Here is a 113,271-nt window from a genome sequence, read left to right as displayed (position 1 = left end):
CGGCGCTCATCCGCAAGGCGCACGCGGCAGGACTCCAGACCGCGACCCACGCGCAGTCGCCGACGGCGATCGAGATGGTGGTGTCGGCGATCGAGGCGGCGCTCGCCGAGCACCCCGACGACGATGCCCGCCACCGCATCGAGCACTGCGGGCTCCCGACGCCCGAGCAGATCCAGCGCATGGCGGCAGCCGGCATCCGTCCCGTCAACCAGACCCAGCACTACTTCAACTGGGGTGAGGGCGTCGAGCAGGCCATCGGCACGCCGGGGGAGCGGTTCAACCCGCTGGGCGAGTTCGAAGCGGCGGGGGTGCCGTTCACGATCTCGTCCGACGCACCGGTGGCCGAGCCCATCCCACTCGAGGCGATCCAGACCGCCGTCACCCGCGTGACGCGCCGTGGGCACAAGCTCGGTCCCGACAACCTGCGGGTGTCGGCGGATGCCGCGCTGCGCGCGCACACGTACGAGGGCGCCGTCTCGCTCGGCCGCGAGGACGACCTCGGTTCGCTCGAGGCCGGCAAGTACGCCGACTTCGCGGTGCTCGGGGCCGACCCGCTGGCGGTCGACGCGAGCGAGATCTCGCAGATCCCGGTGCTCGAGACGTGGGTCGCGGGCGAGCGCCGGTACGCGATGGCCCGCGTCGAGGCGCTGACGTGACCGCCGACGCCGCCGGGCAGTACGCCGACACCACTGGGCGCGCCGTGCTCGAGACCGTCCGCAACTACGGGGTGACCGCCGTGTTCGGCATCCCCGGCACCCACAACCTCGAGCTCTACCGGCCGCTCGCCGACCTCGGCCTGCGTGCGGTGACCAACCGCCACGAGCAGGGCTCGGGCTACGGCGCCGACGGCTGGGCGCAGCAGACCGGGCTGCCCGGCGTCGTCATCACGACCTCGGGGCCGGGCCTGCAGAACGCGATGAGCGCGATCGGCACGGCATTCTGCGAGTCGCGGCCGCTCCTGGTGATCTCGCCCGGCGTGGCGCTCGGGGCCGAGTTCCGCGACGTCGGCACGCTCCACGAGACGAAGGACGCGACCGCGATGGTCGGCGCGATCGCCGAGTGGTCGCGGCGCGTGACCAGCGCGACGGATGCCGTCGACGCCGTGCACGACGCGTTCGCGCTGTTCCGCACCGGCCGGCCGCGTCCGGTGCACATCGAGATCCCGCTCGACGTGCTGGAGGCTCCGGCCGACGTGCCGGCAGCAGCTCGTCAAGCTCGCCCGGCTCCCGCGCCGGTTCGCGGCGACACGGCCGCCGTGCGTGACGCCGTGTCGCTGCTGACGGATGCTGCCCGCCCGGTGATCGTCGCCGGCGGCGGGGCCACGCGCGCCGGCCGTGCGATCACGGCGCTCGCCGAGCGCCTCGGCGCCCCGGTCGTCACGACCCTCAACGGCAAGGCCACCGTCGACGAGCACCACCCGCTGTCGCTGGGCTCGAACCTGCGGCTCGAGGCCGCCCGCCGGGTCGCCGAGGACGCGGACGTCCTGCTCGTGCTCGGCTCGAAGCTCGGCGAGGCCGAGCTGTGGGCGCCGCGCCTCGAGGCGCGCGGCGCGGTGATCCGCGTCGACATCTCGGCCGCGCAGCTGCACAAGAACCTCGACGCGTCCGTCGGCATCGTGGGGGACTGCACCGCCGTGGTCGAGAGCCTGTTCGTCGCTCTTCCCGACAGCCCTCGCGCTCCCCGTGACGTGACCGCCGACCGGGAGGCGATCGCGGCCGAGACCGCCGCGATCCTCCCTGAGACGGTGGCGCTCGCCGAGACCATCGCCGCGGCGCTGCCGCACGACGCCATCGTCGCCGGCGACTCGTCGCAGGTCGTCTACATGGCCCTCGCCAACGTGCTGCGCCGGTCGTGCCCCCACTCCCTCCTGTACACCCCGACCTACGCGACGCTCGGCTACGGCCTTCCGGCGGCGATCGGCGCGCGCGTCGCCCAGCCCGCCGAGGGCGGCCGGCCTGTCGTCGCCGTGGTCGGCGACGGCGCGCTCATGTTCTGCGTCAACGAGCTGGTGACCGCGGTCGAGCAGCGCCTCGACCTCACCGTCGTGTGCGTCGACAACGGCGGATACGCCGAGATCAAGCAGAACGAGGTGGACCGCGGCATCCGTCCCGTCGGCGTCGATCTCGTGCAGCCCGACTGGGTCGCCCTCGCGAACGCGTTCGGGGCGACGGGCCGGCGCGCGTCTAACCCCGATGACATCAGGTCGGCGATCACCGAGGCGATCGCCGCCGGCGGCGTGCAGCTCGTCCACATTCCGCAGAACGGCGGGGCGCAGCATCCGTCGACCGAATCTTGAACCTCGTGAGGTCAGTCATGTCTGAACACGCCGAGCCCGTCGGACCCGTCGACGCGTCCGTCTACCCGCGCTACGCGGGGATCGCCACCTTCGCGCGCCTGCCGCGCATCGAGGAGGTGCCGACCGCCGACCTCGCGATCGTGGGCATCCCGTTCGACACCGGCGTCAGCTACCGGCCCGGCGCGCGGTTCGGCCCCTCTCACGTGCGCGAGTCGTCGCGGCTGCTGCGTCCGTACAACCCCGCGCAGGACGTGTCGCCGTTCGCCGCGGCGCAGGTCGTCGATGCCGGCGACATCCCGGCGAACCCGTTCGACATCGGCGAGGCGGTCGCCGACATCGAGACCGCGGCCACGGCCCTCGGCGAGCGCGTCGACCGCATCGTCACGGTCGGCGGCGACCACACCATCGCGCTCCCGCTGCTGCGCGCGGTGAACAAGAAGCACGGTCCGGTCGCGGTGCTGCATTTCGACGCGCACCTCGACACGTGGGACACGTACTTCGGCGCGCCGATCACCCACGGCACGCCGTTCCGCCGCGCGAGCGAGGAGGGCCTCATCGACCTCACCGCCAGCTGCCACGTCGGCACGCGAGGCCCGCTGTATTCGAAGCAGGATCTCGACGACGACGAGCGCCTCGGCTTCTCGATCGTCTCGAGCGTCGACATCGAGGAGCGCGGGATCGAGGCCGCCATCGAGCGCGTGCGCCGCCGCGTCGGCGACAAGCCGCTGTACATCTCGATCGACATCGACGTGCTCGACCCCGCCCACGCGCCCGGCACCGGTACCCCCGAGGCGGGCGGCATGACGAGCCGGGAGCTGCTCCGGATGCTGCGTGCCCTGAGCGACCTGAACGTCGTGGGTGCGGACGTGGTCGAGGTGTCGCCCGCGTACGACCACGCACAGCTCACCGGCATCGCCGCGAGCCACGTCCTGTACGAGCTCGTGACGCTCATGGCGGCGCAGATCGAGGCTGCGCGGAGCTGAGTCCTAGCGTGCACCTTGCCCGGTGACAAGCCCCTCCACAGGGCGTTCTGCCCGCCGCAGGCTGGGAGGACCCCAGAAGGAGGACGGTCATGAGCGACCACGCAGACCACATGGACACCCCGGAGCAGACCGCACGCGCCGAGGAGCCGATCGCGGCCACGCGCCGCGAGCAGCGCGAGCGCGAGGCGGCGAACCCCGACGCCGGCACTCAAGCCGACGCCGGGCCGAACGTCGCTGCAGACGTCGAAGCACCCGCTGCACGCGATGCTGTAGAGCAGGACGAGCCCGTCGAGCACAGCGCGACGACCGACCACGACGTGATCCGCCAGTGGGCGGAGGATCGCCACGCGACCCCGGCGACCGTCGAAGGCACGGCACAGGAGGGGAACGTCGGCGAGCTCCGCTTCGACTTCGACTTCGGCAACGACCTCGAGGATCTCAAGGAGGTCTCGTGGGACGACTGGTTCCGCGCCTTCGACGAGCGCGGACTGGAGTTCGTGTTCCAGGAGAGCACGCGTCCCGACGGGTCGGCCTCGAACGACTTCACCCTCGAGCCGGCGGGTCAGGCACGCACCTGACGCCTTGGTGCCGGGCTGCGCCCGCGGGTGCGTGAGACTGAACGCATGGGTTTCACGCGCGCCGAACTGCAGACGTACCGCGGGCGCAGCATCCCGGATCTCATGCCCACGCACCCGAAGCTGGTGTTCGTGGGCATCAACCCCGGTCTCTGGACGGCCGCCACTGGAGTGCCGTTCGCGTACCCGGGCAATCGCTTCTACCCGGCCCTCGTCGCGGCGGGCATCATCGAGCGGATGCCGCGCATCGACGACGACGGCATGGCCGAGGCCGACCGCCGCATGCTGCTCGACGCGGGCATCGGCATCTCGAGCATCGTGCGACGCGCCACCGCGCGCGCGGACGAGCTCTCGCGGACGGAGCTGAGCGAGGGCGCTGAGCGGCTGGCCCGCGATGTCGCCGGGTGGCAGCCCGAAGTGGTCGCGATCCTCGGGCTCACCGCCTACCGGCAGGGCTTCGCGCGGCCGCGGGCGATTGCGGGACGGCAGCCGGACGATCTCGGCGGCGCCGCGCTGTGGGTGGTGCCCAATCCGAGCGGCCTGAACGCCCACATGACGGTGGCGACGCTCGCCGAGGCGTATGCGGAGCCCGCCCGAGCCGCCGGCGTGATCTCGTGACCCGCACTCGCCGGCTCGTCGCCGCGCTGCTGCTCGCCGCCACGATCGCCGCCGGGCTGCTGGTGCACGGCGTTCTGCCCGATACGGCAGCGACCGACATCGCCGGCGACGCGCTCTACGCGGTGGCCGCGTACCTGGCTGTCGTGCTCATCGCCCCGCGCCTTCCCACGCTCGCCACGGGCGCGATCGCCGCCGCGTGGTGCGTCGCCGTCGAGCTGTTCCAGCTCACCGGTCTGTCGCTCGCCTGGAGTGCGACCTTCCCGCCCGTGATGCTCGTCCTCGGCACCGTCTTCGACGCCCGCGACCTCCTGGTCTACGTCGTGACGATCGTCCTCGCGACCGCTGTCGATGCGCTGCTCCGCACAGCGTCGAGACCGCGCTGAGGGTGTTTCGTCTCGCTCGTTCCTCGCTCGCTCAACGGCCAGGGTTGGGGAACGGGTGTGGTGGGCCGGTGTTGCGCAACGACCGGGAACATCAGGTACAACCACAAAGTCCCGGTCGTTGAGCGGAGGGCGCTCTAGCGCCCGAAGACGAAACGCCTGAGCGCGGCGCACAGTCAAGAGGGCGACTCCTCCCCACCTCGCGCCTCCGGCGAGCCGTCCACCGAACCGCCGAAAGCCGACCCGCCGCACCGCCGGGTCCCGCGACGATCGACCGATGGGAATCGTGTACATCCTCCGCTGCTGCGACGGCACCTATTACGTCGGCAGCACCACGGACGTGAACCGGCGCCTCGAGCAGCACCGGGCGGGCATGGGCTCCGCATACACGCGCCGCCGGCTCCCGGTCGAGCTCGTCTGGATGGAAGAGTTCGACCGGATCGATCTTGCCTTCGCCTGGGAGAAGCGCATCCAGGGCTGGAGCCACGACAAGCGTGAGGCGTTCATGCGGGGTGGTATCGACGCCATCCTCGGGTGGAGCAAGCGCCACTGACGCCGACCGGCGTTGCTCGTGGGTCCGGGGCGTTTCGTCTCGCTCGTTCCTCGCTCGCTCAACGACCGGGGGTTGTTCACCGGCGTTTCGACTTGCTCACCCTCCCGCGGCGCGGGCGCGGGCGACCACGATGCCGCGCTGCGACGTGGGGAAGCGGTCGAGCATCGCGCGGAGTTCGGGGGCGTCGACGTCGGCGCCGAAGGCCTCGGCGCCGGGCTCGAGCATGATGCCTGCCGCGAGAGGTCCCGCCAGTACCGGGTCGAAGCCGAGGTCGTCGACGAGCCGCATCACGGCCTCGACATCCGGCGTGGTGTCGCCGGCCACCGCGATCGCCTTACGCCCCGGGGATCCGACCGGCCGCGCCTCCTCATCGAGATCGCGGTAGCCCATGTGGTTGAACGCCTTCACGACCCGGGCCTCGGGCAGGAACCGCTGCACCGTCTCGCTCGTCGTGGTGCGGAGGTCGCCGAAGTCGGCGCGCAGCCCGTCGACCTCCCACCAGTAGTTCATCGCGTCGATCACGAGCTTCCCCCGCAGAGCGTCGACGGGCAGCGTGTGGTGCCGGGGGAGCGGCAGCGCGAGCACGATTGCATCGGCGTCGCGTGCGGCGACGGATGCCTCGACAGCGACCGCGCCGGGGGCCGCCGCCTCGATCGTGCCGGCGATCCGTGCCGGGTCGCCCGACCCGGCGACGAGCACGCGGTATCCGGCCGCGATCGCGAGGCGGGCGAGCACCTGTCCGACGCGCCCTGCGCCGATGATGCCGAGCGTCCGGATGCGGGGTGGCGCCGCAGCATCCGTGATCCCCGTCCGCGTCAGCTCACCCACGCGAATCAGGCTAGCCCGCCGTATCAGCTGCGCGTCGGTTCCGCTCCTCACGGCTGGTCCTGACGGATCCGTGTGTCGGCGTCAGGTTGCGGCATCCGTCATCGCGACCGACGATGGGGGAATGGGGGATGCCGAGACCGACGGCCCGGCGGCCGTCGAGCCTGATGCCGCCGCGCCGACGAAGCGCCGACGGAACGCCTGGGCCGTCGTCGCGCTCGCCGTCGTGATCCTCGCCGGTGCCCTGACCGCGGCCTGGCTTCTCCGCCCGCCGGCGACGGAGGCAGCGCCCGCACCGACACCGACCGTCACCTCGACACCCACGCCGACCCGTACACCCACGCCGAGCCCGACGCCCACCCCCACGGGATTCCCGGCGAACACCGCATCGTACGACGTGACGACCCTGCCCCAGATCAACGTCTTCGCCGTCATCCCGGCGCTCCCGGTCGACGACGCCGCGTTCATCGCCCCGCTGCCCACGCACGCGGTGGCAAAGGGCATCGGCGTCCCGGTCTGGGCCGATCCCACCGCCGAGCCGGTGGCGTATCTCCCGCACGAGTTCCCCTACGACGGCACCTCGGTGCCCGTGGTGGAGGAGCAGGAGAACTGGGTCAAGGTCCTGCTCACCGGGCGACAGGCCGTCCCTTCGCAGGGCAACCCGGCGCAGACCACCGGATGGATGCGCAAGACCGATGTCGACCTCGCTCCGACCGACGCGAGCGTCGTCGTGAGCATCTCGGGCCGCACGATCGACATCGTCCGTGCCGGCGTGCCCGAGCGCATCGCGTCGGACTTCGCGTGGGGCACCGACCGCACGCCCACCCCGCTCGGCCGCGCGTTCATCATGACGACGCGAGTGGTGCCCGAGTACGCGTACACGCGCGGGCACCCCATCGTGTACCTGTCGGTGCAGTCGCCGACCCTCGACGGCTTCGGCGGCGCGGATGTCGCGGTCACCGCCTTCCACTACCACGACGACCGTTCGGGACCGATTTCGAACGGATGCCTCCGCGTCGACCCCGACGCGATCACGAAGCTCTCCGAGCTCCCACTCGGAACCCCCGTCATCGTCAACCCGTAAGCCCCATACCCACACCCCACCTCGGAGGACCCTCATGCAGCAGCGCGCACTCGGCCGCACCGGACGCTCGGTCTCGGCGATCGGCCTCGGCACCTGGCAGCTCGGCGCCGACTGGGGTGCCGTCACCGAGGAGGACGCGACGGCTGTGCTCGCAGCATCCGTCGACGAAGGCGTCACCCTCTTCGACACCGCGGATGTCTACGGCGATGGGCGGAGCGAGTCGATCATCGGCAACTTCCTCGCCGCGCGACCCGGCCACGGGATCACGGTCGCGACGAAGATGGGCCGGCGCCTCGCGCAGGAGCCCGAGAACTACACACCCGAGAACTTCCGCGCGTGGACCGATCGCTCGCGTGCCAACCTCGGCGTCGACACGCTCGACCTGGTGCAGCTGCACTGCCCGCCGACCGCGATCATCGAGGACGACGCCACGTACGACGCGCTCGACGCGCTCGTCGCGGACGGTGCCATCGCGGCGTACGGCGTCTCGGTCGAGACGACAGCGCAAGCGCTCGCGGCGATCGCGCGTCCGAACGTGACGAACGTGCAGATCATCTTCAACCCGTTCCGCCTCAAGCCGCTCGACGAGGTGCTGCCCGCCGCCGAGGCCGCCGGCGTGGCGATCTTCGCGCGCGTGCCGCTGGCATCGGGCCTGCTGTCGGGCAAGTACACCGCGACGACGACCTTCGCCGCCGACGACCACCGCACCTACAACCGTCACGGCGAGGCGTTCGACCGCGGCGAGACGTTCTCGGGCGTCGACTTCGAGACCGGCGTCGCGGGAGCGCAGGAGCTCGCGCATGCCGTTCCCGATGGGGTGTCGCTGCCCGCCGCGACCCTCGCATGGATCGCGTCGCGCTCCGGTGTCACGAGCGTCATCCCCGGTGCGCGCAACGTGCGGCAGGCCGAGTCCAATGCTGCCGCGGCGGCTCTCCTCGAAGACGGCGGCTTCGACCTCGCCGCGTTCGACCGGGCCGTGCACGACGTGTACGACCGCGACCTCCGCGCGGCGATCCACCCGCACTGGTGACCCGCCGCCTCTGAATCACGGATGCCTCGACCCCGCGCAGCGCGCAGGGCCGAGGCATCCGTTTCCGGGGGGGTCTTACGGGGTGGGGTAGTCCACCACGTACTGCGGGGTTCCGGTGTTCGTGTTGTCGGCCTGGCCGCCGACGCCGTTCACGACGTGCTGGACCGTGCCGGCCGACAGGTTCACCGTCATGATGTGGTGCAGCTTCACGCCAGGCGTCTCAGGCACCTCGAACCCGTTGGCCGTGAGGATCGACGGGTTGTTCTGGTTGAACACGTACACGCCGGCGCCGTCGAGCTCGTGGTTCTCGACGTGGTCGGCCACCTTGTAGCCCGGGTATCCGAGCGTGCCGTTCGGCTGCGTCCAGTCGGCCTGGGTGGGCGGGTCGTAGGGCAGCTCGTTCTGGTACAGGATGACCCGGCCATTCTCGCCGTTCCAGAGCGTGTTGTAAGTCTGGAAGTGCTCGACGAACAGACCCGTCGCGGTCACATCGTCACCGTTCACGATGACGCCGTTGGTGCCGGTGTTGGTGGCCCAGCGCTGGTTGTCGCCGTTCACGCCGTCGTTCGGGTCGAAGCCCTCGACGCCGTGATCGCCGCGCCACACCCAGGTGTGGTCGATGAGCACGTCGTCGGCGTTGACCTCGAGCGCGGTCGTGGTCTTGCCGACGTGCGGGCCGCCGACGCGGAAGTACACGTCGCTCAGCGTGATCGGGTTGCTCGCGTCGAGCTTCTTGTTCCCGTTCGGGTTTCCGACGCGCAGCAGCACCGGCGAGAGCTTCGTGCCCGCGTCGATGGTGACGCCCGCGACGACGATGCCGTCGGCGTCCTTCACCTCGAGCGGCACCGCGCCATTCACCGCGGTGAGCGTCGCGTGCCCGAGACCGAGCACCACGGTGTTCGCGCGCTTGACCTGGATCGACTGGGCGACGTCGTAGATGCCCGGCGTGAGGATCAGGTTCTGGCCGCGCGCGAGCGCGTTGTTGATGTCCTTGACCGAGTCCGACGGGGTCGCGATGTAGAAATCGGTGATCGGGATGCTGCGCCCCGCCATCTCACCCGCGCCCCAGCTGATCCCGCTCGTGTCGCGCTGTGCCGCGGGCACGCGCACGTTGTAGCGGCCCTCGTCGTCGACGTAGAGGTACGGCTTCTCGCGGCTGACCGGCGTCTGGTCGACCGTCGTGTACGGCGGGTTGGGGAAGCCGGCGTCGTCGGGGGCTCCGACCACGCCCGAGAACACCTGGTTCCAGACGCCGTTCGACCAGCCGGCGACCTCGCTGTTGCGGATCAGCCACTGCTGCTGCGAGCCGTTGATCACGAACGGCAGACGCGAATCGGCGATGAAGCCGCCGCTGGCGTACTGCGGTCCGGCGGTGCAGTAGTCCATGAGCGACAGGTTGCCGCCCGAGATGTCGAGGCGGCGCATCGACACCGCCTGCGACACGGCCCAGAACTCGGCGCTGGCGCGGCATCCGTCCTGCCCCGCCTTGTCGATGTCGATGGACAGGTTCGAAATCGTGCGCCAGAAGTTCACGAGTGCGAGGCAGTTGCCCGTGCCGCCGTCGGCGAGGCAGCGGTTGTAGACCTCGACGGCGCCGTGGACGGTGACGTCCTCGGGGGACGCGCCGAGCCCGGCGACCTCGGTGTAATACCCGACCTTCACCTGCAGCGGGTCGGCGGTCGAGCCGTACTGGCCGGGCAGGAAGTAGACCGCCTTGCGCGCGGTGCTCATCTCGGCGTCGACCTGCTGCGCGTGCAGTGCATCGAGGTCCGCCTGGATCTCGTCGACGGGGGTGTCGGGGGAGTAGATCGTGACGTTCGGGCCGAAGTCCGGGTTGAACGGGTCGACCGCGCGCGGCGGCGCCGCGACGGCCGGCGTGGCCAGCAGGGCACTCGCAACGAGTGCGGTGCCGGTCACCACGGTGCCGATGCGCACGGCGCGGGCACGTCGGCCCGATCGTGCGCTCGGCGCCGCGAGGGGTGGAACGGGGGCGGGCATGGGGAGTCCTCTCCGTTGAGGTAGAGCCGGCGGGATGCCGGTTACTTACCGGACTGTAACCAACCGTGGGAGCGGTCTCAAGAGGCAGTTTCCGGCGAGCGCTTGCTGATTCGTTTCAGAAGTCGAGGCGCATCACGAGGCGTCGCTTCGTCGGATGCGTGACCTCTCGGAACCCCGCGGCGAGGAACGGCCCGACCGGCCCGACGCTGAGCTCGTCCCAGATGACCTTCTTGCCATCGGTCAGCATCGGATACCCCTCGACCGCCGACGCGCCGCGTGCCCGCGCGTGCTCGGCGGCCGCCGCGATGAGCGGATACGTGATGCCCTCACCCCGGTGGCCCTTGCGCACGACGACGCACGCGATCGCCCAGACCGACTCGTCGTCGGGGTCCTCGTTCCGGCCCTGCCACGGCACGGGGGAGCCGCGAACCCGCCCGTAGACGCCTCGCCGGTCGACCGCGCACCAGGCCACGGGCTCGTCACCGTCGTAGGCGACGATGCCGATCGTCTCGGTCGCGCGCGGGTCGTCGCAGTGCGTCTCGGCGCGGAGGATCGCGCCGCGTTCCGCTTCCGGCATGTACCACCAGTCGTGGTCGCCGAGGCGCTGACGCTGGCATTGGCACCGCCCCGCGGCGCCGGTGAGGATGGCCTGCAGGTCGTCCCACGAGGCCTCGTTGGCAGGAGCGAAACGCAGTCCGTCCATGTCGGCAGGGTAACGCGGCCGTCCGACGTGACGGGAGTATGGTGTGGCTCGTGCCCCTCGCCCCTCGCGTCGCTGTGGTCATTCCGTGCCGGAATGACGCGGATTATCTGGACGCGTGCCTGGCCGCACTGGCCGCGCAGACGCATCGGCCCGACGTCGTGATCGTGGTCGACAACGCCAGCACGGATGCCTCGGCCGCCGTCGCCCACGCGTACGACGCCGTCGTGGCATATGAGCCGTCCATCGGCATCTGGCCCGCCGTCTCCCGCGGCTACGACGCGGCGCTCGAGCACGCCGACATCATCGCCCGGCTGGACGCGGACTCTCGGCCGCACCCGGACTGGATCGCGCGACTCGTGCGCGCCTTCGTCGCGGACCCGACGCTCGGAGTGCTGACCGGCGGCGCCGAGTTCTACGGCGGAACGCCCGTCCAGAACTACCTCGGCGAGCGCTGGTACATCGGCGGCGGCCACTACTGGATCAAGAAGTGGCTCGGCATCCCGCTCGTGTTCGGCTCGAACTTCGCGATGCGCACGCGGGTGTGGGAGCGCGTCCGAGATCAGGTCGACCGCGGCAACGCGCGCATCCACGACGACCTCGACCTCACGATCCGGCTGCGTTCGTCCGACGGCGTCCGCTACGACCCCCAGCTGCGCATGCCCGTGTCCGCGCGTCCGGTGCAGACCCTGTCCGGCCTGTCGCGGCGGGTGTTCCGCGTCGCGTCGACGTTCGCGGCGAGCTGGCCGGAGGGCGCTGCGTGGCGACGGACCGAGCCGTCGCGGGTCGCTTCGGCCTCGGGCGAGTGGGTGCCCGATGGGGACGACTGGGCACCTGAGTACGGTCGCTGACGCCGCTCAGCCGCCGAGCGCGGGCGCGGCGAGGTAGACGTAGGCCGCCAGCGCCAGGATGTTCACCCCGACCGTGCCCCAGAACGCACGCCGGAACGAGCGCTTGCGCGTCTTGTGGCGAAACGCCTGCTGAGCGACGAGCGCTCCGGGCCAGCCGCCGATGAGCCCGAGGATGAGCAGCGTCTGCTCCGAGATGCGGTTCGACTCGCGCCGCGCGGCCGCCTTGTCGATGCCGTAGGCGGCGAATGCGACGATGCTCGCCGCACCGTAGAGCGCCGGCACCCACCACGCGAGCTCGAGCACGAAGTAGGCACCCGCGAAGGCGGCGACGAACGCGAGCAGCGTGATCCAGCTGAGCGCCGCGGGGAGCGGCTTCGAGAGGTCGCGCCCCGGGCGCTCCGGCGTGGCGAGGGGAGCGCGAGGGCGCGGGTTCGGCATGCGCACGATCCTATGGGGGAGGGTCGGCGTACGGTGTCACCATGCATGAGCTCACCGAAGAGGCGCTGGTCGCAGCATCCGTGGATGTCGCCTGGCGGGAATTCACGGTCGCGGGTCGTCTGTCGGAGTGGTTCTGGCCGCCGCGCTTCGAGACGACCGCGGTCGTCGAGCTGCGCGAGCTCGGCCGCTGGGAGGTGCGGTCGGTGCCCGTCGACATGGCGGTCGAGGGCACGGTGCTCACGTTCGAGGCGCCGCGCGCGCTGCGGCTCGGGTGGAAGTGGGCGGGGGAGGAGCACACCACCGACGTCGAGGTCGAGCTGCAGTCCGCGGCGGATGCGGCCACCCGCGTGATCGTGCGGCACTCCGGCTTCGCGACCGCCGAGGAGCGCGACAACCACATCGACGGGTGGTCGAGCTGCCTGCAGCGCCTGGTGGATCGCCACGGCGGGGCGCCTGGCGAGCACCTGTGATCATCGAGTTCGAGGGCGATGTCTTCCGCTGGGATGCCCGTGAGGATTCGGCCTGGTTCTTCACCTCCGTTCCACCCGAGCTGAGCGAGGAGATCCGCGAGATCCCGCGCCCGTACCGCGGCTTCGGCTCGGTGCGCGTGCGTGCGCAGATCGGCGGGAGTGACTGGACGACGTCGATCTTCCCCTCGTCGGACTCGGGCTCGTACGTGCTGCCGCTGAAGAAGGCGGTGCGCGATGCCGAAGGACTGGTCGACGGCGGACCGGTGACGGTGCGACTCGAGGTACTCGACGGCTGATCGCGCGGTGCTCGTTGTTCCTTCGCTCCGCTATGTTTGCGTTCAGGAATCATTCTGCTGGGGAGCATGATGACGGACGGGTCTCAGGGGGGACCGCCGCCCGGATGGTACGCGGACGATTCGCGTGCTGACCGCCTGCGGTGGTGGAACGGCGCTGCCTGGACGGGGGACGTCCGTCGGGTGACGGATGCCGCCGCCACAGGTTCGATGGACGTCGTGGGTGGGGCTGGGTCGATGCCGGCAGCGCCGACGAGTCGCGCGCAGTTGCGTGCGCGGCGGGTGGCCGATGCGGACGCGGTAGGTGGTTGGGGCGCGGCGACTGGGGATCTTGGCGCTGCGGCTGCGACGCCCGAGCTGCCGGCGGCCGCCGAGGAGTCTCATGTGGCCGCGGTATGGCCGGCTGCGTCGTCGCTGGCTGAGGAGTCGCCCGAGGCGGTGAGTACGGAACCGGTGGTCGAGGCATCCGCTCCCGTTGTGGTCGAACACGAGGAACCGCACGCCGCAGCCGTGTGGCCGGCTCCGTCGTCGCTCGCTGAGCCGGCGGCCGCGCGGGACGAGGCGTTGGCGGATTCGCCGCCTGCCGTGCCGGAACCTGAGGTTGCTCCGCCCGCGCCGACGCGCAGCGTCGATTCGACTCCTGCGGCTTCGCGCTCGGGTGGGCCGGACGGTGCCAGCGCGGCGAAGGCCGAGTCGTTCCCCGACCAGATCGCGCCCCGGCGTCCTACGCCGGTGGACGAGCGGATGCCGACCCCGATCGTGTACCAGCCGGTGTCGAGTTCGTACGTGGGGGAGATGCGCCCGCCGCTGCCCGAGGCTGCGGCGGCGAACGTTCCGGCGATCGCGTCGGTCGTGCTCCTCGTGGTGGCTGCGCTCGGTGGCCTGGCGGTCGTGTTCTGGCTGGGCGGCTGGAACGAGTCGGTCGCGGGTCTTGTCAGCCTGGTCAGCGTGGCCTTTGCGGCCGGCGGGTTCTTCCTCGCGATCGGCGGGCTGATTGTGGCGACGCAGCGCTCGACGAGCAGGGTGCTGTCGGGGTTGGCGATCGTCGTGTCGATCGGACTCGTGGTGTGGCTCGCGATCGTCGCGACGCAGCAGGCGCTCGCGATCCTCAGCTGAGCCGCGCGGGTTGATCGTGCCGTTCCGGCGCGCGAGTGTTCGCCGCCGAGAGAATGCGGAGCGGTCCACGCGGGGATGTCAGAACGGTGGCGGATCCGTCGGCGTGACAAAGGAGGTCGGCGAGGTCCAGAAGGTCGCGCCGGTGGCTTCATCGCGATAGAGCACCCATCTGCTCTTGGTCTTGACCACGTGGTGCGGCTCGCAGAGCGGAGCGAGGTTTGTGTCCGACGTTGTTCCGCCGTACTGCCAGTCGAGCCGATGGTCGATGTTGCAATCTCGGGCGGATCGCATGCAGCCAGGGCCGATACAGACCTGGTCGCGAATCCCGAGCCAGCGTCTCAGCGCCTTCGGCACGGGGTACGTGGTGCGATCGACGTCGAGAACCGTTCCAGTGATGGGGTGGGTGAGGATGCGAATCCAACTGGATGCCTCACCCGCAAGCCGCCGTGCGGTCTCGGTGTCGATCGGGCCGTAGCCGTCGAGCGTGGCGGGTTCGTCGTCGTGACCGAGGAGGGTCATGACCGGCACCGTCACCGCGACAGATGCACGCGAACGCCAGACGCCGGGCTCGGTGGTGTCCGACATGCCTCGGGTGAGGAGATCGAGCACGAGGTCGGTGCGCAGCTGCGCGAGCGTGCGCTCCTCGCCGTCCTGCCCGCGAAGGTGCCGCGCGTACGCATCGGCGTACCGCTGCACAGCCACCACCTTGTCGGCGCTCGTGAACACGGTGAAGGAAGCCATCCCGTCGGCCTCGGGCTGGAACCAGACGTTTCGATCCTCGACTGCCCGCGTGTGCCGCTCATCGATGTGTTCGGGGTGCACGCGTTCGCGCACCACCCTGGCGCGCGTCCGGAACTTTCCCGGCGCGAGTGTCTGTGCCGACGCTTCGAGCAGTTCGTCGAACTTTGCCCACGCGTCTTTGACGTGGGCGGGGAGGGTCGCGGCCTGCTGAGCGGCCGCAGTCGCGTTCTGCGCGACAACGCGTCCGGAGCGGAACGCCTCCCAGATCTTCGGGCACCGCTCCCGCAGCGTGTCGGCGTGCGCGGCGCGCGTGCGGACCAGTGTCTCCGACATTCCGAGCCGCACCGCGAGATCCAGCGCCGCGGCGCGAACGGCGATGTTCCGTCGTTCGACGCGGACGGCCGCGGTCGATCGCCCCTGAGGATCGAGCCAAGCCGGATCCAGCGTGGGATCGGGGCCGACCCACGGATCGGGGCAGCCGGCAGCACCCCTCAGGACGCTCGCGATGCCGGCGTATTCATCGGCGATGAGCACGCGCGCTCGGGCGCTGATGCCCTCGAGTTCGAGGACTGCGGCCTCGTGCGCAGCTCCGCTCGTTTCGAGTTCGGCGAGTTCGACGGGCGGAAGGACTTCGCCCGGCTCGAGCAGATCCCACGGGTCGAGGAAGCGCTCGGGGTCGCCGTCGACCCTGGGGTCCCAGCTCACTTCGCTCGAAGAAAGATCCATGTCTAGACACTACAAGTGGCCTCCGACAGTCGATCTAAATGGCGACTCGCCAGCTGCCGCGGGTTGACGATAGCGGTCGTGGGTCGACGCACCGGGAGATGCGGATACCGACTTGTCACGCCCGCGGTGCAAGGTGATCGCGCAGCCTGACTGAGGTTTTCTTAGGCGAACACTGCGCGCGCCTGCGTTGACATGCAGCCTGGTGGGTGAGAGGTTCTATGGCGGGAGGGGATTCACGCTTGCGCGTGTTTCTCAAACCCAGCTCTATCCGAGGCTGGGAATCGTTACTGGGGTGTTTGGGGACCGGCACTTTGTTGTGCCCGGTCGGTTAGAGCTGACCAATCAACTCACACTGGGGAGAGACGCGCCATGCGTGCATTTATCAAGAACTACCTCGAGGCTGAAAAGGCTCGCCGCGAGGAGGAGGGCGAGAAGGGCTTCTCGCTCATCGAGCTCATCGTAGTGATCGTGATCCTCGGCATTCTTGTCGCCATCGCGGTTCCGGTATTCCTGGGGCTGCAGCAGCAGGCGCAGCAGCAAGCGCTTGCGACTGTCACCGCCAATGCCGCCTCGCAGGCAGCCGCGCGGCTTGCCCAGGCGGACGCCGCCACTCCGCCCGACCCGACCGACTTCAGCAACATCGAGAACACCAGCAATCTCGACAACATCGTGCTCACGTTGGAGCCGGCGACCGGAGTCACTATCGACAACTTCTGCGTTTCCGGCACGGCTGACGGGCTGACGGAGGTTGGCTCGGGACCTGGAGCCGTTGCGGGCGTCTGCCCGTAGCGGAAGGCGCCTAAGTTCGAGGCGCAAACCGTGTCGCCCGGGGCCCGGGAGACGAGTCGACTCCCGGCCCCGGTGACATGATTCATCTGGGGAAGTCGCCGCTTGGGGAGGTGTGCTGATGAGGGATACGGAAGCGGGCACTTCGGGGTTTAGTCTTATCGAGCTCGTAGTCGCCATGTTCCTTCTAGCTGTGCTCGCGGTTTCGCTGTTGCCCGCCCTCATCCAAGGAATCCAACTGTCGGCCACCCAATCAGCGGTCGCGACGGCGACGCGCCAACTGAACACTCTCGTCGAGGATGTGCGCCAAGCCCCCTCCTGTGCGAGCATTGCCGTCGCCACTGCCACGACGAACGCGTATGTCGATGGCAAGGGCCGACCGTTTCAAACTCAAGGGATTGTCCACGGTGTTTGCGCGGCGGGGTCGACTACCACAATCTCGCTAACAGCGACGCGCGGGACAACCACGCTGGCATCAGTCGACGCCATCATCTACGTGCCGGCCGCGCCATGACCGCCACCCGAAGCGTCACAGGTTCGGCCGATGAGGGCTTTTCTCTCCTCGAGCTGATCATGGCAGTTGTACTCCTGGGCATCGTCGGAAGCCTCGCTGTGACCGTCCTTGTAAATACATGGTGGACGCAGGAGAGTGTGTCGGCCCAGACTCGGGCGACAGCGCGGGGGCAACTCATCGCCAGCGAAATCGAGCGCGCGATGCGCAATGCGGTTGCATTCGAGATCGCGGACGGAGGGGCGACCCTGAAGGTAACGACTTCGCTAGACGGCGACATGCAGTGCCAAGCCATGACTTTCACAGGCGACGGGGCAAGAATGACCGTTACCGATTCGCCCAACCCCGATAGCGCCGCCTGGCCATTATGGCAGCCGCTGATCACCCGATCTGGCGCTGCCGATTATTTCGTTCCGATTGGGTCAAACGGCGTTACCTACACTTTCGACGCGACTACCGCAGAGCCGGGCGAACGAACTACTGCGCCGGTTCATTTCACCGGTGACGCGTACATGCGGAACGCATCCGAGGGGACGATGTCGCCATGCTGGTAGAACTCGGACAACGACTTACCGATCGGCTTCTCGTGCGAGAAGCAAAGCGGGACGCCGGAGGTGAGAATGGCGCCGCGCTCGTGGGCGTCATTGTGGTCATGCTTGTCGGCGTGATCGCCTCAGTCGTCATCGCTGGCTCAGTTATATTCGCAAGTCAAGCCAATGTCGCGAACCAGGACGTCACGCAAGCGTTCGTATCTGCAGAGTCTGGACGTGACGTGATGCTGGCGGCTGTGATGGCGAATCCCTGTGCGAAAAGCATCAGCGACTCGACGGCGAGCCCTCAGTACGAGGATGTTACAGCTCAGTTTGGTCCAGATGTTGACCACCTCACCGATGCTTGCCTCAGCACCGCGGCTGCAGCAGTCATTCGGATCACAGCCACAGGCAAAGGCGCCGATGGATCGAAAACGACCATCGTGTCGGACTATCAGCGCGCTGTGACCTACGAGAAGCAGCCCGGCGGCACGCTTGCGTACTTTGCCGGACAATTCAAGCTCACGCAGTCTACGTATGCAGGCGATCTGGTCATTCGGACGGGAAACTACAACTGCAACTCCACGACATCGATCGACGGTGACCTGTGGGCGCCCAAGGGATCGATCGAGCTCAGTGCCGACTGCCATATCACCGGCAGTGTGTACGCGCTTGGCACGGTTAAGACCAGCGGGTCCAAAGCGAAGGTCGACAAGAACATTGTCGCGGAGGGCGAGATCAGACTGGAGTCGACCAACGGAGCCGTCGGTGGAAACGTCATGTCGGGCATGAAAGTCACCGTCAAGGACATGACGGTTGCCGGCAACGTCCAGTCGCCGACCGCGCCCGACATCAAGTCTCCCGGCCTGGTCGCGGGGACCGTGACCACCGCGCCACTACCCAGCAACGCCTTCGTTCCGACGCTCGAGGCGGTGTACGACATGACCACTTGGGTGGATTTCCCATCCACGCGCAGCGCTTGGGGGACCGATGTCGATTGGCGCACGCCTCCGTCCTGTACCGCGAATGTCACGTCCACGGCCGCCGCAGCGCTTGCAGCTGGAACGGCACGCGTCGGCATCGACTACACCGCCTGTACCACTGGGGTCACCATCACCCTCAGCGCGAGTCCCACGATTACCAAGGACGTGCTGTTCCTGATTCCTCCCGGTGTGAAGATGAGTCTCGACATCAAGGGATTGTCGACCGACTCGGCCGACCGCCAGTTGTTTTTCATTCACGCAGACAACGTGGCGAACCGGACGGTGACGTGTCCCACCTCTGTCGGGTCGGGTGGGGACTCCATGACTCAGTTGGCAAGTGGCGCAGCGAAGGTCATGCTCTACACCCCGTGCGGGATCACCAAGGCGCCGAAGAAGGAAGGCTTCCGGGGGCAGTACTACTCGGGTGACAGCGGCAGCACAAAACTTGAACAGCCTGACTTCGACTGCCAGCCCATGACGTGGACTCCGCGTATTGATCTCGGGTGCAAGCTGGCTGAGGCTCCCGACGGCTCGGGTGAAATCGTCACGAAGCTCCTGCCGCCCACGATGTTGACTCAGACGGAGTAACAGTCCCTTGCATCCCGTCACCATCTTCACCGTCGTCGTCGCAGGAGTATTCGGCCTCCTCATCGGGTCGTTCCTCAACGTCGTTGCCTATCGTGTGCCGGCGCACATCTCGCTGATGCGCGAGAGCCGGTGCCCGCACTGCGATGCGACGATCAAGCCCTGGCACAACCTGCCCATCGTGGGATGGGTTGCGCTTCGGGGCAGGTGCGCGAACTGCAAGGCACGCATATCTGCTCGATACCCGATCGTCGAAGCCGCGACAGGGATAGCGTTCGCGGTCGTCACGTGGTGGGGGCTTGCAGTGTACGAGGGGGCTTTCGGTACGACGGCGACGACCTTCTTGGCGTCGTCGGCCTGGGGTGGGACGATCGACGCCGCGGACCTTTGGGCGCTCGGTCTCGTCATCGTCGCGTACCTGTATTTCGCCGCGATCTCGATTGTGCTGACGCTCATCGATCTCGACACTCATCGCCTTCCGAACAGCATCGTGCTACCGAGCTACCTCGTGGCCAGCATTCTGTTCACCGTGGCCGCTCTGCTGACGGGTCAGTGGACCTTGCTGCTCATGGCAGGCATCGGCATGGCGGTCCTGTACATCTTCTACTTCCTGCTGCGCGCGGCACGACCCGGCGGCATGGGTGGGGGAGACGTGAAACTGGCCGGAGTAATGGGGATCTACCTTGGCTGGCTGGGATGGGGCGCGCTCGCTGTGGGGGCGTTCGCGGCCTTTCTGTATGGGGGAGTGTTCGGCATGGCGCTGATGGTGCTGCGTCGAGCCGGACGCAAGACTGCCATTCCGTTCGGGCCGTGGATGATCCTCGGCGCTTGGACAGGAGTGTTCGCTGGCGAGGCCGTCGGCAAGTGGTACGTGAATCTCTTCGTGGGCGTCTGACGTCGACGGTCTTGGGGAAGGGGAAATCATGGGGAAGACCATTGTCGGGCTGGAGGTGACCGAAGAGAGCGTCCGCGCTGCGGAGATCTCTCTCGGTCGCAAACCTCAGCTCGTCGCGTACGGGGAGGTGCCGCTGCCTCCCGAGGCAGCACGCGACTCGGAGGTGCTCGACACGGGAGCCGTCGCAGTTGCGCTCCGGCAGCTGTGGACCGGCGCGAAGTTTCGAAGCAAGGACGCCGTACTCGGTGTCGCCAGCCGCCGCATCCTCGTGCGCGAGTACACGACCCAGGCGATGAGGCCCGATCTGCTCCGTGAGGCGCTGCCTTACCAGGTGCAGGATCTGCTACCGGTGCCGGCGAGCCAGGCCGTGCTCGACTTCTTCCCGCTGTCGCAGGAGGGTGACCAGGTCTCCGGCCTGCTCGTTGCCGCGGTCTCGGAGAACATCGAGCAGATCATCTCGACGCTCGCGAAGATCAAGGTGCGGGCGCAGGCGGTAGACCTCTCGGCGTTCGGCCTCGCTCGCGTGACGGCACCGCTCGCAGCGCGGGAGGAGACCGTAGCGACCGTGCATATTGGCGATCACACTACGCAGGTCGTGATCTCGCGCGGTGGTGTTCCCCTTTTTGTGCGCCTGTTGCCGATCGACGTCGCCACCGCCGCGAGCCGTCGGCACAGTACGGAGGTCGCCGAGCCTGAGCTCGAACTCGCCGTCGCCGGGAACGGGATGGGCGGAGGTGTCGCGCTACCGGCCCCCGGCCGCACACGCGGCGCGATCCGCGCGGCGACTTCGCCCGGTGTCTCAGACCTCGCGGCGCGCCTGCGCAGTACGCTCTCGTTCTTCGGCAGCCGCGCAACGGCCGCGCCCCTGACGCGGCTCTTCGTCACGGGGGCCGGCGCCGCGGTCGAAGGCGTCCTGCCTTCGCTCGGTGCCGCCATCGACACCCCGATGACCGTCGTCTCGGTCGGAGACGTGATTTCGATGTCGACGCCGCCGCCCGCCGGTGAGGTCGCGCTGAACCTCGTCGGTACCGTCGGCATCGCACTCGGGGAGGCCTCGAAATGACCGCCATCCCTGTCCCGTTCTTGGGAGCACCGCGCGTCAACCTCATGCCGCGCAGCGAAATCGCGCGACGCGAGCGCGACTCGCTAGTGCGGCTGTGGGTCTGGATCGCCCTGGGGGCGATCGTCGTCGCGGTGCTCATCATCGCCGGCGCGTTCGCCTTCAAGTTCTTCGCGGATCAGCGACTGGTGGCCGAGCAGGCCCGGACGAACGCGCTTCTCACCGAGATCGCGTCGCTGTCGGAAGTCAGCCAAGCGCTCGCCACGGAGTCGGAGCTCACTGACTTCCGCGCCGACGCCATGGCGACCGACGTCGCCTGGGCGCCTGTGATGGCGAAGATCTCCGGAGTGCTGCCCGCCGACACGACCATCACCGGCGTGGACCTCGCCGTCGGCGGTGTGCCGCAGGGCGACGACCCGACCGTCGAGCCGGGTCTCGTGGGCACAGTAGCCTTCGACAGCCCGACGCCCCTCGACATCGTTGCTCTCATCCGCTCCCTTCGCGGCGTGGAGGGCGTCCTGTACGCCGACGGGCAGTCGGTGACCTCGAGCCAGGTGGCGGCAGACCGCTTCTCGTATCTGCTGAACGTCGAGTTCGACCAGTCCGTGTACTCGAGCGAGTTCACGGCCGAAGAAGGGGGCGAATAACCGATGCCTAAGCATCTCGTGACCGCGATCGGTCTCATCGTCTCGCTGGGCGTTATCGCCCTGGGTGTGTTCCTCGTCGCCATGCCTCTTTACTTCCAGGCGGTCGCCGTCGACGGGCAGACCGCAACCGTCGCCAGCACCAACGCGCTATACCAGGCACAGGTCGACGAACTCACCGCTCAGCAGGAGAACCTCGACGCGATCACCGCGAACGTCGCCGGGCTGCGATCGCAGATTCCCGCAACGGGCCAGTACGACGATGTCTTCGAGGTCGTCGGCAATGCCGCCGCGGAGTCCGGCGTCGCCATCACATCCGTCACGGCGGGTGAGCAGGTCGTGTACGCGACCCGCACCGGTGCGACGGAAGGGGACCCAGCGGCCGCGACAGCTGCTCCCGGACCGGCGGCGACGGATGCTGGGACCGACCCGAACGCGGCCGCCGACGGAAACGGGACTGCTGATGCGAACGTAGCATCGGCGCCCGATGTCGCCGTGGCGGCGGGGCGTCAGCAGGTCGACTTCGTGATCAGCGCCACGGCGGCGGACATGGCGCAGGCAACGGCGTTCGTTGACGCGCTTCGCGCCGGCCCGCGCCTGCTCAACAGCATGGCGGTCACGATGACACAGAGCGGCGAAGGCACCGTCGACATCCAGATCACCGCCCTGAGCTACATCGACAAGGAAGGGTGACGACGGTGGACGACCTCGACTTCGAAATGCTTCTCGCATACGGTGCTCGGCACCGGGCATCGGACGTTCACATCACCGCCGATGCGCCGCCGCTGCTGCGCGTCGACGGTGACCTCGTGCGGATCGAGGCGTACCCGACCCCGCTTTCGGCTGATTGGGTCGAGCGGACAGCCTTCGCCCTCATGACCGAAGGACAACGCGCCGAGTTCCTCGAGTATGGCGAGGTGGATCTCGCCCACGCGACGGCGGGCATCGGGCGGTTCCGCACAAACGTCTACCGGCAGCTCGGTTCGATCGCGATCGCCCTGCGCTACATCCCCGACCGTGTGTACTCACTCGAAGAGCTCGGCGCCCCGGCGATCGCTCGCGACCTCGCCCTTCGCCCGCGCGGTCTGGTGCTGCTCACAGGACCGACGGGCTCGGGCAAATCGACGACGCTCACGGCGATGGTCGACATCATCAACCAACTCGTGCCGGCGCACATCGTCACGATCGAAGACCCGATCGAGTTCCACCACCAGTCGAAGCGAGCACTCGTCCACCAGCGCGAGGTGGGGCGCGACACGAACTCGTTCGCAGAAGCGCTTCGTCGCGTGCTGCGCCAGGACCCCGACGTGATCCTCATCGGTGAGCTTCGTGACCCCGAGTCGATCTCGACGGCGTTGTCCGCCGCGGAGACCGGCCACCTTGTGCTCTCTACACTCCACACTCAGGGTGCGGCGAAGAGCATCAACCGCATCATCGATGTGTTTCCTGCCGACCAGCAGCACCAGATCCGTACCCAGTTGGGCGACACCTTGCAGGGCATCATCAGCCAGACGCTGCTGCCGCTCGCCCAGGTGAACGGACGCACGATCGCCACCGAGGTGCTCATCAACACCCCGGCCGTCGCCAACATGATCCGCGAAGGGCAGGTCGCGCAGATCTATTCGGCGATGCAGGCAGGCTCCGAAATCGGCATGCACACGCTCGACCAGGACCTTCGTCGCCTCGTTGAAGAAGGAACAATCGCGCGCAACGTCGGGGTCGACTTCGCGGTCGACCCGAAGAGCCTTGACGGCGTCTACATCAAGCCGCGTGACCTAGATGCTGAAGAGTGGGCGCACCGCGCCGGAGAGTGGCGGCAGGGTGAGCTCGTGGCTCCGGCGGCAAACGCTTCGCAGGGCACCGGGATCGGTATGGGATCGCGTTTCGGAACTCCCACCGTCGGCGGCCGCGTCGACCCGACCGCTCGCAATGTCGAGTGGGGCGGCGTCGACGATCTCGAGGCGTGGACCGCCGCGAACCAGGAGCGTTGACATGGCCGTCATACAGGAGTTCGTGTACCGCGCGGTGGACCCGCGCGGCGGATCGGTCGTCAAGGGCACGATCGAGGCAGCGAGTGAGTCGGCGGTGACCGGCAAGCTCAAGGCGCAGGGGCTGACGCCGCTCGAGGTGACGCTCAAGTCCAACACTGGCCTGAACAAAGACATCAAGCTGCCGGGCACGACCAAGACCGTGTCGGCACGCACGCTCGCGGTGTTCTCGCGGCAGATGGCGGGCCTCATCAACGCGGGCCTTCCGCTGATGCGCACGCTCGCGATCCTCATCGAGCAGACGGACGACAAGAAGCTGCAGCCGGCGCTGGTGCAGGTGCAGGCGGATGTCGAGTCGGGGTCGTCATTCTCGGCGGCGCTCGCCCGGCATCCGCAGACGTTCCCCCCGCTGATGCTGTCGATCGTCAAGGTGGGCGAGGCGGGCGGCTTCCTCGGCAGTGCGCTCGGATCGATCGCCGACAACTACCAACGCGAAGCGGAGCTGCACAACAAGATCCGAGCAGCGTTGACCTATCCCGCGATCGTGCTCGTGATCGCGATCATCGGTGTGCTCATCATGGTGACGTTCGTGGTGCCGATCTTTGAAGGCATGTTCAGGGGGCTTGGAAGCTCGCTGCCGCTGCCCACACAGATCTTGGTGACCATCTCAAACAACATGTGGTGGATCATCCCGTCCATCATCCTCGTGGTGGTCATCGCGCTTGTCTGGTGGCGGGCCAACCGGCACACCGAGCAGTACCGCCGGTTCGTCGATCCGATCAAGCTGAAGATGCCGGTCTTCGGCAAGCTCACCACCAAGATCGCAGTAGCCCGCTTCGCTCGGAACCTCTCGATGATGCTCAACGCTGGTGTGCCGATCATCCAGGCGCTCGCGATCGTCGGTCAGGCGTCGAACAACTGGAGGATCGAGCAGGCCGTCCGAGATGTTCAGGAATCCATCCGTCAGGGCCGCTCGTTCGCCGCGCCCCTCGCAAAAGCCGAGGTGTTTCCGGCGATGGTGCCACAGATGGTGTCGGTCGGCGAGGAGTCGGGAACGCTCGTCGACATGCTCGCCTCGATCGCCGACTTCTATGAGGACGAGGTCGAGACCGCGACGTCGCAGCTGTCGTCGACGATCGAGCCGATCCTCATCGTGGGGCTCGGCATCGTTATCGGCGGCATGGTGATCTCGCTGTATCTGCCGATCTTCACCCTCTATGGGGAACTCGCGAAGCAGGGCTAGGGCGCAAGGCTCACTCAACGACCGGGCGCACGGCGCCGGCCGTTGAGTTTTGCGCCGTGTCCGGCCACGTTTCGTCTCGCTCGTGCTTCGCTCGCCCGACGACCGGCAAACGCAGCCGGGAGGCAGGCGTAGCTCCGAGCGAACCGGGCCCAAACGTCACACGGTAACCCGCAGCACCTCTTCAATAGTCGTCAGCCCCTGCGCGACCTTCGACCACCCGTCCTCGCGGAGCGAGATCATCCCCTGCTCCAACGCGACCTCGCGGATCGCCTTGCCCGTGGCTCGCGTCACCACCAGCGACTCGATCTCGTCGCTCAGCGTCATCACCTCGTGCAGCGCAACGCGCCCGCGGTATCCGGTGCCGCTGCAGGCGGGGCATCCCACCGCCTTGTACAGCTCGGGCACGTCCGCCGGGTCGTGCGGGAATCCCAGCGACCGCAGCACCTCACTCGGCTCCACCAACGGCTCCCGGCACCGCATGCACAGCCGCCGAGCCAACCGCTGCGCGATCACCGCCGACAACGCCGTAGCCACGAGGAACGGTTCGCACCCGATCTCGGTCAACCGCGTCAAAGCCGAAGGCGCGTCGTTCGTGTGCAGCGTCGACAGCACCAAGTGCCCCGTCAGCGCCGCCTCAATAGAGATGTTCGCCGTCTCGAAGTCGCGGATCTCACCGACGAGCACCACATCCGGGTCCGACCGCAGAATCGACCGCAGCGCCGTCGCGAACGTCAGCCCCGCGCGGTTGTTGACCTGCACCTGGTTGATACCGGCGATGCGATACTCGACCGGGTCCTCGACCGTGATCACGTTGATCTTCGGGTTCGCGATCGAACGAAGCGCGGTGTACAGGCTCGTCGACTTACCCGACCCCGTCGGCCCCGTGGCCAGGATCATCCCGTGGGGCTTCGTGATCGCCTCGCGGAACCGCTTCTCGTTGGTGCTCGAGAACAGCAGGTCGCGCATGCTCATCGTCTGGCCGGTGTTGTCGAGGATGCGCATGACGATCTTCTCGCCCCACACGGTGGGAAGCGTCGCCACGCGGAGGTCGACGGTGCGGTTCTCGTGCGTCACCGAGAGGCGGCCGTCCTGCGGCTTGCGCTTCTCGGCGATGTCGATCGACGACATGATCTTGAGGCGCGAGATGATGCCGTCCTGGATCGCACGGTCGGCCTTCTGCATCTCGTGCAGCACGCCGTCGATGCGGAACCGCACGGTCAGCTGCTTCTCGCCGGGCTCGACGTGGATGTCGCTCGCGCGGTCGTTGATGGCCTGCGCGATCAGCAGGTTCACGAACCGCACGATGGGGGCGGTGTCGTCCTGCTCCTCGAGGCTCTCGGTGAACGCGGCTTGGTTGGCCTCGCTCGACTCCTCGATCGTCATCGACAGCTCGCTGAGCTCTTCGTCGGAGCGCAGGAACCGCTCGAACATGTTGAGCAGCGCGTCTTCGGCGACGACGACGGGCTCGACGAAGAGATCCGTGATCGAGGCGACATCGTCGAGCGCGACGATGTCGGTCGGGTCGAGCACGCCCACAGTGAGGCGTTCGCCGCGACGGTCGACGGGGATGAGTCCGTACTTTCGGCACAGGTTGCCGGGCACGAGCGCGACCACATTCGGGTCGAGCGGCATCTCGGCGAGGTCGACGTAGCGGTGGCCGGTGTGCAGCGCGATCGCCTCGGCGACCTGGCCCTCGGTGACCAGCTTCGAGCTCACCAGCAACCGCTGCAGCTCCGGACCTTCGCCCACCTGAGCGAGGGCGGCCGACATGTCGGCAGCCCTGACCGCTCCTGTGAGCACCAGCGTCTGTGCAAGACCTCTCACGGCAACACCCCTATCCCCAGGGACATACTATGTGGCGCGCGTCAACCCTGGGATGATCGGCCGCGCGCGCTCGATAAGGTCGTGCCATGGCGGACCTGATTGCGAAGCTGACGGCCTGGGCACTCTCCCTCAGACCGGTGCGCATCTGGTTCCACTATCTCGAGCGCCGCGGTCCCATGCTGTCCGACAGCATCACGTATCGCTCGCTGTTCTCGGTGTTCGCCGGAGTCCTGCTCGGCTTCTCCTTCGCCTCGATCTGGCTCGCCGACAATCCCGCGGCGTGGCAGTCCTTGATCGATGCGGTGGATGCTGCGATCCCCGGCCTGCTCGGAACAGACGGCGACGGCCTCATCGACGTCAGCACCATCGAAGCCCCAGCGGGCCTCACGATCGCCGGCATCCTCGCTCTCGTCGGTCTTTTCGGTGCGGCGATCGGCGCCATCGGGTCGCTGCGGGTCGCGCTGCGCTCGCTCGCCGACAAGGTGCACGACGACGTGTTCTGGATCTGGGTGATCCTGCGCAACCTGCTCCTCGCCATCGCGATCGGCGGCGGATTCGTGCTGTCGGCCGGTGCGACCTTCATCGGCACGACCTTCGTCGGCGCGGCGCTCGACTGGCTCGGCATCAGCCAGGGCCCCCTCGCCGACTTCGCCACGCGGTCGGTCTCGATCATCGTGGTGTTCCTGCTCGACACGGCCATCGTGGCGCTCGCCTTCGTCTCGCTCAGCGGTGTCAAGGCGCACCCCGCATCGCTGTGGTCGGGCGCCGTCATCGGCGCCATCGGGCTGACGGTGCTGCAGCAACTCTCGTCCCTCTTCGTCGCCGGGGCCGGATCGAATCCCCTCCTCGCGTCGTTCGCCTCCCTCATCGCCCTGCTTCTCTGGCTGAACCTCTCGGCGCAGGTCATCCTGCTCGCGTCGACCTGGATCATCGTGAGCGAACGCCAGCGCGTCGACCGCGTGCGCGAGCGGTTCGGGTCCCCGACATTCGCCTTGCGACGCGTGCGCCAGGCGGAGGATGCTGTGCGCGTGACCACCGAAGAGCTCGAGCACGCGCGCGCCGACGCCGAGCGCGAGAAGCTGGCCGAGCAGAAGCGCAAAGCGAAGGAGCAGGCCGGCGACCACGACGCTCCATCAGATGAGGAGCCCGTCCCCGAGAAGGCCGACCGCACATGAGCGAGCGCGTTCCGACGTTCACCGCCGACCAGGTGCGCGGGGCGGAACGCCCTCTGCTCGACATCGGGGTCCCGCTCATGCGCCGTGCTGCCGCGGCCCTCGCCGACGTCGTGCGTGCCGAGCTCGCCACACCCGAGACCGTCGTCACGCTCACCGGCGTGCTCGAAGCCGTGATCCCCGAGTCGCCGGTCGAACTCCGGCCGCGCGTGCTCGTGCTCGCCGGCAGCGGCGACAACGGCGGCGACGCACTCTACGCGGCGGTGCGCCTCTCCCGCGTCGCGGACGTCGATATTCTCCTCGTCTCGGAGCGCTTCCACGAAGCCGCCCTCGCCGCCGCGGTCGCCGCCGGTGTCCGTCGCGTCGACCTCCCCGAGGTCGATGACGACCTCCGCCACTACGCGCTCGTCGTCGACGGCATCCTCGGCATCGGCGCGTCCACCGATTCGGCCCTGCGCGGCCGAGCGCGCGGCGTCGTCACGGCGATCCGCGACGACATGCATCGCGGGGGACGGATGCCGCGGGTCATCGCCGTCGACATCCCCAGCGGCCTGCATCCTGACACCGGCGCCGCCGACGACGCTGTGCTCGCCGCATCCGTCACCGTCACGTTCGGCGCGGTGAAGGCCGGACTCGTCACCGGACGCGGCCCCGAACTCGCCGGCGACGTCGTCCTCGTCGACATCGGCCTCGGCCCGGCACTGGAATCGGTCGAGCCGGCGGGCGAGGCATCCGTCTCCCGAATCGTGACGGCGCCGACCGACTGACCGCGGGGCACTACGGCGGCGCGACTACTCGTCGTCCTGGTCGTCGCCGTTGTTCCCGGGGAAGTCGGGGTCGTCCTTGTGGTGGCCCCACGCCTTGCCCTTCCCGTTGCCAGGGCCATCCTGCTGGTCGTCGCCGTCGTCGGCCTTGTTCCCGGGGAAGTCAGGCGAATCCTTGTGGTGCCCCCACGCGTTGCCGTTGTTGCCCGGGAACGCGGGGTCGTCCTTGTGGTGCCCCCACGCCTTGCCATTGCCCTGTGCGTCCGCGGAGTCATCCGGTGCGACGACGCTCGTGGCGGGGAGCACCCTCGCCAACGGCACACCCGACGCGACGGCCGGCACGATGATCGCGGCCGATGCCACGACAGCGATGACAGCACCCGTGATGAGCAGCTTCTTCGAACCCATGACGCACCTCGATCTCCCCAGGCGGAGGCAGCCGGTGCGGGGAGCGTACCACCGCGGTCGCGCGGTGCGAAGGGGTCAGCGCGCGTAGCGCTCGACGAAGGTGCGGAGCATGCGGCTCGGGTGCGAGACCGCCGCGGTGCGGACGGCCGCCAGCGTGATCTCGAGCTCGTCGGCGGCGAAGTAGCCGTAGTCGGCGTACGCGTGGATCCGCGTCGTGATGCCCTCGACGTCGAGCTCGGGGTGGAACTGCGTCGCGTACACGTTGTCGCCGACCCGGAACATCTGCACCGGACACGTCGGCGACGACGCCAACAGCGTCGCCGAAGCGGGCAACTGCGAGATCGCCTCCTTGTGTCCGACGAAGGCGCCGAAGGTCTCGGGCAGTCCGGCGAGCAGGGGATCGGATGCCCCGGCCTCGGTCATCGTCACGGGCACGACGCTGATCGGCTCGGAGTAGGTGCGGTCGATCACCGCGCCCTGGTGCGCGCCCAGCGTGCCGACGCCGTAGCAGGCGCCGAGGAACGGGAAGTCGCGTGCGACGACCTCGTCGAGGAGGATGCCGAACTCCTGCTCGACCCGGCGCTGTGTCGGCGACTTCTTCTCGAGAGGGTCGGACGCGTTGAACGGACCGCCGCCCACGAAGATGCCCGACACGTCATCGAGGTCGATCCGCGGCATCGGCTCGGCTTCGAGGCGCACCCGGATGAGCTCGTCGGGGGAGAGGCCGGTGTACCGCAGGAAGAGCGCGTACTCCTCGTCGGCCGGCACGTCCTCGGCCCGGGTCGCGAGGAGGACGAACGGCTTCACCGCACCAGCCTACGGCGGGAACACGGATGCCCCGACCCTGCGCAGTGCGCCGGGCCGAGGCATCCGTCGATCGTTACTTGCTGAACTGGTGCGTCCAGGTCGACACGGCACCCGCGGCGACGGCGAAGCCGGCCTTCGGGACCGCGGTGACCTGCACGTTCGAACCGGCGGGCACCTTCACGAGCGGCTTCTCGGCCTTCACGCCGTTGACGTAGTAGTCGAACGCCTTGTCGGGCGTGACGACGACGTGGTCGGAGTTCGAACCCTTCGGGTCGGTGAACTTCGGCGCGCGGGGCGTCGCCGCGGTCGTGAGCACCGGAACCTTCGCGAAGTCCATGTCGCTCGCGAAGTAGTAGCTCGTGTACGACGGCTGGTTGTAGGTGGTGTTCTGGCGTGCCACCTCGGCGCGGTACTGCACGTCGTGCATGAGCGTCGGCAGCTTGTGCGTGGTCACCTCGGTGCTCGTGTAGATGCGCAGAGCGCTCGAATCGACAGTGCGCACGAGCAGTTCCTCGCGCCAGTCGCCGAACACGTCGGCCACGAGCGACGGGTTGCCCTTGGTGCCGTTGTTCGTGCGCGTGCCGTCGGCGGTGAGCACGGTGCCGCGGGTCCAGTCCTTGATGGTCGGCGTGACCTCGAGGGCGCCGTCGACGATCTGGGCCGTCATGTCGGCGGCCCAGCGGATCGACTGGTTGGTTCCGGGAGTGGATGCTGCGAGCGGCGCGTTCGTCGCGCTCAGCAGGCCCGATCCCTCCGTGCCGTTGGGCATGCTCGCCCACACCTCGAGTCCCGGCACGTCGGCGCGCACGTCGCCGATCATGCTGCGGCCCGTGTCGCGGCCCGAGTAGGCGCCGAAGAGCACCTCGCCGGTCGCGGCATCGCGCATCGCCGAGCCGTAGGGGGCGAAGGTCGCACCCTCGTGCGCCGTCCAGATCTCGAGACCGGGGCGGTTCGGGTCGATATCGGTGACGTGCATCGCGTCGCCGTGGCCGAGACGCACGTTCTCGCCCGGTGCCGCGCTGCCGGCGGGGAGCACGTCGAACGAGCTGTACAGCAGCCCGCCGTCGTCGTCGATCGTGGCCGAGCCGTAGACGATCTCGTGCTTGCCGTCCCCGTCGACGTCGGCCGCGCTCAGCGAGTGGAAGCCCTGCGTCGTGATCGAGCCGTACACCGGGTCGGTGCCGTCGCGACCGTGCGGGCCGTCGTTGAACGGGTTCGTCATCGGCACGTGGCCGCTGTCGATGGCCCAGCGCGTGGTCAGGTGCTCGCCGTCCCAGTCGTAGGCGTGGATCGTCGTACGCGTGTAGTAGCCGCGCGCGAAGACCGCCGACGGGTGCGTGCCGTCGAGGTACGCGACGCCCGCGAGGAAGCGGTCGACGCGGTTGCCCGGCTCGATGCGGGCCATCGCGTAGTCGCCCCACAGCAGGCCGTCGTCGTCGCGGCCGGGCTCGTAGCGCACGGTCTCGAGCTCCTCGCCGGTGGCCGAGTCGAAGACCGACAGGTACTCCGGACCGTCGACGATGAAGCCCTCGAACGTCGTGAGGTCGTTGCGCGCGCTGCGGCTCGGTGCGTAGGTGGTGATGAAGTAGTCGACGAGCTCGGTCGCCGACGCGGTCGACAGCGGGTACTCGTGCGACACGGGGATGCCGAACGCCTCCTCGAGGGTCGCCGGCCAGTTGCCCGCCACGACCTCGGGGTGCTCCGACCAGCCTTCGAACATCTCGATCAGGTGCTGACGGTAGTCGGCGGCGCTCATGCGGTAGTCGTCGGCAGCGGTGTAGCCGGCCGCGAGGTCTTCGGCGAGCATCGTGATGCCGGCCTCGGCGGCGACCGAGCCGTCGGCGTTGTACCGGATCGACTTGGTGCCTGGCGCCGTCTTCAGCATCGTCTCGGCGCGGCCGTCGCCGTCGAAGTCGTAGACCATGAACTGCGTGTAGTGCGCGCCCGCGCGGATGTTCACACCCAGGTCGATGCGGTTCAGCAGCGTGCCGTCGAGCTCGTAGGTGTCGACGTACACGGTGCCCGTGTAGCCCTTCTGCGATACATCCTTCGAGTTCGAGGGGTCCCACTTCACGACGAACTCATACGCGCCGTCGCCGTCGACGTCGGCCACCGACGCGTCGTTCGCCGAGTACGTGAACGCCTCGCCGGCCGGGGTGACGCCGTCGGCCGGCTTCTGCAGCGGCAGGTCGTAGAACCCATCGCCCCACACCGACACGGGGGCGGACTGCTCGCCGGTCACGTCGTTCCAGGCGGGAGCGACCGTGTAGACGGATGCTGCGGACCCGTCCGCGTCGGCATAGTTCGTGCTGTCGTCGACCGTGGCGATGCGCTCACCGTCGCGGAACACCGCGAACGACGGGCCGCTGACGCCGGTCTCGGTCGCGGGACCGGCTTCGGTCCCGAGCAGGCGCCAGCTGAGGAACACGCCCTCGCCCGTCGACACGGCGACCAGGCCGCGGTCGAGGGCTTCGAGCTGGGCGCCGGCGGGGGAGGCCTGCTCGGCCAGCGCGGGCTGCGCCAGTCCGAGTGTGAGTGCGCACGCGGCCGAGCCGGCCACGAGCGCGCGGACAGAGGTGCTGCGGAGATTCATCTTCGAATCGCTCTCCCGAGGTTGCGGCCCGCGTGGGGACGGGCCTTTATCGTTGAAAACGCAAGGAATACGTTTTCCCGCACGACCCTAGTCAGCCACCCGCGCCCGGGTCAACGGGGTGGCCGAAGACATTGGAACGATTTAATGTGCGGGCACCGCGAGACGACGGATGCCTCGGCCCGGCGCAGCGCGCCGGGCCGAGGCATCCGTCAATCAGAACTCAGGAGGCGTAGGTGACGAGGCCGAGCTCCACCGGCGACACGAGCTGCGGGTGCGTGGGGCGCACGCGGACCGTGTAACCGAACGTGCCGGTCACGCCGAGCGGGAGGGTGCCACTGAACACCGTCGCGCCGTCCGCCGCGGACGCGCCGGGGGAGAGGCGGTACACCGAGTGATCGCGCGACAGCGCGTCGTCCTCGTTCGTCGCGCCGTAGAGCAGCTCGACCGCGACGTCGTCGGGCGAGAGGCCGTCGAGGCGGACGTCGGCGCGCACCTCGAGAGTGTCGCCGGCCTGCGCCTGCTGCGGGATGCCCGAGCTGTCGACGCTCGCGATCGACACGCGCCCCCACGCCTCGCGGACGCGGCTGACGAACGCGGCGACTGCGCGCGCCTCGAGGAACTCGTTCGCGCGCAGCGCGACGTCGTGCGCCGCAGCCGGCACGTACAGGCGCTGGACGTAGTCGCGCACCATGCGGTCGCTCGTCGCCTTCTTGCCGAGCTCGGTCATGGTGTGGCGCACCATGTCGAGCCAGCGGAGCGGAATGCCGCCCTCGCGCTCGTAGAAGCGCGGCACCAGCTGGTGCTCGATCAGGTCGTAGAGGGCCGCCGCCTCGTCGTCGTCGCGCTCCTCGTCGTTGGCCGCGGTGTCGGCGGTGGGGATCGCCCAGCCGTTCTCGCCGTCGTACCACTCGTCCCACCAGCCGTCGAGGATCGACAGGTTGAGGGCGCCGTTGAGCGCGGCCTTCATGCCGCTCGTCCCGCACGCCTCGAGCGGGCGCAGCGGGTTGTTGAGCCACACGTCGCAGCCGGGGTAGAGGTCCTTGGCGAGTGTGATGTCGTAGTCCGGCAGGAACACGATGCGCCCGCGCACCTTCGGGTCGCGGCTGAAGCGCACGAGCTGCTGGATCAGGATCTTGCCCGAGTCGTCGGCCGGGTGCGACTTGCCGCCGATCACGATCTGCACCGGACGCTCGGGATCGGTGAGCAGGCGCGTCAGCCGCTCGGGGTCGCGCAGCATGAGCGTCAGGCGCTTGTACGTCGGCACGCGCCGCGCGAAGCCGATGGTCAGCACCTCCGGGTCGAGCAGGTCCTCCACCCACGACGGGGTGTGGCCGTTGGAGACGGATGCTGCCACCCGCCGCCGCGCCTCGGCCACGAGCTCGCCCTTCATCTCCTGGCGCACGCCCCACAGCTCGGCGTCGCTGACGACGTTCCGGTCGGTCCAGTCGTGCGTCTCGGTGTGCGCGTCGCCCCATGCGCGCTCGCTCACGGCCTTGAGCGCGGGGTGCACCCAGGTCGGAGCGTGCACGCCGTTGGTGATCGACGTGATCGGCACCTCGTCGGTGTCGACGCCCGGCCACAGCATGCCGAACATGCCGCGGCTGACCTCGCCGTGCAGCACCGAGACGCCGTTGGCGTGCTGGCCGAGGTGCAGGCCGAGCACCGCCATGTTGAAGACGCCCTGGTCGCCGCCCTCCCAGGTCTCGAGGCCGAGCGAGATCGCGCGGCCGGCGTCGAGGCCCTGGAACAGGCCGCTCGAGAGGAAGTCGGCGATGAGGTCGCGCGGGAAGCGGTCGATGCCCGCGGGCACCGGCGTGTGGGTCGTGAAGACCGTGCCGGCGCGCACCTGCGCGAGGGCCTCGTCGAAGCTGAGTCCGTCGTGCGTGATCAGTTCCGACATGCGCTCGAGTCCCTGGAACCCGGCGTGGCCCTCGTTGGTGTGATAGACGTCCGGTGTGGGGCGGCCGTTCAGCTCCGACCACGCGCGCACCGCGCGCACGCCGCCGACGCCGAGCAGCAGCTCCTGCAGCAGGCGGTGCTCGCCGCCGCCGCCGTAGAGGCGGTCGGTGACGCGGCGCATCTCGTCGGTGTTCGACGGGGTCTCGGAGTCGAGCAGCAGCAGCGGGATGCGGCCGATGTCGGCGACCCAGACCCGCGCGTGCAGGCGGCGGTCGCCCGGCAGATCGAGCGCGATCTCGACGGGCGCGCCCTCGCGGTTGCGCAGGAGCGTCAGACCGAGGCCGTACGGGTCGAGCAGCGGGTAGCTCTCGCGCTGCCAGCCGTCGTCGCCGATCGACTGGCGGAAGTAGCCGGCGCGGTAGAAGAGGCCGACGCCGGTGAGCGGCACGCCCAGGTCGGACGCGCTCTTGAGGTGGTCGCCGGCGAGGATGCCGAGGCCGCCGGAGTACTGCGGCAGCGAGCCGTCGACGCCGAACTCGGGGGAGAAGTACGCGATGTGCACGGGCTTGTCGCCCTCGAGCTGCTGGAACCAGCGGTCGCCTTCTAGGTACGCGGTGAGACGCTCGTCCTCCTCGCGCACGCGGGCGATGAACTCTTCGTCGCGGGCGAGCTCGTCGAGGCGCTCCTGGCCCAGTGCGCCGAGCATCCGTGCCGGGTTCGCGCCGATCTCGTCCCACAGGACGGGATCCATCGAGGCGAACAGCGCGTACGTCGCGCGACTCCACGACCAGCGCCAATTGGAGGCGAGGCGGTCGAGCGGGGCGAGGGATGCGGCGAGGACGGGACGGACGGTGAACGTTCGGATGGCCTTCACGCTCGCGATTCTAGGGGCAAAAGCTGGAAGCGCTTGCACCGTTTCGGTGAACATCAGTCCCGCCCGCGTGACACGGGGTGCCGCGAATCGCAAGGGAGCGGCCCGCGTCGGGTGCCGGGTCTACGCTGGCGCTATGGCAATCGCACGACTGCACGGCGGACCCCTCGACGGACAGATCATTCCGCTCGACCCGACCGTCTCCGACTCGTACATCGTCCCCTACGGCGAGGGACAGCTCGTCTACCGCCGCGAGGGCGACGAGACCCACACGGGCGACCAGGACGGGCCGACCGAGACCCGGTTCGTGTACGTCGAGGCGACCGAAGACATCGACCCGAACCCGGACGGTCGTGACGACTGATCGCACTCCCGACGTGACCGGCGGCGACGCCGGAGCGAACGGTGCATCGCACAGTGTCGAGGTCGAGCTGAAGTTCGACGTCGACGAGTCCACGCCGCTGCCCGACTGGTCGGCGCTTCCCGGTGTCGTGCACGTCGGCGAGCCCGAACTGCGGCAGCTCGACGCCACCTACCTCGACAGCGACGACCTCTCGCTCGCCCACGCCGGCTACGCGGTGCGCCACCGCACCGGCGGACCCGACGAGGGCTGGCACATCAAGGGCCCGCGCGGGGCCGACGGCGGCCGCGTCGAGCTGCACTGGCCGATCAGCCCGGTGGATGAGATCCCGGATGCTGTCGCCGACGCGGTCTCGAACATCGCGAGCGCGTCCGACTTCGCGCCGATCGCGCGCATCCGCAACGGCCGCACCGCCTACGCGCTGCAAGACGAGCACGGCGGCCTCGTGGCGGAGTTCGTCGACGACCACGTGACGGCCACCGACGAGCGCTCCGGCACCGACCGGTCCTGGCGCGAGTGGGAGTTCGAACTCGGACCCGCCGCACCCGAGGGGGCGGACGAGCGCGCTGCGCTGCTCGCGGCCGCCGAAGCCGCGGTGCAGGCCGCCGGCGGCCGGGCCGCAGCATCCGATTCCAAACTCGCCCGCACGCTCGGCGCCTGAACACACGAGAACGCCCCGGACCTTCGAGAAGGTCCGGGGCGTTCCGCGTCAGCTGATCAGAGGTTGATCATGTGGCCGGCCAGGCCGTGGAAGGCCTCCTGCACGGCCTCCGACAGCGTCGGGTGCGTGTGAACGTTGCGCGCCGCCTCGAGAGCGGTGAGGTCCCACTTCTGCGCGAGCGTGAGCTCGGGCAGAAGCTCCGAGACGTCGGGGCCGATGAGGTGGCCGCCGAGCAGCTCGAGGTGCTCGCCGTCAGCGATGAGCTTGACGAAGCCGATGGGCTCGCCCAGGCCGTTCGCCTTGCCGTTCGCCGAGAACGGGAACTTCGCGATCTTGACGTCGTAGCCGGCGTCGCGCGCCTGCTGCTCGGTGAGGCCGAACGAGGCCACCTGCGGCGAGCAGAACGTCGCGCGCGGCATCATGCGGTAGTCGCCGAGCGTCATGGTCTCGGCCTTGCCGATGGTCTCGGCGGCGACGACGCCCTGCGCCTCGGCCACGTGCGCGAGCTGCAGCTTCGCGGTGACGTCGCCGATCGCGTAGATGTGCGGCACGTTGGTGCGCATGTGGTCGTCGATGTCGATCGCGCCGCGGTCGGTGAGCTTCACGCCGGTGTTCTCGAGACCGAAGCCCTCGACGTTGGCGGCGAAGCCGATCGACATCATGACCTTGTCGGCGTCGATCGAGCCCTGGCTGCCGTCCTTGGCGGTGTAGGTCACGGTGACCTTGTCGCCCTGGTCGGTGACCGTCTCGACCTTGGTAGAGGTGAGGATGTCGACGCCGTAGTTCTTGTACTGGCGGGCGATCTCCTTCGAGACGTCCGCGTCCTCGTTCGGCAGCGCACGGTCGAGGAACTCGATGATCGTGACCTTGACGCCGTAGTTCACCATCACGAAGGCGAACTCCATGCCGATGGCGCCGGCGCCCACGATGACGATCGACTGGGGCAGGTCGCGGGCGAGGATCTGCTCCTCGTACGTCACGACGTTGCCGCCGATCTGCACGCCCGGGAGCAGACGCACCTTCGAGCCGGTCGAGATGATCGCGTTGTCGAAGGTGACGCGCTCGGTGGTGCCGTCGGCCTTCTTGACGTCGATCGTGTTCGCGTCGACGAACGACCCGCGACCTTCGTACTCGTCGACCTTGTTCTTCTTCATCAGGTAGTGGATGCCCTTGACGTGGGTGTCCGCCACCTTGCGGCTGCGGTCCCAGGCGACTCCGAAGTCGAAGTGCACGTCACCCGAGATGCCGAACAGGTCGGCCTTGTGGTGGAACTGGTGCGCGAGGTCGGCGTTCTTGAGCAGAGCCTTCGAGGGGATGCAGCCGACGTTGAGGCACACACCGCCCCAGTACTTCTCTTCGATGATGGCGACCTTGAGGCCGAGCTGCGAAGCGCGGACGGCTGCGACGTAGCCGCCGGGCCCCGCGCCGAGGATGGCGACGTCGTAATGAGGCATGGTCTCAAGCCTATCGGTCGGTGGGGGGCACGGAGTCGGCCTGCGAGGTGCCGTCGGCGGGTCCGGCAGCGCCGTTCGCGAGGGCCTTCTCGCGGCGGGAGCGGGAGACCAGCAGGTAGACGACCGCGGCGATGAGCGCGAGGGCCAGCACGCCCGCGATGATCCACGGCAGCGCGCTCGATCCCTCGTCCGCCACAGGCTCGCTCGTGACCGTCGGCGTGGGCTCGGCGGACTGGGTCGGCGCCGAGGTCTCGGTGGGCGTCGGGGTCGCCGTCTCGGTCGGCGTCGGTGCGCCGGCGACCGTGAAGGTGAACTCGCCCGAGATGGGGTGCCCGTCGCTCGAGACGACCTTCCACAGCACCGTGACGGCACCGGATGCCTCGCCCGTGAGCGGCTGCGTCAGCACGTTGTCCTGCGTGGTCGGTGTGCCGTCGACGAGCGACGCGCCCGAGGCATCCGTCACCTCCACGACCGAAGCGCCGGCGTCGTCGGCGATCTCGGCGCTGAAGGTGAGGGTCAGCTGCGCGGGGAGGGCGTCGAGCGTGCTGTCGGCCGCCGGGTCGCTGCCCAGAAGCTCGTCGTGCGCGTGGGCGGGCGATGCGGTCGCGAGGACGACGCCGAAGGCGACGAGCAGTGCGGCGAGGAATGCGCAGACCCGGGCTGGAAGCGGCTTGTGAAGAGTTTGTGACATCACCTGATCGAGCCTATCCGGCTCTTTGCTGAGGGCTCCCCGAGGTCTAGCCTGGCGATTGGCGGGCCCCCTGCCCGTCGTCCCCACGCGGAAGGATGCGGCAGATGGATCAGATGATGATGGGCGCCATGTCGAAGGACATGATGTCGATGCCCGGCATGGAGACCATGGACATGTCGGTCATGCAGGCGTGTATGGATGCCTGCTCGGCCTGCGAGCAGGCATGCACGGTGTGCTCCACGCAGATGATGTCGTGCGCTCCCGCATGCATGAACTGCGCCGACATGTGCAACACGATGATGCGCGCCATGATGCGGATGCAGGGCATGAACCCGGCGACCATGATGTCGATGCTCGACGCCTGCATGGCGATGTGCCAGATGACGATGGACGAGTGCATGGAGCACGCGGACCACAGCGAGGTCTGCAAGATGTGCGCTCAGGCGTGCAAGGCGTGCATGGACGCCTGCATGGCCATGAAGGACATGATGATGGCGATGAGCTGACGCTCGTCGCCATCTCTCGTCGAGCGAGTCAGCGAGACGAAACGCGCGGTGCGACGCTGCGGTCGCTGAGCCGGTCGACGCGTCAGCCGCGGAGGACGTTGAACCGCGCGCCGCCGACGGCGAGCACGTGGTAGCGCTCGTGGAGCGCGACCGGCGTGCCGGGCGTCGCGGCGGCGGCAGCGCCGGTGCCGTTCCAGAGCGCGACCGGGCTCCAGTCCGCGAGCGTGCGGACGATCACGAAGCCCGAGCGCTCGTCGGAGGCCTCGACGATCGCGTCCGCCCAGTCCGACGGCGTCGCCGAAGCGAGGCGCGCCTGGATCAGGTGCAGCGCGTGACCGGGGGCGTAGGACGAGCAGGTGTCACCGTGGTCGCACATGCACGCCGCAGCCTCGCGCACCTCGAGGGGCGGGATGTGGCTGTGCGGGCTCGACACGGTGATCTCCTTCTGGTTAACGGATCTTTGCCGGTCCTGCCAGGGTAGAAGGACCGCCTTGCGGCCCGTACGTCGAGTGACACGCGGCGAAACATTGCGGGAACGGCGAACGTCCTCTTCCGAGCCGGGGGCGATCGGATAGGCTGGCCGGACGAAGGAGGAAACCGTGGAGCACGACCGCCGACCCGATCAGGGCGACATCCGCCGGGCCGCAGGGTCTGACGCACACGAGTCCGACCGCGCCGCCGACACGACGCAGACGTTCGGCCACGACTCCGACCTGTCGTTCGTGCCCTTCGGCAGCGAGCTCGGCGAGGCCGAACTCGACGCGATCGACGCCCTTCCGTCCGGCGCCGCCCTGCTGCTCGTCCGTTCCGGACCCACCGCAGGCGCCCGCTACCTGCTCGATGCCGACGTCACGTCCGTGGGGCGGCATCCCGAGGCCGACATCTTCTTCGACGACGTCACCGTCTCGCGTCGCCACGCGGAGATCAACCGCACCGGCACCGACTTCGAGCTCGTCGACCAGCGTTCGCTGAACGGCACCTACGTGAACGGCGAGCGGGTCGACAGGGCCGCGCTCACCAACGGCGCCGAGGTGCGCATCGGCAAGTTCCGCCTCAACTTCTTCGTCTCACCGGCTGACCTCTCCAGGGCGACGGAGGCCTGATGCCCGCGGCTTCCGCCCGTGACAGGGCGTCGTCCGCGGGTCTTCTCAGCATCGGTCAGGTCCTCGCGCGTCTGTCGCCCGAGTTCCCGTCACTGACCTCCAGCAAGCTGCGCTTCCTCGAGGTCCAGGGGATCATCACGCCGTTGCGCACGGAGTCGGGCTATCGCAAGTTCTCGCAGGACGACCTCGAGCGCCTGCGCCTCGCGCTCACCCTGCAGCGCGACCACTACCTGCCGCTGTCGGTCATCCGCGACTACCTCGAAGACGTCGACGCCGGTCGCGATCCTGCGACGCCGACCGCCGTGCCGCCGCCGTCGATCGTGCCCGCGCCGCGACGCTACCGCCGCGACGAGCTGCTGTCGGCCGCCGGCGCCGCGCCCCAGCTGCTCAACGACGCCATCAGCACCGGCATCCTCGCGGGCGCGGAGTCGTACACCGAGCAGTCGGTGACGCTGCTGCGCGCGCTCGTGGCGCTGGACCGCCACGGCATCGAGCCGCGCCACGTCCGCGCCCTGCGGCAGAGCGCCGAACGCGATGTCGCGCTCGTCGAGTCCGCTCTCGCGCCGCTCCTGCGCCGGACGGATGCCTCGTCCCGCGGCCGCGCCGGCGAACTGGCGCCCGAGCTGACCCGGCGCCTCGACGACGTGCGGGCGATCTTCGTGCGGGCGGCGCTCGACCGCATGCTGTCCTGAGTCCGACTTCGTCGCGGGAGCAGTTCGAGGTTTCCGGCCAGCGGATCGTCGAAGTGCGCGACACGCCGACCCCCGAACGCCGGATGTCGTTGCCGCGAGGGGGAGGCTGATCTAGCGTGGAACTATTCGATCCGGAGGGGGGTCCGAGCATGACCGGAGACGTTGCTCCCGGCGAGCCGTTCAGTGCAGAACTCCTCTTCACCGACGGTCTTCCCGCTATGGATGACGAGGTCGGCTACCGCGGCGCCGCTGCGGCCAAGGCCGCCGGCATCACCTACCGCCAGCTCGACTACTGGGCCCGCACCGAGCTCGTGCAGCCGACCGTCCGCGGTGCCAGCGGATCGGGCTCGCAGCGACTGTACGGCTTCCGCGACATCCTCGTGCTGAAGCTCGTCAAGCGCCTGCTCGACACCGGCATCTCGCTGCAGCAGATCCGCACCGCGGTCGACCAGCTTCGGGCTGCCGGCATCCGCGACCTGGCGGGCACGACGCTCATGAGCGACGGGGCATCCGTCTATCTGTGCACGTCGAACGACGAGGTCATCGATCTCGTCAGCCGCGGCCAGGGTGTCTTCGGCATCGCCGTCGGCAAGGTGCTGCGCGAGGTCGAATCGGAGCTCCTCGAATTCGAGGTCGAGAAGCCCGACGCGATGGACGAGCTCGCGGTGCGTCGCGCCGCACGCTCCGCGTAAGGCGCGCCGCACCGCTCCGATCCGGGTCAGCCCAGCGCGGACTCCACCCGCTCCCGCACGCCCGCCGTCGCGGTGAGGGCCTGATCCAGGTCGGCGATGAGGTCGGCCGGATCCTCCAGGCCGATCGAGAGGCGCACGAGCGCGTCCGAGGGCTTCGCGTCGGCGGTGACGGGCCGGTGGGTGAGCGCAGCCGGGTGCTGGATGAGCGAGTCGACGCTGCCGAGCGACACCGCGTGCGTGAAGAGCTGGACGGATGCCGTCAGCGCCGCCGCGGCGTCGAAACCGTCGGCGAGCTCGATCGCGATCATCGCGCCCGGACCCGACTGCTGGGTGCCGATGAGGCCTCGAGGGTCGCTGTCGGCGAACCCGGGGAAGTGCACACGCGCGACCTCCGGGCGTGAGAGCAGCCACTCCGCGACGACGCGCGCGCCCTCCTGCTGGGCGCGCATGCGCACGGGAAGGGTCGCCAGGCCGCGGTGCAGGAGGTATGCCGCGAGGGGATGCATGATCGCGCCGGTGATGGCGCGGGTGCGCCGCAGCGCCGCGGCGAGCCGCGCGTCGCACGCGACGACGCCGCCCACGACGTCGCCGTGGCCGCCGAGGTACTTCGTCGCGCTCTGCAGCGAGAGCGACGCGCCCAGGTCGAGCGGGTGCTGCAGCACGGGGGTCGCGAAGGTGTTGTCGACGAGCACCGGGACGTCGCCGGCGGCCGCGGCCACCCGCCGGATGTCGACGAGCTCGAGCGTCGGGTTCGCCGGGCTCTCGAGCACGACGAGCGCGGTGTCGTCGCGCAGTGCGGCGGCGACATCGTCGGGGGAGCAGAACGTGGTCTCGACGCCGAGCAGGCCCGACGCGAGCAGATGGTCGGTGCCGCCGTACAGCGGACGCACGGCCACGACGTGGCGCTTCTGGGACTCGTGCGTGAGGGCCAGCAGCACGGCGGTGACGGCGGCCATGCCGGACGAGAACGCGACGGCCTCCTCGGCGTGCTCGAGACGCGCCAGAGCCTCCTCGAAGCGCGCGACCGTCGGGTTCCACAGGCGCGCGTAGACGTTCGACCCGCCCTCGAAGGGGTGGCCGCCGGTCGCGAGGACCTCGTACGACATGCCGCCGAGTTCGATCCCCGGCAGGGGATTGGTCGACGAGAGGTCGAGGGGGAGAGCGTGAACGCCCAGGCTCGCGAGATCGTCGCGGCCGGCGTGCACGGCAAGGCTGTCAGGGTGCAGCGTCATCGATGCCATGGCGATATGGTCAGCGAAATCGCGACGAATGGCAAGTCGAGCCCACCCGCACGTGCACAACTAGCGCAATGTGCTCATCCGGTGAGCAAAGTGGTGACTCCCGGATGCTGCGGGGCGCAGCATCCATGAATCAGGAGCGCGAGTCCTCCGGGACCGGGATGCGGCCCGTGCGCATGATGCGGTCGAGCAGCGAGTCGAAGTCCGCGGCGAGCTCCTGGGCGGAGTCGCCGGGCCAGATGTGCAGCGGCTTCGCGGCGCCCTGCGCCTGCTGGAGCGAGGTGCGCTCGGGCAGCTGCGGGCTCAGCACGAGCGGGCCGAACATGTCGCGGAGCTCCTTGATGCGGAACTGGTGCTCGATCGACTGCGGGCGGACCCGGTTGACCACGATGCCCAGCGGCTGCAGGCGGGGGGAGAGGCCGCGGCGGATCTCTTCGATCGCACGCAGGGCGCGGTCGGCGGCGGCCACGGAGAAGAGACCCGGCTCGGTCACGACGATCACCCGGTCGGAGGCCGCCCACGCGGTGCGCGTGAGGGCGTTGAGCGACGGCGCGCAGTCGATGAGCACGAGGTCGTAGTCCGCCTCGATGGTGGCGAGCGCCTCTTCGAGCTTCCAGACGTCGCGGACGCTCGGGTGGGGGCCGTCGAAGTTGATGGCCGACGGGCTGCCGATCATGACGTCGATCGTGCCCGGGTGGACCTTCGCCCAGCCGCTGGAGGTGATGGCCTGACGGACCGTCTTCTCCTTGGGGTTGGCGAGGACATCTGCGACATTCAGGCGGCCGGCCACCTGGATGTCCATGCCCGTCGAGACGTCGGACTGCGGGTCGAGGTCGACGACGAGCGTGCGGACACCGCGGGCGAAAGCCGCCGATGCGAGTCCGAGAGTCACGGTCGTCTTGCCGACGCCACCCTTGAGCGAGCTGACGGATAGGACGTGCACAAGCCACCACGTTACCGTCCCCTAGGCTGAGAGCACACTCAGCCCGTTTTTCGGGCCCCGCCTGCGCCGCCGCACACGGAGGTCTCATGTTCCGCAAGATCCTGGTCGCGAACCGAGGCGAGATCGCCATCCGGGCATTCCGCGCCGCGTATGAGCTGGGGGCGCGCACCGTCGCGGTGTTCCCCTTCGAGGACCGCGGCTCCCTGCACCGCCAGAAGGCCGACGAGTCATACGAGATCGGTGAGAAGGGCCATCCGGTCCGCGCCTACCTCGATGTCGACGAGATCGTCCGCGTCGCGCTCGCAGCCGGTGCCGACGCCATCTACCCGGGCTACGGCTTCCTCTCCGAGAACCCGGAGCTCGCCGAGAAGGCGGCCGCGAACGGCATCGCCTTCATCGGACCGCCCTCGAAGGTGCTCGAGATGGCCGGCAACAAGGTCACCGCGAAGCAGCACGCGGTCGCGGCCGGCGTACCGGTGCTGCGGTCGACGGAGGCATCCGACGACGTCGACGCGCTCCTCGCCCAGGCCGATGACATCGGGTTCCCGATCTTCGTGAAGGCGGTCGCCGGCGGCGGCGGACGAGGGATGCGGCGGGTGGAGCGCAAGGAAGAGCTCGCGCCCGCGCTGGCCGAGGCCATGCGCGAGGCGGGCAGCGCTTTCGGCGACGCCCGGGTCTTCCTCGAGCAGGCGGTCCAGCGGCCTCGTCACGTCGAGGTGCAGATCCTCGCCGACAAGACCGGCGAGACCGTGCACCTGTTCGAGCGCGACTGTTCGGTGCAGCGCCGCCACCAGAAGGTGATCGAGATCGCTCCGGCGCCGAACCTCGACCCCGCCATCCGCGACGCGCTCCACGGCTACGCCGTCGCGTTCGCGCGGTCGATCGGCTACGAGAACGCCGGCACCGTCGAGTTCCTCCTCGAGACCGCCGGCCCCCGCACCGGTGAGGTCGTCTTCATCGAGATGAACCCGCGCATCCAGGTCGAGCACACCGTGACCGAGGAGGTGACGGACGTCGACCTCGTGCAGTCGCAGATGCGCATCGCCGCCGGCCAGACGATCGCCGACCTCGGCCTGACGCAGGACCGCATCCAGCTGCGCGGCGCGGCGCTGCAGTGCCGCATCACGACCGAGGACCCGTCGCAGGGCTTCCGTCCCGACACGGGGCGCATCACCACGTACCGCTCGCCCGGTGGCGCCGGCATCCGTCTCGACGGTGGCACGACCGCTGCCGGCTCGCAGATCAGCCCGCACTTCGACTCGATGCTCGCGAAGCTCACGTGCCGCGGCCGCGACTTCCCGGCTGCCGTCGCGCGCGCCCGTCGCGCCCTGGCCGAGTTCCGCATCCGCGGTGTCGCCACGAACATCCCGTTCCTCCGCGCGGTGCTCGACGACCCCGCCTTCGTCGCGGGCGACGTCAGCACCTCGTTCATCGACGAGCGGCCCGAGCTGCTCACGAGCAACCCGTCGCGCGACCGTGCGACGAAGCTCCTCAACTGGCTCGGCGACGTCACCGTCAACCGCCCGTACGGCGAGAAGCCCGTCTCGGTGTCGCCCGGCAGCAAGCTGCCCGCCATCGACCTCTCGTCGCCGCCGCCCGCCGGCACGCTCGACCGCCTGCGCGAACTCGGCCCCGAGGGCTTCGCCCGGGCGCTGCGCGCACAGAGCGGTCTCGCCGTCACCGAGACGACCTTCCGCGACGCGCACCAGTCGCTGCTCGCCACCCGCGTGCGCACGCGCGACCTCGTCCGCGTCGGCCCGCACGTCGCGCGCATGACGCCGCAGCTGCTGTCGGTCGAGGCCTGGGGCGGCGCGACCTACGACGTCGCGCTGCGCTTCCTCGCCGAGGACCCGTGGGAGCGCCTGGAGGCGCTGCGCGCCGCGATGCCGAACATCCCGATCCAGATGCTGCTGCGCGGCCGCAACACCGTCGGCTACACGCCGCGCCCCGTCGAGGTGACCGACGCCTTCGTGCGCGAGGCGGCCGCCACGGGCGTCGATATCTTCCGCATCTTCGACGCCCTGAACGACGTGTCGCAGATGCGTCCGGCCATCGACGCCGTGCGCGCCACGGGCACCGCGATCGCCGAGGTCGCGCTCTGCTACACATCCGATCTGCTCGACCCGTCCGAGAAGCTGTACACGCTCGACTACTACCTGCGCCTCGCCGAGCAGATCGTCGAGTCGGGCGCGCACATCCTCGCCATCAAGGACATGGCCGGCCTCGTGCGTCCGGCGGCCGCGGCGAAGCTCGTCACGGCGCTGCGCGAGAACTTCGACCTTCCGGTGCACCTGCACACGCACGACACCGCGGGCGGTCAGCTCGCGACACTGCTCGCGGCGAGTGCCGCGGGAGTGGACGCGGTGGATGCTGCAGCCGCCCCGATGTCGGGAACCACGAGCCAGCCGTCGCTCTCTGCGCTGGTCGCCGCGCTCGCCCACACCGACCGCGACACCGGCCTCAGCCTGCAGGCGGTCAGCGACCTCGAGCCGTACTGGGAGGGCGTGCGCCACCTCTACCGTCCGTTTGAGTCCGGCCTCGCGTCGCCGACGGGCCGCGTCTACCACCACGAGATCCCGGGTGGGCAGCTGTCGAACCTACGTCAGCAGGCGATCGCCCTCGGTCTCGCCGACGACTTCGAGCTCATCGAGGACATGTACGCGGCGGCCGACCGCATCCTGGGGCGCATCCCCAAGGTGACGCCGTCGTCGAAGGTCGTCGGAGACCTCGCGCTCGCGCTCGTGGCCGTGCGCGCCGATCCCGCCGATTTCGAGGCGAACCCCCAGAATTACGACATCCCCGACTCGGTGGTGGGCTTCATGGCGGGAGAGCTCGGCGACCTGCCGGGTGGCTGGCCCGAGCCCTTCCGCACGAAGGTGCTCGCGGGCCGCACGATCTCGATCGACATCCCGCCGCTCACGGCCGAGGAGCACGAGGGCCTTTCGGGCGACGCCGCGACGCGTCGTCGCACGCTCAATCGTCTGCTCTTCCCCGGACCCGCGCGCGAGTTCGAGAAGAACCGCGAGACCTACGGCGACCTCGCCACTCTCGGCACCCCCGACTACCTCTACGGCCTCAAGCCGGGGGAGGAGCACGTCGCCGAGATCGACCCGGGCGTGCAGCTCTATGTCGGGCTCGAGGCGATCGGCGAGGCGGATGACAAGGGCATGCGCACCGTCATGACGACCCTCAACGGTCAGCTGCGTCCCGTGTTCGTGCGGGACCGCAGCATCAAGGTCGAGGCGCGCCAGGCGGAGAAGGCCGACACGTCGAAGCCGGGGCAGGTCGCAGCGCCGTTCTCGGGCGTCGTCACCCTCAAGGCGAAGGCGGGCGACACCGTCACGGCCGGCCAGCCGGTCGCGTCGATCGAGGCCATGAAGATGGAGGCGGCGATCACCGCACCCGTCGACGGCGTCGTCGAGCGCCTCGTGATCGCCGAGACCTCGCAGGTCGACGCCGGCGACCTTTTGGTCGTCATCCGTCCGGCGCAGTAACCTGGAGGGCGGCATCCGCCCGAAACGCCGTCTTTTCAGGAGAGCTCCGCAGTGACGCCCGATCGCATCGAACACACGCCCGACGAGCCTGAGAACGGCGTGCTGTCCGACACCGGAAGCATCGACACGACCGGTCTCGGCATCCTGGGTGGTGCGACGGCGCAGGTGAACGTCGAGCTGCCGTCGGAATCCGACGACGACCGCGAGGACGACGGCGTCATCGACGACGAGGTCCCCTTCGTGATCGAGATCCCGGCCGACGCCGATCTTCCGGTCATCGAGCCGGCTCCGGTCGAGGAGTTCCTGACCGAGACCACCGAGGCCGAGATCGTCGAGAACGCCGCCGACCTCGAGGAGTGGACCGTGGAGGGCGAGGGCTTCGCCCCGGCGCCCGCCGTCGAGGACATCGCGGACGCCGAGATCGTCGAGGTGATCGAAGCCGAGTTCGACGTCGAGGACGCCGACGTGGTCGACGAGGCCGAGCCTGAGCCGGTGGCCGAGCCTGACCCGGTGGCAGAGGAACCGACGGCCGACGCCGAGGAGCTCGAGCCGGCCTCCGAGGAGCTCGTCTCCAAGGAGCCTGTCATCGAGGAGCCCGAGCCCGTCGCCGACGAGTCCGAGTCCGAGGCCGACGCCGACGAGCCTGCGGCCGTCGCCGACGAGCCTGCGGCCGTCGCCGAAGAGCCCGAGTCCGCCGCCGAAGAGCTCGTGGCCGTCGCTGACGAGCCCGTGGCCGTCGCCGACGAGCCCGTAGCGGCCGAGCCCGCACCCGCGGAGCCGGCCGTCGACGACTTCGAGATCGCCGACTTCGACGCCGTCGACTTCGAGGACGCGGACTTCGACGGCGAGTTCGATCCTGCCGAGTTCGACCTCGAGCTCGCCGACGACGGCGTGGAGGCCGCCCTGGCGGAGAACGCCGCAACGGGAGACGATGTCATCAGGGCCGACGACCCCGTGGAGGAGCCCATGAGCGCCAAGACCCCGGCCGACGACGACAAGGCAGCCGCGACGCCGGCGCCGGCAGCGCCCAAGCCGGCGCCCGCCCGGCCATCGGTGCCTGCGGCGGCCGCCGCCGCGAAGACGGCCACCGGTCCGGCGCCCGCCACCCGCCGTGAGGCCAACCACACCGGCGCCCAGCCGGTCGTGGAGCGCACGGCCGTCGAACGCGCGGGCTTCCCGCGCGGCGACGTCGCCCTGACCTCGAAGCGCCTCGGCGAATTCGAGGCCGGCCGCGAGACCGCTGACCTGCTCACCGCCGATCGGCTGCTCGATCCGCACCAGGTGATCCGTCCCGAGCCCGAGGGCGCGTGGCAGCACTTCGTGTACTCGATCTCGGGGAAGCGCATCAACCTGGGCGACAGCAAGCGTGCGAAGGCCCGAAAGGACCTCGACCGCCGCATCGCCGCCCCGCTCACCGGCGGCGCCCGGTTCGTCCCGGTGCTGTCGCGCAAGGGCGGCGTCGGCAAGACGACCGTGACCACGCTGCTGGGCCAGGCGCTGGCCGACGCCCGCGACGACCGCGTGATCGCCATCGACGCGAACCCCGACCGTGGCACGCTCGCCGAGCGCATCACCCGTGACAGCGGCAAGACCGTGCGCGATCTCGTGCGCATGAGCCCCGAGGTCGTCGGCTTCAACGACCTGTCGGGCATCGTCGCGCGCGACGAGACGCGCCTCGACGTCGTCGCGTCCGACACCGACCCGCGTGTGTCGGAGGCGTTCAACGACGCCGACTACCGGGATGTCGCGGCCCTCGCGGCCCACTACTACTCGGTGGTGCTCACCGACACCGGGACCGGCATCGTCCACTCGGTGATGGGCGCCACACTCGACCTCGCCGACCAGATAGTGATCGTCGCCGGCCTGAGCGTAGACGAGGCCCGTCTCGCCTCCGAGACGCTGACGTGGCTCGAGACCAACGGCTACGCCGACAAGGTGCGCAGCGCCGTGGTCGTGCTGAACAACGCGCGGCCGGGGCATCCGCTGGTCCAGCTCGACGAGCTGGAATCGCACTTCCGCACCCGCGTGCGCGCGGTCGTGCGCGTGCCGTACGACCCGCACATCGCGGCGGGCAGCGCCATCGTGTTCCGCGAGCTGCAGCCCGCGACGCGCGAGGCCGCCCGTCAGCTCGCCGCGACCGTGGTCGAGGGCCTCCGTTCGCTCGCATCGGCGGCCTGAGGCATCCGATGGCAGTCCGTCCCATCCGTGTCTTCGGCGACCCCGTCCTGAAATCCGTCAGCACCCCTATCGGTGAGATCGACGACGGCGTGCGCGCCCTCGTCCGCGACCTCGTGGACACCGTCGAGCTGCCCGGCCGCGCCGGCGTGGCCGCGCCGCAGATCGGCGTCGGCCTGCGCGCCTTCAGCTACAACATCGACGGCGACATCGGCTACGTCCTCAACCCGGTGCTGGTCGAGGTGTCCGGAGAGCCCGAGGCCATCGGCGAGGGCTGCCTGTCGGTGCCCGGCCTCTGGCATGACGCCGTCCGCTACCCGTGGGCGAAGGTCGTCGGCATCGACCTCGACGGCAACGAGATCGTGCTCGAGGGCGAAGGCCTCCTCGCGCAGGCGCTCCAGCACGAGACCGATCACCTCGACGGCACGCTGTACCTCGATCGGCTCACGAAGGAGCAGCGTCGCGTCGCGATGCGCGAGATCCGCGAGTCCGACTGGTTCTGAGACACGAAAGAGGAGCGGATGCCGGGGTCCCCGGCATCCGCTCCTCTTCTGTGTCTGAGCTCAGCTGAGCGAGACGTTGGTGGTGTTCACCGGCACCGAGTAGAGCTCTTCGACGTCGGACGCGAAGTCCTCGAGGATCACGTTGCGCTTGATGCTCATCTTCGGCGTGAGGTGTCCGCTGCCTTCCGTCCATTCGGTGGGAAGGATCACGAACTTGCGGATCGACTCGGCGCGCGACACGTTCTTGTTCGCGATGTCGATCGCCCGCTGGACCTCGGCACGCACGGCGTCGTTCTTCGCAGCGTCGGCGAGTGACATGTCGGCCGGAAGGCTGTTGTTCGACAGCCACGCCGGCAGCATCTCGGGGTCGAGCGTGACCAACGCAGCGATGAAGGGCTTCTGGTCGCCGACGACGACGACCTGCCCGACGATCGGGTTGGCGCGGATGGGATCCTCCAGCGCGGCCGGCGCGACGTTCTTGCCACCCGCGGTGACGAGGATCTCCTTCTTGCGACCGGTGATCGTGAGGAAGCCCTCGTCATCGAACGCGCCGATGTCGCCGGTCTTGAACCAGTCGCCGTCGAACGTGGCGGCCGTCGCCTCGGGATTGCGCCAGTACTCCTTGAACACGTTGATGCCGCGCACCTGGATCTCGCCGTCCTCGGCGAGACGGACACCCACGCCCGGGATCACGGGCCCGACGGTGCCGATCTTGGACTTGCGCGCCTGGTTGACCGTCGCGGGTGCCGTGGTCTCGGTGAGCCCGTAGCCCTCGAGGATGTTGACCCCGAGGCTGTGGAAGAAGTGGCCGAGTCGCGGGCCGAGCGGTGCCGAGCCCGAGACCGCATAGGCGACGCGTCCGCCCATCGCGGTGCGCAGCTTCGAATAGACCAGCCGGTCGAAGAGCGCGAACTTGATCTTCGTGCCGAGCGGGATCTTCTTGCCCTCCTGCTGGAGGCGGGAGTGCTCGATCGCGGTGTGGGCGGCGGCGCGGAAGATCTTGCCCTTGCCACCGGCCTCGGCCTTCTGCTCGGCCGAGTTGTAGACCTTCTCGAACACGCGCGGCACGGCCAGGAGGAACGTCGGCTTGAACGAGCCGAGGGCGGGCAGCAGCTGCTTCGTGTCGGGCTGGTGGCCTGTCTTCACGCCCGCCTGGATGTCGAGGATCGAGATGAACCGCGCGAACACGTGGGCCGTCGTGATGAACAGCAGCGTCGAGGCGCCCGGCGTCTCGAAGACCTCGCGGTTGGAGCGGGCGGCGTTGCGCGTGAGCTCGACGAAGTTGCTGTGGGTCAGCACGCAGCCCTTGGGACGCCCGGTAGAGCCGGACGTGTAGATGAGGGTGGCGATGTCGGCGCCGTTGGCGAGATTGCGGCGCCGCTCGATCTCGTCGTCCGAGACCCCGGCTCCCTCGGTGACGAGCTTGTCGAGGTCGCCGCTGTGCATCTCCCACGCGGAGCGGATGAGCGGCAGCTCGGCACGGGCCTCGGCGAAGCGGGCGGTGTGGTCGGGAAGCTCGGTGATGATCGCCACGGCGCCCGAGTCGGTGAGGTTCCACGCGATCTGCGCGCTCGAGCTGGTCTCGTAGATCGGCACCATGACCGCGCCGGCATAGAACAGCGCGAAGTCGACGAGCGTCCACTCATAGGTGGTACGGGCGATGAAGCCCACCTTGTCGCCGGGCTCGATGCCGCCGGCGACGAAGCCCTTGGCCAGTGCGATGACCTGCTTCTGGAACTCGGCAGCGGTGATGTCGCGCCAGCCGTCGCCCTCGGGCACGGCGAACAGCGCGAGGTTCGGCGTCGCCTTGACGCGCTCGACCAGGAGGTCGGTGATGTTCGCCTGCGGGTCGGCAGGGACGATAGCGGGGACTTCGAATTGAACCACGGCAGCTCCTTCGGTACCGGACGACTTAATCTCGGGTGGATCTCATCCGAGTCTAATCAGGTGTCACATCGGACTCAGCGGGGGATGTGGAGAGCACTGCCTGGATAGACTTCAAGGCGCTGTCGCGCGTGCGGCGGATGGAGAGGGAGAACGTGCTCAAGGTCGGCATCGACATCGGCGGAACCAAGATCGCGGGCGGGGTCGTCGACTCCGACGGCACCATCGTCGAACAGCTCCGCGTCGACACCCCCACCGACACCGCCGCGCTCGCCCAGGCCGTGGTCGACATGGCCCGCTACTTCCGCGGCGCGCACGAGGTCGCCGCCGTGGGTGTCGCGGCGGCCGGCTTCATCGATCGCGACCGGGCGACCGTCATCCACGCCCCCAACATCGCGTGGCACAACGAGCCACTCAAGGCGACCCTCGAAGCGGGCATCGGCCTGCCGGTCACCATCGAGAACGACGCGAACGCCGCCGGGTGGGCCGAGTTCCGCTTCGGCGCCGGCCGCGGCGTCGAGCACATGGTGATGCTCACGATGGGCACCGGCGTCGGCGGCGCCATCGTCCTCGACGGCGAGCTCTTCCGCGGCGGTCACGGCGTCGCCGCCGAGCTCGGCCACATCCGCTTCATCCGCGACGGCATCCTGTGCGGCTGCGGTCAGCACGGATGCCTCGAGCAGTATGCGTCCGGCCGCGCCCTGCAGCGCGAGGCCAACGACATCGCCGACGGCGGCGGCATCGGCGCCGCGCTGGCGGCCCACCGCGCCGAGAACGGCAAGATCAGTGGACCGGCGGTGTCGCGCCTCGTGCTCGCGGGCGACCCCGGTGCCGCCGAGGCGCTGCGTCGCGTCGCGACCGCGCTCGGCGAGGCGTGCGGCGGGTTCCAGGCGGTGCTCGACCCCGAGCTCTTCGTCATCGGCGGCGGGGTCGCCCAGCTCGGCGACGCCCTCCTCGAGCCGATGCGCGTCGCGTACGAGAAGTCGCTGCCGGGTTACGGCGACCGCCCGATCGCGACCTTCAAGATCGCGAAGCTCGTCAACGACGCGGGCCTGATCGGAGCGGCCGATCTCGCGGGGACAGAGGCGTAGCGCGATGTTCTACTGGCTGATGAAATACGTGGTCATCGGACCGATCGTCAAGGCGATCTGGCGCCCGTGGATCGTCGGCCGTCGCAACGTCCCCGCCGAGGGCGCCGCGATCCTCGCGAGCAACCACCTCTCGTTCGTGGACTCGATCTTCCTGCCGCTCATGCTCGACCGGCCGGTCGCGTTCCTCGCCAAGAGCGACTACTTCACCGGCAAGGGTCTCAAGGGCTGGGCGACCCGCATGTTCTTCAAGGGCACGGGTCAGCTCCCCATCGACCGTTCGGGCGGCAAGGCGTCCGAGGCATCCCTCAACACGGGACTGCAGGTGCTGGGTCGGGGCGACCTCCTCGGCATCTACCCCGAGGGCACCCGCAGCCCCGACGGCAAGCTCTACCGCGGCCGCACCGGCATCGCGCGCATGGCGCTCGAAGCGCACGTGCCGGTGGTGCCCGTGGTCATGGTCGACACCGACACGATGATGCCGATCGGCACCACGGTGCCTCGGATCGTGCGGGTCGGCATCGTCGTGGGCGAGCCCCTCGACTTCTCGCGCTTCGAGGGCATGGAGGGCGACCGCTACATCCTGCGCTCGATCACCGACGAGATCATGGTCGCGCTGCAGCGGCTGGGGGAGCAGGAGTACGACGACGTGTACGCGTCGACCGTCAAGGACCGGCTCAAGACGAAGACCCGCTGAACGCGGAGTGGCCGGTCGTCACGCGGCGCCGGTGCCCCGCGTCCCGCGGCTAGAATCGGGGGATGCTCCAGCACCTCGACGCACTCGACCATTGGCGGACCCTGCCCATCAAGCAGCAGCCGCAGTGGTATGACGCGGACGCGGTGGCGGAGGCATCCGCCGAACTGGCGACCCTGCCGCCGCTCGTCTTCGCCGGTGAGGTCGACAACCTCCGCGACCGCCTCGCGCGTGCCGCGTCGGGCAACGCGTTCCTGCTCCAGGGCGGCGACTGCGCCGAGACCTTCGCCGGCGCCACCGCCGAGCAGATCCGCAACCGCATCAAGACGGTCCTGCAGATGGCCGTCGTGCTCACGTACGGCGCCTCGATGCCCGTCGTCAAGATGGGCCGCATGGCGGGTCAGTTCGCCAAGCCCCGTTCGAGCGACACCGAGACCCGTGGCGACGTCACCCTGCCGGCCTACCGCGGCGACATCGTCAACGGCTACGACTTCACCGAGGCGTCGCGCAAGGCGGACCCGAACCGGCTGCTCAAGGGCTACCACACGGCCGCGTCGACCATCAATCTCATCCGCGCGTTCACACAGGGCGGCTTCGCCGACCTCCGCGAGGTGCACTCCTGGAACAAGGGCTTCGCGCAGAACCCCGCCAACCAGCAGTACGAGCGCCTCGCGACCGAGATCGACCGCGCCATCAAGTTCATGGAGGCCGCCGGCGCCGACTTCGACGAGCTGAAGCGCGTCGAGTTCTACACCGGTCACGAGGGCCTGCTCATGGACTACGAGCGGCCCATGACGCGCATCGACTCGCGCACGAACACGCCGTACAACACGTCGGCGCACTTCCTGTGGATCGGCGAGCGCACCCGCGAACTCGACGGCGCGCACGTCGACTACTTCTCGAAGATCCGCAACCCCATCGGCGTGAAGCTCGGCCCGACCACGTCGCCCGACACGGCGCTCGCGCTCATCGACAAGCTCGACCCGAACCGCGAGCCCGGCCGCCTCACGTTCATCACGCGCATGGGCGCCGGCAAGATCCGCGACGCGCTGCCGCCGCTGCTCGAGGCCGTGAAGGACTCGGGCGCGACCCCGCTGTGGGTGACCGACCCGATGCACGGCAACGGCATCACGACCCCGACCGGCTACAAGACGCGTCGCTTCGACGACGTCGTCGACGAAGTCCGCGGCTTCTTCGAGGCGCACCGCTCGGTCGGCACGTTCCCCGGCGGCATCCACGTCGAGCTCACCGGTGACGACGTCACCGAGTGCCTCGGCGGCTCCGAGCAGATCGACGAGGCCACCCTCGCGACCCGCTACGAGTCGCTGTGCGACCCGCGCCTGAACCACATGCAGTCGCTCGAGCTCGCCTTCCTCGTCGCCGAGGAGCTCGAGAAGCGCTGACCTCTCGCGCCCCACGCGAAGAAGATCCCGGATGCCTCGGCCGGAGGCATCCGGGATCTCTCTGTTCTGCGTCAGAGGGCGGCAGCGATGCGCAGCGAGATGACGGTGCCCTTGGGCTGCATGTCGCCGGCGTCCGGCTTCTGCGACTCGACCTTGGTGAACGGGTCGGGGAAGGCGTCCCAGCGGTCGTCGTAGTCGATCGTGAATCCGGCGTCCGCGGCGGCCTGGCGGGCCTCGGCCAGCGTCATGTCCTCGAAGTCCGGGACCTCGAACAGCGCGGGACCGGTCGACACGACGAGGGTCACCGTGTCGCCGGGAGCGAGCGGGGTGCCGTCCTCCTTGCCGATCAGGCGGATGACGCGGTCGGCCTTCACCGAGTCGCTGGACTCGGTCTGACTGGGGTCGGCGACGACGAGCCCGAGACCCTCGAGGGTGCTGCGCGCCTTGCCTTCGCTCTCGCCCGCGACGTTCGGGATCGGCCCGAGCGACACCTGCAGACGTGCGGTGTCGCCCTGGTGGACGGTACAGCCGTCCAGGCACGCGACGTCCTGCGATCCGTCCTCGGGCGCGCCCGCGGGACGGATGACCACGCCGATCACGGCGTCGGGGGCGGCGTCGGTGAAGAACTTGGCGCTCTCGTCGGGTACGGATACGGACTGGGCCTGCAGAGCCGCGCGCGCGTCGGCATCGGGCATTCCCGAGAACGACGGGAACGTCGCCTCCTGCGGGCCGAGCGAGACGTACACGTTCACCTCGGCGCCCTTGTCGACGCGGGTGCCGCCGCCGGGGTCGCTGCGGATGACCTGGCCCGTCGCGACCTCGAGGCTGTACTCGCCCTGCTGCACGGCGACGAGGGAGTCCTGCTGGAGGCGTGCGGACGCCTCGTCGAAGCTCATGCCCGTGACATCGGCGACGGCGACCATCGACCCGGGTCCGGAGCCGAACCACCACCCGAGCCCGCCCGCGAGCGCGGCGAGCACGAGCGCGAGCACGATGAGCCAGGCGCCCCGGGACCGGCGGCGCTGCGTGGCGCGGCGGAGCCGGCCGGCGTTGTCGACCTCCGCCATCGTCGCGATGGGGCCGGTCGGGGTTCCGGGCAGCACCGCCGTGAGCTCGCCGGTCGCGGCGATGTCGTCGCGGACGATGCCGATCGGGCCGGTGCGGGTGACGACGGGGGAGATGCCCAGTTCGCGCTCGATGTCGTGCAGGCGCTGCAGCATCTCGCGCGCGTCGACGGGCCGCTCGTCGGGCGACTTCTCGGTCGCCCACAGCACGAGCTCGTCGAGGGGCTCGGGAACGCCCGGGTTCTTGACGCTCGGGCGCGGCACCGAGTCGGTGGCGTGCTGGAACGCGATCTGCATCGGCTGCTCGCCCTTGTAGGGCTGCTCGCCGGTGAGCATCTCGTACAGCATGATGCCGATGGCGTAGATGTCGCTGCGGGCGTCTGCCGTGCCGCGCGTGACCAGCTCGGGGGCGAGGTACGCGATCGTGCCGAGCAGCTGCGCGCCCGACGCGGTGTTCGCGGTCGTGGCCCGCGCGAGGCCGAAGTCGCCGATCTTGATGCGGCCGTCCTCGGCGAGGAGCACGTTCTCGGGCTTGACGTCGCGGTGCACGATGCCGGCCTTGTGCGCGGCGGCGAGGCCCGACAGCACGGCGTCGAGGATCGACACCGCCTGCGGGATGGTCAGCCGGCGCTGCTCGCGCAGAAGCTCGCGCAGCGTGATGCCGGGCAGGTACTCCATGACGAGGTACGCCATGTCGCCGTCCTGGCCCTGATCGAACACGTTGACGACGTGCGGATCGGCGAGGCGGGCGGCCGCGCGGGCCTCCTGGATGAACCGGCTCTGGAAGACGGTGTCATCGCTCAGATGCGAATGCATCACCTTGAGCGCGACCCGCCGCTCCAGCCGCAGATCGGTCGCCACGTACACCGTGGCCATGCCGCCGCGGGCGATGCGAGCACGCACCCGGTACCGGCCGTCGACGAGACGGCCGATCAGCGGGTCCGTCTGCTGACTCGTGCTCACCCTGAGAGTCTACGGATCCGTGCCTGCGAGCCGGCGGAGCGGCTCACCCGGCGAGACCGCATTGTGACGGATGCCTCGGCTCAGCCGAGCGCCGCGAGCCAGGAGTGGGCCGAAGCCTCCCACTTCGCATACGCGTCGGGGTACGCCGAGATCTGCACGGCCTGAGCGGCCTGTGTGAAGGTCAGGCTCTCCCAGCCGGGGATGTCGAGCAGTCCGCGCGTGCGCGACCCGTTGGGGTCGCCGGCGCCGCCGAAGAAGACGCGCGTCGCGCGCGCGGCATCCTGCACCTCCGCGGCGGTGCCCCAGCCGTAGCTGGGACGCTGCTGGAACAGGCCGAGCGAATCGCGGTCGCCATACGTCACATTGCGCAGCGACGACTCCTGCATCGCGGTGCCGAGGGCGATGGCGATGCCGCGGTTCGAGACGCCGAGTTCACGGCCGATGCGGACGATCAGCTGCGCGTTGGCGGCCTGCTCGGCGGTGAGCCCGGGCACCGACGGCGCCGAGCCCGGGATCTTGATGGTCTGCCCGGGGTAGATGATCGACGACCAGCCGAGCCCGTTGGCCGAGAGCACGGCGTTCGTCGTCACGCCGTACCGCTTCGCGATCGAGCTGATCGTCTCGCCCGCCGCGATGGTGTGCGAACCGCCCGCCGACGTGTTCGGCGCGGGAGCGGGCGCCGGGGCGGGTGCCGGTGCGGGAGCGGATGCCGCGGGTGCGGCCGCGCCGGGGATCTTGATGGTCTGCCCGGGGTAGATGATCGACGACCAGCCGAGCCCGTTGGCCGAGAGCACCGCGTTCGTCGTGATGCCGTGCCGCTTGGCGATCGCGCTGACCGTGTCGCCGCCCTGCACGGTGTACGTGCCGGTGGACGGGGCAGGTGCGGGCGCAGCCGGCGCCGGGGCTGCGGCGGCCGCTGCGCTGAGCTTGAGCACCTGGCCCGGGTAGATGGTCGACGACCACCCGAGCCCGTTGAGGGCGAGCACGTCGTTTGTGCGGAGCCCGAAGCGCGCCGCGATGCGGCTCACCGTGTCGCCGCGCTGCACGGTGTACGCCGCAGGTGCGGTCTCGGTGGTCACACGAACAGCGGGCAGTGCGGCGACCCGGGGGACGCTCGCGGCCGTCGCGCCGAACGTGCGCGGCACGCTCAGGGGCGCAGTATCCGTCGTCGCCGCATGGGCGGGCACCGCCGACAGCGTCAGGGCGATCGACCCGGCGACGGCCACCGGCACACCGGTGAGGAGCACGCGCGACGGGATGAACGCCTGCTGGACACGATTCGTGGTACTGCGGACCTGTCGCACGAGTTTCCCCCCTCAGTCGACTCCGAGAACCGTGTCACGGATGTTTATTGGTGTCAACAGGTGTTATTAGGAGGGGCTTCTGTTACTGATGTGGCCAGAGTGCGGTGGACGAGTGCCCGATCCGATCTGAGATAGTTGCTTTCGTGACCTCTGACGCCGCTCCGAGCTTCGAGACCGATTGGCTCACCCTGCCCGACCTCGTGGAGGTGCTCGGCGAACCGCTCGGCCGCGTTCGCCGGCTGCTCGACGACTACTACCTCGTCGGGTCCAAGCGCGACGGCGTCTTCAAGGTGCCGTCGGTGTTCGTGGTCGACGGGCATCCCCTGTCGTCGCTGCGGGGCACCGTTTTCGTGCTGCACGACGCCGGGTTCTCGGACGACGAGGCGATCGACTGGCTGCTGTCTCCGGAGGAGTCCCTCGGCCATGCCCCGATCGAGTCGCTCCTCGCCGGGCGCAAGAGCGAGGTCCGCCGGGTCGCGCGCACCCTCGCCTGACTCAGGTCGTGCGGACGGTCGCGGCCCGCGCGAGGTCGCGCAGCTCGCCGACGGCCGCGTTGCCCAGCCGTGCCCCCGACAGGGCGCGATCGGCCTCGTGGGCGTAGTCGGCGATGAGCCGCTCGACGCGGTCGAGCGCTCCGGTGTCGATGATCGTCTGCTGCAGCGACGCGATCTGCGCCGCGTCGAGATCGGGATCGCCGACGAGCTCGTCGACGATGCGGCGCGCGTTGGGCGCGAGCGCCTCCCGGGCGTACGCGATGAGGACGGTGCGCTTGCCCTCGCGCAGGTCGTCGCCGGACGGCTTGCCGGTGGCGGCCTCGTCGCCGAACACGCCGAGCACGTCGTCGCGCAGCTGGAACGCCATGCCGAGAGGATGCCCGAACGCGGCGAGGGCGGCTGCCTGCGCAGCATCCGCTCCCGCGAGCGCCGCGCCGATCGCGAGCGGCTGCTGCACGCTGTAGCGCGCGGATTTGAAGGACGCCACGCGCAGCGCCCGCTCGGCGTGCCGGTCGTCGGGCTCGCTCGCGAAGGCGGACTCCTCGGCGACGTCGAGGAACTGCCCGAGGGTGACCTCGCGGCGCATCAGCGCGTACTGGGCCCGCGCGGCCGCTGCCCGCTCGGCGGAGGTCTCGGCGAGGCCCTCCTCGAGGAGGTCGTCGCTCCACGCGACGAGCAGATCGCCGAGCAGGATCGCACCCGAGCGGCCGAAGGCGTCGGCATCGCCGAGCCATCCCGAGCCGCGGTGCCCGGCCTCGAGTGCGCGATGCGCCGACGGGCGGCCGCGGCGCGTGTCGGAGTTGTCGATGAGGTCGTCGTGCACGAGGGCGGCCGCATGGAACACCTCGAGGGCGGCAGCTGCGGCGATCACCGGGGCGGGCGGCGCGCCGGCGGGGCCCGTGGCTTCCTCCACTGCCCTCCACCCGGAGAGGCAGAAGCGTCCGCGAAGGCGCTTTCCGCCGGTGACGGCAGCCGCTCCCGCGGCGACGAATCGCGCCGCTTCGGGGCCCGCGTCGGCCACACTCCCGCGTTGAGCCGAGATGAACATGTCCACTCGCTGGGAAATGGCTTCGATCGGCTCAACAGGGGCGGACACGGGCCTAGCCTAGTGAGGAACGGCACGCGTACAATCGAGCCACCGAAGTACAGAGGGGGAAGCATGCCACTCTCCGAACAGGAGCAGCGCCTGCTGGACGAGATGGAACGCCATCTCATGCGCAACGACGCGGATGTCGTCAGCGCGCCCCGCGACGGACGCACTCTGAGCTATCGCAACATCGTCTACGGCACGATCCTCGTGCTGCTCGGACTCGGCGGTCTCATCGTCGGGGTATCGCAGCAGTTGATCGTCGTCGGCGTCATCGGATTCGTCGTGATGCTGGGCGGGGTGCTCCTCGCCGTCACGCCGGGCCGTGGTCCCGGCAAGATGCGCGTCGAGCCCGACCGACCCGCCAAACCCCAGAACAGCTCTTCGTTCATGGACCGCATGAACGACCGCTGGGACAAGCGGCAGGAGGAGCGCTGAGCGTCCCCGCCGCCTGAACCGGCACGAGAAGCACCGACCTTCGGGTCGGTGCTTTTTTGTTGCCCTCGCACCGTCCCTACATGCCCTCGGGAGGGGAGTGAGGGAGCGCCAGATCACAAATCGGTAGCGAAGTGGAGGAGAGTGGAGTAAAGTGGCGCACAACCCGGGGGGCCGGACGAAGGGGGTGTGATGTACCGATGCTTTTGGGCACGCACACACCCAAGCTCGATGACAAAGGGCGCGTCATCCTCCCGGCGAAGTTCCGCGACGACCTTGGTGGGGGTGTCGTCGTGACGCGCGGACAGGATCGCTGCCTGTACGTGTTCAGCGAGAAGGAGTTCGAACGGGTGCACGACCGCATCCGCGAGGCGCCGCTCGCGAACAAGCAGGCGCGCGACTTCCTTCGCATGTTCCTCTCCGGCGCGAGCGCCGAGAAGCCCGACAGTCAGAACCGCATCACGATCCCCCCTCCGCTGCGCGCATACGCCGGCTTGGAGCGCGACCTCGTCGTCACCGGCGTAGGCGCCCATGCCGAGATCTGGGACGCCACGGCGTGGAACACCTACGCCGAGGCCAACGAAGAGAGCTACGCCGAGCTGGAGCAGGAGGTGATTCCGGGCCTGTTCTGAGCCCTCGGCCGTGACTCCCAGCTGCTCGTGCCCTGTCGCCACTTCCCCGGTGCCAGGTCGGAGCGGATGGGGATCAGGGCCTGGGGACCAGGACTGCCAGGTGACTATGAACCTGCGCGACATCCACACCCCGGTCATGCTGGAGCGCTGCATCGAGCTGCTGGCTCCCGCGCTCGAGCGCGACGGCGCCGTCTTCGTCGATGCCACGCTCGGCATGGGCGGGCATTCCGAGGCCTTCCTGCAGCGCTTCCCGAAGCTTCAGCTCGTCGGCCTCGACCGCGACACCGACGCCCTCCGCATCGCGGGGGAGCGTCTCGCACCCTTCGGCGACCGCGTGCACCTCGTGCACACCGTCTACGACGGCATCGCGGATGCGGTGACAGCCAGCGGGTTCGCCGCAGCTGACGGCATCCTGTTCGATCTGGGCGTCTCGTCGCTGCAGCTCGACGTCGCCGACCGCGGCTTCGCGTACGCACAGGATGCACCGCTCGACATGCGCATGGACCAGTCGGCGGGCACGACGGCGGCCGACATCCTCGCCACCTACGGCGAAGGCGATCTGCGGCGCATCTTCGAGCGCTACGGCGAGGAGAAGCTGGCGGGCCGCTATGCGCGCGCGATCATCGCCGCACGTGCCGAGGCGCCGATCGATCGGTCCGGCCGGCTGGTCGAGATCCTGCAGGCGGCGACGCCGGCCGCCGTGCAGCGCACGGGACACCCTGCCAAGCGCGTGTTCCAGGCGCTGCGCATCGAGGTCAACCGCGAGCTGTCCGTGCTCGAGCGCGCCGTGCCCTCGGCCCTCGGCATCGTGCCGGTCGGCGGCCGCATCGTCGTGCTGTCGTACCAGTCCCTCGAGGATCGCCTCATCAAGCGCGCGTTCGCCGAGGCTTCGGCGTCGACCGCGCCCAAGGGCCTGCCCGTCGAGCTGCCGGAGCACGCGCCCAAGTTCCGACTGCTCGTCAAAGGTGCCGAGCTCGCCACCGACGAGGAGCGCGCGGTCAATCCCCGCGCGACGCCGGTGCGCCTCCGAGCCGCTGAGCGCGTGAGGCCCGAGCACGCGGAGGGTGCCTCATGAGCACGATCGCGAACGCCGTGACCACTCGTCTCGGGAGGGCCGTCGCTCCGGAGAGGACGGATGCCCCGCGCCGCCGCCTGCGGGTGCTCGATGCGCCGGCGCGCCGGCGTCGCCCGAAGCTCTTCTACGGCATCGTCGCGGTGCTGGGGGCGTTCCTCATCGGCGCCGCCCAGATGTCGCTGTCGATCATGACGACACAGGGGACGTACGAGATCGCCGCCCTGACGAAGGAGCAGCGCGACCTCACGTACGAGAAGCAGATCCTCTACGACGACGTCGCAGGGCTCAGCTCGCCGCAGTACCTGGCGGCGAACGCCGCGGCCCTCGGCATGGTCATCAACGAGGCGCCCAGCTATCTGCGGCTGAGCGACGGAGCGATCCTCGGTCCGTCCGAGGTCGCCATGGGCACGTCGTCGGTCGACGCGATCGGCCGCGGATCCGTGCCCAACGCGCTCATCACGAACACACCTCTGGTGACCGTGCCCGACGCCACGATCGACGGGCTGCCGGTCCAGGTCGACGAGACGCCCGACGGCGGAGTCGGCAACACTCCGCCCCCGCTCACGGACGGATTGCCCACCCCGAGCACACACTGAAGCGACGACGCCGAGCCGAGAACCGATCGAGACGCCCCACTGCACGAGGCGCAGAGCACGAGACGCAGATGACGACACGAAGCACGAGAAGCCCCCGCCGCCGCACCGTCGTGGCCCTCGCCGTCGTCCTGGCCGTGCTGGCAGGATTCATCGTCCGGCTCGTCGACATCCAGGTCGTGAACGCCGACGACCACATCAAGGACTCGCTCGACGTCGCCTTCGCGGGACAGCAGACGCTCTACGGCACGCGCGGCTCGATCGTCGACACGAACGGGCAGACCCTGGCGGGCAGCATCCTCCGCTACGACTGCCAGCTGTCGCCGCTGCTCATCACCCAGATCGACGAGCAGGTGCTCGAGAAGAAGTCGGACGACCGGCTCTGGGCGGACGTGTCGAACGACGTGGCCGAGATCACGGGCCAGACGCCGGAAGAGGTCCGCGCGATCGTCGGCACCGCTCTCGCGGAGGACCCGAACTCGCAGTACGCGGTGCTGAAGAAGGGGGTCTCGACCGAGCAGTTCCGCGCCCTGGCCGACCTCAAGACGCCCTACATCGCGTGCGTCTCGCACCCGGCGCGCACATACCCCGACGGTGCGGTCGCCGGCAATCTCATCGGCTTCGTCGGCTCCGACGGGACGCCGCTCGAGAGCCTGGAGAAGTCGCAGAACGCCTGCCTCGCCGCGACGAACGGCACGCGGACGTACGAGAAGGGCAAGGACGGCGTCGTCATCCCGGGCACCGAGCTGGAGACACCCGCGACGGACGGCGGCACGCTGCAGCTGACGATCGACCGCGATCTGCAGTGGTACACGCAGCAGCTCATCGCCGAGCAGACGCAGACGATGGCCGCGCAGCGCGGCGCGATCCTCGTCTACGAGGTCAAGACCGGCAAGGTGAGGGCGGCCGCGGAGTACCCGACCGTTGACCCCAACGACTTCGAAGCCGCCGAGGTGAAGGACCGCACGAGCAGCATCTTCCTCGGCACGTTCGAGCCGGGGTCCACGTTCAAGGGCCTGACAGCGGCGACGGTCATCGACGCCGGGGGGCAGACGCCGAACTCCACCGTCGTGGCCTCGAGCCTCGAGAACTTCGACGGGGGCGCGCGCGTGCGCGACTCGTTCCAGCACCCGGCGAACACCTACACCCTCACCGGCGTGCTCATCGACTCCTCGAACGCGGGCATCTCGAAGTTCAGCCAGAAGGTCGACAAGCAGACGCGCTACGACTACTTCAAGCGGTTCGGGATCGGCGACAGCACGGCCTCCGGGTATCCCGGCGAGGGGCAGGGTCTCATCTACCCCGCGGACCAGTGGGGCGCGCAGACCACCCTCAACACCTCGTTCGGTCAGGGCGTCACGACGACCATGCCCGAGCTCGCCCGCGCGTACGGCGCAATTGTGAACGGCGGCGTCAAGATGCCGCTGCAGATCATCGAGTCGTGCACGAAGGCCGACGGCACCGTCGTCGAGCCCGAGGTGGCGGAGCCCGAGCGGGTCATCAGCGAGGGCACCTCCGCCGAGATGCGCGAGATGCTCGAGAACGTGTTCCTGCAGGCGCCCTACGCCAAGACGGTCGCCATCCCCGGCTACCGCCTCGGCGGCAAGACGGGCACCGGTGAGAAGAGCGACGGCCAGGGCAACTACAAGGCCGGCGTGTACTACACGACGATGGTCGGATTCGCCCCCGCCGACGACCCCGAATACGTGGTCGTCGTCACCCTCGACGAGCCGACGAAGGTAACATCGTCTGCGGCCAACGCGACCGCGTTCCAGAAGGCCATGACCCAGGTTCTCAAGACCTACCGCGTCATGCCCTCGACGACGTCGCCGGAGCTGCTGCCCAAGTTCGGGTAGTGTCCCGAGCTTCCGGAGTTCCCCACATGATCGCGCTCAACATCGCCCAGATCGCCCATGCCGTTTCGGGCGAAGTGCACCTCGAGAACGGCGACACCCTCGACACCGTCGTGTCGGGGGCGGTCGACACCGATTCCCGCCTCATCGAGCCTGGCGGCGTCTTCGTCGCCAAGCCCGGCGAAGAGACCGACGGGCACCTGTTCGTCGGCGCCGCCGTCGAGAACGGCGCCGCCCTGGCCCTCGTCGAGCGGCGGGTCGAGGCATCCGTGAGCCAGATCGTCGTGGCCGACGTCGTCGAGGCCATCGCGGCCCTCGCGCGCGAGGTCGTGAAGACGGTTCGGGATGCTGGTGACCTGCGCGTCGTCGGCATCACCGGGTCCAACGGCAAGACCACGACGAAGAACCTCCTCGCTCGCATTCTCGAGGGCGAAGGCGAGACCGTTTCGCCCAAGGCGTCGTTCAACAACGAGGTCGGCGCACCGCTCACGATGCTGCGGGTCACCGGCACCACGAAGTACCTCGTCAGCGAGTTCGGCGCGAGCGCGCCCGGTGAGATCGCCCGCCTCGCGGGACTCGTCGACCCCGATGTCGGCGTCGTGCTGATGGTCGGCATGGCGCACGCCGGCGGCTTCGGCGGGATCGAGGCGACCTTCCACGCGAAGTCGGAGCTCGTGCGCGCGCTGAGCGCCGGGGGAGTGGCGGTGCTGAACGCCGACGACGCGCGCGTCGCCGCGATGGCGCCGATCGCCGCCGAGCAGGGCGCCTCGGTGCGCTGGTTCGGCCGCGGGCCCGCCGCCACCGATGTGCGTGCCGACGACGTCGTGGTCACGGCATCCGGAACCTCGTTCACCGTGACCGCCGACGGCGTCTCGCTGCCGCTGCGCCTGCGGGTGCTGGGCGAGCACCACGTCATGAACGCGCTGGCCGCGATCGCCGCGGCCACGACCCTGGGCGTCTCGCTCGCCGACGCCGTCGCGCGCCTGGAGACCGTCGAGATCGCCGAACGGTGGCGCATGCAGCCTCTCGGATCGGATCGCGTGCGGATCATCAACGACGCCTACAACGCGAGCCCTGACTCGATGTCCGCGGCCCTGCGCACCCTCGCGCAGATCACCGGCCCCGATGAGCGCACCGTCGCCGTGCTGGGCGCGATGAGCGAGCTCGGCGAGTACGCCGAGGAGGAGCACGACCGGGTCGGCCTGCTCGCCGTGAGGCTCGGCATCCAGCGCATCGTCGTCGTGGGCGACCCGGCGCGCCGCATGTTCCTCGAAGCCGTCGCGCAGGGCTCGTGGGACAACGAGGCGGTCTTCTTCTCGACCGCCGACGAAGCGTTCGAGTACCTGCAGGGCGAGCTGCGCGACGGCGACCGCGTGCTCGTGAAGTCGTCGAACTCCGCCGGGCTCCGGTTCCTCGGCGATCGTCTGGGAGAATCGTTCTCGTGAGATCACTCCTTACCGCGGCGGCGATCTCGCTGGCATTCACCCTCTTCCTCACCCCCGTGTTCCTGCGGCTGTTCCGCAAGTGGGGCTGGGGCCAGGTGATCCGGACGCCCGAAGACATCCGCAACCCCAACCACCAGACCAAGCGCGGCACGCCCACGATGGGCGGCACGATCTTCATCGTCGGCACGATCGTCGGCTACCTGGTCGGGTGCTACGTGGGCAACAACCCGCCGACCGTCTCGGGCCTGCTCGTGATCTGGATGATGGTCGGCCTCGGTGCGGTCGGCTTCATCGACGACTACATGAAGGTGCGCCAGCAGAAGTTCATGGGCCTCAGCGGCTGGCGCAAGGTCGCCGGCCAGGTCGCGGTCACGGTGCCGTTCGGCATCGTCGCGCTGAACTTCCCCAACCAGTTCGACCAGACGCCCGCGTCGCCGTACATCTCGGTGTTCCGTGACGTGCCGGCCCTGGGCTTCATGACGCTCGGGCTCATCATCGGCTGGATCCTCTACCTCGCGTGGATCACGTTCATCGGCGTCGCCTTCTCCAACAGCACGAATGTGACCGACGGCCTCGACGGCATGGCCGCCGGCGCGGCGATCTTCGTCGTCGGCGCCTACAGCCTCATCGCGTTCTGGCAGTTCAACCAGGCGTGCTGGGGTGGCGACGCCCTCTCGGCGGCGGCGAAGGCCGCGTGCTACCCGACGCGCGACCCGTTCGACCTCGCGATCATCTCGGCGTCCTTCGTCGGCGCGCTCGTCGGGTTCCTGTGGTGGAACGCCCCCAAGGCCAAGGTCTTCATGGGCGACGTGGGATCCATGGCGATCGGCGGCGTCATCGCCGCGATGGCGATCCTCACCCGCACCGAGCTGCTCGCCGTGCTGGTCGCCGGCGTCTTCATCATCGGCCCCGGCTCGGTGATCCTGCAGCGCCTCTACTTCAAGATCACGCGCGGCAAACGGCTGTTCCTCATGAGCCCGTTCCACCACCATCTCGAGCTGCGGGGCTGGTCGGAGGTCACGATCGTCGTGCGCATGTGGATCATCGCCGGCCTCCTGGCGGTGTCGGGCGTCGGATTCTTCTACGTCGAATGGCTCTCTCGCACATGACCTCGGAACGCCTGCGCACCCTCACCAGCTGGAACGCCGAGTGGAAGGGCCTGCGGGTCGCCGTGCTCGGCCTGTCGGTCACCGGCTTCTCCGTCGCCGACACCCTCACCGAGCTCGGCGCCGACGTGCTCGTCGTCACCGAGAAGGCCGACGAGGAGTACGCGCGCCTGCTGCCCGTCATCGGCGCACGCCTCTGGACCGGGTCGCTGGAGTCGGTTCCCGCCGACCTCGTCGAGTTCGCGCCCGAGGTCGTCGTGGCGTCGCCGGGCTTCGCGCCGAGGCATCCGCTCATCTCGTGGGCGCAGGAGAACGACATCGCGCTGTGGGGCGACGTCGAGCTCGCGTGGCGCGTGCGCGACAAGGTGGTCAGGGCCGACGGCGCGCCCGCCGACTGGATCCTCATCACCGGCACCAACGGCAAGACCACGACCACGCGACTCACGGCCACGATGCTCGTCGCCGGCGGTCTGCGCGCCGCGCCGGTCGGCAACATCGGCACGCCCGTGCTCGACGCGGTGCGCGATCCTGAAGGGTTCGACGCGCTCGTGGTCGAGCTGTCGAGCCATCAGCTCTGGTACCTCGGGCTGCAGGACTCGCCCGACCCGCTGTCACCGCACGCGGCCGTGTGCCTCAACCTCGCCGACGACCACCTCGAGTGGCACGGCTCGTTCGACGAGTACCGCGCCGCCAAGGCGCACGTGTATGACAACACCCGCGTCGCCTGCGTCTACAACAAGGCGGATGCCGCGACCCAGGCGATGGTCGAGGACGCCGAGGTCGTCGAGGGCGCCCGCGCCATCGGCTTCGACCTGGGTGTTCCGGGCCCGAGCGACCTCGGCGTCGTCGAGGGGATCGTCGTCGACCGCGCGTTCCTCGAGGACCGGCACAAGAGCGCCCTGGAGCTCACGACGGTCGAGGAGCTCGCCTCCCTGGGGCTCGCGGCGCCGCACATCGTCGCGAACATCCTGGCTGCGGCGGCGCTCGCACGGTCGCTGGACGTCGCGCCCACCGCGATCCGGGAGGCGCTGCGCGGCTTCCGCCTGGACCCGCACCGCATCGAGGTCGTCGCGCGCCACGAGGGCGTCACGTGGGTCGACGACTCCAAGGCCACCAACCCCCACGCCGCGGCGTCGTCGCTCGCGGCGTACCCCGGCGCCGTGTGGGTCGTCGGGGGACTGCTCAAGGGCGTCGACATCTCCGAGCTCGTCGCCGGACGCGGAGCGACCGCGAAGGCCGCGATCGTGATCGGCCTCGACCGCGCCGCCGTGGTCGCCGCGTTCGAGCGACACGCGCCGACGGTGCCCGTGTTCGAGGTGGACGCCGATGAGACTGAAGTGGTCATGGCGCAGGTCGTCGAACTGGCGGCAGGGGTGGCGCGTGACGGGGACGTTGTTCTTCTCGCTCCCGCTGCCGCATCCTTCGACCAGTTCGCGTCCTACGCGGACCGCGGACGCAGATTCGCTGCGGCGGTGAGGGATCGGATCGGAACGGAGGACCCGGGTGACCACGACGCAGCCGCCGCGGGCCCGGACGACGCGCCCCGCCCCGACGACCTCGGCGACGCCGAAGACCGAGGCTGACAAGCCCGCGCGACGCGGCCTCGCCGCGCGCGTGTCGCTCGGCCGGGTGTTCGCCCCGGTGCCGAGCGAGTTCCTGCTCATCGCCTCGACGACGCTGCTCCTGACGGTCTTCGGGCTGGTCATGGTGCTATCGGCGACCTCCGCGACGGCGACGGCCGCCGGCGAGGCGCCGTGGGAGATGGTGCTCAAGCAGGTCGTGTTCGCGGTGATCGGCATCCCATTGATGTTCATCGCGAGCCGCCTGCCGGTGACGTTCTGGAAGAAGATGGCGTGGCCCGCCCTCATCTTCGGCGTCGCGTTCCAGCTCCTGGTGTTCACGCCCCTGGGCCACGGCGCCGACGGAAACCGCAACTGGATCACGATCGCGGGTTTCCAGGCGCAGCCGTCGGAGTTCCTGAAGCTCGGTCTGGCGCTGTGGGTGGCGTACGTCCTCTTCCGCAAGCGCACGCTGCTCACGAAGTGGCAGCACGTGTTCATCCCGCTCGTTCCCGTCGCGGGCCTCGCGATCGCGACAGTGCTCGCCGGCGACGACCTGGGCACGGCGATGATCCTCGTGCTCATCGTGCTGGGAGCACTGTTCTTCTCGGGCGTCAAGCTCCGCATCTTCGTCCTGCCCGCGATCGCCGCGGCCGGCGCGGTGGCGTTCCTCGCCGTGACGAGCCCCGACCGCATGCGCCGGTTCATGAGCTTCCTCAACCCGAACTGCCTCGACGACTACTTCAACGACTGCTACCAGCCGCTGCACGGGATCTGGGGCCTCGCGAGCGGCGGAGTCTTCGGCCTGGGCCTCGGCAACTCGCGTGAGAAGTACGACTGGCTCCCCGCCGCCGCGAACGACTACATCTTCGCGATCGTCGGCGAGGAGCTCGGCCTCATCGGCTGCGCGGTCGTGCTGGCGCTCTTCGCCCTGTTCGCGGTGGGCGCGTTCCACGTCATCCGCAAGACCGACGACCCGTTCGTGCGCATCGCCGCGGGCGGCATCACCGTGTGGATCGTCGGGCAGGCGCTCATCAACATCGGCGTCGTGCTGCGCGTGTTCCCGGTGCTCGGCGTGCCGCTGCCGTTCATGTCGCAGGGCGGCACCTCACTGCTGTCGGTGCTGCTGGCGTGCGGCGTGCTGCTCGCGTTCGCGCGGTCGCTGCCGGCCTCCGTCGCGCGTCGTGAGGCCGCGATCGCCTCGGCACGCGCGGCGCGGGAGCGTGCGAAGCTCCGCGTCGTCCGCTGAGAGGGGGGCGGTCGCGCCGGGCCGGATAGGCTCGGGGAGTGACGACGTACCTCCTTGCCGGCGGCGGCACCGCCGGACACGTCAACCCGCTCCTGGCTGTCGCCGACGCACTGCGCGCCCGCGACCCCGAGGCCGAGGTGCTCGTGCTCGGCACCCGTGAAGGCCTCGAAGCGCGGCTCGTGCCCGAGCGCGGCTACGAGCTGCTGTTCGTCGACAAGGTGCCGTTCCCTCGGCGCCCGAACAAGGCGGCCGCCGCGTTCCCGGCGCGCTTCCCGCGCGCGATCTCGCAGGTGCGGGCGCACATCGCGCAGCGCGGCGTCGACGTCCTCGTCGGCTTCGGCGGTTACGCGTCGGCCCCGGCGTACGTCGCGGCCCGGCGCGAGAACGTTCCGTTCGTCGTGCACGAGGCCAACGCCCGCCCCGGGCTCGCGAACGTGCTCGGCGCCCGCAGGGCGGCCGGTGTGGGCGTGGCGTTCGAGGGGACTCCGCTCAGGCGCTCGAAGGTCGTGGGAATGCCGCTCCGTCGCGAGATCGTGGCGCTCGACCGTGGTGCCCTCCGCGAGGAGGCCGCCGCGTACTTCGGGCTCGATCCGGCGAAGCCGGTGCTCCTGGTCTTCGGCGGCTCGCTCGGCGCCCAGCGCCTGAACGCCGCCTTCGGCGAAGGTCACGACGAGGGCTGGCGCGCGGTCGTCGACGCCGGGTGGCAGCTGCTGCACGTCACCGGCGAGCGCTCCGAGCTCGTCGATCCCGGCGCGCCCGGGTACGCCGTCCGCCGCTACGTCGACCGCATGGACCTCGCGTTCGCCCTGGCCGACTTCATCGTGTCGCGCGCCGGCTCTGCCACGGTCAGCGAGATCAGCGCTCTGGGCATCCCGACCGCCTACGTTCCCTACGCCGTGGGCAACGGCGAGCAGGCGCTGAACGCCTCCTCCGCGGTCCGTGCGGGCGCGGCGATCCTGATCCCGGATGCCGAGTTCACGGGCGACCGCGTGCGGTCGGAGGTCGTGCCGCTCCTGACCGACGAGACCCGCCGCGCGGCGATGGCGGCGGCGGCAGCATCCGTCGGCACCCGTACCGGAACCGAGAACGTCGTCGCGATGATCGACGACGCGCTGCGCGCCTGAGACGATCTCACTCACGACCGCAGGGGACCGGGGGACGGATGGCGGGTGCGACGAAGTGGGCGACGGCGGTGCTGTTGGCGGGCATCAGCGCGCTCGCGCTGAGCGGCTGCGTCACCTTCGGTCCGGGCGAGCCGAAGGGCGGCCCGACCCCGGCGGCGTTCCTCGATCGCGAGGAGCTGCCGTCGTGCGGCGCCGTGGAACTCGATCAGGGCGAGGAGATCCCGACCGGCGACATCGCGTGCCTCGAGGAGGCGACGCTCGCCGGCGCGGAGCTGGCGGTGACCCGACCGACCACGGAGGGCGACCCGTTCACGGCGTACTACCGCGTCCTTCCGGGCGGCGGCTGGGAGATCTACACCGACATGACGAAGGATCGCTACGGCGAAGGCTGGTGGCTCGACGAGTGCCCCGACGCCCTGTCGATGACACAGCTGGGGGAGTGCACGAACACCCGGCTGTGATCGGGCTCAGGCCGTCGTGGCCCCGGGGGACCGCAGCGCGGCGGTGACGACGGCAAGAGCCTCCTCGGCGTCGAGGTGCAGGTCGCGCACCTGTGCGGCGAACGCCGCGGCGGCGCGCTGCAGCTGCTGGCGGGCTGGGTCGGCGTCGAACGCGACGAACGTGCCGTTGCGGCCCCGCGTCTCGATGATCCCGGATGCCTCGAGCTCGCGGTACGCGCGGGCGACCGTGCCGGGCGCGACACCCAGGTCCTCGGCGAGGCGGCGCACCGTGGGCAGTCGCGCGCCCGCGGCGAGCTCGCCGGACGCGACCGCGTCGACGAGGCCGGTGCGCAGCTGCTCGAACGGCGGGACGGCGGAGGACGGGTCGATGACGATCATGCGGGTGCTCCTCCCGTGGACGCGGGCGCGGGTTCGGGCGCACCGCGAAGATACTCCGGATACAGCCTCGCGGGCAGCCTCCCCGAGGCGAGGGTGTAGGCGACCTGGATGAACGGGATGCCGAACCAGGGGAACGCCTGCAGCACGCGCGAGACGCCGGGGTCGGCGAAGCCGAGTGCGGCGAGGAACAGGGCGCACATCGCGAGCCCCAGCGGGAGCCACGCCGCCATCGCCGCGCTCATCCGCAACGCGCCCAGCGCGTCCGCACGGAAGAGGTCGTCCCAGCCGAGCTCGAGCGTGTTCGTCGCCGGCTGGGGCTGCGCCAGCACGCGCCGCTCCGCCACGCGGCAGACGACGGCGACGACCAGTGCGAAGGCCAGAGCGACGACCGTCATCACGGCGGTGGTGGGGGAGATCGCGCCGGTGAGCGAGACCGCGGTGACGACCGCGCCGCCTGCGGCTCCTGCGCCGAGCAGCCACCGCGGGAGCTGCGCGGCCCACCCCGGAAGGTAGTCGCGGGTCGCCAGTGCCGAAGGACGCGCGATACGCACGGCCGTCGGCGCCGCCGAGAAGAGGCGCTCGCGAACGCCGACGATCGCCGACGCGACGCCGAGGACGCCGATGACGAGCGTGAGCGTCAGGATCCACAGGGCGAACGGCGACGACCCGAGGGGCGTCCAGACGAGCAGGGCCGCCATGAGGGCGACGCTCACCAGCAGGCCCCACATGTTCGCGCCGACCAGTGCGCGCGACCGATCCCGGATGCTGCGCCACATGTCCCACGACTCGATCGGGAGCTTCGCGCGCACCGACATCCGGTAGACCACGGTGGTGCCCCAGGAGTCGCGGCGGACGACGAACAGCATCACGATCGGCACTCCGGCGAACACCGCGAGCAGGACGGCGTTGAACGCTTCGAACGACATCTCGAACTCTCCGGCCATATCCCCGATTGTGTCGCCATCTGTATCAATGTGTCAACACAAAGCAGGGCTCTCGCGCGAAGCGGCCCCAGCGCGCCGGGGCCGCGGCATCCGTCGCCCAACTTAGACTTGACCGGTCATGATCAGACCCGATCTCAGTCTTCCCATTCCCGACGACATCACCGCCGCCCACTTCATCGGAATCGGCGGATCCGGCATGTCGGGGCTCGCCCGCATGTATCTCGAGCGCGGGATCCGCGTCTCGGGATCCGACCGCGCCGACAGCAACGCGCTGCGCGAGCTCGCCGAGCTCGGCGCCACCGTCCACGTCGGGCACGACGCGTCGAACCTCGCGGACGACGTCGACACGGTCGTCCACACCGGCGCGATCTGGCCCGAGAACCCGGAGTTCGTGCTCGCCAAGGAGCGCGGGCTCCACGTCATCCACCGGTCGCAGGCGCTGTACTGGCTCATCGGCGGGCGCCGGCTCGTCTCGGTCGCCGGCGCGCACGGCAAGACCACGTCCACCGGCATGATCGTGACGGCGCTGCGCGACCTCGGCGTGCAGCCGACCTTCGTCAACGGCGGCGTCATCGCTCAGCTCGGCGTCTCCAGCGGCAGTGGCTCGGACGAGCTCTTCGTCATCGAGGCCGACGAGTCGGACGGCACGTTCCTGCTCTACGACACCTCGATCGCGCTCATCACCAACGTCGACCCGGATCACCTCGACCACTGGGGCACACGCGAGGCGTTCTACGCCGCGTTCGCGCGGTTCGCGAACGAGGCGCGCGAGGCGGTCGTCATCTCGTCCGACGACGCGGGTGCGCAGCTCGTCGCCGCACAGCTCACCCACCCGCACGTCGTCACCTTCGGCGAGGCGGCAGACGCGACGGTGCGCGTGCGCGACATCGTCACCGACGGCCCCGTCTCGTTCCGCATCACGCACGACGGGGTCACCGTCGACGCGCAGCTGCCGGTTCCCGGCGCCCACAACGCGATCAACGCCGCCGGCGCCGTCGCCGTGCTCCTCACGCTCGGCCACGGCCTCGAGCCCGCGGTCCGCGCGGTCGAGGGCTTCGCCGGCACCGTCCGTCGCTTCGAGCTGCACGGCGTCGAGCGCGGCGTCAGCGTCTTCGACGACTACGCGCACCACCCGACCGAGGTCGCCGCCGCCCTCGCCGCCGCGCGGTCGGTCGTCGGCGACGGACGCCTCATCGCGATCCAGCAGCCGCACACGTACTCGCGCACGCAGGAGATGTACCGCGAGTTCGCCGAGGTGCTGGAGACCTACGCCGACCACACCGTCATGCTCGACGTCTACGGCGCCCGGGAGGACCCGGTGCCCGGAGTCACCGGCGAGCTCGTGAGCGGCGCCTTCGCCGACCCGTCGCACGTGCACTACGTCCCCGACTGGCAGGAGGCCGCCGACTACACGGCCTCGGTCGCCCGCGACGGCGACTACGTCATCACGCTCGGCTGCGGCAACGTGTACCTCATCATCCCGCAGGTCCTCGAGGCCCTCGCCCACGAGGGCACGGGGGAGTAGAAGCCTCATGCGTCGCCCGTCGCCGTTGCCGCAGTCGCCGGTCGCCTCGCGCGGCACGGCGGAGAAGGCCGCGCCGGCGCGCGCTGCACGCCCCGCCCGCGACGAGGCCCCGGCCCCGGCGCCGGAGCGCGAGCCCGTCGAGCCGACCCTCGACGAGAACCCCACGGCCCCCGTCATCCCGCTGGCGTCACCGACGCCGCTGCCCGACGCGAAGCCCGACCCCGACCCGGCGACGGCGGACGAAGGGGCGGATGCTGCGCAGGTGGGCTTCCGCGAGGTGTGGAAGGCCGCCCGCGCCCGGCGCAAGGCGCTGCGCGCCGAGATCCGCCGCTTCACCGTGCGCCAGCGACGCCGGCGCGCGGTGTGGTTCGGTGCCGCCGCATCCGTCCTCCTCCTCGCCCTCGGCACGCTCGGCGCCGCGTACAGTCCCCTGTTCGGCGTGGAGAAGATCTCCGTGGTCGGGGCGCAGCAGCTCGCCGCGGCCGATGTCGAGGCTGCTCTGTCGGGTCAGCTCGGCAAGCCGCTGCCACTGGTCGACGAGAGCGCCATCAAGGCCGAGCTCGTCGCCTTCCCCCTCATCGAGACCTACGCCCTCGAGGCCCGCCCGCCGCACGAGCTCGTGGTGCGGATCGTCGAGCGCACGCCGATCGGCCTCATCGAGACGCGTGCCGGCTACACCCTCGTCGACGCGGCCGGCGTCGCGCTGTCGACGACGGCGACCCCGAGCGCCGGCACCCCCGTGCTCACGATCACGGGCGGCGTGGACTCCGACGCGTTCGCCTCGGCCGGTCAGGTGATGCGGTCGCTGCCGGACGACATCCGCGCGCAGGTGACAGCGGTCACCGCTTCCACCCCCGACGACGTCACGCTCGAGCTCGGTGGGACGAACACACAGGTGGTGTGGGGGAGCGCCGACGACTCGGCGGTGAAGGCGAGCAACCTCGCGAAGATGATGGCCGCCAGGCCACCGGCCGACGTGTTCAGCTATGACGTCTCGTCGCCCGACGTCGTCGTGGTGCGCTGACCTCCCACCGCCTCCGACGCGACTTCGAGTACCAGATGACGCGACACGCCGACTCGGTCCGAGCGCGCGCGCAGCATCGGCCTACTTTCGTGACAAAGGAATTGCATACCGGGCAATTCTTTATACCTCTACTAGAGGTTGAAGGTTTAGACAGGTCCAGGGCTACGGAGGCCGGCATGAGCCAGAACCAGAACTACCTCGCCGTCATCAAGGTGGTCGGCGTCGGCGGCGGCGGAGTGAACGCGGTCAACCGCATGATCGAGCTCGGCCTGCGGGGCGTCGAGTTCATCGCCATCAACACCGATGCCCAGGCGCTGCTCATGAGCGACGCCGACGTCAAGCTGGACGTCGGGCGCGAGCTGACCCGAGGGCTCGGCGCAGGCGCCGACCCCGAGGTGGGTCGCCGTGCCGCCGAGGACCACGCGGAGGAGATCGAGGAGGCGCTGCGCGGCGCGGACATGGTCTTCGTCACGGCGGGCGAGGGCGGCGGCACCGGCACCGGCGGCGCGCCGGTGGTCGCGAAGATCGCGAAGTCGATAGGAGCACTCACGATCGGTGTCGTGACGAAGCCCTTCTCCTTCGAGGGCCGTCGCCGCCAGCAGCAGGCCGAGTCAGGCGTCGCACGCCTGAAGGAAGAGGTCGACACCCTCATCGTGGTGCCGAACGACCGCCTCCTCGAGATCAGCGACCGCGGCATCTCTATGATCGAGGCGTTCGCCACCGCCGACCAGGTGCTCCTCGCCGGTGTGCAGGGCATCACCGACCTCATCACGACGCCCGGTCTCATCAACCTCGACTTCGCCGACGTCAAGTCGGTCATGCAGGGAGCAGGGTCGGCCCTCATGGGCATCGGCTCGGCGCGGGGGGCGGATCGCGCCATCAAGGCCGCCGAGCTCGCCGTCGAATCGCCCCTGCTCGAGGCCTCGATCGAGGGCGCGCACGGCGTGCTGCTGTCGATCCAGGGCGGCTCGAACCTCGGCATCTTCGAGATCAACGACGCGGCGCAGCTGGTCAAGGAGGCCGCGCACCCCGAGGCGAACATCATCTTCGGCACGGTCATCGACGACACCCTCGGCGACGAGGTGCGCGTCACCGTCATCGCGGCGGGCTTCGACGGCGGCGAGCCGCAGGCCCGCATCGAGCCGATCACGGCCACGCGCGTCGTCTCGACCCCCGCGCTGCCCGTGACGCCCGCCGACGAGGCCGCGAAGGACCGCGACGTCGTCGAGACGCAGACGCCCCAGGTTCCCGTCGCAGTCGGCGCCGTCACGGAGTCGTCCTACGACACCGCCTTCGGCGACGACGACCTCGACATCCCCGACTTCCTCAAGTAAGTGGGCGACCTCGCCGATCGCCTCGCGGCGATCGATGAGCGGATCGCGGATGCTGCGCGCGCGGCGCGCCGCGATCCGTCCGAGCTCACGCGCATCGTCGTGACGAAGTTCCACCCGGCGTCCCTCGTCGAGGGGCTGTACGGGCTCGGCGTGCGCGACGTGGGGGAGAACCGGCAGCAGGAGTTCAGCCGCAAGGCGGTCGAGGTCGGAGACCTCGCCGGCCTGCGGTGGCACTTCATCGGGCAGGCGCAGACCAACAAGGCGCGCGCGATCCGGGCTGCAGCATCCGTCGTCCATTCACTCGACCGCACCCGTCTCGCCGACGCGCTCGACGCCGCGGGCGAGCCGGGGGACGCCGTCCTCGACGTGCTGCTGCAGGTCAATCTCACCGACGACCCCGGCCGGGGCGGCGTCGCCCCCGCCGACCTCGAAGCCCTCGCCGCCCACACCGCCGCGCTGCCCTCGCTGCGTGTGCGCGGCGTGATGGCGGTCGCGCCGCTGGACGAGCCGCCCGCGCCGGCGTTCGAGCGGCTGAACCGCCTCGCGGCCGTCGTGCGCGGCGTCGTCCCCGATGCCGATTGGATCTCCGCCGGCATGACGGCGGACTTCGCCGAGGCCATCGCGGCCGGCGCGACACACCTACGCATCGGTTCGGCAATCACCGGACCCAGACCAGAACGCGGTTAACCTCGGAACAGATGAGCACTACGGAGGATCAGATGTCGAACCCGCTCAAGAAGACCATGGTGTACCTCGGCCTCGCCGACGAGGAAGAGGTCTACGAAGAGCCGGCCCCTCAGCCGCGTGCTCGCAAGTCCGAGCAGGTCGTCGAGAAGCCGGCTGCTCCCGTGACGCCGATCCACCGTCCCGCGGTCGTGCGCCAGCCGACGCCCGCGGCGATCAACGAGATCCTCACGGTGCACCCCAAGCAGTACCGCGATGCCCAGGTCATCGCCGAGAACTTCCGCGACGGCATCCCCGTCATCATCAACCTCTCGCAGATGAGCGACGCCGACGCGCGGCGTCTCATCGACTTCGCGAGCGGCCTGTCGCTCGGCCTCTACGGACGCATCGAGCGGGTCACCAGCAAGGTGTTCCTGCTCTCGCCCGAGAACGTCGCCGTGTCGGGCGACGGAGCGGTCGCGCAGGCGGATCCGGAGTCGGTTCCGTTCGCGCAGCCGTAATCTGGCTACGTGGCAGTCGTCCAACTCATCGCAGCGATCCTCAACCTCGCGCTGCTGCTCTATGTCTTCGTGTTGCTCTCGCGGCTGGTCCTGGACTGGATCCCGTTCTTCAACCGGGAGTGGCGCCCGCGGGGCGCGGGTCTCGTCGCCGCGGAGATCATCTACACCGTCACCGACCCGCCGATCAGGCTGTTCCGGCGCTTCATCCCGCCGCTGCGCGTGGGTGCGATCGCGATCGACTTCGGGTTCGCGCTGACGATGCTGCTGTGCTTCATCCTGCTCAGCATCACCCGCACCATCGCGGGCTGAACCGACTCACTCCGACCCGGTCGCCGGCTTCGACACTCTCAGAACCGATGACTATGCTTTGCTGATACGAACGGCCGCCAGCCGGCGGCCGCCCCGACATCGGCCAGCGACCAGACGCTCGAAAGAGGAATCACCATGGCATTGTCCCCCGATGACGTCGTCACCAAGCAGTTCCAGCACGTCCGCTTCAAGGAGGGTTTCGACCCGGATGAGGTGGACGACTTCCTCGACGAGATCGTCGTGGAGTGGCGCAAGGCTCTCACCGAGAACGAGGAGCTGAAGGCCAAGCTGGCGGCGTACGAGTCGGGTGCTGCCGCGCCTGCCGCTGCGCCCGCCCCGGCGCCTGTCGCCGAGCCCGCCCCCGCCGTCGGTGGCGCAGCTCCCGCAGCCAGTGCCGGCATCATCGAGCTGGCGCAGCGCCTGCACGACGAGCACGTCGCCGAGGGCATCGCGCAGCGCGACCAGCTCATCTCCGACGCCAAGTCGCAGGCCGCGTCGATCGTGTCCGAGGCCGAGACCCGCGGTCGCGAGGAGCTCTCGAAGCTCGAGCGCGAGCGCACGACGCTCGAGGGCCGCATCTCTGAGCTCCGCAACTTCGAGCGCGACTACCGCGCACAGCTGCGCAGCTACATCGAGGGCAAGCTGCGCGACCTCGAGACCACGGCGACGGCGTCCGGCGCTCAGCCGGTCTCCGCGCTGGGCCTCTAGGCCTTGTCGCGCCGACCACCCCTTCGTCAGGCGGCGGCCGGCACCATCATCGCGGTTCTCGCGGTGCTGGTGCTGGCCGCCGACCAGTTGGCGAAGTACCTTGCACTCGAGAACCTGCCCTACCAGGAGCCGGTCGAGGTCCTCGGCGACTTCCTGAGCTTCTACCTGACCCGCAACCCCGGCGCCGCTTTCTCGCTCGGTGAGGAGGTCACGTGGATCTTCACGATCGCGCTGGCCGTCGTCGCCGTCGTCATCGGGTGGCTCGCCGCGACGCGGGTGCGCTCGCGCCTCTGGGCGGTGGCCCTCGGACTCCTCCTCGGCGGCGTCCTGGGCAATCTCACCGACCGGCTCTTCCGCGACCCCGGCTTCGGCGTCGGGCACGTCGTGGACTTCATCAACACGCCGTGGATGTGGTTCTTCCCCGGCATGTCCCCGGCGATCTACAACGTCGCCGACATCTTCATCGTGTGCGACATGATCGCGATCGCACTCTTGGTACTCGTGGGGGTTCACATGGACGGTACGCGCGACCACGGCCGCAAGAACGAGGACGAGGCCGAGAACGACGAGACGCTCCTCGGCGCCGAGGGCGACCAGTTCGCCTCCGGCGGCACCGTGGAGGGTTTCGGCAATGAGTTCCCCGTCGCCGACCCCGACGCGGGAATCCCGGCCGCCGAGCGCGGTCTGCCCCCGCTGAGCGAGGCCGAGCAGCACGAGGTCGAGGAAGAGGCAGAGCGCGAAGCGGAGGAGTACGAGGCCGAGCACGAGGCCGGCCACGACCCGAAGCGGCCCGAGTCCGGCGCCCAGCTCTGACGTGGACTCCCGCAGCCTTCCCGTTCCCGACGGCCTCGACGGCGCCCGCGTCGACGCGGCCCTCGCCAAGATGCTCGGCTTCTCGCGCACCTTCGCCGCGGAGGTCGCCGAGGCCGGCGGCGTGACGATGGACGGGCGCACGCTCGCGAAGTCCGACAAGCTGCGCGGCGGCGCCTGGCTCGACGTGTCGTGGGCGCCGAAGGAGGAGCCGCGGGTCATCCCTGTGGAGGTGCCCGACCTCGGCATCGTCTACGACGACGACGACATCGTGGTGGTCGACAAGCCCTCGGGTGTCGCGGCGCACCCCTCCCTCGGGTGGGAGGGTCCGACGGTGCTCGGCGCCCTCGCCGCCGGCGGCTACCGCATCGCGACGACCGGCGCCGCCGAGCGCCAGGGCGTCGTGCACCGACTCGACGTCGGCACGAGCGGGCTCATGGTCGTCGCCAAGACCGAGCAGGCGTACGTCGCGCTCAAGCGCGCATTCAAGGAGCGCGAGGTCGAGAAGATCTATCACGCCGTCGTGCAGGGGCATCCCGACCCGCTCGCCGGCACCATCGACGCGCCGATCGGGCGGCATCCGTCGCACTCGTGGAAGTTCGCGGTGACCCCCGAGGGCAAGGACTCCGTCACGCACTACGAGACCCTCGAGGCGTTCCCGGGCGCTTCGCTGCTCGAGATCCACCTCGAGACCGGGCGCACCCACCAGATCCGCGTGCACATGGCCGCCCACCGGCACCCGTGCGTCGGCGATCCGCTCTACGGCGCCGACCCGACGATGTCGGCGCGACTGGGCCTCACGCGCCAGTGGCTGCACGCCCACGAGCTCTCGTTCGCGCATCCCGCGACGGGGGACTGGGTCACATTCAGCTCGGAGTATCCGGCCGACCTCGCGCACGCGCTCAGGGTGCTGCGCGGGGACTGAGCGAGCGCCCGTGCGGCGCTTCCCCCGCCCGGCGGCACTGCTGCCGCTATGCTGAGGCGGCCACTGGGGGTGGCGGACAAGAGTGTCCGGGGGTCGTCGCGTGCATGGGAACTCCGCCGTAGGGCGCAGAGCGGTGCTGCTCGTCGCCGCGGTGGCCGGGGCATCCGCCCTCGCCGCCTGCGCGCCGGAGCGAACGGCCGCGATCGCACGGCGTACGCCGTCGGGGCGCCCGCAGCCGACCGCCGCTCCGGCCGTCCATCCGACGCCCACACCGACACCGACACCCACGGCAACACCGACGCCCATACCGACACCGACACCGACGCCCGCGCCTGATCGCGTCGCCATCGCCGCGCGCTACGCCGGCGCTGTGCCGACGCAGTGGGGGACGGATGTCTCCGGAGTCCGGGCGACGCTCGTGCAGCCGACGAGTCCGAGCGGCGCTCCGCGCGCCGCACTCACCTTCGACGCCTGCGGCGGGGGCGGCGGGGCCGCGTTCGACGCGGAGCTGATCGCCGGGCTGCGATCACGTCAGGCCAAGGCGACCCTGTTCCTGAACAGCCGGTGGATCGACGCCAACCCGCAGCTGGCCGCCGAGCTCGCCGCCGACCCGCTGTTCGTGCTCGGCAACCACGGCACCACGCACGTGCCTCTCTCGGTGAGCGGGCGGGCGGCCTACGGCATCCCGGGAACGGCCTCGTCGCAGGCTGCGGCCGACGAAGTGTGGGGCAACCATGAACGGCTCACCGCGCTCACCGGTGCGGCACCGCGGTTCTTCCGCGCCGGCACCGCGCACTACGACGAGATCGCGGCGCAGATCGTCCGCGACCTCGGCGAGACGCCCATCGGCTTCACGGTCAACGGCGACGGCGGCGCGACGTTCCCGTCGGCGAGCGTCCGTCACGAGTTCGGGCGTCTGGAAGCGGGAGGCATCGTGCTCGCGCATATGAACCACCCCGAAGGCGGCACCTCTCCCGGGGCGCTCGACGCCGTGGACGACCTCCGCGCCCGCGGCTTCGACCTGGTCCACATCGACGGCTGAGCCGGGGGTCGGGAGTCAGCGCCCGCCCTCGAACCGTGCGTCGCCGTCCGCGACGAGCGCCGCCGCGATACGGCGACGCATATCGGGGCCGACCTCGTCGGGAAGGTCCGCGAGGTCGAACCAGCCGACCTCGGTCATCTCGCCGTCGGCAGGGTAGGGGGCGCCCGACACCCACACGCAGCGGAACGTGAGGTCGAGATAGTCGCTCTGGTCGCCGTTCTCGTACGTGACCCGTGGGATCTGGTGCACCCACGCGAGCCGTTCGGCGCGGCAGACCACGCCGGCCTCCTCGAGGGTCTCGCGCACGGCGGCGTCGGCCGGCTCCTCGCCGGGATCCACGATGCCGGTGACGGGCGTGAGATGACCGTTGTCGCTGCGGCGGCCGAGGAGCACCCGACCGTCGCGGACGACCACGGCCGTCACGCCGACCAGTGGCAGCGGGTGCGTGCCGACCTTCTCACGCAGCTCGAGGATGAAGTCCGGGGTGGGCATGCTCACACCCTATGCGGCGGGCCGTCGCCCGATCGGCACCGCCTGGACGATGTCGGATGCTGCGGGCAGAGTGTGGGGCATGACGATCGAGGTGAGACCCGCCGACGTGTACGACGACGTCGCGACCATGGTGGGTCCGAAGAATCCGGCGTCCAACGTGTGCTTCTGCCTGAGTTACCGCATCCCATCGAAGGAGAACCTCGCACTCAAGGGTCCGGAGCGCGGCGAGCGGGTGCGGCGACTCATCGACGAGGAGGGCCCCATCGGCGTGCTCGCCTACGACGGTGACGACGTCGTCGGCTGGGCGGCGGTCGCGCCGCGCACGCGGACGCACTTCGCGACGTTCCGCAAGATCCCGCACGTCGACGAGCAGGACGTCTGGTCGCTCTGGTGCTTCCGCGTGCGGCCGGGGCATCGCAAGAAGGGCGTCATGCACGCGCTCATCGACGGCGCCGTCGACTTCGCGCGGGATCAGGGCGCACCGGCCATCGAGGGCTACCCGGTCGACAACGGCGGCGAAAGGGTCGACCTCACGATGGCGTACGTCGGAACGCGCCGCTTGTTCGAGTCGGCCGGCTTCGTGAAGGCGGCCGAGACCGAGTCGGTGCTGTCGGGGTTTCCCCGCGTGCTGATGCGTCTCGACCTCTAGCGTGGACGCGTGAACGAACTCCTGCGCCGCCGCTTCTCCCGCGCGAACAGCCTCTACCTCGACTTCGTCGACGCGGTCTCGGCGGAGCAGCTGGGCTCGCACCTCGCCGACCTCCCCTCCGACACGGTCGGACACCAGCTCTGGTGCGTCCTCGGGGCGCGCGAGAGCTACCCGCGTGCCGCGAAGGCGGGGGAGTGGCAGGGCTTCACGAGCCCCGTCACGGCGGACGAGACGACGGATGCCGCGGCCCTCCGCGCGGCGCTGGTGCAGACGTCTTCGGCTGTCGACGACTGGATCGCGGGGCTCGACGCCGGGGACGAGGCATCCCTCACCTACGCCCTTGCGCTGCTCGAACACGAGACGCAGCATCACGGCCAGCTTATCCGCTACCTGTACGGTCTCGGGATCGACCGCCCCGAGTCGTGGCAGCGCCAGTACGCCCTCGACGAAGACTTCTGACGCCCCGACCTTCACCCTCGAGTCGAGGGTGAAGGGACCTCGTGGCAGGAGTGCGCGACTCACGACGGATGCCGCGACCGGTGTCGGCGGCCGAACCTAGACTCGATGCGTGGCATCCGATTCCTTCGTCCATCTGCACGTGCACAGCGAGTACTCGATGCTCGACGGAGCGGCCAAGATCGGGGCGATGACGCAGGCGGCGGCCGAGTACGGCATGCCGGCGATCGCCGTCACCGACCACGGCAACACGTTCGCCGCGTTCGAGTTCTACCGCGCGGCTCAGGCCGCCGGCATCAACCCCATCATCGGACTCGAGGCGTATGTCACGCCCGGCACCCACCGCAGCGACAAGTCGCGCGTGGCGTGGGGCACGCCCGAGCAGAAGAGCGACGATGTCTCCGGCTCCGGTGCCTACACGCACACCACGCTGTGGAGCGAGACCACCGAGGGCATGCACAACCTGTTCCGGCTGAGCTCGCTGTCGAGCATGGAGGGGTACTACTTCAAGCCGCGCATGGATCGCGAGCTCCTGCAGACGTACGGCAAGGGGCTCATCGCGACGACCGGCTGCCCGTCGGGCGAGGTGCAGACGCGCCTGCGGCTGGGTCAGTACGACGCGGCCCGCGCGGCAGCCGCCGAATTCCAGGACATCTACGGCAAAGAGAACTACTTCGCCGAGATCATGGACCACGGCCTCTCGATCGAGCGCCGCATCATGACGGATCTCCTGCGGCTCGCGAAGGACCTCAGCATCCCGCTGGTGGCCACCAACGACTCCCACTACACGCACCAGCACGAGGCCGACGCGCACGCCGCCCTGCTCTGCGTGCAGTCCGGGTCGACGCTCGACGATCCGAACCGCTTCAAGTTCGACGGCGACGGGTACTACATCAAGACCGCGCAGGAGATGCGGCAGCTCTTCCGCGACCACCCCGAGGCATGCGACAACACGCTGCTGATCGCCGAGCGCTGCAAGGTCGAGTTCAACACCGCGGCGAACTACATGCCGCGGTTCCCGGTGCCCGACGGCGAGACCGAAGACAGCTGGCTCATCAAAGAGGTCGAGCGCGGCCTGCACTACCGCTACCCCGGCGGCATCCCCGACAAGGTGCGCAAGCAGGCCGAGTACGAGACCGGCATCATCCTGCAGATGGGCTTCCCGGGGTACTTCCTCGTCGTCGCCGACTTCATCAACTGGGCCAAGGACAACGGGATCCGCGTGGGTCCCGGCCGCGGCTCGGGTGCCGGCTCGATGGTGGCCTACTCGATGAAGATCACCGACCTCGACCCGCTCGAGCACGGCCTCATCTTCGAGCGCTTCCTCAACCCCGACCGCGTCTCGATGCCCGACTTCGACGTCGACTTCGACGACCGTCGCCGCGGCGAGGTGATCGACTACGTCACCGCGAAGTACGGCTCCGAGCGCGTCGCGCAGATCGTCACGTACGGCACCATCAAGTCGAAGCAGGCCCTGAAGGACGCGGGCCGTGTGCTCGGGTTCCCGTTCAGCATGGGGGAGCGGCTCACCAAGGCGATGCCCCCGGCGGTGATGGGCAAGGACATGCCGCTGGACGGCATGTTCGACCCGCAGCATCCGCGTTACAAGGAAGCCGTCGAGTTCCGCACGCTGATCGAGACCGACCCCGAGGCGAAGACGGTGTTCGACCGCGCGCTCGGACTCGAGGGCCTCAAGCGGCAGTGGGGCGTGCACGCCGCCGGCGTGATCATGTCGTCCGAGCCGCTGCTCGACATCATCCCGATCATGCGCCGCGAGCAGGACGGCCAGATCGTCACGCAGTTCGACTACCCGTCGTGCGAGACCCTCGGCCTCATCAAGATGGACTTCCTGGGGCTGCGCAACCTCACGATCATCTCGGACGCGCTCGACAACATCCGTCTGAACCGCGGCGAGGAGCTCGACCTCGAGCACCTCGCGCTCGACGACCGCCCCGCGTACGATCTGCTGACCCGCGGCGACACGCTCGGCGTGTTCCAGCTCGACGGCGGGCCGATGCGATCGCTCCTGCGGCTCATGAAGCCCGACAACTTCGAAGACGTGTCGGCCGTCATCGCGCTGTATCGCCCGGGTCCCATGGGCGCGAACTCGCACACGAACTACGCGCTGCGCAAGAACGGCCTGCAGCCGGTGACGCCGATCCATCCGGAGCTCGAGGAGCCGCTGAAAGACATCCTCGACATCAGCTACGGCCTGATCATCTATCAGGAGCAGGTCATGGCGATCGCGCAGAAGGTCGCCGGCTTCTCGCTCGGCCAAGCAGACATCCTGCGCCGCGCGATGGGTAAGAAGAAGAAGTCCGAGCTCGACAAGCAGTACGAGGGCTTCTCGGGCGGAATGAAGGAGCGCGGCTTCGGCGATGCCGCGATCCAGGCGCTGTGGGACATCCTGCTGCCCTTCTCGGACTACGCCTTCAACAAGGCGCACTCCGCGGCGTACGGACTCGTCTCGTACTGGACGGCGTACCTGAAGGCCCACTATCCCGCCGAGTACATGGCCGCCCTCCTCACCAGCGTCGGCGACTCGAAGGACAAGATGGCGGTGTACCTCAACGAGTGCCGCCGCATGGGCATCAAGGTGCTGCCGCCCGACGTCGGCCAATCGATCCGGTACTTCGCGGCCGTCGGCGAAGACATCAGGTTCGGCCTCGGTGCCGTGCGCAACGTCGGCGCGAACGTCGTCGACGGCATCGTCGCCGCGCGGGCGGAGGCGACCTACTCGAGCTTCCACGACTTCCTCTCCAAAGTGCCGGTGCACGTGGCGAACAAGCGGACGGTCGAGTCGCTCATCAAGGCCGGCGCGTTCGACACGATGGGGTCGACGCGGCGCGCGCTCATGGAGATCCACGAGGACGCGACGGAGGCGGCCGTACTCGATAAGCGGCGCGAGGCGAATGGCGAGGTCGGCTTCGACTTCGACTCGCTGTGGGGCGACGACGAGCCCCAGCAGTCGGCGAAGGTGCCCGAGCGGCCGGAGTGGACCAAGAAGGACAAGCTCGCCTTCGAGCGCGAGATGCTCGGCCTCTACGTGTCGGACCACCCGCTGGCCGGCCTCGAGATCCCGCTCGCGAAGCACGCCTCGACGAGCATCCACGACCTGCTGGCCTCGGAGGACGTGGGCGACGGCGATCAGGTGACGATCGCCGGTCTCGTCACGAGCGTCCAGCACCGCGTGGCCAAGCAGAGCGGCAACCCCTACGGAATGATCACCGTCGAGGACTTCGACGGCGAGATCACGGTCATGTTCATGGGCAAGACCTACACCGAGTTCCAGCACATGCTGCAGGCGGACTCGATCCTCGTGGTGCGCGGCCGCGTGTCGCGGCGCGACGACGGCATGAACCTCCACGCGCAGTCCGCGTTCTCGCCCGACCTCGGCAGCATGGACGAATCCAGCGCCCTGGTGCTGATCGTGCCCGAGCGGCGCGCGAGCGAGGCGCTCGTCGGCGAGCTCCTGCAGACCCTGAACCGCCACGCGGGCGACACCGAGGTGTCGCTCAAGCTCCACAGCGGCACGGTGGCGAAGGTGTTCGAGGTGCCGCACACCGTCCGGATCACCCCGGATCTGTACGGCGAGCTCAAGGGACTTCTCGGGCCGCAGTGCCTGGGATGACAGCAGGGCGCGCGTGCGCCGGCGCAGGTCGCCGCGCGTCGCGCCGTCTCATCGGCGTCTCATGCGCCGTGGGTAATATCAGGTCGACGCGGGCCTCGGGAGCTCGCCGGAAGGAAACATCGTGACGGACGAGAAGCAGGACGCCAGCATCGACGAGGCGGTCGCGACCGAAGAGCCGCCGCAGTACGGTGTCGGGCCGTTCTCCATCCGCGAGGTCGCCCTCGCGGGCACCTGGATCGTCGCGTTCGTCGTGTCGTTCTTCCCGATCTACGGCCCGTTCGAGTCCGCCCCCTCCGTCTGGACCAGCGGCATCGACTGGGTTCTCATGATCGGCGTGCCGACGATCGCGGTGTTCCTCATCGTGCTCCGCCGTCTGTCACCGCAGGGCATCCGCCGCGTCGGCTCGCTCGGCATCGACCAGTTCGCGTCCGTCGCCTTCTCCGTCGCCACCGTGCTGTGGCTGACCCTCCTGTGGAACTCGTTCGTCCGCCTGTCGGTGGGGCAGATCTTCCTCGCCTCCTGGGTCGTGTGGGTGGAGTTCTTCCTCATGCTCGCCGGCGTCGTGCTCACCGTGGCCGCGCCGTTCATCGGCCCGTTCGCGCAGGACTTCCGCGGGCGCCCCGAGGTGCCGGCGCACCGCAGTGCCCGTCCGGTGAGGCCCGTGGTGGCGCGCCCGGCACCCGTGCGCCCCGAGCCGGCCGCCGAGGCAGAGCCCGACTACACGCCGTACGCACCCGCCGCCTCGGCGGCGCCCGAGGGCGAGCCCGAGGACACGTCGTACGCGCCTGCCGGCGCCGCGGCGGCGCCCGAGGGCGAGCCGATGGAATCCGCTGCGCCCGAGGCCGCGGCGAACGACGACTTCGCCACGACCGTCATCCCGATCGACGAGCAGGCCATTCCCGCTGAGGAGCCGGCCCCGGCCGCCCCGAACGAGCCCGTGCAGGCCCGCGAGTCCTTCGAGCACGTCGAGAACCCCTCCTCGACCGTCGAGCCCGCGGCTGCCACCGCGCCGCAGCACCAGGCCTTCTGGGCGCTCGTGCCCGAGGAGCGCGACATCGTCGACGAGATCGGCATCCCCGTGTTCCGCATCGGCCCGAGCGCGTGGGCTCTCGTCATCGAGGACCGCGGCGAGGTGTTCGTCGTGCGTCACGAGGACGGGCGCATCGGCTACCTGCACGACGTCTCGGGCGTCACGCGCGGCTGATACGATCGCGCCTCGCGATACCGTAGAAGGATGCTCCGGACGATCGACCTGCGCGGGCGTGCGCTCACGCCCGCGGAACTCCTCGCGACCGTTCCCCGTGCCGAGGCGGCGCGCTCAGAGGCCCTCGCGACGGCCGCGCACATCGTGGACGACGTCGCCGCGCGTGGCGAGATCGCCCTCCGCGAGCAGGCGTCGAACTTCGACGGCGTGGCCGGGCACGACATCCGCGTCCCCGCCGCGCACCTCGACGAGGCGCTCGAGACGCTCGACCCCGCCGTGCGCGCCGCGCTCGAGCAGGCGATCGAGCGCGTGCGCGAGGCATCCGCCGCCCAAGTCCCTGCGCCGACGGTGACCGAGCTCGGTCCCGGCGCCCGGGTGACGCAGCGGTGGCAGCCGGTGCGCCGCGTCGGCCTGTACGTCCCGGGCGGCAAGGCCGTCTACCCGTCGAGCGTCGTCATGAACGTCGTGCCGGCGCAGGTCGCGGGAGTAGCCGAGATCGCTCTGGCCTCTCCGCCGCAGCGCGCGTTCGGAGGCCGCGTGCACCCCGTGATCCTCGGCGCCGCAAAGCTCCTCGGCGTGACCGAGGTGTACGCGATGGGCGGCGCCGGCGCGATCGGCGCACTCGCCCACGGCGTGGCGTCGCTCGGCCTCGAGCCGGTCGACGTCGTCACCGGTCCCGGCAACAACTTCGTCGCGGCCGCCAAGCGCGCCGTGGCGGGCCTTGTCGGCACGGATGCCGAGGCCGGCGCGACCGAGATCCTCGTGGTCGCCGACGACAGCGCCGACGCGCGCCTGGTCGCCGTCGACCTCATCAGCCAGGCCGAGCACGACGAGCAGGCCTCCGCCGTCCTCGTCACCACGTCGGAGCAGCTCGCGGCCGACGTGGTCGAGGCGATCGCACCCCGCGCCGCCGCGACGCGCCACGCCGAGCGCGTGGCCGCCGCCCTCGCGGGGCCGCAGTCGGCCATCGTGCTGGTCGACGACCTCGCCGCGGCGACGGCGTTCAGCAACGCGTACGCGCCGGAGCACCTCGAACTGCACCTCGCCGACCCGCGCCCGGAAGAGTTCGTGCACGCGGGCGCCGTGTTCGTCGGCGCGGACTCGCCGGTGAGCCTGGGCGACTACCTCGCCGGCAGCAACCACGTACTGCCCACCGGGGGACAGGCCCGCTACTCCGCGGGGCTCTCCGCCGCCACGTTCCTGCGCCCGCAGCAGGTCATCGAGTACGACCGCGAGGCCCTCGCCGCCGTCCACGACGCGATCGTCACGCTGGCCGAGGCCGAGGCGCTCCCCGCTCACGGCGAGGCCATCACGGCCCGCTTCGAGGACTGAGCCCGGATTCCCGGCGTAGGCTGTCTCTGCCATGCACTGCCCGTTCTGCCGCCACGCCGATTCGCGCGTCATCGACTCGCGCACGAGCGACGACGGCCTCAGCATCCGCCGTCGTCGTCAGTGCCCGCAGTGCGGGGGCCGTTTCACCACGATCGAGACCGCCAGCCTCAACGTCATCAAGCGCTCGGGCGTGATCGAGCCCTTCAGTCGCGAGAAGGTCATGTCCGGCGTGCGCAAGGCGTGCCAGGGACGCCCCGTGACCGATGCCGACCTCGCGGTGCTCGCGCAGACCGTGGAAGAGAGCATCCGCCAGACGGGCGCCTCCCAGCTCGACGCGAACGAGATCGGTCTCGCGATCCTCGGCCCACTGCGTGACCTCGACGAGGTCGCCTACCTCCGCTTCGCGAGCGTCTACCAGGCGTTCGACTCGCTCGAGGACTTCGAGGCGGCCATCGAGCAGCTGCGCGTCGACCACGGCCGCGCCCGCGCGCATGACGAGAGCGCGCCGGCCGCCGCGGAGTGACCGGATAGCCTAGGAGGGATGTATCCCCTCCTCTTCCGCACAGTCCTGTCGCGCATGGACCCCGAGTCCGCCCACCACTCGGCGATGGTCGTGATACGGATGCTGGGGGTCCCGCCGTTCTCGTGGGCCGCGCGTGCGATCACCCGGCCTGCACCCGAGCTGCGGACGACCGCGCTGGGGCTCACCTTCGACTCGCCCTTCGGCGTCGCGGCCGGGTTCGACAAGGACGTGAAGGGGGCGGCAGGACTGCACGCCCTCGGCTTCGGCCACGTCGAGGTCGGCACCGTCACGGCGATCCCGCAGGACGGCAACCCGCGCCCGCGGCTGTTCCGTCTCATCCCGGACCGCGCCGTCGTCAACCGGATGGGATTCAACAACCACGGCGCCGAGGCCGCGGCCGCGCGCCTGCGCAGGCTCCGCAAGCGCTCGCGCCGCACCGTGCTCGGCGTCAACATCGGCAAGAGCCGGGTCGTCGACGTCGCGGATGCGACCGCCGACTACGTCCGCAGCGCGACGCTGCTCGCGCCGCTCGCCGACTACCTCGTGGTGAACGTGTCGTCGCCGAACACGCCGGGGCTGCGCGGCCTGCAGGCCGTCGAGACGCTGCGTCCGCTGCTGGACGCCGTGCGCGACGCCGCGGGCGCGACACCGCTGCTGGTGAAGATCGCGCCCGACCTCCCCGATGACGAGATCGTCGCGATCGCGCAGCTCGCGGTCGACGCCGGTCTCTCCGGGATCATCGCGACGAACACCACGATCTCGCGCGACGGCCTCGTGACCGACGCGGCGACGGTGGCAGCCGCCGGCGACGGCGGGCTGTCCGGTGCGCCGCTGAAGGCGCGCGCGCTCGAAGTGCTGCGACTGCTGCGTCAGACGGTTCCCGCCGACTTCGCGGTGATCTCGGTCGGCGGCGTCGAGACCGCCGCCGACGTGCAGGAGCGGATGGATGCCGGAGCCACCCTGGTGCAGGGCTATACGGCCTTCCTCTACCGTGGCCCGCTGTGGGCACGGCAGATCAACCGTGGTCTGGTGAAGCTCAGGCCGGCTTCTGGCCGCGCTTGACCTGCGGCTTCGGCAGGCGCAGGAAGCGCATCTGGACGGTGCGCATGGCGGCGTACCAGCCGAGGCCCTTCTCGACCTTGCCTTCGCCGAACTTCTTCTTGACGGCGCGCGTTACGGTGATCGACGTGAGGACCATGTCGCCGATGACGAAGAAGATGAAGATCCAGAGGCCGACGAACGCGTAGTACTGCAGGGCCGCGATCGGCAGGAACGTCGCGAGGATGACGAGCACCATCGCGGGCATGACCGCCTCGCCGAGGTGCCAGCCGGCGTCGACCCAGTCGCGCACGAACTTGCGCTGCGCACCCTGGTCGCGGGCCGGGAGGTAGCGCTGGTCGCCGTTGGCCATGCCGATGCGGGCCTTCTCGCGCTGGGTGGCGAGATCCGCCTTGGCCCGGGCCTTCGCCTCCTTGGTGTCGGGCACGAGGGGGCGCTTGCGGGCGGCCTCCTGGTCGGCCCGCGAGGGCGTGGCGCGGCCCTTGCCGGCGGGGGTGCCGTTCAGGACGGTGCCCTCGGAGGGGGCGTCGTTCGGCACGGGGTCGGTGTTCTTGGCCACGGGTGATCCTCGAAGTGCGGAGAAGGGGTGCACTTAAGATTACCCGCATGACCACTGAGCTCTCCCGACAGGATGCTGTGCGCGAAGCCGCGGCTTCCGGCATCCCCTCCGCCCTCGCCGATCTCGGCAATCTCGTGCGCATCCCGTCCGTCGCGTTCCCCGGGTTCGACCCCGCTCAGGTGCAGCGCAGCGCCGAGGCCGTCGCCGAGCTCGTGCGCGCGACGGAGCTGTTCGAGACGGTGGAGATCCGCACCGCGGTGATCCCCGAGACGGGGGAGCGCGGCAACCCCGCCGTCCTCGCCACACGCGCCGCCCGCAACGGCCGCCCGACGATCCTGCTCTACGCGCACCACGACGTGCAGCCGGTCGGCGACGAGTCGCTCTGGGAGTCCTCGCCGTTCGAGCCCACCGTCCGCGGCGGCCGGCTCTACGGCCGCGGTGCCGCCGATGACAAGGCGGGCGTCATGGCCCACCTGGCGGCGCTGCGCGCGCTCAAGGAGGGAATCGGCGACGACTTCGACCTCGGTGTCGCGCTGTTCTTCGAGGGAGAGGAGGAAGCGGGCTCGCGGTCGTTCGCGCAGTTCCTCTCCGACAACGCCGACGCGCTGCGCGCCGACGTGATCGTCGTCGCCGACTCCGGCAACTGGGACGACAAGACCCCCGCGCTGACGGTGTCGCTGCGCGGCAACACGCGCTTCACCCTGCGCGTCCGCACCCTCGAGCACGCCTCGCACTCCGGCATGTTCGGGGGAGCGGTGCCCGACGCGATGATGGCGACCGTCACGCTCTTGGCGACGCTGTGGGACGAGGACGGCGCCGTCGCCGTGGCGGGACTCGCGGAACGGGACGCCGAGACCCCCGAGTACACCGAGGAGACGCTGCGCGACGAGGCCGGGCTGCCGGCCGATGTCTCGCCGGTCGGCCGCGGCACGATCCTCAGCCGCATCTGGAACAAGCCGTCGATCACGGTGACGGGAATCGACGCGCCGAGCGTCGTGAACGCCTCGAACACGCTGAGCCCCGAGATCTCCGTCGTGATCAGCGCGCGCATCGCGCCCGGCCAGCCGGCGCGCGAGGCCTATGCCGCCATCGAGGCGCACCTCCGCGAGCACGCGCCGTTCGGTGCGCAGCTGACCTTCACTGACCAGGACTACGGCGACGCCTTCCTCGTCGACACCTCGGGCTGGGCCGTGGAGGCCGCCCGAGAGGCGCTCCACGAGGGCTACGGTGTCGAGTCCGTCGACATCGGCGTGGGCGGGTCGATCCCGTTCATCGCCGATCTCGTGCGGGAGTTCCCCGGCGCCCAGATCCTCGTGACCGGCGTCGAGGACCCGCACGCCAAGGCCCACAGCCCCAACGAGTCGCTGCACCTCGACACGTTCCGCAACGCCGTGCTCTCCGAGGCGCTCCTGCTCGAGAAGCTGGACGCGCGTACCTCGCAGGCGTGACACGTCGGCTCCGGGATCGGCGCGAATGCGCCGGTCCCGGAGCCTTCTGCCAGCGGGCACGCGTAGAATCGTCGCATCCCGCCGCCTGAGTGGATGATCGATCCGGGGCGGCCCTTCCGGAGGAGTGCCATGACCGACACCGCACTGACGACCGAGCAGACCGCCCGCGAACACGGTGTGCTGCTGACCGACGCCGCCGCCGGCAAGGTCAAGAACCTGCTCGACCAGGAGGGACGCGACGACCTGCGCCTGCGCGTGGCCGTGCAGCCCGGCGGCTGCAGCGGCCTGATCTACCAGCTCTACTTCGACGAGCGGTACCTCGACGGCGACAAGACGGTCGACTTCGACGGCGTCGAGGTGATCGTCGACGACATGAGCGTCCCGTACCTCGACGGCGCCACCATCGACTTCAAGGACACCATTTCGGAGCAGGGCTTCACGATCGACAACCCCAACGCGGCCGGGTCGTGCGCGTGCGGCGACAGCTTCCACTGATCGCTAACGATCCGATACTTTTCCGGCGGGTCCGGTGCGCTCCGATTAGCGCCCGGGCCCGCCTTTTTCCGTTCCTGCGACACGATCCAACCTGAGCGGATGGCCTGAATCGCCTGGGCGGTTGCCCTAGACTGGCGAGAGTCCTGTTCGTGATCGGAAAGGTGCACCGTGCCTTCGAAACGCCGTATCCGCTGGGCCGTTCTCCCACTCGGGATCGCAGCGGCTGCAGTCCTCGCCGGATGCACCCCGACCGAGCTGCACGGCTTCCTCCCCGGGTTCACCGAAGACGGCCAGCCGGCCACCAACCACGTCGACATGGTCGCGGGTCTCTGGGTGAACTCGTGGATCGTGCTGCTCGTCGTCGGCGTCATCACGTGGGGCCTGATGGGATGGGCGGCGATCGCCTACCGGCGTCGCAAGGGCCAGATGGGTCTTCCCGTCCAGCTGCGCTACAACATGCCGATCGAGATCTTCTACACGATCGTCCCGCTCATCCTCGTGGTCGGCTTCTTCGCCTTCACCGCGCGCGACCAGGCGATCCTCGAGACGCAGTACGACGAGCCCGACGTTTCGATCACGGCCATCGGCAAGCAGTGGTCGTGGGACTTCCAGTACGACGGCGCCAGCGACGACGAGACCGTCTGGACCATGGGCGTCCAGGCGCAGACCGATGAGCGCGGCGACGTCATCAGCGAGCTGCCGACCCTCGTCCTCCCGGTCAACGAGTCGGTCAAGATCAAGCTGCAGTCGCGTGACGTCATCCACTCGTTCTGGATCATCGACTTCCTTTACAAGAAGGACATGTACATCGGCCGGGACAACTACTGGTCCTTCACGCCGACGCGCGAGGGCGAGTACGCCGGCAAGTGCGCCGAGCTCTGCGGCGAGTACCACTCGATGATGCTGTTCAACGTCAAGGTCGTCAGCGCAGCCGAGTACGAGGACTACCTCGCCACGCTGCGCGAGGCGGGCCAGACCGGTGACATCAACGACGCCTACGACCGTCTGCAGAACGCGCCCGGGACGGGCGCTCAGGGCGAGGGATCCGAAGAGGGAGACAACTGATCATGGCGACGACGCTTCCGCTCCAGGAGACGACGCAGGGTCGCCCCACCACCCTGCCGCCGCGTCAGGCCGCTCTGCTCAGCGCATCGCGCGTCGAGCAGAAGGGCAACATCATCGTCAAGTGGATCACCTCCACCGACCACAAGACGATCGGGTACCTGTACCTCATCTCCTCCGTCATCTTCTTCCTCCTGGGTGGAGTGATGGCGCTGATCATCCGTGCCGAGCTCTTCGAGCCCGGGATGCAGATCATCCCGACCAAAGAGCAGTACAACCAGCTGTTCACGATGCACGGCACGATCATGCTGCTGATGTTCGCGACGCCGCTGTTCGCGGGCTTCGCGAACGCGATCCTGCCGCTGCAGATCGGTGCCCCTGACGTCGCCTTCCCGCGTCTGAACGCCTTCGCCTTCTGGCTGTTCCTCTTCGGCTCGACGATCGCCGTCTCCGGCTTCCTCACCCCGCAGGGTGCTGCCGCGTTCGGCTGGTTCGCGTATCAGCCGCTCGCGAACGCCTCGTTCTCGCCCGGGGTGGGCGGCAACCTCTGGATGCTCGGCCTCGGCATGAGCGGTTTCGGCACCATCCTCGGTGCCGTGAACTTCATCACGACGATCATCACGATGCGCGCGCCCGGCATGACCATGTGGCGCATGCCGATCTTCTCGTGGAACACGCTGATCACCAGCATCCTGGTGCTGATGGCGTTCCCGGTGCTCGCCGCCGCCATCCTCGCGGCCGCCGCCGACCGCGTGCTCGGTGCCCACATCTACGACCCGGCCAACGGCGGCGTGCTCCTCTGGCAGCACCTGTTCTGGTTCTTCGGTCACCCCGAGGTGTACATCATCGCGCTGCCGTTCTTCGGCATCGTGTCGGAGATCTTCCCGGTCTTCAGCCGCAAGCCGATCTTCGGCTACAAGACTCTCGTCTACGCGACGATCGCGATCGCCGCCCTTTCGGTCGCTGTGTGGGCCCACCACATGTACGTCACCGGTGCGGTGCTGCTGCCGTTCTTCGCCCTGATGACGATGCTGATCGCGGTTCCGACGGGTGTGAAGATCTTCAACTGGATCGGCACGCTCTGGCGAGGATCGGTGACCTTCGAGACCCCGATGGTCTTCGCGCTCGGCTTCCTGGTGTCGTTCGTGTTCGGTGGTCTCACCGGCGTGATCCTCGCGTCGCCGCCGCTCGACTTCGCCCTGTCGGACTCGTACTTCGTCGTGGCTCACTTCCACTACGTCGTCTTCGGCACGGTCGTGTTCGCGATGTTCGCCGGCTTCTACTTCTGGTGGCCGAAGTGGACCGGGCGCATGCTCAACGAGCGCCTCGGCTACGTCCACTTCTGGATGCTGTTCATCGGCTTCCACATGACCTTCCTCATCCAGCACTGGCTGGGCGTCGACGGCATGGTCCGTCGCTACGCGGACTACTCCGAGGCAGACGGCTGGACCTGGCAGAACCAGGTGTCGACGATCGGCGCCATCATCCTCGGCGCCTCGATGATCCCGTTCCTGTTCAACGTGTGGATCACGTCGCGCAAGGCGCCGAAGGTCACCGTCAACGACCCGTGGGGCTACGGCGCATCGCTCGAGTGGGCTACCTCGTGCCCGCCGCCGCGTCACAACTTCACGTCGATCCCGCGCATCCGCAGCGAGCGGCCCGCGTTCGACCTGAACCACCCCGAGGCGGGCATCCCGGTCGGCGTCGGTCCTGCGAAGGACGCCCCCGAAGCCCCGGTCTCCGACCTTGCCGATGGAGAGGTGAAGTAAGGTGCGCACGAACACCGGACTCTGGTGGCTGCTGGCGATCTTCTTCCTGGCGGTAGCCGTCGTCTACACCGGGTGGAACATCATCGCCCACCCCGACGTGCCGTGGTACCACGGCATCGAGTGGGTCGGCAGCGTCGCGCTGCTGTTCACCGCGCTGATGGGTGCGCTGATCGCGTTCTACATCGGTCGCGTGCACAACGCCCAGGGCGGCGAGCTGCCCGAGGACGTCCTCACCTCCGACATCGACGACGGTGACCCCGAGCTGGGCGAGTTCAGCCCGTGGTCGTGGTGGCCCATCGTCCTGGCCTTCTCGGCTGCTCTCGGCATGATCGGCCTCGCGGTCGGCGCCTGGATGTTCCCGATCGGCCTCGCCGTCTTCGTCGTCGCGATCGTCGGCTGGGTCTACGAGTACTACCGCGGCTACTTCGCCCGCTGATCCGGCGTTGCCGGCCCGCATGGCATATCGCGTGATGCGCACGGGGACCCGTCTGTGACGGGGCCCCGTGCGCTTCTGCGTGCGGCTGCGTGCTCCGACATCGGCCCGCACCGCAAGACCAATCAGGACGCGGCGTTCACGGCCTCCTGGGGTGCGGCGGTGGCAGACGGCGTCGGGGGAGGACCCGCGGGTGACTTCGCCTCGGCGGCATTCATCCACCGGCTGGCCGCGGGCCGTCTGGAGGGCCTCGAGCCCGTGCAGCTCGCCGACGCGGTCCGGTCGGCCAACTGGGACCTCCGTGCCCATGTCGAGCGCGATCCGTCGCTGAGCGGCATGGCCACGACGTTCACCGGGCTCTTCGCTGACCGTGACGGCGGGCTTCTGCTGGCCCACACCGGCGACTCGCGGGCGTACCGACTGCGAGATGGGGAGCTCGTGCAGGCGAGCAGGGACGATTCGCTCGTGCAGGCACTGGTCGACCGCGGGATCGTATCGATCACGGATGCTGCGTCCCACCCCCGTCGCAACATCATCACCGCCTCGCTGAGCGGGGCCGAGCGCGATGCCGCGACGGTGACCGCCCACGATGCGTGGGCCGGCGACAGGTGGCTGCTGTGCAGTGACGGACTCACCGACTATGTCCCGGATGACGAGATCCGAGATCTTCTTCTGGAGTTCCCGCACGCGGGGACGGCGGTCGAGGCGTGTGTGGCGGTGGCTCTGGAAGCCGGTTCTTACGACAACGTCACCGTGGTCGTGTGCGACGTCGTTCTGGCCGCCGAGGAGATCGGCGGCGCGCCCGCGCAGACGGCGTTCTACGGGGCGGCCGCCGAACGGTTCATGGAAGGGCTGGAGTCGGCCTGAGCCGGGCGCTCAGCCTGCGACGGGCGCGCGGACGACCATCACCTGCGCGTCGAACACTCGGGGGAGTGGTCCTTCGTCGTTCTCGGTCGGCTGGCCTTCGCGCACCCAGTACTCGTAGCCGCCGATCATCTCTTTGACCGGGTAGCCGAGCTTGGCGAACTCTATGGCACCCTTCGCGCCGGCGTTGCAGCCGGGACTCCAGCAGTAGACGACGACGGGCGTCGAGCTGTCGATCTCGCGCGGCGCGCGATCGGCGATCTCGCGGTACGGCATGTGGATAGCCCCACGGATGCGTCCCTGCGCCCACGCCTCGTCGCCGCGGACATCGACCAGGACGAACCGCTCGCCGGCCTTCTGGGCTGCGTAGACGTCGGAGGCGTCGGTCTCGAGGGCGAGTTTGGCGGAGAAGTACGAGAGGGCATCGGTCATGCGTCCACGCTAAGTCAGCATCCGTGCCGGGACCTTCGGAAGCGCTGTCAGACGTCGTCTGATTCCTGCCGTTCCGCGGCGCCGGTCGTGTGCTCGCTGCACCGAACGACGGATGCCCCGGCACGATCCTGGAGATCGTGCCGGGGCATCCGTCTGCGAAATGCGGCGACCTTACTGGTCGGACTCCTTCTCGCGGTTGCGCGGAGCCTTCGTGCCAGGCTCGGGCTCGGGAACGATGACGTTCGAGGGGCGCACCGGCACCTCGCCGTGCTTCCCGTCGTCGAGCGGCTTGTGCGGAGCGTCCGGCACGCCGGCACGCTCGTGAGCCGCCTGGATCTCGAGGTCTTCCTCGGCCGCGATGTGGTCGAGGTCGTGGTGCTGGTGAGCCAGCGCCGCGTCGAGCTCGGCCTGCGTGACGGGGGTGAGGCGGTCCTCGAAGAACCAGCGCGAGATGGACGCGCGGAGGTTCTCGTGCCACGGGATCTGACCCTTGGCGTTCGGACGCACCACGAGCGGCTCGTAAGTGTCGAAGTCGGCCAGCTTGAAGCGCTCGTAGTCGTCGACGGGCTGGTGCACCTCGATGTACTCGCCACCGGGGAGGCGGACGATGCGACCCGACTCGTAGCCGTGCAGCGAGATCTCGCGGTCCTTCTTCTGCAGCGCGATGCAGATGCGCTTGGTGACGAAGTACGCGATCACCGGGCCCAGGACCAACAGCGCCTGGAGCGTGTGGATCACGCCCTCCATCGTCAGCCAGAAGTGCGTGGCGATGATGTCGGAGGCTGCCGCAGCCCACAGCACCGCGTAGAACGTGACGCCGGCCGCGCCGATGGCGGTGCGGGTCGCCGAGTTGCGCGGACGCTGGGCGATGTGGTGCTCGCGCTTGTCGCCGGTGACCCACGCCTCGATGAAGGGGTAGATCAGGACGAGCACGATGAACAGGCCGAGCACGACGAGCGGCACGATGATGTTGAACGACCAGGTGCGGTCGAGGAACACGATCTCCCAGCCCGGCGGGATGAGGCGCAGCATGCCGTCGGCGAAGCCGATGTACCAGTCCGGCTGAGTACCGGCGGACACGGGGGACGGGTCGTACGGGCCGTAGTTCCAGATCGGGTTGATCGTGAACAGCGAGGCGATGAGCACGATCACGCCGAACGTGATGAACAGGAAGCCGCCCATCTTCGACATGTAGACCGGCATCATCGGGTAGCCGACCACGACGCTGTTCGTACGGCCGGCGCCGGCGAACTGCGTGTGCTTGTTGATCACCATCAGCATGAGGTGGAGCACCAGCAGGCCGACGAGGATCGCGGGCAGGAGCAGGATGTGCAGCGTGTACAGGCGGCCGACGATGGCGTCGCCCGGGAACTGTCCGCCGAACAGCAGGAATGAGGTCCAGGTTCCGATGATCGGGATGCCCTTGATCATGCCATCGATGATGCGGAGGCCGTTACCCGAGAGCACGTCGTCGGGGAGCGAATAGCCGGTGAAGCCCTCGCCCATCGCGAGGATGAACAGGATGAAGCCGATCACCCAGTTGAGCTCGCGCGGCTTGCGGAACGCACCGGTGAAGAACACGCGCAGCATGTGCACGCCGATGCCGGCGACGAACACGAGGGCGGCCCAGTGGTGCATCTGGCGGACCAGGAGACCACCGCGCAGGTCGAACGAGATCTCGAGCGTCGACGCCATGGCGGCCGACATCTCGATGCCGCGCATCGGGAGGTAGGCGCCGTTGTAGTGCGTCTCGGTCATCGAGGCCTGGAAGAAGAACGTCAGGAACGTGCCCGACAGGAGCACGACGACGAACGCCCAGAGGGCGATCTCGCCCAGCATGAACGACCAGTGGTCGGGGAAGATCTTGCGGCCGAGCTCCTTGACGAAGCCGGAGAGGCTCGTGCGCTCGTCGATGTAGTTCGCGGTGGCGCCGATGAAGCGGCCGCCGAGCGGGCGGTCGCCGTTGCGTGAGGGAGCCACAGGAGCCGCAGGCTGCTCAATGACGGTTGAGGTGCTCAATGACGCTCCCAGAAGCTCGGGCCGACGGGTTCGAGGAAGTCGCTGCGGGCTACGAGGTAGCCCTCGTCGTCGACGGTGATGGGCAGCTGCGGCAGCGGGCGGGCCGCCGGGCCGAAGATGACCTTCGCGTGGTCGGTCACGTCGAACTGCGACTGGTGGCACGGGCACAGCAGGTGGTGGGTCTGCTGCTCGTAGAGCGCGACCGGGCAGCCGACGTGGGTGCACACCTTCGAGTACGCGACGATGCCGTTGTACGACCACTCCTTGCGGTCTTCGGACTCGGTGAGCTGCTCGGGGAGCAGACGCACCAGGAGCACGAGAGCCTTGGCCTTCTCGTCGAGGTAGCCCTCGCTGTGCGAGACCTCGGCGAGTGCCTCGGGGATGACGTGCACCGCGGAGCCGAGGGTGAGGTCGGCCGCCTTGATGGGCTCGCCCGACGGGTCGTGAGCCAGGCGCATGCCCTCCTTCCACATGGTGTGCTCGAGGAGGTACACGGGATCACCGGCGTGCGGCTTCTCCGGCGAATTGAACGGCGCCAGGCCGCGGAAGAGCACGACGCCGGGCACGACCGATGCCACGAGCGCGGCGATCAGCGAGTTGCGGACCATCGCACGGCGGCCGAAGCCCGACTCGGCGTCGGCGTCGGCGAAAGCCTTGATGGCGGCCTCACGCGTCGTGTCGCGGCCGCGGGTCGCGTGGCGAGGCTCGACGAACTCCCTGTCGGACATGACGGCCTTCGACCAGTGGATCGCGCCCACGCCGATGGCCAGCAGCGCGAAGGCGATGCCGAGTCCGATGAAGAGGTTGTTGTTGCGGATGTCTACGATCCGCCCGCTCTCGATCGGGAAGAGCATGTAGGCGGCGATCGCCCAGATGCTGCCCGCGATCGACAGGTAGAAGAGCGTGTAGATGCCCCGGACCGCGCGCTTCATCGAAGCGGGGTCCTGGTCGGTCATCCGCTCGCGGTGCGGGGGGAGGCCAGGGTTGTGCACCGGGTCGGTGACCGCCACAGCGAGCCCGGGGGAGGGCTTCCAGGAAGCCCTCTCGTGCTCTAGCGGGTCGTCCTCGTGGGCCATGCTGCTCCTCGTCAAGTCTTACGTGTGTCGTTCGTCGATCAGTTGGACTTCGCCGTGATCCACACGGTGATGGCGATCAGCGAGCCGATGCCGAAGATCCAGATGAAGAGGCCCTCCGAGACGGGGCCGAGCGAGCCGAGCGTGAATCCGCCCGCAGACTCGTTGTCCTGCAGGTACAGCAGGTAGGTGATGATGTCGCGCTTCTCTTCGGTGGTCAGCGTCATGTCGTTGAACACCGGCATGTTCTGCGGACCCGTGACCATCGCCGCGTACATGTTCAGCGGGGTGGTGGTGTGCAGGTTCGGGGCGTACTTGCCCTCGGTCAGCGCACCGCCGGCGCCGGCGACGTTGTGGCACATGGCGCAGTTGATGCGGAAGAGCTCGCCACCCTCGGACGCGCTGCCGCCGCCGTCGAGGACTTCTTCCTCGGGGTAGGTCGGGCCGGGCGCGATCGACTGGATGTAGGCGCCGATCGCGGTGATCTGCTCCTCGGTGAACTGCGCGGGCTTCTGCGGAGCCTGCGGGCCCTGCATCTGCAGCGGCATGCGGCCGGTGCTCATCTGGAAGTGCACGGCGAGCTCGCCGACGCCGTAGAGCGACGGGCCGTCCTCGGTGCCCTGCACATCCAGGCCGTGGCACGTGGCGCAGTTGGCCTGGAACAGCTTCTTGCCGTCTTCGACGGTGAGTGCCGAGTTCGTGACGGTCTCGGGGGTGGTGGCCGCCATCGCGGCGGATGCCCCGGCGTAGACGCCGCCCGTGATGAGCAGGCCGATGCCGATCAGTGCGGCCGCGGCCCAGGGGCTGCGGCGGCCATTCGAGCGGCGTGTGGTCTGTCGTGCCATGTCGGGTTTCAGCTCCGCTCTCACTTGAGGAAGTAGATGACGAGGAAGAGGGCGATCCAGACGACGTCGACGAAGTGCCAGTAGTAGGACACGACGATCGAGGACGTCATCTCTTTGCGCCCGAAGTTCTTGACGGCGTACGCGCGCCCGATGACGAGGAGGAAGGCGATGAGGCCGCCCGTCACGTGGAGGGCGTGGAAGCCGGTGGTGAGGTAGAACGCCGACGCGTAGGAGTTCGCGTTGATCGGCATGCCCTCGGCGACGAGCTGGGCGTACTCCCACACCTGGCCCGAGACGAAGATCGCGCCGAGCGCGAAGGTCAGCCAGAACCACTCGACCATGCCCCAGCCGAGCCAGCCGCGCTTCTTCGTCGAATAGGGCTGGAAGCGCTCTGCGGCGAACACGCCCATCTGGCACGTGACCGAGGACAGCACGAGGATGATCGTGTTGACGGTCGCGTACGGGATGTTCAGCAGCTGCGTCTCCTGGGCCCACAGTTCGGGCGAGGTGTTGCGCAGGGTGAAGTAGATCGCGAAGAGGCCCGCGAAGAACATCACCTCGCTGCCGAGCCACACGATGGTTCCGACAGCGACCGGATCCGGCCGCTTGACGGACCGCATGGCCTGGGAGTAGGTCGCTGTGGAGGTCGTCACGCTCCCCATTATGGCCGATTCGAAGCCACGATTTTCGCATCGGAGGGCATGTCTTCGCCTGCTCCGGAACTTAGGGGAGCCTAAGAGGACCCTGCGACTTCGCCGTGAACCCGTGGTGAAGACGCAGAATCGCCGCGCCCGGGACGCCGTGTCACGAAACGGTTCCGATTCCCGAGCCCGGCTAGGCTTCTCGGTTATGGCGGAGCTGTACACCTGGCCGGGAATCCTCACCACGCTGCTCGAGCGGCGCGACCTCAGTGTCTCGGAGTCGACGTGGGCGATGCGGCAGATCATGTCGGGCACCGCCACCCCTTCGCAGCTGGCGGGTTTCCTCGTGGCGCTGCGTGCCAAGGGCGAGACGGTGGACGAGATCGTCGGCTTCCGCGACGCGATCCTCGAGGCCGCGCTCCCGCTTCCCGTCGACGCCGCGGTCCTCGACATCGTGGGCACGGGTGGCGACCGCTTCGGAACCGTCAACGTGTCGACGATGTCGGCGCTCGTGGCCGCAGCATCCGGGATCCCCGTCGTCAAGCACGGCAACAAGGCGGCCAGCTCCTCATCGGGTTCGTCCGACGTGCTGGGCGCTCTCGGCGTCGACCTGGCCCTGTCGCCGGACGCCGTGGCCGAGACGCTCTCCCGCACCGGCATCACCTTCGCGTTCGCGGGTGCGTTCCACCCCGGGTTCAAGAACGCGGCGGCGACGCGCAGCGAGCTCGGCGTCCCCACCGTCTTCAACTTCCTCGGGCCGCTGTGCAACCCGGCGCGTGCCGAGGCGAACGCCGTCGGCGTCGCGCATCTCGACCGGGTGCCGCTCATCACCGGCGTGTTCCGCACGCGGGGCGCGACGGCGCTGGTGTTCCGTGGCGACGACGGCCTCGACGAGCTCACGACGACCGGTCACAGCCGGCTGTGGGAGGTCAGCCGCGGCGATATCCACGAGCACGACCTGGACCCGCGCGACCTCGGCATCCCGCTCGCCGACATCGACGACCTGCTGGGCGGCGATCCGGCCCACAACGCCGGCGTGGTGCGGCGCGTGCTCGGCGGCGAGGAGGGCGCGGTGCGCGACATCGTGCTGCTCAACGCGGCCGCGGGCATGGTCGCCTACCGCCTGTTCCGCGATGCCGCACAGGTGCAGCGACCGATCCTCGAGCGCCTCGCCGAGGCCCGGGACGACGCCGCCGCCGCGATCGACACCGGCGCGGCGACGGCCACGTTGGACCGCTGGGTCGAGGCGACGCGCGCACTCGCCTCCTGAGCCGGCGCCCGCCGGGTTTTCTCCGGCGCGCGCTCTTCCGCCTCGCCGTGCGGCGCCGCTAGCGTGTGGCTCAACGACCGCATCCGAGGAGGACGCATGAGCGAGGAAGAGCCCCGCACCACCGACGTGATCGAGCCCCCCGAGAAGAAGGTCGGCCTGGTGAAGGCGGTCGGCATCATCGGGATCATCGGCGGCATCCTGCTGATCGTCGTCGGCATCATCGCGTGGATCGGCGTGACGACCCAGCTCACGGCCGAGAACATCACCATTCCCGACGACGCCGCAGCGTTCCAGGGTCAGCAGGTCACCGGCCCCTTCACGGCCTACGTGCAGGCCGACATCATCAACACCCACGCCCTCGAGGCGTCGGGCGGCAAGACGTACGCCGAGCTCGACCAGGACGACCCGGTGCGGGCCACCGTGATGCAGGCGTCGTTCCTGCGCGCCTCGCTCTTCACCTCGGTCGTCGCCTACGGTGTCGCGCTGTTCGCGGCCGGCATGGGCGTGCTCGCGATCCTGTTCGGCTGGGCCATCCACCGGCTGGCGAGCGTTCCGGTGGTGATCCGGCGCTCGAACATCGCCTGATCCGTCGCCCCGCCGCACGTGAACCCCTACGACGCGCTCACCGAGATCGCCACGCTCCTCGAGCGTGAGCGTTCCTCGCGGTACAAGTCGAAGGCGTTCCGTGCGGCGGCCGACGCGATCGAGGGCCTGAGCGACGCGGAACTGCGGGACACCGCCTCCCTGCGCCGCCGCAAGGGGATCGGCGACTCCACCTTGGCCGTGATCCAGCAGGCGCTGGCAGGCGAGGTGCCGGGATACCTCGTCGACCTGCGCGAACGCGCAGGCGTGCAGCGCATTTCGTCCCTGCGGCCGCTGCTGCGGGGCGACCTGCACTCGCACAGCGATTGGTCCGACGGCCTCACCTCCATCGACCTCATGGTCGACGCGGCGCGAGCACTCGGCCACGAGTACCTCGCCCTCACGGATCATTCGCCGCGGCTGCGCGTCGCGAACGGGCTGTCGCCCGAGCGCCTGCGCTCCCAGCTCGAGGTCGTCGCGGGCATGAGCGGCGACGGGTTCACCCTGCTCTCGGGCATCGAGGTCGACATCCTCGAGGACGGCGCCCTCGATCAGGAGCCCGACCTCCTCGCGGAACTCGACGTCGTGGTCGCGTCCGCCCACTCCAAGCTCCGCATGGAGCGTGGGCCGATGACCCGGCGCTTGGTCGCGGCCGTCTCGAACCCGCACATCGACGTGCTCGGACATGTCACTGGGCGCCTCGTCGAGGGATCGCGCGGAACGCGGCCGCCCTCGACCTTCGACGCGCGGGCCGTGTTCGAGGCCTGCGAGGCCCATGGCGTCGCGGTCGAGATCAACTCCCGTCCGGAGCGACAGGACCCTCCGGACGAGCTGATGGCGCTGGCGCTGGAGATCGGATGCCTCTTCTCGATCGATTCGGACGCCCATGCGCCCGGTCAGCTCTCCCTGCTGGACTACGGCGCCGAGCGTGCCGAGCGCATCGGCGTGCCGCCCGAGCGCATCGTCACGACGTGGCCGCTGGACAAGCTGCGCGCGTGGACCGGACGCGACCGCGGCGCCTGATTCCCCGGTGACGGATCCGGGGCCGCAGTCGCGTCCGGGAGATCACTGCGACGCGTTCGCGCGAAGCACCTCGAGGCGTGCGCGGTACTCGGTCTCGTCGATGTCGCCCTTCGCGAATCGCTCCGCGAGTGTGGTCTCGGCCTGTCGGGCGGGGTTGCGGCCATACGGCCCGTAGCCGTTCTCCGCGGCCGCACGACGCCAGCGGCGGCCGAAGATCCCGAAGAGGATCGCGAACAGGGCGATCCAGAACAGCGGGATCAGCAGGAACCACCAGCCGAACCCCCACGGGCCGACGAAGTGAGTGGCCACGATCCCTGAGCCGGCATCGAGCACAGTGGCGAGTGCAGTGGACATGCGGATTCCTCTCTCGGAACCGGCTGCGCCGGGAAGGGCGGCCGGATGCCTCGAGTCAACGCGGGTGGCGGCATCCGTGAATCCGACCGCCGGAGTGAACTCGACTGCTCTCGGCGGAGTACTGCAGGCCGCGGTCACCGGGGCTGTGAGCCGACCAGCCCGGATTCGTACGCGATGATGACGAGACGCACGCGATCGCGGGCGTAGAGCTTCTGCATGATGCGCGACACGTGCGTCTTCGCGGTGAGCGGCGACAGGTGCAGGCGGGCGCCGATCTCGTCGTTCGTGAGTCCCTCTGCGACGAGGCGCAGGACGTCGACCTCGCGGTCGGTGAGCGTCTCGAGGAGCTGGGGATCGGGCACCGCACGCAGGCCCGACGCGGCCCGATCGAGCAGCGTGCGGGTGACGCCGGGGGACAGGAGCGCGTCGCCGGCGGCCACGGCGCGCACCGCGCGGATGAGGTCGGCGGGCTCGGTGTCCTTCACGAGGAACCCGCTGGCGCCGGCGAGCACCGCGCGGATCACGTACTCGTCGAGCTCGAAGGTGGTCACGATCACGACCCGCACACCGGCCAGGTCGGGGTCGGCGGCGATCTGCTCGGCGGCCCACAGTCCGTCGCCGTCCGGCATGCGGATGTCGACGAGCGCGACGTCGACGTCTGCCGCGCGGAGTGCGCGCAGCAGCTCCTGGCCGCCGGAAGCTTCCGCCACGACATCGATATCGGGCTCCGAGTCCAGGAGCGCCCGGAACCCGGCCCGCACGAGCTGGTGGTCGTCGGCGAGGGCGACGCGGATCATGCCGCGCCCCGCCAGGGAAGACGCGCGATCACGGCGGTGCCCCGCGTGCCGCTGTCGACGGTCAGGGCGCCGCCCGCGAGCTCGGCCCGCTCACGCATGCCGCGCAGGCCCCCGCGCTCGGACGCGGTCGCGGGGATGCCGGCGCCGTCGTCCGCGACCGTGAGGACGAGGTCGTCGGCGTCGTGCTCGACCGTCACCGTGGCGTGCGAGGCGGCGGAATGACGGACGACGTTCGTCAGCGCCTCCTGGGCGATGCGGTAGGCCGTCGTCTGCACCGCGCTCGGCGGCGTGTCGCCCGCGAGGCGGTCGTCGAGGGCGACGCTGAGGCCCAGCCCGGTGCGGCCGGCGACGAGGCCCGGCAGCTGCGCGAGCTGCGGCTGCGGCGTGAGCGGCGCGGTGTCGGGTGCGCCGATCTCGTCGCCGCGCAGGAATGCGAGCACGCCGCGCACCTCGTCGAGGCCGGTCGCGCTGAGACTGCGGATGTTCGCGAGCGCCTCCCGGGCGCGCTCCGGCTCGCGGTCGAAGAGGTGCAGCCCCACGCCGGACTGCACGGCGATCTGGCTCAGCGAATGCGCCAGCACGTCGTGCAGCTCCCGGGCGATGCGCGTGCGCTCCTCCTGCTCGGCGGCGCGACGGCGAGCGTAGAGCTGCGTGCGGCGCTCCTCGGCGCCGCGGATCCGCGCGCGGATGCCTTCGCCGACGACGAAGCACAGCGCGAGGCCCACCGTGGCGAAGGCGATGCGCGCAGGATGCCACTGGACGCCCACGAGATCCGCGCCGACGACGACGCCGAGCCAGGCCGCGCCGACCGAGACGAGCGCCCATACGCGTGCGCCCCGAACGACGGCGCCGACGATCGCGAAGATCAGGGCGACGGGTGGCGGACCGCCCACGGGCGCGATCAGCAGGTCGACGGCGCTCAGCGCGGCCACGGCCGCGACGGTGGCCCCGGGCAGTCGACGCGCCGCGAGGAGTGCGAGAGCGGATGCTGCGGCCAGCGTCAGGCTCGTCGCCGCGGCGGCGACGGGCACGTGCTGCCACCACGACAGCGCGATGGTGCCGGGCACCTGAACCAGGAGCGAGACGAAGACCGGGACGAGGAGCACCACGGCCGCCGGCGGGCGGAAGCGCGGGCCGAACTCGTCGGCGCCGGGGGCACGCAGCCGGTGACGGCTCGCACTCGAATCGTCACGCACGGGCCCGGGCATGCGCACGATGCTACGCCGCGCCCCTCTGTGAGGAATCTGACCGCGGGAGCCCCGCGCGTACTCCCGCGGGAGTAGGGGGCGGCCCCGGCGGCAGGGGATCAGACGGTGTCGAGCGCGTCGATGATGCGGTTCATCGACGCGCCCAGCGCCCACTGCTCGGCGAGGGATGCGGCATCCGTCTTCCCCTGCTCGGTGAGCGGTCGCAGGCGCGGGTCGGGCACGTCCAGCGGGAGGTCGCGCACGACGGCCACGACCTGCGGCGCGACGGCGAGATAGGGGAGGCCCGCGAGCACCTTCGAGCGCACACCCGCGGACATGCCCTCGCCGGCCTCGGCCGCGGCGACGATCGCGGCGAGGTCGCCGTGTGTCGCGAGGAGCCCGGCCGCGGTCTTCTCGCCGATGCCGGCGACGCCGGGCAGACCGTCGGACGAGTCGCCGCGGAGCGTGGCGAAGTCGGCGTACTGCGAAGGAAGGACGCCGTACTTCGTGACCACGGACGCATCGGTGAGCACCTCGAGGTTGCTCATGCCGCGCGCGGTGTAGACGACGCGGACATCGCGCTCGTCGTCGACGAGCTGGAAGAGGTCGCGGTCGCCGGTGACGATGTCGACCGGCATGGTCGCGGTGGAGGCGAGGGTGCCGATGACGTCGTCGGCCTCGTGGGCGGTGGCGCCGACGATGCGGATCCCGAGGGTGTCGAGCGCCTCGCGGATGACGGGAACCTGCACCTCGAGGGGATCGGGAACCTCTTCGACATCGGGTCCGCCCGCGACGACCTCGGCGACGCGATGCGTCTTGTAGGTCGGGATGAGGTCGACGCGCCACTGCGGTCGCCAGTCGTCGTCCCAGCACGCGACGAGGTGCGTGGGGCGGTACGTCGTGACGAGCCGCGTGATGATGTCGAGGAACCCGCGGACGGCGTTGACGGGGGTGCCGTCCGGAGCGCGCACGGTGTCGGGCACCCCGTAGAACGCGCGGAAGTACAGGGACGCGGAGTCGAGCAGCATGAGGCGGTCGGTCACGCGTTCATCCTGGCATGCGCCGCCGACGCGCACCCGGGCCGCGTGAATGAGACGGCCGGTCGAGCGAGCTGCGCGGCCGCGACGTGCCGCAGCACGCCACCCTCCGTTCACCTGCCGGACCGGCCACGGTCGCACGGCAGGACCCATCGCGTTCACATCCGGCGCCCACCGTGGGGAGACAGCGCTGAGCCCGATCGTGCGGGCCGGCCGGGAGGAGGCGCCCCATGGGTCGCGAGGATGTGCTGGCGTGGGTCGAGTCGCCGCTGCAGCTCGTCGGCGCCGCGGAGTGGGCGGCCGCCCACCGCACGACCGTTCCCGTCGCCGGACGCCTGACGCCGCAGATCTCGGCCACCGCCGACGAGCTGCTGTCGCGCGGCGCGCGCTTCGGCGCGCTCGAGCCCTACCTCGGGATCCCGTGGAGCCTGCTCGCCCGTCACGGCCACTGGCTCGTCGGCGACGGCTTCTCGGGCCAGTTCCGCCTCGCCGCCTCGGTGCTCCGCCCGCACCGCATCACCTTCCTCGATGACGGCGCCCACGCGATCGCCTACGCCGACACGCTGCTCGGTCGCCGTCCGTACACCCGCCCGAACATCGAGGAGCGCGGACTCACCACGGTCGTCGCTCCCTTCGCGGCCGAGCTCGTGCACCGCCGCGCCCTCGCGCGCCGCGCGGAGATGTTCACCGCATTCGATCTCGGCGCCGACCGCGTCGACGCTCTCGCGGACCACGGGTTCGGCATCCGCCGCCACGACTTCTCGTGGACGCGCCGGAGCGCGCCCGCGGCGCCGGAACTCGGCCGTCGCGTGGTGCTCGGCAGCGCACTCCCGGTCGACGGACGGATGCTGCTGCTCGACTATGTGCGGTGGGTGCGGGAAGCCGCAGCCGGCGGCGCGGTGTACCTCCCGCACCGTCGCGAGTCGGCGGAGCAGCTGGACGCCGTCTCGACCGTGCCCGGGCTGCGGATCCACCAGACCGGACTGCCCGTCGAGCTCGTGCTCGCCGGCGCCCGTGGCGCGCTCGACGTGCACACGCTGCCGTCGAGCACCACGACGACGCTCCCGCTGGTGCTCGCGGGCACGGGAACGACCGTGCACACCGGACGCGCCCGGCGCTCCGCCCGGACGGCGGCGGCATGAGCGAGGTCGTCGCCATCATCCCCGCGCGCGGGGGCTCGAAAGGTGTCCCGCGCAAGAACCTGCAGCGCGTCGGCGGTGTGCCGCTGATCGCACGCGCGGTCGAGGCGGCGCGGCGCTGCCCGGCGATCGACCGGGTCGTCGTGACGACCGACGACGCCGACATCGCGGCCGTCGCGGCCGAGTGGGGTGCCCAGGTCGTCGAGCGCCCGGCCGACCTCTCCGGCGACCTCGCCAGCAGCGAGAGCGCCCTCGTCCACGCCCTCGAGACCCTCGAGGCCCACAAGGTCGACGTCGGGGTCCTCGCGTTCCTGCAGGCGACTTCGCCCTTCATCGACGTCGACGCGCTCACCGCGGCCGTGCAACTCGTGCGCTCGCGCCGCCGCGACAGCGTCTTCTCGGCCGTGGAGACGTACGGCTTCCTCTGGGAGAAGGGCATCGGCAGCGCGGCCGAGCCGGTCAACCACGAGATCGACGTGCGCCCGCGTCGCCAGGACCGCGAACCGCACTACCTCGAGACCGGCGCCTTCTACGTGATGCGGGCGGCGGGCTTCCGCGCGGCGAACCACCGCTTCTTCGGCAGCGTCGGCATCGCCGAGGTCGCGCCGCGGACCGCGATCGAGATCGACACCCTCGACGAGCTGGAGCTCGCGCGCACGCTCGCGCCCCTCGTCGACCGCGACGCGTTCGGCGCCCACGCGGGTGCGATTCCCGTCGACGCCGTCGTGACCGACTTCGACGGCGTGCACACCGACGACACCGTGCACGTCGACCAGAACGGCGTCGAATCCGTCACCGTGAGCCGATCCGACGGCATGGGGGTCGGGATGCTGCGAGCCGCCGGCATCCCGTTCCTCATCCTCTCGACCGAATCGAACCCCGTCGTGAGCGCCCGCGCCCGCAAGCTCGGCGTAGACGTGCGACAGGCGGCGTCCGACAAGGCGGCGGTGCTGCGCGAGTGGGCCGACCAGCAGGGCATCCCGCTGTCCCGGATCGCGTACCTCGGGAACGACGTCAACGATCTGCGGTGCCTCGAACTCGTCGGCTGGCCCGTCGCGGTCCCGGAGGCGCACCCCCTCGTCCTCTCCACCGCGCGTGTCGTGCTCGACCGCCCCGGCGGTGCCGGCGCCGTGCGCGATCTCGCCGAGCGCGTGCTCACCGGCAGGTCGGCGACGGCCGTCGCCGACGCGCTCCGGCCGGCCGTCGCGCCGGTGCGAGCCTCAGCATCCGATCACCCCACAGCACCACAGGAGGCCTCATGACCGTCACCATCGGATCCCGCGTCGTCGGGGGCGGACGCCCCGCGTACGTCATCGCCGAGATCGGACTGAACCACAACGGCGACGTCGACCTCGCGAAGCGTCTCATCGACGTGGCGGCCGACGCCGGCGCGGACGCGGTGAAGTTCCAGAAGCGCACGCCCGAGATCGCGACGCCCGAGCACATGCGCGACATGCCGCGCGACACCCCTTGGGGCCGCATGACGTACCTCGACTACCGCCGCCGCGTCGAGTTCGACCGCGAGGAGTACATCGAGATCTCCGACCACGCGCTGCTGCGCGGCCTCGAGTGGTTCGCGTCGCCGTGGGACGTGCCGAGCGTGGCCTTCCTCGAGGACCTGGGCGTCGTCGCGCACAAGGTCGCGTCCGCGTCACTCACCGATGTCGAGCTGCTCCAGGCGCTGCGCGACACCGGCAAGCCGATCATCCTGTCGACCGGCATGTCGACGATCGAGCAGATCGATGCGGCGATCGACATCCTCGGCACCGACCGCCTCGTACTCCTGCACGCGACCTCGACGTATCCGATGGAGCCGGAGGAGGCCAACCTCCGCATGATCCCGGCGCTGCGCGACCGTTTCCCGGGCGTGCCGGTCGGCTACTCGGGCCACGAGCGCGGCCTGCAGATCTCGCTCGCGGCCGTCGCCCTCGGCGCCGTCGCGGTGGAGCGGCACATCACGCTCGACCGCACCATGTGGGGCTCCGACCACGCGGCCTCGCTCGAGCCCGCGGGCCTGCAGCACCTGGTGCGCGACATCCGCGTCATCGAGGCTGCCCTCGGCGACGGTGTGAAGCGCGTGTACCCCGGCGAGCTCGCGCCCATGGCGAAGCTGCGTCGCGTTCCCGCGTGAGTCCGGGCACGTCAGACGGCGGGCGGCCGCGCGTCGTCGCGATCGCCGACACCGACTCCTACGTGAAGTGGGCGGCCGCCCTCCTCGGCGGGGTCTCAGAGCGATGGGATGCCTCGCTCCTGGTGCTCGAGACGCCGCTCGTCGTCAGCGACGCCCAGCTCGCCTCCGCGCTCAGCCGGAGCGGGCTGGGGGAGGACCGCGTGGAGCGGATCACCTACGCCCGCCTGGTGGCCCGGCTCGCCGAGCTGCGGGCGGACGCCGTCGTGATCGGAGCGCGCGGTCCGCTCGTGCGCGTGCTCGCGCGCGACCTCGCGGCGCTCGAGCCGCGGCCGGTCGTGGTCACCGGGCTTCCGGGCATCTCGATCCCCGCGACGCGCAAGGCCGTCGTGTACCGGCTGCAGTCCGACCTGTTCGTCGTGCACTCGCGCCGCGAGGTGCGGGCGTTCGGCGCGCTGTCGGCTCGGACCGGCTACGCCCACCGCTATGCCCTCGCGACGCTGCCGTTCGCGCGCGGTGCCGTGACGGCCGGCGGCGGCACCCGCCCGGATGCGGAGGGCACCGATCTCGTGTTCGCCACCCAGGCGAAGGTCCCCGCCGAGCGGGAGGACCGGCTGCGCGTCGCGCGCATGCTCGTGCGGGCGGCCGAGGCGGATCCGTCGCGACGCGTCGTGGTGAAGCTCCGCGCCGCGTCGGGCGAGCACCAGACCCACGCCGAGCTCGACGGCTACCCCGAGCTGCTCGCCTCGCTCGGGCCGCTGCCGGCGAACCTCGTCACCTCGACCGGGTCGATGGGCGACGCGCTCGACACGGCCGAGGGGCTCGTCACCGTCAGCTCCACCGCGGCGATCGAGGCGATCGCGCGCGGCATCCCCGTCATCGCCGTGGACACGTTCGGCGTCTCGCCGCGCCTCATCAACGAGACGCTGGCCGACGCCGACCTGCTCGCGAGCGAAGAGGACGTCGTCGCGCGGCGGTTCCGGCATCCGGATCCCGAGTGGCTCGACGAGAACTACTTCCACGCCCCTGAGGCCGACGACTGGACCGCACACGTCGACGCGCTGCTCGCGCAGCGGGCGGCTCGGCGGCTTCCGGCGCGCGCGTCGGTGGTGCGCCGGGGCGGCGCGCTGCGCGACGCGTGGGAGCGCAAGGTCGCTCTCGGCCGCAGCGACACGTCCGCCTCGGGTGCCGTGGCCTACGTCGTCGGCGTGCCGCTGCGCGGCGTGGTGCGACTCGCGAAGCGCGCCCGCCGCTCGCTCGTCGGAGCGGTTCAGCAGCCGGGGCCGGTCGGATCCTCGACGCAGGTGCGGTCCACGAGC

Annotated in this window: 112 protein-coding genes and 2 pseudogenes (3 of these 114 running past the window's edge); 81 read left to right on the top strand and 33 right to left on the bottom strand. The window is 69.8% G+C overall.

Annotated features, from left to right (window positions below):
* The 7 genes from ACFVSU_RS04410 to ACFVSU_RS04380 all read left to right on the top strand — a co-directional run.
* A protein-coding gene (locus tag ACFVSU_RS04410; protein ID WP_387138523.1) for an amidohydrolase crosses the window boundary here: on the top strand, positions 1-656 show its final stretch. Its footprint begins 1,033 nt before the window's first position; only the last 656 of its 1,689 coding nucleotides appear in the window; the start codon falls outside the window, past its left edge; its stop codon occupies positions 654-656.
* Positions 653-2,296, top strand: coding sequence for a thiamine pyrophosphate-binding protein (locus tag ACFVSU_RS04405; protein ID WP_387138520.1), 1,644 nt, complete (start codon positions 653-655; stop codon positions 2,294-2,296). The genes ACFVSU_RS04410 and ACFVSU_RS04405 overlap by 4 nt, the downstream gene beginning before the upstream one ends.
* Positions 2,297-2,313: 17 nt before the next feature.
* A complete protein-coding gene (gene speB, locus ACFVSU_RS04400; RefSeq protein WP_387138517.1) occupies positions 2,314-3,279 on the top strand; it encodes an agmatinase in 966 nt (321 codons plus the stop codon).
* An 89-nt stretch (positions 3,280-3,368) separates the two neighbouring features.
* Complete coding sequence (locus tag ACFVSU_RS04395) at positions 3,369-3,857, top strand: hypothetical protein (RefSeq protein WP_387138514.1); 489 nt, start codon at positions 3,369-3,371, stop codon at positions 3,855-3,857.
* A 45-nt stretch (positions 3,858-3,902) separates the two neighbouring features.
* Positions 3,903-4,472 carry a mismatch-specific DNA-glycosylase gene (locus ACFVSU_RS04390; protein WP_387138511.1) on the top strand — a complete coding sequence of 190 codons (570 nt, stop codon included), beginning with the start codon at positions 3,903-3,905 and terminating at the stop codon, positions 4,470-4,472.
* Entirely contained in the window at positions 4,469-4,855 is a 387-nt protein-coding gene (locus tag ACFVSU_RS04385; protein WP_387138508.1) for a DUF2809 domain-containing protein, read from the top strand. Before ACFVSU_RS04390 ends, ACFVSU_RS04385 begins: the two co-directional genes overlap by 4 nt.
* 274 nt (positions 4,856-5,129) lie before the next feature.
* Entirely contained in the window at positions 5,130-5,405 is a 276-nt protein-coding gene (locus tag ACFVSU_RS04380; protein WP_387138506.1) for a GIY-YIG nuclease family protein, read from the top strand.
* A 96-nt stretch (positions 5,406-5,501) separates the two neighbouring features.
* Here ACFVSU_RS04380 and ACFVSU_RS04375 read toward each other — a convergent pair whose 3' ends face one another.
* On the bottom strand, positions 5,502-6,233 hold the full coding sequence (locus ACFVSU_RS04375; RefSeq protein WP_387138503.1) for an NADPH-dependent F420 reductase: 732 nt from the start codon (positions 6,231-6,233) through the stop codon (positions 5,502-5,504).
* 121 nt (positions 6,234-6,354) lie between these two features.
* Here ACFVSU_RS04375 and ACFVSU_RS04370 point away from each other — a divergent pair, with 121 nt between their 5' ends.
* Together ACFVSU_RS04370 and ACFVSU_RS04365 are read left to right on the top strand one after the other, a co-directional pair.
* A complete protein-coding gene (locus tag ACFVSU_RS04370; protein ID WP_387138499.1) occupies positions 6,355-7,314 on the top strand; it encodes a L,D-transpeptidase in 960 nt (319 codons plus the stop codon).
* 34 nt (positions 7,315-7,348) lie between these two features.
* On the top strand, positions 7,349-8,344 hold the full coding sequence (locus ACFVSU_RS04365) for an aldo/keto reductase (protein ID WP_387138497.1): 996 nt from the start codon (positions 7,349-7,351) through the stop codon (positions 8,342-8,344).
* A gap of 75 nt (positions 8,345-8,419) precedes the next feature.
* On the opposite strand, the gene ACFVSU_RS04360 is transcribed toward ACFVSU_RS04365, so the two are convergent.
* Positions 8,420-10,342 carry an adenylyl cyclase gene (locus ACFVSU_RS04360; protein WP_387138494.1) on the bottom strand — a complete coding sequence of 641 codons (1,923 nt, stop codon included), beginning with the start codon at positions 10,340-10,342 and terminating at the stop codon, positions 8,420-8,422.
* A gap of 115 nt (positions 10,343-10,457) precedes the next feature.
* Positions 10,458-11,045, bottom strand: a complete 588-nt coding sequence (locus ACFVSU_RS04355) for a GNAT family N-acetyltransferase (RefSeq protein ID WP_387138491.1) — start codon at positions 11,043-11,045, stop codon at positions 10,458-10,460.
* A 50-nt stretch (positions 11,046-11,095) separates the two neighbouring features.
* On the opposite strand from ACFVSU_RS04355, the gene ACFVSU_RS04350 reads away from it, so the two are divergent.
* Positions 11,096-11,893: a glycosyltransferase family 2 protein gene (locus tag ACFVSU_RS04350; protein WP_387138488.1), complete on the top strand. Its 798-nt coding sequence runs from the start codon at positions 11,096-11,098 to the stop codon at positions 11,891-11,893.
* A gap of 6 nt (positions 11,894-11,899) precedes the next feature.
* On the opposite strand, the gene ACFVSU_RS04345 is transcribed toward ACFVSU_RS04350, so the two are convergent.
* On the bottom strand, positions 11,900-12,331 hold the full coding sequence (locus tag ACFVSU_RS04345) for a DUF1294 domain-containing protein (protein WP_387138485.1): 432 nt from the start codon (positions 12,329-12,331) through the stop codon (positions 11,900-11,902).
* A 41-nt stretch (positions 12,332-12,372) separates the two neighbouring features.
* On the opposite strand from ACFVSU_RS04345, the gene ACFVSU_RS04340 reads away from it, so the two are divergent.
* The 4 genes and pseudogenes from ACFVSU_RS04340 to ACFVSU_RS04325 all read left to right on the top strand — a co-directional run bounded on the left by ACFVSU_RS04340 (position 12,373) and on the right by ACFVSU_RS04325 (position 14,210).
* Entirely contained in the window at positions 12,373-12,801 is a 429-nt protein-coding gene (locus tag ACFVSU_RS04340; protein ID WP_387138482.1) for an SRPBCC domain-containing protein, read from the top strand.
* Complete coding sequence (locus tag ACFVSU_RS04335; RefSeq protein WP_387138479.1) at positions 12,798-13,097, top strand: DUF1905 domain-containing protein; 300 nt, start codon at positions 12,798-12,800, stop codon at positions 13,095-13,097. The genes ACFVSU_RS04340 and ACFVSU_RS04335 overlap by 4 nt, the downstream gene beginning before the upstream one ends.
* Positions 13,098-13,163: 66 nt before the next feature.
* Positions 13,164-13,283: pseudogene (locus ACFVSU_RS04330) on the top strand (DUF2510 domain-containing protein); the annotation flags it as partial.
* Positions 13,284-13,478: 195 nt separating this feature from the next.
* A complete protein-coding gene (locus ACFVSU_RS04325) occupies positions 13,479-14,210 on the top strand; it encodes a hypothetical protein (protein ID WP_387138731.1) in 732 nt (243 codons plus the stop codon).
* A gap of 78 nt (positions 14,211-14,288) precedes the next feature.
* On the opposite strand, the gene ACFVSU_RS04320 is transcribed toward ACFVSU_RS04325, so the two are convergent.
* Positions 14,289-15,677 carry a DUF222 domain-containing protein gene (locus ACFVSU_RS04320; RefSeq protein WP_387138476.1) on the bottom strand — a complete coding sequence of 463 codons (1,389 nt, stop codon included), beginning with the start codon at positions 15,675-15,677 and terminating at the stop codon, positions 14,289-14,291.
* A 369-nt stretch (positions 15,678-16,046) separates the two neighbouring features.
* On the opposite strand from ACFVSU_RS04320, the gene ACFVSU_RS04315 reads away from it, so the two are divergent.
* The 10 genes from ACFVSU_RS04315 to ACFVSU_RS04270 all read left to right on the top strand — a co-directional run bounded on the left by ACFVSU_RS04315 (position 16,047) and on the right by ACFVSU_RS04270 (position 24,902).
* Complete coding sequence (locus ACFVSU_RS04315) at positions 16,047-16,466, top strand: type II secretion system protein (RefSeq protein WP_387138473.1); 420 nt, start codon at positions 16,047-16,049, stop codon at positions 16,464-16,466.
* A 118-nt stretch (positions 16,467-16,584) separates the two neighbouring features.
* Positions 16,585-16,977 carry a prepilin-type N-terminal cleavage/methylation domain-containing protein gene (locus ACFVSU_RS04310; protein ID WP_387138470.1) on the top strand — a complete coding sequence of 131 codons (393 nt, stop codon included), beginning with the start codon at positions 16,585-16,587 and terminating at the stop codon, positions 16,975-16,977.
* A complete protein-coding gene (locus tag ACFVSU_RS04305; protein ID WP_387138467.1) occupies positions 16,974-17,528 on the top strand; it encodes a type II secretion system protein J in 555 nt (184 codons plus the stop codon). The genes ACFVSU_RS04310 and ACFVSU_RS04305 overlap by 4 nt, the downstream gene beginning before the upstream one ends.
* Complete coding sequence (locus ACFVSU_RS04300) at positions 17,519-19,075, top strand: hypothetical protein (RefSeq protein ID WP_387138464.1); 1,557 nt, start codon at positions 17,519-17,521, stop codon at positions 19,073-19,075. Before ACFVSU_RS04305 ends, ACFVSU_RS04300 begins: the two co-directional genes overlap by 10 nt.
* 7 nt (positions 19,076-19,082) lie before the next feature.
* Positions 19,083-19,967, top strand: coding sequence for a prepilin peptidase (locus ACFVSU_RS04295; protein WP_387138461.1), 885 nt, complete (start codon positions 19,083-19,085; stop codon positions 19,965-19,967).
* A 28-nt stretch (positions 19,968-19,995) separates the two neighbouring features.
* Complete coding sequence (gene pilM / locus ACFVSU_RS04290; RefSeq protein ID WP_387138458.1) at positions 19,996-21,030, top strand: pilus assembly protein PilM; 1,035 nt, start codon at positions 19,996-19,998, stop codon at positions 21,028-21,030.
* On the top strand, positions 21,027-21,674 hold the full coding sequence (locus ACFVSU_RS04285; RefSeq protein WP_387138455.1) for a hypothetical protein: 648 nt from the start codon (positions 21,027-21,029) through the stop codon (positions 21,672-21,674). The genes pilM and ACFVSU_RS04285 overlap by 4 nt, the downstream gene beginning before the upstream one ends.
* A gap of 3 nt (positions 21,675-21,677) precedes the next feature.
* Complete coding sequence (locus ACFVSU_RS04280; protein ID WP_387138452.1) at positions 21,678-22,364, top strand: hypothetical protein; 687 nt, start codon at positions 21,678-21,680, stop codon at positions 22,362-22,364.
* A gap of 5 nt (positions 22,365-22,369) precedes the next feature.
* Positions 22,370-23,662, top strand: a complete 1,293-nt coding sequence (locus ACFVSU_RS04275) for a type IV pilus twitching motility protein PilT (RefSeq protein ID WP_387138449.1) — start codon at positions 22,370-22,372, stop codon at positions 23,660-23,662.
* A 1-nt stretch (position 23,663) separates the two neighbouring features.
* On the top strand, positions 23,664-24,902 hold the full coding sequence (locus ACFVSU_RS04270; RefSeq protein ID WP_387138446.1) for a type II secretion system F family protein: 1,239 nt from the start codon (positions 23,664-23,666) through the stop codon (positions 24,900-24,902).
* Between the two features lie 156 nt (positions 24,903-25,058).
* Here the strand turns inward: ACFVSU_RS04270 and ACFVSU_RS04265 are convergent, their stop codons facing one another.
* Positions 25,059-26,726 (bottom strand): GspE/PulE family protein, encoded by a 1,668-nt coding sequence (locus ACFVSU_RS04265; protein ID WP_387138443.1) that lies wholly within the window; start codon positions 26,724-26,726, stop codon positions 25,059-25,061.
* A gap of 86 nt (positions 26,727-26,812) precedes the next feature.
* On the opposite strand from ACFVSU_RS04265, the gene ACFVSU_RS04260 reads away from it, so the two are divergent.
* On the top strand, positions 26,813-27,901 hold the full coding sequence (locus tag ACFVSU_RS04260) for a YihY/virulence factor BrkB family protein (RefSeq protein WP_387138440.1): 1,089 nt from the start codon (positions 26,813-26,815) through the stop codon (positions 27,899-27,901).
* Positions 27,898-28,665 carry an NAD(P)H-hydrate epimerase gene (locus tag ACFVSU_RS04255; RefSeq protein ID WP_387138438.1) on the top strand — a complete coding sequence of 256 codons (768 nt, stop codon included), beginning with the start codon at positions 27,898-27,900 and terminating at the stop codon, positions 28,663-28,665. Before ACFVSU_RS04260 ends, ACFVSU_RS04255 begins: the two co-directional genes overlap by 4 nt.
* A 24-nt stretch (positions 28,666-28,689) precedes the next feature.
* Here ACFVSU_RS04255 and ACFVSU_RS04250 read toward each other — a convergent pair whose 3' ends face one another.
* The 4 genes from ACFVSU_RS04250 to glgP form a co-directional block, all read right to left on the bottom strand.
* The gene (locus ACFVSU_RS04250; protein WP_387138435.1) at positions 28,690-29,070 is read right to left on the bottom strand and encodes a hypothetical protein; all 381 of its coding nucleotides are present in this window, start codon (positions 29,068-29,070) and stop codon (positions 28,690-28,692) included.
* Between the two features lie 75 nt (positions 29,071-29,145).
* Complete coding sequence (locus tag ACFVSU_RS04245) at positions 29,146-29,877, bottom strand: glutamine amidotransferase (RefSeq protein WP_387138432.1); 732 nt, start codon at positions 29,875-29,877, stop codon at positions 29,146-29,148.
* A gap of 73 nt (positions 29,878-29,950) precedes the next feature.
* Positions 29,951-32,470 carry a rhamnogalacturonan lyase gene (locus ACFVSU_RS04240; RefSeq protein ID WP_387138429.1) on the bottom strand — a complete coding sequence of 840 codons (2,520 nt, stop codon included), beginning with the start codon at positions 32,468-32,470 and terminating at the stop codon, positions 29,951-29,953.
* 220 nt (positions 32,471-32,690) lie between these two features.
* Positions 32,691-35,243, bottom strand: coding sequence for an alpha-glucan family phosphorylase (gene glgP, locus ACFVSU_RS04235; protein ID WP_387138426.1), 2,553 nt, complete (start codon positions 35,241-35,243; stop codon positions 32,691-32,693).
* Positions 35,244-35,376: 133 nt separating this feature from the next.
* Here glgP and ACFVSU_RS04230 point away from each other — a divergent pair, with 133 nt between their 5' ends.
* Both ACFVSU_RS04230 and ACFVSU_RS04225 read left to right on the top strand, forming a co-directional pair.
* Positions 35,377-35,604: a hypothetical protein gene (locus ACFVSU_RS04230; RefSeq protein ID WP_045299024.1), complete on the top strand. Its 228-nt coding sequence runs from the start codon at positions 35,377-35,379 to the stop codon at positions 35,602-35,604.
* Positions 35,594-36,262, top strand: coding sequence for a CYTH domain-containing protein (locus ACFVSU_RS04225; protein WP_387138423.1), 669 nt, complete (start codon positions 35,594-35,596; stop codon positions 36,260-36,262). The genes ACFVSU_RS04230 and ACFVSU_RS04225 overlap by 11 nt, the downstream gene beginning before the upstream one ends.
* Before the next feature lie 56 nt (positions 36,263-36,318).
* On the opposite strand, the gene lpdA is transcribed toward ACFVSU_RS04225, so the two are convergent.
* Together lpdA and ACFVSU_RS04215 are read right to left on the bottom strand one after the other, a co-directional pair.
* Entirely contained in the window at positions 36,319-37,716 is a 1,398-nt protein-coding gene (gene lpdA / locus ACFVSU_RS04220) for a dihydrolipoyl dehydrogenase (RefSeq protein WP_387138420.1), read from the bottom strand.
* Between the two features lie 10 nt (positions 37,717-37,726).
* Positions 37,727-38,407, bottom strand: a complete 681-nt coding sequence (locus tag ACFVSU_RS04215) for a copper resistance protein CopC (protein ID WP_387138417.1) — start codon at positions 38,405-38,407, stop codon at positions 37,727-37,729.
* 104 nt (positions 38,408-38,511) lie between these two features.
* On the opposite strand from ACFVSU_RS04215, the gene ACFVSU_RS04210 reads away from it, so the two are divergent.
* The gene (locus tag ACFVSU_RS04210) at positions 38,512-38,913 is read left to right on the top strand and encodes a hypothetical protein (RefSeq protein WP_387138414.1); all 402 of its coding nucleotides are present in this window, start codon (positions 38,512-38,514) and stop codon (positions 38,911-38,913) included.
* Positions 38,914-38,995: 82 nt separating this feature from the next.
* On the opposite strand, the gene ACFVSU_RS04205 is transcribed toward ACFVSU_RS04210, so the two are convergent.
* Entirely contained in the window at positions 38,996-39,346 is a 351-nt protein-coding gene (locus ACFVSU_RS04205; RefSeq protein ID WP_387138411.1) for a hypothetical protein, read from the bottom strand.
* A 166-nt stretch (positions 39,347-39,512) separates the two neighbouring features.
* Between ACFVSU_RS04205 and ACFVSU_RS04200 the strand changes: the two genes are divergently transcribed.
* From ACFVSU_RS04200 to ACFVSU_RS04190, 3 genes are all read left to right on the top strand, one after another.
* Entirely contained in the window at positions 39,513-40,016 is a 504-nt protein-coding gene (locus ACFVSU_RS04200; RefSeq protein WP_387138408.1) for an FHA domain-containing protein, read from the top strand.
* Positions 40,016-40,708, top strand: coding sequence for a MerR family transcriptional regulator (locus ACFVSU_RS04195; RefSeq protein ID WP_310249566.1), 693 nt, complete (start codon positions 40,016-40,018; stop codon positions 40,706-40,708). Before ACFVSU_RS04200 ends, ACFVSU_RS04195 begins: the two co-directional genes overlap by 1 nt.
* 149 nt (positions 40,709-40,857) lie before the next feature.
* A complete protein-coding gene (locus tag ACFVSU_RS04190) occupies positions 40,858-41,400 on the top strand; it encodes a MerR family transcriptional regulator (protein ID WP_310290266.1) in 543 nt (180 codons plus the stop codon).
* A gap of 26 nt (positions 41,401-41,426) precedes the next feature.
* Here ACFVSU_RS04190 and ACFVSU_RS04185 read toward each other — a convergent pair whose 3' ends face one another.
* Positions 41,427-42,641 (bottom strand): trans-sulfuration enzyme family protein, encoded by a 1,215-nt coding sequence (locus ACFVSU_RS04185; protein WP_387138403.1) that lies wholly within the window; start codon positions 42,639-42,641, stop codon positions 41,427-41,429.
* 130 nt (positions 42,642-42,771) lie between these two features.
* Positions 42,772-43,581 (bottom strand): ParA family protein, encoded by an 810-nt coding sequence (locus ACFVSU_RS04180; RefSeq protein WP_310290271.1) that lies wholly within the window; start codon positions 43,579-43,581, stop codon positions 42,772-42,774.
* A gap of 86 nt (positions 43,582-43,667) precedes the next feature.
* Here ACFVSU_RS04180 and ACFVSU_RS04175 point away from each other — a divergent pair, with 86 nt between their 5' ends.
* From ACFVSU_RS04175 to def, 3 genes are read left to right on the top strand one after another with little or no spacing between them, the layout of a single operon-like run.
* On the top strand, positions 43,668-47,075 hold the full coding sequence (locus ACFVSU_RS04175) for a pyruvate carboxylase (RefSeq protein WP_387138398.1): 3,408 nt from the start codon (positions 43,668-43,670) through the stop codon (positions 47,073-47,075).
* Positions 47,076-47,126: 51 nt separating this feature from the next.
* Positions 47,127-49,253, top strand: a complete 2,127-nt coding sequence (locus ACFVSU_RS04170) for an AAA family ATPase (protein ID WP_387138394.1) — start codon at positions 47,127-47,129, stop codon at positions 49,251-49,253.
* 8 nt (positions 49,254-49,261) lie between these two features.
* Positions 49,262-49,753, top strand: a complete 492-nt coding sequence (gene def / locus ACFVSU_RS04165) for a peptide deformylase (protein ID WP_387138391.1) — start codon at positions 49,262-49,264, stop codon at positions 49,751-49,753.
* A gap of 60 nt (positions 49,754-49,813) precedes the next feature.
* Here the strand turns inward: def and ACFVSU_RS04160 are convergent, their stop codons facing one another.
* Positions 49,814-51,640: an AMP-dependent synthetase/ligase gene (locus ACFVSU_RS04160; RefSeq protein WP_387138388.1), complete on the bottom strand. Its 1,827-nt coding sequence runs from the start codon at positions 51,638-51,640 to the stop codon at positions 49,814-49,816.
* A 152-nt stretch (positions 51,641-51,792) separates the two neighbouring features.
* On the opposite strand from ACFVSU_RS04160, the gene ACFVSU_RS04155 reads away from it, so the two are divergent.
* From ACFVSU_RS04155 to ACFVSU_RS04145, 3 genes are all read left to right on the top strand, one after another.
* On the top strand, positions 51,793-52,728 hold the full coding sequence (locus tag ACFVSU_RS04155; RefSeq protein WP_387138728.1) for an ROK family glucokinase: 936 nt from the start codon (positions 51,793-51,795) through the stop codon (positions 52,726-52,728).
* Positions 52,729-52,732: 4 nt separating this feature from the next.
* The gene (locus ACFVSU_RS04150) at positions 52,733-53,422 is read left to right on the top strand and encodes a lysophospholipid acyltransferase family protein (protein WP_310249578.1); all 690 of its coding nucleotides are present in this window, start codon (positions 52,733-52,735) and stop codon (positions 53,420-53,422) included.
* 62 nt (positions 53,423-53,484) lie between these two features.
* Positions 53,485-54,822, top strand: coding sequence for a class II 3-deoxy-7-phosphoheptulonate synthase (locus ACFVSU_RS04145; protein ID WP_387138384.1), 1,338 nt, complete (start codon positions 53,485-53,487; stop codon positions 54,820-54,822).
* 71 nt (positions 54,823-54,893) lie between these two features.
* Here the strand turns inward: ACFVSU_RS04145 and pknB are convergent, their stop codons facing one another.
* Both pknB and ACFVSU_RS04135 read right to left on the bottom strand, forming a co-directional pair.
* Positions 54,894-56,849 (bottom strand): Stk1 family PASTA domain-containing Ser/Thr kinase, encoded by a 1,956-nt coding sequence (pknB, locus tag ACFVSU_RS04140; protein WP_387138381.1) that lies wholly within the window; start codon positions 56,847-56,849, stop codon positions 54,894-54,896.
* 80 nt (positions 56,850-56,929) lie between these two features.
* Entirely contained in the window at positions 56,930-58,081 is a 1,152-nt protein-coding gene (locus ACFVSU_RS04135) for a LysM peptidoglycan-binding domain-containing protein (protein ID WP_387138725.1), read from the bottom strand.
* Positions 58,082-58,296: 215 nt separating this feature from the next.
* Here ACFVSU_RS04135 and ACFVSU_RS04130 point away from each other — a divergent pair, with 215 nt between their 5' ends.
* Complete coding sequence (locus ACFVSU_RS04130; RefSeq protein WP_387138378.1) at positions 58,297-58,647, top strand: Rv2175c family DNA-binding protein; 351 nt, start codon at positions 58,297-58,299, stop codon at positions 58,645-58,647.
* 1 nt (position 58,648) lies between these two features.
* Here the strand turns inward: ACFVSU_RS04130 and ACFVSU_RS04125 are convergent, their stop codons facing one another.
* The gene (locus ACFVSU_RS04125) at positions 58,649-59,695 is read right to left on the bottom strand and encodes a polyprenyl synthetase family protein (RefSeq protein WP_387138722.1); all 1,047 of its coding nucleotides are present in this window, start codon (positions 59,693-59,695) and stop codon (positions 58,649-58,651) included.
* Positions 59,696-59,806: 111 nt separating this feature from the next.
* Here ACFVSU_RS04125 and ACFVSU_RS04120 point away from each other — a divergent pair, with 111 nt between their 5' ends.
* The 11 genes from ACFVSU_RS04120 (at position 59,807) to ACFVSU_RS04070 (ending at position 71,266) form a co-directional block, all read left to right on the top strand.
* The gene (locus tag ACFVSU_RS04120) at positions 59,807-60,172 is read left to right on the top strand and encodes a DUF3040 domain-containing protein (protein ID WP_310290296.1); all 366 of its coding nucleotides are present in this window, start codon (positions 59,807-59,809) and stop codon (positions 60,170-60,172) included.
* A gap of 197 nt (positions 60,173-60,369) precedes the next feature.
* Complete coding sequence (mraZ, locus tag ACFVSU_RS04115) at positions 60,370-60,801, top strand: division/cell wall cluster transcriptional repressor MraZ (RefSeq protein ID WP_056367092.1); 432 nt, start codon at positions 60,370-60,372, stop codon at positions 60,799-60,801.
* A 106-nt stretch (positions 60,802-60,907) separates the two neighbouring features.
* Positions 60,908-61,876, top strand: a complete 969-nt coding sequence (gene rsmH, locus ACFVSU_RS04110) for a 16S rRNA (cytosine(1402)-N(4))-methyltransferase RsmH (protein ID WP_387138719.1) — start codon at positions 60,908-60,910, stop codon at positions 61,874-61,876.
* Positions 61,873-62,472 carry a hypothetical protein gene (locus tag ACFVSU_RS04105; RefSeq protein ID WP_387138373.1) on the top strand — a complete coding sequence of 200 codons (600 nt, stop codon included), beginning with the start codon at positions 61,873-61,875 and terminating at the stop codon, positions 62,470-62,472. The genes rsmH and ACFVSU_RS04105 overlap by 4 nt, the downstream gene beginning before the upstream one ends.
* A 68-nt stretch (positions 62,473-62,540) precedes the next feature.
* Positions 62,541-64,325 (top strand): peptidoglycan D,D-transpeptidase FtsI family protein, encoded by a 1,785-nt coding sequence (locus ACFVSU_RS04100; protein ID WP_387138370.1) that lies wholly within the window; start codon positions 62,541-62,543, stop codon positions 64,323-64,325.
* A gap of 26 nt (positions 64,326-64,351) precedes the next feature.
* Entirely contained in the window at positions 64,352-65,767 is a 1,416-nt protein-coding gene (murF, locus tag ACFVSU_RS04095) for a UDP-N-acetylmuramoyl-tripeptide--D-alanyl-D-alanine ligase (protein WP_387138367.1), read from the top strand.
* Positions 65,764-66,876, top strand: coding sequence for a phospho-N-acetylmuramoyl-pentapeptide-transferase (gene mraY, locus ACFVSU_RS04090; protein WP_310243397.1), 1,113 nt, complete (start codon positions 65,764-65,766; stop codon positions 66,874-66,876). The genes murF and mraY overlap by 4 nt, the downstream gene beginning before the upstream one ends.
* Positions 66,873-68,456, top strand: a complete 1,584-nt coding sequence (gene murD / locus ACFVSU_RS04085; protein ID WP_387138362.1) for a UDP-N-acetylmuramoyl-L-alanine--D-glutamate ligase — start codon at positions 66,873-66,875, stop codon at positions 68,454-68,456. The genes mraY and murD overlap by 4 nt, the downstream gene beginning before the upstream one ends.
* Positions 68,377-69,681, top strand: coding sequence for a putative lipid II flippase FtsW (gene ftsW / locus ACFVSU_RS04080; protein ID WP_387138358.1), 1,305 nt, complete (start codon positions 68,377-68,379; stop codon positions 69,679-69,681). The genes murD and ftsW overlap by 80 nt, the downstream gene beginning before the upstream one ends.
* 38 nt (positions 69,682-69,719) lie before the next feature.
* A complete protein-coding gene (locus ACFVSU_RS04075; protein ID WP_387138356.1) occupies positions 69,720-70,805 on the top strand; it encodes a glycosyltransferase in 1,086 nt (361 codons plus the stop codon).
* Between the two features lie 38 nt (positions 70,806-70,843).
* Positions 70,844-71,266 carry a hypothetical protein gene (locus ACFVSU_RS04070; RefSeq protein ID WP_387138353.1) on the top strand — a complete coding sequence of 141 codons (423 nt, stop codon included), beginning with the start codon at positions 70,844-70,846 and terminating at the stop codon, positions 71,264-71,266.
* A gap of 6 nt (positions 71,267-71,272) precedes the next feature.
* Here the strand turns inward: ACFVSU_RS04070 and ACFVSU_RS04065 are convergent, their stop codons facing one another.
* A complete protein-coding gene (locus ACFVSU_RS04065) occupies positions 71,273-71,644 on the bottom strand; it encodes a GntR family transcriptional regulator (RefSeq protein ID WP_310249603.1) in 372 nt (123 codons plus the stop codon).
* Positions 71,641-72,588: a hypothetical protein gene (locus ACFVSU_RS04060; RefSeq protein ID WP_387138350.1), complete on the bottom strand. Its 948-nt coding sequence runs from the start codon at positions 72,586-72,588 to the stop codon at positions 71,641-71,643. Before ACFVSU_RS04060 ends, ACFVSU_RS04065 begins: the two co-directional genes overlap by 4 nt.
* A gap of 118 nt (positions 72,589-72,706) precedes the next feature.
* On the opposite strand from ACFVSU_RS04060, the gene murC reads away from it, so the two are divergent.
* From murC to ACFVSU_RS04005, 11 genes and pseudogenes are all read left to right on the top strand, one after another.
* A complete protein-coding gene (murC, locus tag ACFVSU_RS04055) occupies positions 72,707-74,113 on the top strand; it encodes a UDP-N-acetylmuramate--L-alanine ligase (protein ID WP_387138347.1) in 1,407 nt (468 codons plus the stop codon).
* A gap of 7 nt (positions 74,114-74,120) precedes the next feature.
* Positions 74,121-75,137, top strand: a complete 1,017-nt coding sequence (locus tag ACFVSU_RS04050) for an FtsQ-type POTRA domain-containing protein (protein ID WP_387138345.1) — start codon at positions 74,121-74,123, stop codon at positions 75,135-75,137.
* 176 nt (positions 75,138-75,313) lie between these two features.
* Positions 75,314-76,471: a cell division protein FtsZ gene (gene ftsZ, locus ACFVSU_RS04045; protein ID WP_387138343.1), complete on the top strand. Its 1,158-nt coding sequence runs from the start codon at positions 75,314-75,316 to the stop codon at positions 76,469-76,471.
* Complete coding sequence (locus ACFVSU_RS04040; RefSeq protein ID WP_387138340.1) at positions 76,472-77,158, top strand: YggS family pyridoxal phosphate-dependent enzyme; 687 nt, start codon at positions 76,472-76,474, stop codon at positions 77,156-77,158. It abuts the gene before it with no gap.
* A gap of 32 nt (positions 77,159-77,190) precedes the next feature.
* Positions 77,191-77,655, top strand: coding sequence for a cell division protein SepF (locus ACFVSU_RS04035; RefSeq protein ID WP_310291761.1), 465 nt, complete (start codon positions 77,191-77,193; stop codon positions 77,653-77,655).
* A gap of 9 nt (positions 77,656-77,664) precedes the next feature.
* On the top strand, positions 77,665-77,964 hold the full coding sequence (locus ACFVSU_RS04030; protein WP_056367105.1) for a YggT family protein: 300 nt from the start codon (positions 77,665-77,667) through the stop codon (positions 77,962-77,964).
* Between the two features lie 135 nt (positions 77,965-78,099).
* The gene (locus ACFVSU_RS04025) at positions 78,100-78,672 is read left to right on the top strand and encodes a DivIVA domain-containing protein (protein ID WP_387138336.1); all 573 of its coding nucleotides are present in this window, start codon (positions 78,100-78,102) and stop codon (positions 78,670-78,672) included.
* A gap of 3 nt (positions 78,673-78,675) precedes the next feature.
* Positions 78,676-79,260: pseudogene (gene lspA, locus ACFVSU_RS04020) on the top strand (signal peptidase II); the annotation flags it as partial.
* 226 nt (positions 79,261-79,486) lie between these two features.
* Positions 79,487-80,407: an RluA family pseudouridine synthase gene (locus tag ACFVSU_RS04015; protein WP_387138332.1), complete on the top strand. Its 921-nt coding sequence runs from the start codon at positions 79,487-79,489 to the stop codon at positions 80,405-80,407.
* A gap of 69 nt (positions 80,408-80,476) precedes the next feature.
* Complete coding sequence (locus tag ACFVSU_RS04010) at positions 80,477-80,743, top strand: hypothetical protein (RefSeq protein ID WP_387138329.1); 267 nt, start codon at positions 80,477-80,479, stop codon at positions 80,741-80,743.
* Positions 80,744-80,777: 34 nt separating this feature from the next.
* Positions 80,778-81,449: a polysaccharide deacetylase family protein gene (locus ACFVSU_RS04005; protein ID WP_387138326.1), complete on the top strand. Its 672-nt coding sequence runs from the start codon at positions 80,778-80,780 to the stop codon at positions 81,447-81,449.
* 15 nt (positions 81,450-81,464) lie between these two features.
* On the opposite strand, the gene ACFVSU_RS04000 is transcribed toward ACFVSU_RS04005, so the two are convergent.
* Entirely contained in the window at positions 81,465-81,941 is a 477-nt protein-coding gene (locus ACFVSU_RS04000; RefSeq protein WP_387138323.1) for an NUDIX domain-containing protein, read from the bottom strand.
* Positions 81,942-82,020: 79 nt separating this feature from the next.
* Here ACFVSU_RS04000 and ACFVSU_RS03995 point away from each other — a divergent pair, with 79 nt between their 5' ends.
* The 7 genes from ACFVSU_RS03995 to ACFVSU_RS03965 all read left to right on the top strand — a co-directional run bounded on the left by ACFVSU_RS03995 (position 82,021) and on the right by ACFVSU_RS03965 (position 90,798).
* Entirely contained in the window at positions 82,021-82,590 is a 570-nt protein-coding gene (locus ACFVSU_RS03995; RefSeq protein WP_387138716.1) for a GNAT family N-acetyltransferase, read from the top strand.
* 9 nt (positions 82,591-82,599) lie between these two features.
* The gene (locus ACFVSU_RS03990) at positions 82,600-83,049 is read left to right on the top strand and encodes a DinB family protein (protein ID WP_387138320.1); all 450 of its coding nucleotides are present in this window, start codon (positions 82,600-82,602) and stop codon (positions 83,047-83,049) included.
* 157 nt (positions 83,050-83,206) lie between these two features.
* Positions 83,207-86,677: a DNA polymerase III subunit alpha gene (gene dnaE / locus ACFVSU_RS03985; RefSeq protein ID WP_387138713.1), complete on the top strand. Its 3,471-nt coding sequence runs from the start codon at positions 83,207-83,209 to the stop codon at positions 86,675-86,677.
* 121 nt (positions 86,678-86,798) lie between these two features.
* Positions 86,799-87,881: a hypothetical protein gene (locus ACFVSU_RS03980; protein WP_387138317.1), complete on the top strand. Its 1,083-nt coding sequence runs from the start codon at positions 86,799-86,801 to the stop codon at positions 87,879-87,881.
* Between the two features lie 30 nt (positions 87,882-87,911).
* Positions 87,912-89,213, top strand: a complete 1,302-nt coding sequence (hisD, locus tag ACFVSU_RS03975) for a histidinol dehydrogenase (RefSeq protein ID WP_387138314.1) — start codon at positions 87,912-87,914, stop codon at positions 89,211-89,213.
* 31 nt (positions 89,214-89,244) lie between these two features.
* On the top strand, positions 89,245-89,736 hold the full coding sequence (nrdR, locus tag ACFVSU_RS03970) for a transcriptional regulator NrdR (RefSeq protein WP_387138310.1): 492 nt from the start codon (positions 89,245-89,247) through the stop codon (positions 89,734-89,736).
* Between the two features lie 18 nt (positions 89,737-89,754).
* On the top strand, positions 89,755-90,798 hold the full coding sequence (locus tag ACFVSU_RS03965) for a quinone-dependent dihydroorotate dehydrogenase (protein ID WP_387138307.1): 1,044 nt from the start codon (positions 89,755-89,757) through the stop codon (positions 90,796-90,798).
* Here ACFVSU_RS03965 and ACFVSU_RS03960 read toward each other — a convergent pair.
* Positions 90,773-91,354, bottom strand: a complete 582-nt coding sequence (locus ACFVSU_RS03960; protein ID WP_387138304.1) for a DUF3043 domain-containing protein — start codon at positions 91,352-91,354, stop codon at positions 90,773-90,775. The two genes, ACFVSU_RS03965 and ACFVSU_RS03960, sit on opposite strands and share 26 nt — an antisense overlap.
* 47 nt (positions 91,355-91,401) lie before the next feature.
* Between ACFVSU_RS03960 and ACFVSU_RS03955 the strand changes: the two genes are divergently transcribed.
* The 6 genes from ACFVSU_RS03955 (at position 91,402) to ACFVSU_RS03930 (ending at position 97,428) form a co-directional block, all read left to right on the top strand.
* Complete coding sequence (locus tag ACFVSU_RS03955; RefSeq protein WP_387138301.1) at positions 91,402-92,802, top strand: dipeptidase; 1,401 nt, start codon at positions 91,402-91,404, stop codon at positions 92,800-92,802.
* 129 nt (positions 92,803-92,931) lie between these two features.
* Entirely contained in the window at positions 92,932-93,297 is a 366-nt protein-coding gene (erpA, locus tag ACFVSU_RS03950) for an iron-sulfur cluster insertion protein ErpA (RefSeq protein ID WP_310290364.1), read from the top strand.
* A 168-nt stretch (positions 93,298-93,465) separates the two neighbouring features.
* Positions 93,466-94,362: a cytochrome c oxidase subunit II gene (gene coxB, locus ACFVSU_RS03945; RefSeq protein ID WP_045298931.1), complete on the top strand. Its 897-nt coding sequence runs from the start codon at positions 93,466-93,468 to the stop codon at positions 94,360-94,362.
* 2 nt (positions 94,363-94,364) lie between these two features.
* On the top strand, positions 94,365-96,128 hold the full coding sequence (ctaD, locus tag ACFVSU_RS03940) for a cytochrome c oxidase subunit I (protein ID WP_045298929.1): 1,764 nt from the start codon (positions 94,365-94,367) through the stop codon (positions 96,126-96,128).
* Position 96,129: 1 nt separating this feature from the next.
* Positions 96,130-96,564: a cytochrome c oxidase subunit 4 gene (locus tag ACFVSU_RS03935; RefSeq protein WP_375872292.1), complete on the top strand. Its 435-nt coding sequence runs from the start codon at positions 96,130-96,132 to the stop codon at positions 96,562-96,564.
* A gap of 54 nt (positions 96,565-96,618) precedes the next feature.
* Positions 96,619-97,428 carry a PP2C family protein-serine/threonine phosphatase gene (locus ACFVSU_RS03930; RefSeq protein ID WP_387138295.1) on the top strand — a complete coding sequence of 270 codons (810 nt, stop codon included), beginning with the start codon at positions 96,619-96,621 and terminating at the stop codon, positions 97,426-97,428.
* 9 nt (positions 97,429-97,437) lie between these two features.
* On the opposite strand, the gene ACFVSU_RS03925 is transcribed toward ACFVSU_RS03930, so the two are convergent.
* The 5 genes from ACFVSU_RS03925 to ACFVSU_RS03905 form a co-directional block, all read right to left on the bottom strand.
* Positions 97,438-97,857: a rhodanese-like domain-containing protein gene (locus ACFVSU_RS03925; RefSeq protein ID WP_387138292.1), complete on the bottom strand. Its 420-nt coding sequence runs from the start codon at positions 97,855-97,857 to the stop codon at positions 97,438-97,440.
* 171 nt (positions 97,858-98,028) lie between these two features.
* Positions 98,029-99,837 carry a cytochrome bc complex cytochrome b subunit gene (locus ACFVSU_RS03920; RefSeq protein ID WP_387138289.1) on the bottom strand — a complete coding sequence of 603 codons (1,809 nt, stop codon included), beginning with the start codon at positions 99,835-99,837 and terminating at the stop codon, positions 98,029-98,031.
* Between the two features lie 35 nt (positions 99,838-99,872).
* Positions 99,873-100,952 (bottom strand): Rieske 2Fe-2S domain-containing protein, encoded by a 1,080-nt coding sequence (locus tag ACFVSU_RS03915; protein WP_310290375.1) that lies wholly within the window; start codon positions 100,950-100,952, stop codon positions 99,873-99,875.
* Between the two features lie 38 nt (positions 100,953-100,990).
* Positions 100,991-101,794 carry a cytochrome c gene (locus ACFVSU_RS03910; RefSeq protein WP_310290377.1) on the bottom strand — a complete coding sequence of 268 codons (804 nt, stop codon included), beginning with the start codon at positions 101,792-101,794 and terminating at the stop codon, positions 100,991-100,993.
* A 20-nt stretch (positions 101,795-101,814) separates the two neighbouring features.
* Entirely contained in the window at positions 101,815-102,456 is a 642-nt protein-coding gene (locus tag ACFVSU_RS03905) for a heme-copper oxidase subunit III (protein WP_310290379.1), read from the bottom strand.
* 187 nt (positions 102,457-102,643) lie between these two features.
* On the opposite strand from ACFVSU_RS03905, the gene trpD reads away from it, so the two are divergent.
* The 3 genes from trpD to ACFVSU_RS03890 all read left to right on the top strand — a co-directional run bounded on the left by trpD (position 102,644) and on the right by ACFVSU_RS03890 (position 105,310).
* Positions 102,644-103,705 carry an anthranilate phosphoribosyltransferase gene (gene trpD / locus ACFVSU_RS03900; RefSeq protein ID WP_387138285.1) on the top strand — a complete coding sequence of 354 codons (1,062 nt, stop codon included), beginning with the start codon at positions 102,644-102,646 and terminating at the stop codon, positions 103,703-103,705.
* A gap of 96 nt (positions 103,706-103,801) precedes the next feature.
* The gene (locus ACFVSU_RS03895; protein ID WP_387138282.1) at positions 103,802-104,290 is read left to right on the top strand and encodes an aromatic ring-opening dioxygenase LigA; all 489 of its coding nucleotides are present in this window, start codon (positions 103,802-103,804) and stop codon (positions 104,288-104,290) included.
* Positions 104,291-104,308: 18 nt separating this feature from the next.
* Positions 104,309-105,310, top strand: a complete 1,002-nt coding sequence (locus ACFVSU_RS03890) for a PHP domain-containing protein (protein WP_387138279.1) — start codon at positions 104,309-104,311, stop codon at positions 105,308-105,310.
* Between the two features lie 42 nt (positions 105,311-105,352).
* On the opposite strand, the gene ACFVSU_RS03885 is transcribed toward ACFVSU_RS03890, so the two are convergent.
* The 4 genes from ACFVSU_RS03885 to ACFVSU_RS03870 all read right to left on the bottom strand — a co-directional run bounded on the left by ACFVSU_RS03885 (position 105,353) and on the right by ACFVSU_RS03870 (position 108,691).
* Positions 105,353-105,664, bottom strand: coding sequence for an SHOCT domain-containing protein (locus ACFVSU_RS03885; protein WP_387138276.1), 312 nt, complete (start codon positions 105,662-105,664; stop codon positions 105,353-105,355).
* 134 nt (positions 105,665-105,798) lie between these two features.
* Positions 105,799-106,461, bottom strand: coding sequence for a response regulator (locus ACFVSU_RS03880; RefSeq protein ID WP_387138273.1), 663 nt, complete (start codon positions 106,459-106,461; stop codon positions 105,799-105,801).
* Positions 106,458-107,669 (bottom strand): sensor histidine kinase, encoded by a 1,212-nt coding sequence (locus ACFVSU_RS03875; protein ID WP_387138270.1) that lies wholly within the window; start codon positions 107,667-107,669, stop codon positions 106,458-106,460. The genes ACFVSU_RS03880 and ACFVSU_RS03875 overlap by 4 nt, the downstream gene beginning before the upstream one ends.
* A 98-nt stretch (positions 107,670-107,767) precedes the next feature.
* Complete coding sequence (locus ACFVSU_RS03870) at positions 107,768-108,691, bottom strand: 5'-3' exonuclease H3TH domain-containing protein (RefSeq protein ID WP_387138267.1); 924 nt, start codon at positions 108,689-108,691, stop codon at positions 107,768-107,770.
* A gap of 224 nt (positions 108,692-108,915) precedes the next feature.
* Between ACFVSU_RS03870 and ACFVSU_RS03865 the strand changes: the two genes are divergently transcribed.
* The 4 genes in view from ACFVSU_RS03865 to ACFVSU_RS03850 are tightly spaced (each overlapping or abutting the next) and all read left to right on the top strand, a layout consistent with a single transcriptional unit that may run on beyond the window.
* Positions 108,916-109,827 carry a hypothetical protein gene (locus ACFVSU_RS03865; protein WP_387138264.1) on the top strand — a complete coding sequence of 304 codons (912 nt, stop codon included), beginning with the start codon at positions 108,916-108,918 and terminating at the stop codon, positions 109,825-109,827.
* Positions 109,824-111,086, top strand: coding sequence for a cytidylyltransferase domain-containing protein (locus ACFVSU_RS03860; RefSeq protein ID WP_387138261.1), 1,263 nt, complete (start codon positions 109,824-109,826; stop codon positions 111,084-111,086). The genes ACFVSU_RS03865 and ACFVSU_RS03860 overlap by 4 nt, the downstream gene beginning before the upstream one ends.
* Complete coding sequence (locus tag ACFVSU_RS03855; protein WP_387138257.1) at positions 111,083-111,955, top strand: N-acetylneuraminate synthase family protein; 873 nt, start codon at positions 111,083-111,085, stop codon at positions 111,953-111,955. Before ACFVSU_RS03860 ends, ACFVSU_RS03855 begins: the two co-directional genes overlap by 4 nt.
* On the top strand, positions 111,952-113,271 hold the 5' portion of the coding sequence (locus tag ACFVSU_RS03850; RefSeq protein WP_387138254.1) for a DUF6716 putative glycosyltransferase. 33 nt of this gene lie beyond the right edge of the window; only the first 1,320 of its 1,353 coding nucleotides appear in the window; it begins with the start codon at positions 111,952-111,954; the stop codon falls past the right edge of the window. The genes ACFVSU_RS03855 and ACFVSU_RS03850 overlap by 4 nt, the downstream gene beginning before the upstream one ends.
* On the bottom strand, positions 113,223-113,271 hold the end of the coding sequence (locus ACFVSU_RS03845) for a hypothetical protein (protein ID WP_387138251.1). 593 nt of this gene lie beyond the right edge of the window; only the last 49 of its 642 coding nucleotides appear in the window; the start codon falls outside the window, past its right edge; the stop codon is at positions 113,223-113,225. The genes ACFVSU_RS03850 and ACFVSU_RS03845 overlap by 82 nt on opposite strands.

Origin of the sequence: Microbacterium sp. NPDC058062, from assembly GCF_042885375.1 — a bacterium.
Classification (GTDB): Bacteria; Actinomycetota; Actinomycetes; order Actinomycetales; family Microbacteriaceae; genus Microbacterium; species Microbacterium trichothecenolyticum_C.
The sequence above is the reverse complement of the archived record's forward strand: the minus strand, read 5'-3'. Positions and strand labels throughout refer to the sequence as shown.

Coding starts and splice junctions, on each gene's coding strand:
- ACFVSU_RS04300 (WP_387138464.1), top strand. CDS start 17,519: ATGCTGGTAGAACTCGGACAACGACTTACCGATCGGCTTCTCGTGCGA.
- ACFVSU_RS03910 (WP_310290377.1), bottom strand. CDS start 101,794: ATGGCACGACAGACCACACGCCGCTCGAATGGCCGCCGCAGCCCCTGG.
- ACFVSU_RS03895 (WP_387138282.1), top strand. CDS start 103,802: ATGAGCGAGGAAGAGCCCCGCACCACCGACGTGATCGAGCCCCCCGAG.
- ctaD (WP_045298929.1), top strand. CDS start 94,365: ATGGCGACGACGCTTCCGCTCCAGGAGACGACGCAGGGTCGCCCCACC.
- ACFVSU_RS04345 (WP_387138485.1), bottom strand. CDS start 12,331: ATGCCGAACCCGCGCCCTCGCGCTCCCCTCGCCACGCCGGAGCGCCCG.
- ACFVSU_RS03875 (WP_387138270.1), bottom strand. CDS start 107,669: ATGCCCGGGCCCGTGCGTGACGATTCGAGTGCGAGCCGTCACCGGCTG.
- ACFVSU_RS04125 (WP_387138722.1), bottom strand. CDS start 59,695: ATGTTCATCTCGGCTCAACGCGGGAGTGTGGCCGACGCGGGCCCCGAA.
- ACFVSU_RS04280 (WP_387138452.1), top strand. CDS start 21,678: ATGCCTAAGCATCTCGTGACCGCGATCGGTCTCATCGTCTCGCTGGGC.
- ACFVSU_RS04215 (WP_387138417.1), bottom strand. CDS start 38,407: ATGTCACAAACTCTTCACAAGCCGCTTCCAGCCCGGGTCTGCGCATTC.
- ACFVSU_RS04065 (WP_310249603.1), bottom strand. CDS start 71,644: ATGATCGTCATCGACCCGTCCTCCGCCGTCCCGCCGTTCGAGCAGCTG.
- lpdA (WP_387138420.1), bottom strand. CDS start 37,716: ATGCCTCATTACGACGTCGCCATCCTCGGCGCGGGGCCCGGCGGCTAC.
- ACFVSU_RS04210 (WP_387138414.1), top strand. CDS start 38,512: ATGGATCAGATGATGATGGGCGCCATGTCGAAGGACATGATGTCGATG.
- dnaE (WP_387138713.1), top strand. CDS start 83,207: ATGCTCGACGGAGCGGCCAAGATCGGGGCGATGACGCAGGCGGCGGCC.
- ACFVSU_RS04270 (WP_387138446.1), top strand. CDS start 23,664: ATGGCCGTCATACAGGAGTTCGTGTACCGCGCGGTGGACCCGCGCGGC.
- ACFVSU_RS04195 (WP_310249566.1), top strand. CDS start 40,016: ATGCCCGCGGCTTCCGCCCGTGACAGGGCGTCGTCCGCGGGTCTTCTC.
- ACFVSU_RS04390 (WP_387138511.1), top strand. CDS start 3,903: ATGGGTTTCACGCGCGCCGAACTGCAGACGTACCGCGGGCGCAGCATC.
- speB (WP_387138517.1), top strand. CDS start 2,314: ATGTCTGAACACGCCGAGCCCGTCGGACCCGTCGACGCGTCCGTCTAC.
- ACFVSU_RS04150 (WP_310249578.1), top strand. CDS start 52,733: ATGTTCTACTGGCTGATGAAATACGTGGTCATCGGACCGATCGTCAAG.
- ACFVSU_RS03995 (WP_387138716.1), top strand. CDS start 82,021: ATGACGATCGAGGTGAGACCCGCCGACGTGTACGACGACGTCGCGACC.
- ACFVSU_RS04185 (WP_387138403.1), bottom strand. CDS start 42,641: ATGGCATCGATGACGCTGCACCCTGACAGCCTTGCCGTGCACGCCGGC.
- mraZ (WP_056367092.1), top strand. CDS start 60,370: ATGCTTTTGGGCACGCACACACCCAAGCTCGATGACAAAGGGCGCGTC.
- murC (WP_387138347.1), top strand. CDS start 72,707: ATGATCAGACCCGATCTCAGTCTTCCCATTCCCGACGACATCACCGCC.
- murD (WP_387138362.1), top strand. CDS start 66,873: ATGACCTCGGAACGCCTGCGCACCCTCACCAGCTGGAACGCCGAGTGG.
- ACFVSU_RS04255 (WP_387138438.1), top strand. CDS start 27,898: ATGAGCGAGCGCGTTCCGACGTTCACCGCCGACCAGGTGCGCGGGGCG.
- ACFVSU_RS04060 (WP_387138350.1), bottom strand. CDS start 72,588: ATGGCCGGAGAGTTCGAGATGTCGTTCGAAGCGTTCAACGCCGTCCTG.
- ACFVSU_RS04395 (WP_387138514.1), top strand. CDS start 3,369: ATGAGCGACCACGCAGACCACATGGACACCCCGGAGCAGACCGCACGC.
- ACFVSU_RS03905 (WP_310290379.1), bottom strand. CDS start 102,456: ATGGGGAGCGTGACGACCTCCACAGCGACCTACTCCCAGGCCATGCGG.
- ACFVSU_RS04145 (WP_387138384.1), top strand. CDS start 53,485: ATGCTCCAGCACCTCGACGCACTCGACCATTGGCGGACCCTGCCCATC.
- ACFVSU_RS03955 (WP_387138301.1), top strand. CDS start 91,402: ATGACCACTGAGCTCTCCCGACAGGATGCTGTGCGCGAAGCCGCGGCT.
- rsmH (WP_387138719.1), top strand. CDS start 60,908: ATGAACCTGCGCGACATCCACACCCCGGTCATGCTGGAGCGCTGCATC.
- ACFVSU_RS04025 (WP_387138336.1), top strand. CDS start 78,100: ATGGCATTGTCCCCCGATGACGTCGTCACCAAGCAGTTCCAGCACGTC.
- ACFVSU_RS04100 (WP_387138370.1), top strand. CDS start 62,541: ATGACGACACGAAGCACGAGAAGCCCCCGCCGCCGCACCGTCGTGGCC.
- trpD (WP_387138285.1), top strand. CDS start 102,644: ATGGCGGAGCTGTACACCTGGCCGGGAATCCTCACCACGCTGCTCGAG.
- ACFVSU_RS04365 (WP_387138497.1), top strand. CDS start 7,349: ATGCAGCAGCGCGCACTCGGCCGCACCGGACGCTCGGTCTCGGCGATC.
- ACFVSU_RS03855 (WP_387138257.1), top strand. CDS start 111,083: ATGACCGTCACCATCGGATCCCGCGTCGTCGGGGGCGGACGCCCCGCG.
- pilM (WP_387138458.1), top strand. CDS start 19,996: ATGGGGAAGACCATTGTCGGGCTGGAGGTGACCGAAGAGAGCGTCCGC.
- ACFVSU_RS03965 (WP_387138307.1), top strand. CDS start 89,755: ATGTATCCCCTCCTCTTCCGCACAGTCCTGTCGCGCATGGACCCCGAG.
- ACFVSU_RS04355 (WP_387138491.1), bottom strand. CDS start 11,045: ATGGACGGACTGCGTTTCGCTCCTGCCAACGAGGCCTCGTGGGACGAC.
- ACFVSU_RS04190 (WP_310290266.1), top strand. CDS start 40,858: ATGACCGGAGACGTTGCTCCCGGCGAGCCGTTCAGTGCAGAACTCCTC.
- ACFVSU_RS04305 (WP_387138467.1), top strand. CDS start 16,974: ATGACCGCCACCCGAAGCGTCACAGGTTCGGCCGATGAGGGCTTTTCT.
- ACFVSU_RS03925 (WP_387138292.1), bottom strand. CDS start 97,857: ATGACCGATGCCCTCTCGTACTTCTCCGCCAAACTCGCCCTCGAGACC.
- ACFVSU_RS04175 (WP_387138398.1), top strand. CDS start 43,668: ATGTTCCGCAAGATCCTGGTCGCGAACCGAGGCGAGATCGCCATCCGG.
- ACFVSU_RS04035 (WP_310291761.1), top strand. CDS start 77,191: ATGTCGAACCCGCTCAAGAAGACCATGGTGTACCTCGGCCTCGCCGAC.
- ACFVSU_RS04120 (WP_310290296.1), top strand. CDS start 59,807: ATGCCACTCTCCGAACAGGAGCAGCGCCTGCTGGACGAGATGGAACGC.
- nrdR (WP_387138310.1), top strand. CDS start 89,245: ATGCACTGCCCGTTCTGCCGCCACGCCGATTCGCGCGTCATCGACTCG.
- def (WP_387138391.1), top strand. CDS start 49,262: ATGGCAGTCCGTCCCATCCGTGTCTTCGGCGACCCCGTCCTGAAATCC.
- ACFVSU_RS03885 (WP_387138276.1), bottom strand. CDS start 105,664: ATGTCCACTGCACTCGCCACTGTGCTCGATGCCGGCTCAGGGATCGTG.
- hisD (WP_387138314.1), top strand. CDS start 87,912: ATGCTCCGGACGATCGACCTGCGCGGGCGTGCGCTCACGCCCGCGGAA.
- ACFVSU_RS03865 (WP_387138264.1), top strand. CDS start 108,916: ATGGGTCGCGAGGATGTGCTGGCGTGGGTCGAGTCGCCGCTGCAGCTC.
- ACFVSU_RS04250 (WP_387138435.1), bottom strand. CDS start 29,070: ATGGGTTCGAAGAAGCTGCTCATCACGGGTGCTGTCATCGCTGTCGTG.
- ACFVSU_RS03860 (WP_387138261.1), top strand. CDS start 109,824: ATGAGCGAGGTCGTCGCCATCATCCCCGCGCGCGGGGGCTCGAAAGGT.
- ACFVSU_RS04315 (WP_387138473.1), top strand. CDS start 16,047: ATGCGTGCATTTATCAAGAACTACCTCGAGGCTGAAAAGGCTCGCCGC.
- ACFVSU_RS04070 (WP_387138353.1), top strand. CDS start 70,844: ATGGCGGGTGCGACGAAGTGGGCGACGGCGGTGCTGTTGGCGGGCATC.
- murF (WP_387138367.1), top strand. CDS start 64,352: ATGATCGCGCTCAACATCGCCCAGATCGCCCATGCCGTTTCGGGCGAA.
- ACFVSU_RS04370 (WP_387138499.1), top strand. CDS start 6,355: ATGGGGGATGCCGAGACCGACGGCCCGGCGGCCGTCGAGCCTGATGCC.
- ACFVSU_RS04285 (WP_387138455.1), top strand. CDS start 21,027: ATGACCGCCATCCCTGTCCCGTTCTTGGGAGCACCGCGCGTCAACCTC.
- ACFVSU_RS04340 (WP_387138482.1), top strand. CDS start 12,373: ATGCATGAGCTCACCGAAGAGGCGCTGGTCGCAGCATCCGTGGATGTC.
- ACFVSU_RS04105 (WP_387138373.1), top strand. CDS start 61,873: ATGAGCACGATCGCGAACGCCGTGACCACTCGTCTCGGGAGGGCCGTC.
- ACFVSU_RS04230 (WP_045299024.1), top strand. CDS start 35,377: ATGGCAATCGCACGACTGCACGGCGGACCCCTCGACGGACAGATCATT.
- ACFVSU_RS04360 (WP_387138494.1), bottom strand. CDS start 10,342: ATGCCCGCCCCCGTTCCACCCCTCGCGGCGCCGAGCGCACGATCGGGC.
- ACFVSU_RS04000 (WP_387138323.1), bottom strand. CDS start 81,941: ATGCCCACCCCGGACTTCATCCTCGAGCTGCGTGAGAAGGTCGGCACG.
- ftsZ (WP_387138343.1), top strand. CDS start 75,314: ATGAGCCAGAACCAGAACTACCTCGCCGTCATCAAGGTGGTCGGCGTC.
- ACFVSU_RS04260 (WP_387138440.1), top strand. CDS start 26,813: ATGGCGGACCTGATTGCGAAGCTGACGGCCTGGGCACTCTCCCTCAGA.
- ACFVSU_RS04320 (WP_387138476.1), bottom strand. CDS start 15,677: ATGGATCTTTCTTCGAGCGAAGTGAGCTGGGACCCCAGGGTCGACGGC.
- ACFVSU_RS04240 (WP_387138429.1), bottom strand. CDS start 32,470: ATGAATCTCCGCAGCACCTCTGTCCGCGCGCTCGTGGCCGGCTCGGCC.
- erpA (WP_310290364.1), top strand. CDS start 92,932: ATGACCGACACCGCACTGACGACCGAGCAGACCGCCCGCGAACACGGT.
- ACFVSU_RS04380 (WP_387138506.1), top strand. CDS start 5,130: ATGGGAATCGTGTACATCCTCCGCTGCTGCGACGGCACCTATTACGTC.
- ACFVSU_RS03880 (WP_387138273.1), bottom strand. CDS start 106,461: ATGATCCGCGTCGCCCTCGCCGACGACCACCAGCTCGTGCGGGCCGGG.
- ACFVSU_RS03915 (WP_310290375.1), bottom strand. CDS start 100,952: ATGGCCCACGAGGACGACCCGCTAGAGCACGAGAGGGCTTCCTGGAAG.
- ACFVSU_RS04050 (WP_387138345.1), top strand. CDS start 74,121: ATGCGTCGCCCGTCGCCGTTGCCGCAGTCGCCGGTCGCCTCGCGCGGC.
- ACFVSU_RS04310 (WP_387138470.1), top strand. CDS start 16,585: ATGAGGGATACGGAAGCGGGCACTTCGGGGTTTAGTCTTATCGAGCTC.